We start from the raw sequence: 115343 nt of genomic DNA on the forward strand, positions 1-115343 counted from the left end.
CTTCTTGATTGTCATATTCACCTCGATAAGTCATTTTACTCACTTAACGCGGTGTCCAAAAGTATTGGATCAGATCAGAACGCGGCGATGATCTAAGGTAATGATTTGGCTTACGTATGAAGGCGATTCACGAGTTAGCCAAGCTGATATATCTCCCCCGTTTGAATGACCAACCAAAACTAAGCTATCAAAGCTGTATTCGGGGTATTTAACTTGAAGCTCCTGCCTCACGACTTTTAGTGTTTGAGAGCCTCTGATCCAGTTTTCTGAGCGAGTTACAAATAAATTGCCTGATACAGATAACGGAGGATCACTAGGCAGTTCGTGTCCGATAGCGACAACCAAATAGCCGAGTTCAGAAAACAGATCTGTCAGGAATTGGTATTTTGTATGAGAAACACTATAGCCTGCACTCAAGAAGATAACAGGGCACTTTGAGTCAATAGAGCAGTCAAAGCTGCTCGGAGGAAACGAAATCTCAACTGGAATAATCCGATTTCTATTGTGATCGACAATTTCACCGGCTACCCCAATCGAAGACGTGAATATAAGTATTAATGCAAGAATTCGATTCATCAATTTCCTTGTCGGCATAACGGCCAAAGAAGCGGCGTACGTTCAGCCCGAAGGGCGATGCTGCCTTTGCTAATTGATTGATTATATGACCATTTCGTATGAACTCGGTCACATCGCGCGGTTCCCAACTGTAAAGCTGTTCGCGTCCTATTCCAGGTTGGTGAAATGCGGCCAATATTACTTGACCACTACAAATTTACTTGTATGCACTTATGTATAAAGGAAGTTGATAGTTATTTATTGATTGACAGTTCCCTGGAATGGGCAATTCAAGCCGCACGCTAATATTACTGTTGGCCGTGTAAGCAGCTAGGACCATAGAATCGCTTCTTTCAGATAACGCACATAACCAGTTACTCCCAGTAGACTCGAGTGTGAATGCTAGATGTCCATGACACATACCTGGATGGTCTAGTACCAAGTTCACCTTTCCTACGCAATTTTCTGAAGCGAATAATGGAGCGGACATGAAAAACATGGCTAATGTCATCATTTTCTTATACATATTACCCCCTAATTTTACATAACATTTTTCAACGCCATAATAGCGTATAACTTGATAAGATTTAAATATAAGCAACTGATATTAAAAAATTAATCCATTAGTTATGCTCTAACCAACAAGTTACACGACCTCGCGTCGTATCACTCGATCATATCAGGTGCTGATGTCAAACCCTCTTCCCACGCAACCCAATCAAATTCCCAAAAGGGTCCAGAAGCTGGCACATACTCAAGCCGTTCTCGATATTGATCGGGCCACGATAATGTTCAGCACCTAAACCGAGGAAATGATCAAGGGCGGTTTGCAGACATGGGACTGACCAATAAAGCACTGTGCCCTTTGCGCCTGCGCTGACTTTTTCATCGGCCTGAACGACTTCCAGTGAGAATCCGTTGATGTCGAGCACGGTGAAATCAAATGCTTCTATATAGACAGGTTTGGCTTGTGGGAAAGCTTTGCGGTACCAATCCAGCCCGGCTTGCACGTCTGGGACATGCACTAACAGCGCAGAAGGTGTCATCCTGATCCCCTACGGTTCAATAGATTCTCACTCTTAAAGACGCTACCGCCCCTGACAGTGAAGTCACGCGAGCTGGTTATTTTCGTCTGATGAGTCAGACATATTATTGGCATATGGGATAAGTTTCACTAAAACATGACAGGGCTGTGCCAGTTCTGTGGTTTAGGGCAAATTTCGCAGGGGCGTGATGGAAAAATCGCAGATACAAAAACAGCCAGAGCAATCTGGCTGTTTCGTTATTTAAGTACGGTGAAGCAGAGATCAGTCTTTGTAGTCAGCGAAGTCGCCGGCACAATCGACCAGCTGTTCACGGGTCATCATGAAGACGCCGTGGCCGCCGTTTTCGAATTCCAGCCAGGTGAACGGGATGTGTGGGTACTGCTCTTCCATGTGAATCATGGAGTTGCCCACTTCACAGATCAGAATACCTTCGTCTGCCAGATAATCCGGCGCATTGGCCAGAATGCGGCGCACCAGATCCAGACCGTCAAAACCGGCGGCCAGACCCAGCTCCGGTTCATGGCGGAACTCTTCCGGCAGGCTGTCCATGTCTTCCTGATCCACATAAGGCGGATTGGACACTATGATGTCGTACTTGTCTTTGGGTACGTCGCGCAGCAGATCCGAATGCAGCGGGATCACCTGCTGTTCCAGACCGTGGTCGTGAATGTTCTGCTCGGCCACTGCCAGAGCATCGGTCGAGATATCCACCAGATCCACTTCCGCTTCCGGGAACGCATAGGCACAGGCGATACCGATACAGCCACTGCCGGTACACAAGTCCATAATGCGGGTAGGTTCACGGGTCAGGAAAGGTTCGAAACCGTTATCAATCAGTTCGCCAATCGGTGAGCGTGGCACCAGCACGCGCTCGTCGACGAAAAATTCCAGGCCACAGAACCAGGCTTTATTGGTCAGGTAGGACACAGGGGTACGCTCGGTTACCCGGCGTACCACGCGCTCGACAATCGTTCGGCGCTCGCTGCTGGTCAGGCGCGAGAAGCGCGCGTCAGCCGGAATATCAATCGGCAGATGCAGGGTTGGCAGTACCAGCTGCACCGCTTCATCCCATGCATTGTCTGTGCCGTGGCCATAAAACAGGCCGGCATCGTTGAATCGACTGACGGTCCAACGTAGCATATCCTGCAGTGTGTGAAGTTCGTTGACGGCTTCGTCGACAAAAATCTTATCCAAAATAGCCTCCAAATGGCGCTACAATACCGCGATAAAGTAGTTGGAAATTCATTATGAGTAAAAAAGACCCTGCACTGGAAGAGGACGATTTCTCGCTCTTTCAGGATGCAGTGAAGGGCGTTAAAAAGTTGTCGCATGATACCATAATCACTTCACGCCGACAGAGCCCGAAGACCGATAAGCGCAATGTGAGTGCCAAAGAGAGCCATAATCACGAGTTTTATTTCTCTGACGAGTTTGAACCTCATCTGAGCGAACATGGCCCGATGCAATATGCCCGATCCGGCGTCTCCAAGTATGAAGTGAAAAAGTTACGGCGCGGTGTCTATGTACCGGATATTTTTCTGGATATGCATGGTATGACACAAAAAGAAGCCAAGCGTGAGCTGGCGGCGATGATTTCAGCCTGCATTAAAGACGGGGTGTCCTGCGCCTGTGTGATGCACGGGATAGGCAAGCATATTCTGAAGCAGAAAGCGCCGCTCTGGCTGGCTCAGCACCCGAATGTGATGGCATTTCACCAGGCGCCGCTGGAGTTTGGTGGCGCCGGTGCACTCTTGGTGCTGATTGAAGTGCCCGAGCGGTAGAGGGATTCCCCCCGGAGCGAAAGCGTGTCAGGCTGCAGCGCCTGACGCCTCGCTCAGCAGCTCTGATCTGATCAATACACAGTCTGAGACAATGCACCGACGTTAACCACCTGGCCGTCCTGGATCAGGGTAACTTCGCCGGTATCACACACCTGCATCCGTACTTTTACCGAACCTTCGTTGTAATAGTGCTCACAGTTGCCATTACGGGCACTGTCGATACGGGAAAAAATGGTGATACCGCCCGGATTCAGCATAGAAGGCGGGCTCACAAAGGTTAAGGTGCTGCCGGTTTGAGAAATGTTCATCTCTTCTCTCACACCATTTGCCCATTTTATCGCGCCATTGGCGACAATATTGGGTGTCACCATGTTTGCCACACAGGCCGTCAGTCCCAGACAGCCAAGCAATACGAATACAATTTTTTTCATAACCACTTAATTTATCAGTCTTTATTTTTATCGTTTATTGTACCAGACCTGTCGGATCAGGACAGGCCGGCAATCTAAAACTGCGTACCGCAGCCAATCAATGGTGATTAGGCTGGACAACATCAACAGGATTCTCCTGCCATAATAAGGCGGACGGTTCCCCCTCAGCATGAAAATCCACTGCGGCAATGGAAGAAGTGCGGAACATCAGCGGCTGCAATCCCGGTACCAGCTCGGCACTCAGATAGCCCACCAGCGGTAAATGCGACACCACCAGAACCGTTTGCGGCTTCTCCAGCGCAATCACGGCTTTGAGGTAGTCTGCCACCTGACTGGCGTCACCGTAGGGCGTGATATCATCAACCGTCATCAGGGTGTTTGGCACAGGCAGCTCTTCTGACATCGCCTGCCAGGTTTGCTGAGCGCGCAGATACGGGCTGATCCACACCAGATCAAGCTGCCCGTCCAGATGACTCGCTAACTGCTTGGCCATCTGCCGGGAATACGTCTTGCCCTGGGCTGTCAGGGGCCGCTCCGCGTCACTTGGGGCAAAATGCTGTGCTTCGCCATGACGCATGATAAAAATTCGCATAGTCTCCAGTCCGATTGCGCGTTTCTGTCGTTATGCTAGCAAAGGCTGGTACAGACAGGGTAGCCATTTCATATTACGCGATGTGAAAGCGTGACGGCTGAATCGCTCTTATTACTGACGCGCAGTCACACATCATTGCCAGACAGAATTTGCCAGTGCCATTAATGGGCGTCATAATTACCCTAATTCCCTGTAAATATAGGCGCTTCCTGTGTTCAAAAGTCCGAACGATCCCAAAGAGTACCGCTATCTGACACTGGACAATCAACTCAGGGTCTTGCTGGTTCATGATCACACGGCACCCCGGGCTGCAGCAGCGCTGTCTGTCGGCATCGGCCACTTTGATGATCCGCTGGATCGTCAGGGAATGGCGCACTTCCTTGAACACATGTTATTTCTGGGTACGGAAAAGTTTCCCAATCCGGGCGAATTCCAGTCTTTTGTTAACCAGTACGGCGGCAGCAACAATGCCTGGACCGGCACGGAAAACACCACCTACTTTTTTGAAATCGCCCCGCCGGCCTTTGCTGCCGGTCTGGAACGTTTCGGGCAATTTTTTATTGCCCCGCTGTTCAATGTCGACGCGGTTGACAAAGAACGTCAGGCTGTCGATTCCGAGTACAAACTCAAGCTCAAAGACGATGTACGCCGTCTTTATCAGGTGCACAAAGAAACCATTAACCCTGAGCACCCGTTTGCTAAATTTTCAGTGGGCGATATCACCACCCTGGAAGACAGGCCGGATAACCCGGTTCGCAATGAACTGATTGCGTTCTACCAGCAACATTATTCCGCCAATCAGATGGGGCTGGTACTACTGGGGCCGCAATCTATGGACGAACTGGCGACCTACGCCAAACAGTTCTTTGGCGCTATTCCCAACTCAGGCCAGGACAAACCCGCCATTGAGGTTCCCCTGATAACAGACAGAGAAAACGCCTGTTTTATTGCGATTGAGCCAATTAAGGAAGTACGGAAACTCACGCTGTCTTTTACTCTGCCCCCCATGGATGCCCATTATCGCAGCAAGCCATTATCCTATCTGGCGCATTTACTGGGCAATGAAGGCACAGGCAGCCTGATGTCTGTCCTGAAAAGTGAAGGGCTGATCAATACTCTGGCAGCGGGCGGCGGGATCAGTGGCAGTAATTTCCGGGAATTTACCATCGGCCTGAACCTGACACCCGATGGCCTGAACCGTGTTGATCATATCGTCACCACTATTTTCCAGTATATCCGGCTCATCACAGAGCAAGGGCTGGCAGAATGGCGCTATCTGGAAAAGCAAGCAGTGCTGGAGCAGGCGTTCCGCTATCAGGAGAAAAGCAGGCCGCTCGATACCGTCAGCTATCTGGTGATGAACCTGCTGCACTACGCCCCGGACGATATCGTCTACGGCGATTATATGATGAGCCAGTACGATGAAGCGCTGCTGAAAGACGTACTCGGCTATCTTCGCCCGGACAATCTTCGCCTGACACTGGTGGCAAAAGGCCAGAAGCACGACAGAGTGGCCGACTGGTATCACACCCCTTATTCGGTCACGCCGTTTACCGAAGCGCAGTTAACTGCCTGGGCTGAGCCGGGCAACAACCCGGCGCTCTTGCTGCCCGAACAAAACCCTTACCTGTGCCAGCGTATGGATCCACACCCGCTGACGGATGAACCGGAAGCGATTCCTCAGTTAATTCAGGATCTGCCGGGCTTCCGCCTGTGGTTCATGCAAGAACATGAGTTCAGAGTGCCCAAAGGCCTGGTCTATGTCGCCATCGACAGCCCGCACGCGGTAAGCTCTGTGCGTAATATCGTCAAGACGCGCCTGTGTGTCGAAATGCTGATGGAGTCCTGCAACGAAGTGGCCTACCCGGCAGAAGTGGCGGGGATGGCGTATAACCTGTACGCCCATCAGGGCGGGGTAACACTCCAGTTATCCGGTTTCAGCGAGAAGCAGCCTTTGCTGCTCAAGCTGCTGCTGGAAAAATTCTCCGGCCGCACTTTCAATATCGACCGATTTAACAGCATCAAAGCACAGATGCTGCGTAACTGGCGCAATGCCGCGGAAGACAAACCCATTTCTCAGCTGTTTAACCAACTGACCGGCTTGCTGCAACCGAATAACCCACCCTACCCGGCTTTGATCAAAGAGCTGGAAACCGTTGAAGTCACCGAGTTACCCGGTTTTGTCGAAGCCATGTTTGCCGAACTTCACATTGATGCTTTCGTATATGGTGACTGGCGTAAAGATGATGCACTGGCATTGGCAGAAGTGCTGAAAGACGCGTTTAGGGTGACAGATCAGCTCTATGGTGAAGCACAGCGGCCATTGGTCCATCTGGGAGAATGTGGCACGCTGCGCTATGAAGTGGACTGCGGCCATGCTGATTCCGCCATCCTGATTTACTACCAGTCACGGGAACAGTCGCCCAAAGCCATTGCTACCTACACTCTGGCCAATCATCTGATGTCGACCACCTTCTTCCACGAACTGCGTACCGAACAGCAACTGGGGTACATGGTAGGCACGGCGAATCTGCCGCTTAACCGCTATCCGGGCTTGCTGCTGTATATACAATCGCCGGTGGCCGGTCCGTTGCAGCTGCTCGAAGCGATTGATGAGTTCACCAATGCCTTTGCGCTGGTCTTGCTTGAGCTCAATGAGAGCCAGTGGCAGGCCAGTAAACAAGGGCTGATCGCTCAGTTGTCCGAGCCGGATACCAATTTGCGCGCACGTGCCCAGCGCTATTGGGTCAGCATTGGCCACAAAGATGACCATTTTGACCAAAGACACAAAATTGCCCACGAAATGGCATCGCTGTCCCGTGCTGAGTTAGTCCGCTTTCTGGTAGAAGACATTAAACCCAGAACGGCGAATCGGCTGGTGATGTATTATCAGGGCGGCGCGCACCGGAACCTTACCCCGCTGGAAGCGGGTGATCCTATTCCCTCAGTCAGCGATTTTCAGCGTAACGCCCAGTAACCGCTTCCCCCTGAGTCCCGATCTCAGGGGGAGGCTGTTTGCATATCCCAAACGATAAAAGTGGAATCATGATTCCACTTTTGACATCCCTCTTAATTTTCCTTTTCCTGTCAGTCGATTATCTACATTAACAAATCCAAAAATACAGCCTCAGGCTGGCCGTCTGTATCGGATAGTGATGCAAGAAGCCGTGAGGTCGAATAAGCATAATTTCTCAGAACAATGTTCAGGAACCTGTTATGTCACACGCCTGTTCGATCTGCCGTCAGTCTATTACGGCGAAAAACCAGAGTTTACACAGCCGGCTATTCTGCCGTTCCTGTATGAAGGCTATTCATCCGCGCCAGCTTGACAGCATGTTGTGTCTGCTGACCGCTATCGCCCTGTGTTCACTGACTTTCATGCTGTGGATTGGCTTTAACCCACTGATGGTGGCTGGCTCGGTTATCCTGCTGCTGCACTTAGTCCGCCCGAAAAGCCTGTACCGGCGCTTTCGTCTGGGCATCAATGTGCAGCAAGGGTTAAAGCACCACAAAATCAGTTAAGCGTTTCGCATCGCTCCTGACTTCATCTCTGTCTCCATCTCCCTCTAACGACAAAGGCCTGCTATGCAGGCCTTTGATTTATCAGGTTCTGAACAGGAAATCAGTCGTAGAAACGCTGTTCATCCTGCGCCATCTGCAGCAGACGTTCGCAGGGGAGGAAGCGATCACCGTACTTATTGACATGCTCATTGAGCAATTCAACGACACGCTTGGCACCGAGCTGATCCATATAGCGGAACGGACCGCCCAGGAATGGCGGGAAGCCAATACCGAAGATCGCACCAATGTCGCCGTCACGGGCACTGTGCACCACACCTTCATCCAGACAGCGGGCCGCTTCGTTCAGCATCATCAGTGCGCAGCGGATCGCGATGTCATGGCCGGAGGCTTTCCGCGCCGGGTTCAGCTTCAGCAGTTTATAAACGCTCTTATCGACACCTTTTTTCTTGCCGTTGTAGAGGTAAAAACCTTTGCCTGTTTTACGGCCTTTGCGGCCATCTTTCAGCAAGATGTCAAAGACATCCGGGCTCTTGAAGCGATCACCCAGCTCTGTTTCCAGAATCGGGCTGATTTTGGCCCCGACATCCACACCCACTTCATCCAGCAGGGTGATAGGCCCAACCGGGAAACCAAAGTCCAACAGCGCGTTATCAATATGTTCGATGGGCTCTCCGCCCAGCAGAGCCAGCGCGGCTTCATTCATGTACGGGGCAAGAATACGATTGACATAAAAACCGGCTTTATCGGCGACTACAATCGGGGTTTTCCCCTGCTTCTTGGCTAATTTCACCACGGTCGCGACCGTTTGCTCCGATGTACCGGCATGGGGGATCACTTCCACCAACGGCATTTTTTCTACCGGGCTGAAATAATGCAAACCGACCACCAGCTCAGGACGCTCTGCGGCAGAAGCAATCTGGTTGATAGGCAGCGAGGACGTATTAGTGGCAAAAATAGTGTCAGGTCTGGCATGGGCTTCCACCTCTTGCACCATCTGATGCTTGAGACTGAGCTCCTCAAAGACCGCCTCAATCACCACATCGGCTTTATCAAAGCCCTGATAATCGACACCGCCGTTGATCATCAGCATCTGTTTTTGTAACTCGGCTTTACTGATAATTTTGCGCTTACGCTTTTTATCAAGCAGCTTAAAGTTATACGCCATGGCATTCAAAATGCCGTCGTTGGCGATGTCTTTTACTTTGACCGGCAAGCCGGCTTTTGATGCGGTCACATGACTGATGCCACCGCCCATCAGCCCGCCACCCAGCACAGCGACACGCTTCACCTCGGCCGGTTTAATACCATCGCCAGCACCGGTTTCTTTTTTCATGGCGGTCGTTGCAAAAAAGATGCTGCGCAGCGAGGCAGACTCTGAAGACATCACCAGCTCTCCGAACCGGCGGGCCTCTTCTTTTTGTCCTTTGACTATGCCGTGCTGCAAGCCATATTTGATGACATCTAAAATAGCTTCCGCTGCCGGGTAATTGCCACGGGTTTTTTCGCGTGTCTTCTTACGGGCCTGGTCAAACACCAGACCGCGGCCCACAGGGTTGCCGCCCATCGCCCAGTCTTGGAAACTGTGCTTGCGTACCGGTTTGCCTTTCAGCGCCAGTGTTTCTGCCACCTTGAGCAAAATACTTTCCGGCACGCATTCATCGACCACGCCTAACTTCTTCGCTTTCTTGGCACGCAACTGTTTACCGGTCAGGATCATATCGAGCGAATTTGCCACGCCAATCAGGCGAGGCAGACGCTGTGTGCCGCCTGAGCCCGGCAGCAGACCAAGCTGGACTTCCGGCAGACCCAGTTTAGTGGCATCCGAATCGGTACATACCCGGCTATGGCACGCCAGCGCCAGTTCAAGACCACCGCCCAGGCACGGGCCATGAATGGCAGCGACAACATGAAACGGCAGCGCTTCAAGTCGCTGGAACATCTGCTGCCCCTGCGTTGCCAACTGCTCGGCTTCTTTGGCCGTGGTGCATGCCGCCAGCATACGGATATCGGCCCCGGCGACAAAATTATCCGGCTTACCGGAATACACCACCAAGCCTTTGATCTCTGCTTTTTTCGCTTCCAGCTCGTCCAGCACGCTTCCGACCTGAGTGGCGAAGGCGGCCTGGAGGGTATTCATTTTTTCCCCGGGGACATCAATTTTCAGCCAGGCAAGGCCATTCTCGCCGTAGCTCAGGCTGAAAGCTGATTGCGGCTCAACAGTATGTTCTGTATTTGTCTGTTCAGTCATGGTTACATCCGTCATTATTCAGTCTCCAGGATCATGGCAGCACCCAAACCGCCGGCGGCACAGGCGGTATTGAGTGCCAGACCGCCACCGCGACGCTGCAGCTCGCGCAGCGTTTGTGTAATCATTCGCGCGCCGGTGGCGGCAAAGGGGTGACCATATGCCAGCGAACCACCCAGGACATTGAATTTATCCATGTCGATCTCACCAATCGCCTCACTGCGACCGAGTTTTTCCTGTGCAAACTTCTTCGAAGCAAACATTTTCACATTCGCCAGGGTTTGAGCGGCGAATGCCTCATGCATCTCAATCAGGGTCAGATCTGAGAGTGTCAGACCGGCACGGTCCAGGGCCAGCGGTGTCGCATAAGATGGCCCCATCAGCATATCCTGCTCTACGCCTATCGCAGAAAAGGCATAAGAACGAATATAGCCCAGCGGTTTCAGGCCCAGCTCTTTTGCCCGTCCTTCACGCATCAGCAGCACAGCCGCACCGCCGTCGGTCAGCGGCGTACTGTTAGCGGCCGTCACTGTGCCAAATTTACGGTCAAAAGCCGGACGCAATTTAGCGTAGCCTTCTACCGAGGAATCTTCGCGAATATTGTTGTCTTTATCGATCCACTGACGATAAGGTTCCGGGAAAGCGGTAATCACTTCACCCTGAATCAACCCATCCCGCCACGCCTGGGCTGCCAGGCTGTGAGAACGGTGGGCCAGTGCATCCTGCTCTTCACGGCTGATTCCGTGCGTTTTTGCCATTTGCTCTGCTGTCTGGCCCATACTCAAGCCTGTTGAGTATTCGGCCACAGCAGGCGGAACTGGCATTAAATCTTTCAGGCTGAGCTTACTGAGCAGGCCCATTTTTTTGCTCATGGTTTTCGCTTTGCTGAGCGCCAGTAAAGTGGCAGCCAGTTTTTTAGACACACCAATAGGTAATACCGATGAGGAATCCGCACCGCCTGCGATCCCGATATCAATGGTGCCCGAGATGATACTCTCAGCAACATTCGCCGCAGCCTGAAAACTCGTTGCACACGCTCGGGTCACACTGTAAGCATCGGTGTGAATATTCATCCCCGTTCCCAGCACGATTTCACGGGCAATATTCGGTGCTTCAGGCATCTGCACGACCTGACCGAACACGACCTGCTCAATCAAAGCGGGATCAAAATCAATCTTTTGCAGCATTTCATTGACCACCATCTTGCCTAGATCCAGTGCCGGGACACCGTTAAAGGCTGTAGCCTGGCGGGCAAAAGGGGTACGTAATCCTGTTACGACAGCGATGCGTTCACCCTGTTGGGTCGTGAGATTCTGGCGACGTGTCATCGCGGCTCCTTATCAATATGGTAGAGGTCAGACCACACCGATTGTAACGGCATTGTTATTTAATTCAAATTAATGTTTAAGAAGTTGGAGCAACCAAAAACAATGAAAAGTGTAAGGAGTTAAAACATAGCGCAAAAAAAAACCACACCGCTATGGTATGGTTAACAAACTCAACGTGTCAGTCGTTTGTGCAAATTTGATAGCAATAGCGAACAATAACGTTCAGCATTCCTTATTGAGTTATCAATTGAAATACTGACACTTTCCGCGCGCAAGTAGTTGAAGGGTATACTCAGTCCGTAAAGGACGTTATCAGGGGTCAGACCCGATAACACTGCTACTATAACGAAAGCGGGCTGACAGATATTGAGGGAAATCAATAACACAACAGTCTATTTTATGAATCCAATTCCTGTTATCTCCCGTATTATTGACTACGGCTCAAAGGATACGGACGGGCTACATCATGATTAAGCAATTTTTTCGCAAGAAAAACACAGATGCCTCGGTCTCTGTGGATATGAATAAACAGACACGCTATGAAGCCCTGGTCAGGGCCTGGCACAAAGACCTTTACAGGTACGCCTACTGGCTGTGCCATGATCAGCATATTGCCGAAGATTTGGTGCAGGAAACCTGCCTGCGCGCATGGCGATCGCTAGACAGCCTCAACGATGACAGTGCGGCCAAAGCCTGGCTTATCACCATCCTGCGTCGCGAAAATGCCCGGCGTTTTGAGCGCAAACAGCTCGATTTGGTCGACATCGACGATCACCCCATTGCGGATGATCATGGCACCGACGCAGGCGGTTTAAACGAGTCAGAACTGGGCCAGCTACAACATATGATTAAACAGCTGCCGTCCGAATACCGGGAACCTTTAGTTTTACAGGTCATGGCTGGATTCAACGGTGATGAAATTGCTAATATCCTTGGACTGAACAGAAACACAGTGATGACCCGATTGTTCAGAGCGCGTAACCAGTTAAAAGATGCTTTAGAAAAGCAAACCGAGCGGAGGGGCCACCAGAATGGACGATCTTGAATTTCGTCGCCGAATTTTGGCAGATCCTAATGAGCAGAGTCCAGAAATGGTCGCTACGAAAAATGCGTCAATTGCTAACCGTAAACTTCACGATGAGTTACAGCAATTAGACAGCAAGCTGTCTGCAGCGATGAAAGTGGATGTGCCGGAAGATCTGGCCGATAAAATCCTGTTCCGCCAATCCGGGCAAGGCTATAAGGCCGAGAAAAAAGTGCGCCGTCATTTAGCCATAGCGGCTTCTGTGGCTTTCCTGTGCGGGTTGTTAATCGGTCAGATTCAGCCCGGGTTTTCGCTGAGTCCCGCCAAAGACATGGGTCAGGTTGCGCTGGCGCATATTTATAACGAAGCCGCTTTTGTCGACCAGGTTGACGAAGGGGTGTCATTGACTCAGGTTAACGCCAAACTCAAACCTTTCGGGCCTGAACTCAGCGGTTTGCCTTCTCATGTTTACTATCTCAATCATTGTGGTTTTGATGGCGGTGAAGCCTTACATATGGTCATCGGCGGTAAGCACGGAAAAATTACTGTTTTTGTCGTGCCCCAATCCTCCAACACCATGAAAAGCTTCGAAGACAGCAATATGCGCGGTGTTGTCATGCCTTCTCAGAACGCCAGCCTGATAGTGGTGGGTAACAAAGGCGAAGATGTCATGCCTGTCGCCGAACAGCTGAAAGACGCCATGCGTTGGACCAGTATTTAACGTTGCGGTGGTATCACCAACAGTGACCACCGCAAAAAAGTGCTGATCATTTCGTCAGTCAGTCCCTGTCCAATCCAATAAAACAATGATTTATATACTGGTCTGATTTGTTGTTTTTTTGCCTGCTCCTACAATCGCTTCCTCACTGGCACAGTTAAAGTGTCAGCAAAAAACGATCAGGATAAAAATAACTATGTACAAGAAGCGTCTGTTTACAAAAACTCTGATGGCAACCGCCGTCATGCTGGCCTCACAGCAATCACTGGCGGCCGGATTCCAGCTTAACTCACAGTCTGCCACTGGCCTGGGCCGCGCTTTTGCCGGTGATGCCGTCATTGCTGACAATGCTTCAGTGATGTCGCGTAACGCCGCGGCTATGACCTTGTTTAATGCACCAGCGATGTCACTGGGTCTGAATGTTATCGACACCGACATTAAAGTGAAAAATGCCCAGTATTCCACCCCCTTCGGACCATCATCTCTTGATGATGCCCAGATTGGTGGTAGCTCTTATGTGCCTAACTTGTATTACGTGCACCCTGTCAACGACAAACTGGCTCTGGGTGCCGGGATTTATTCAAACTTTGGCACCAAGACCGAATTCAGCAGCAGCTACTCTGCCAACGAGTTTGGCGGCCTGACGGATGTGAAAAGCCTGAACCTGACTCTGAATGCAGCTTATCGACTGAATAATCAGTGGAGCGTCGGCGGCGGGTTAGACATCATTTACGGCCAGGGCAAACTGCAGCGTTCCAATCAGACATTAGAAGGACTGGTTCAGCAACAAACCGGTGTAGCCGGCCCACTGCTGGATGTTGATGTTGACGGCACCGCTGTTGGCTTCAACCTGGGCACAGTCTATGAACTGAATGACCTCAACCGCTTTGGTCTGGCTTATCATTACAGTCCCGAGCTGAAAGCCGAAGGTGATATGTATGCGCAGACAGCCGGCGGTAACCTTCAAGGTCAGAAACTGCTGATGCCGCTGCCAGATATGGTTGAGTTTTCCGGTTTCCATCAGCTAAACAGCCAGTTCGCCGTTCACTATAGTGTTCAGTGGATCGAGTGGAGCAGCTTTGATACGCTGAAAACCGACAAAGGCGTAGTACTGAATGATTACCAGTGGCAGGATGGCTGGCACTATGCGATTGGTGGTACTTATACACTGAATTCAGACTGGACCTTGCGTACCGGCTACATGTACGACACCAGTGCTCAGGACAAGAAAACCTCCATTTCTGTCCCAGATTCAGATCGCCAATGGTTCTCTGGCGGCTTTACCTATAATCTCGATACTAAATCAACGATTGATTTCGGCCTGACCTACCTGATGGGTAAAGATATCGCCGCAACCGAACAAACTGCGGCGACCTCAATCAGTGCGACAACCCGTGCTGATGCGCTGCTGTACGGTGTGCAGTACAGCCGCTCTTTCTAACTAAGAACGGGATATTGCCAGAAAAAACTAAGCCGCTCGTTAGAGCGGCTTTTCTTTATGGATTTTATCAGTTCCCAGCCTTCAGGTGGGTATCTGAATTTACTGGCAGTTGGCTGCGCCTAGATCTTCCCAAACGCCCCACTCGCCTGTTGTTCCTGGCTCTTCACCAGTCGTCCACCATTTCGCTTTCCAAGACTTGCCTGAATGCGTCACGATATCACCGGAGTTATACACACCACCAGTTGCCCAGGCATTGGTACAGCCGGTTGAGCCGCCGTCTTTCAATACCGTCACTGTGACTGACTCTGTCACTGAATCGGTCCCATCGGATACCGCGACGGTAAAGTTCAGCGGCGTATCGACTGTGTAGCTGTCGGCAACAAAACTCACTGTTGCACCATTTACTGTCGCGTTAACACCGGCAGGCACTGTCCAGGTAAAGGTCAGTGTATCGCCGTCGGCATCTGACGATTGCGACGCATCCAGCACTACAGTATCACCGGCACTGGCTGTCGCAGGACCAGACACTGCCACCACAGGTGCGGTGTTTGAACCTGGTGCTTTGGCCGTGACTGTCACACTGTCAGTAGCGGTATCACCGGCATTGTCGGTGACTGTCAGCGTGAACGCATACTGAGTATCTGCCGTCACTTCAGGAACAGCAACGGTAGCTGTCGCGGTATCTGACCCGGTCAGAGTCAGTGCCGGACCACTGGTTTGTGTCCACTGATAGCTGACGATCTGACCATCGCGATCGCTGGATGCAGAGCCGTCCAGAGTCACAGACGCCGCACCATTAACCACTTGATCAGCACCCGCTTTCGCTACCGGGGCGTAGTTGCCACCGCCACCAGCCAGTGAATCCTGCATCGCATTCAGAATATCGCCGTTATCGGCATCAATTTCCCATGCAAACAAGCCCGCCAGCCCCAGATTACGGACATACTGACCTTTAGCCAGCACTGAACGACGGTCATCATAGGTGATCAGGTTACCGTTGCTTGGATTGTACGCCCAGGGTGCTTCTGCCTGCGCATCATAACCCTTAGTAACTGCTGCATTATTGATGTAGTCAGTCACAACGTCTTTGTAGTCAATAACCCCGGGTTCCCATGAACCAGGCACCATGCCGTTGCCTGTACCTGTCATTGGATTCGTCGGATCTGTCATGCTGGCTTCGGTAACACCTGTCCAGCCACGTGCGTACATGGCAGTACCCAGTACCAGTTTGTTTGCAGGAACACCCTGCGCCAGAAGACGATCAATACCGTGCGCGGCAGTATAAGCCGGACCTTGACGAGGCACGCCGTTTTCATCAACACCTGTGCCGTTACAGACATCAGCAGACATGTGGCTGCCGCAGAACAGTGCTGTCTGATGGCCAGGAACGTTGTTCCATCCGCCGAAGAAGTCATACGTCATGGCGAAAATGTAGTCCATATACTGAACCGCATCGGCATAGTTCACGACATCAATCTTGTCATAGCCTACACCGATTGCAGATGTCAGCTCGTACTGGCGGCCAGTTTCGGCTTCCAGCTCATCCAGCATGACACGCAGTTCGCGCATCAGAGCCACATACGCAGGGCCGTCATTGACCGGATCGCCCAGATTCGCATTCGCGCCTTTCCCGCCCGGGAATTCCCAGTCGATATCAACACCGTCGAAGAATTTCCATGTTTTGAGGAATTTCTTCACACTGGCGACGAAAATGTCACGCTTGGCTTTGTCGGTGAAAGAATAGAAGGGATCAGACAATGTCCAGCCGCCAACAGAAGGAACAATCTTCAGATCAGGATAACGTTGTTTCAACGCCATCATCTGACCATAGGTACCTTTATAAGGCGTGCTGTGGGTATGGCCTGACTGCGGCTGAGGCATCTGAACCGCCGCCCAAGGGTCATGGATCACCACTTCATAATCCGGTGTTCCCTGACAGGCACGGTTTAATGCGGCCAGGCTGTTGCCATTTTCAATCTCGCCCAAAGATTCATTGGGTCCGCAAATAGGAATAAAGCCGTACAAAATGTGGGTCAGGTTTTGCGCCGGAATATTATCCACCGAGAATTTACGGCCATAGACGCCCCACTCGACAAAGTAAGCACCAACCACAGTGTTCGCAGGCGTTGTGTAATTGCCATTATTAGCATCCACGTTCATGGGTAATGGATCTAAGTGGCTGCCATCGGTATCGGCAACAACAATGTTCGTTGCCGCACTGCTGGTACAGGCTTGCGCCGCCCCCGTGCCACTACACAGCTCAACTGTCATGGCATACTGACCACCCTGGGCTACAGACAGTGTTGTTGAACCCGCTCCGCTGGATGCCGGAGCAATGCTTTGCTCAAACACCACATTACCATTGAGCTTCACTTTCCAAAGGTCAGCCGTTTCACCAGAATAACGCTGCCAGGCAACCGGGACTTCCGCTGCCGGCTTAACCGTAATCAAGCTTTTATAGGCTGAGGCCGCTTGATCAACCTCTACGATAGCGTAATCCGTTTCCATCCAGGCAATTTGCGGAGTGCCTGGTGCTGCCATCGCTCCCCACGACATAGTCATCACGGCGATACCTGCCGCGACAGGATTTAACTTATTGAAAAACATTACTTCGTTCCTTGAGTTAAAAAGTAAGTAACAAAGCACGGATATGAAACCATGCTAGGTAATCAATAGTTCAGTTTCTTTTTGTCGCAAAGAAAGAAAGTCGGATTTCTATTTTGGATATTGCGCTTTGTGATCTTATGCCAACCTAAATGAAACTTCTGGCAATGAAACGGGATGAAATGATAATTACTGCAGTATTCTACTCGCTTGACCGGTATTAGTTCAGTGCTACAAATAAGTGTCACTCAGCAGCGGTATTATTGGGACTCATCAAACTGGAAATCAGCAAAGTGTTAACTTTGTCAGAAATGTTTTTATTTACAAAAAATTAACAAAAATCAAACTGTGTTAGAGGTATAAAAAAACCAGAGCAGTTTTGCTCTGGTTTATCTTTCACACAGACCGGATGACTATTCGCTGTCTATTTCATCAAGAAAATCATCAAGATATTCTTCATTTTGCGGCTGTGCGGGTTCAGATTCCCTGCCCGCAGCCCTGAAGTTCTTATATTGAATATAAGCATCGCGCGTGAAAGCGTACGGATCTGGTGAGTTGTTCAACATAGGTTCTTGAGCCACCAGTTTGGCCCTGTCTTCCATGCCTTCCAGCGCCCACTTGCCAACGCTTTGCCAAAAAGTCAGCAGATTGAGCGGAAAATACAGAGCATCCACGCGATCCCCGACACCTTCACGCAAGGTCAAAGGGCCGTATGCGGGTATCATGAAATAAGGGCCGTTCCCGACACCGTAATAACCCAGCGTATCAGGAAATGCCTGCTCTCCCGGTGGCGGAATATCGGCAGCGGCCGCAATATCAATCAACCCGCCCAGACCAAAAATACTGTTAATCCAAAAGCGGGTGAAATGATCCACCGCCTTTTCCGGGTTCTGCATCAGGAAGCTGTTCAGCATGTTAGCCGGTTCTTCCAGGTTGGACAGGAAGTTTCTTAAACCGGTACGCACCGGTGACGGCACATAATCGACATAAGCCAGTGACACAGGGCGGACAAAATAGGGGTCAAGATAATCGTAGTTTACTGTCCACATGGCACGGTTAAACCCTTCAAAAGGGTCATAAACCGCGTTTTCCGGCTCACTCAGGGCTTCCAGCTCTTCGACATCCAGACCGGCAGCTTCAAGCTCCTCATCATCCAGGCCGTATTCGTTTCCTGCCAGTTTTTCCGGTGACGGATCTGGCGGCGAGCTGGCACATCCCATAAGGATGAATGTCAGTAACAGGGATAAGAACAGATTTGGTTTCAATGTGTTAGCCACTTAATAAATGCAAAACAGACTGGATAATGATATCCAGTCTGTTTCTTAACTGCCAGTATGTTTTAATACTGAGTATTAATGGTGATTGTCGTCTCTCCGCCTAACGGCACAATGTCGCTCTCACCAAACCAATCGCCATCTTTTGTCGCCACGTTGCCGTCACTGTCGATCCTGGCCCTGACTATCAGCTCTGACTGTTTTGACATCAGTCTATCAGGGATCATGCTGTCTTTGTCGGTTAAGGTGAGCGTCAGCGGGAAGCGTGATAACGGCAGACGTCTGGCTGCCAGCGGCATGGGCGCACCATCTGCGGTATGGACAGACACCACAACCATGCCTTGCGCCGGCAAGCTCACCGAGGCGCCGAGTTCAACCGTCACCCTGACACCCGGGCTGGGATTGGCAGTCTGCGACATCTCCACCTTTGCCTGGGCAATACTGCGCTCAAGCATATTGATGCGATTATCACCTGCGCTGAGCTGCGATTTCATCTGTTCCCAGTATTTGATGGCAGCCTGATAATCAGCCTGTTCAAACGCATCAAATGCCATTAAGGATAACGCCTGCAGATTATCAGGATCACGTTCCAGCAAGTGCGTCAGCATATTACGGGCAAGCTGAATCTGACCTGGCTGTCCCCCCATCATCAGAGCCTGAGCATAACTCAGTTGCAGACTGGGATCATTCGGTTCCAGATCCAGAGCGCGCTTCATTGCCCCCTGGGCCGTTTCAATATCGCGGTTTGCCATGCCTATTCGTCCCAGCAACAGCCAGCCGGTGGCATCATCCGGTCGCTCATGCAGCCGGGTCCGGAGTCCTAAGGTCAGTTCTTCCATCTCCTGATCTGTCATCGGAGCAGCATTATCTCCCATCAGACGCTGAGTCAGCTGAGGCAACTTTGAAACCGTCTGCTGCCAGTCAGCCACTTTTTGCTGATTGCCAACGACGCCGTAAAGACCATACGCCACCCCGACAATCATCAGGATACCGGGAATTAATAACCAGGGTTTAAACTGACTGTTCTGCTGTGCCTGTGTCTCCAGTACGTCATCCAGCAACGACTGCTGCAGTTCAACTTCCAGCTCATCCGGATTCGACACCAGTCCTTCACTGCTCTCTTCTTTCAGTTCACCCAACCGGTCACGAAAGAAAGCTTTGTTCAGTTCGTCCCGGCTGGCAACCCGATCCTGATTGCTTCCCACAAAGGCTGGAACAATGAAAAAAGCCAGCGCAATCAACACCAGTATCAGGGAGGAAATCCAAAATAACGTCATTTTTTCACCTTGCTTTCACCTGCCGAACCACTGGCGGCGTGCGGGTTTTCTGCCTCTTTTTCAATATCATTTAGTAATGCATGAAGACGGGCAGATTCTTTTTCATCCATTGGCTGAGATGAAGCCACCACTCCTTTCCGGGAACGATAGACTAGCACACTGGCGCCAATAAGCAGGAAACACAAAGGGCCCAGCCACAAAATCAGGGTAGATGGCATAAGTGGCGGATCATAAGTCACGAAGTTTCCGTAACGGGCAATCATATAATCTATGACTTCCTGCTTGGATTTTCCCTCGCTTAGCATCTCATACGCCTTCTGGCGCATGTCTTTGGCCAGTTCCGCATTGGAGTCTGCGATATTGTTATTCTGACATTTCGGGCACCGCAGCGTGGCTGTCAATTCCTGGAACGCGGCTTCCTGTTCAGGCGTCGCAAATTCGTAGACATCAATCGCGGCCTGAACCGGTACACTGGCGACAAACCAGCTTCCGATCAGCAGCGTAAATACTGCTATTGCGTGTTTCATCCTTTCGCTTCCTCTTGCAGACGTTCATAAATCGGCTTGAGGGTGTCTTGCCAGTTTTGCGGATTCACATCGCCGACATGGCGATAACGGATCACGCCACTGGCATCGATCAGAAAGGTTTCTGGTGCGCCGTACACGCCTAAATCCATACCCAGCATGCCATTACCATCAAACAGGCTGTGCATATAAGGATTACCGAGATCTTTCAGCCAGCGGTTGGCTTTATCGCGCTCGTCTTTGTAATTCAGGCCAATAATTTTGACCCCCTGGCTGGCCAGCTCATTAAGGTAACGGTGCTCTGCATAACAGGTTGGGCACCAGGTTGCCCAGACATTCAACAGCAGAGGCTCACCAAGAAAAATATCCTGCTGATACAGTTTGTTCGCATCTTCCAAATCTTCGAGGCGAAAGGCCGGGACGGGCTTACCGACCAGGACGGACTCCAGTTTCGTCGGATCGTCTCCGTCAGCATTGCGGGTCAGCTGCACCATAAAGACAGCCACCAGGCCCAGAAACAGGACTAAAGGAATAAAAAGCAGTTTTTTGTTCATCCATTCACCTCTGCGTGCGGGGCACTGACAACCTCTTCATCTTTCACTTCTTTTTTAAAGCGACGACGAAAACGGTAACGCTTGTCACTGATGGCCATTGCGCCACCCAGTGCCATCAGAAGCGCTCCCAGCCATAACCAGTTAACAAACGGCTTATAGTAAATACGGACCGCCCAGGCGCTGTCATCCAGCTGTTCGCCAAGCGCCACATAGAGATCACGGGTCACACCACTGTCGATCGCCGCTTCGGTCATCATAGAGCCCGATACCGTATAAAAACGTTTTTCGGCATGCAGTTCAGCGATGTGCTTACCGTTACGAGACACCACAAAGTCGCCAATAAAGCCGTCATAGTTCGGCCCTTCGACATTACGCAACCCGGACAATTTAAAATCGAAGCCTTCGACTGTCACTGTCTGACCGGGAGCCAGGCGAACGTCTCTCTCCAGATCGTAATTGGAAACCAGCGTAATACCGATCAAGGTCACGGCCAGACCAATATGGCCCAGTACCATAGCCCAGTGACTGCGGCCAAGCTTACCCAGGCCTACCATCAGGCTATGACGATGAGTAGCGCGCTCATAAACCTCATACCCCTGCAGGATAATGATCCAGAATGCCATCACCATACCCAGTACAGCCAGTGGCTGGATCGGATCGGGACGCAGCCACAGCGCAAACACGGCTAATGGCAGCGTGATCAATGCGGTAATCAGCAGTGGCCGGCGGATAGTCGAGAAATTCTCACGTTTCCAGCGCACCAGAGGGCCAATACCCAGAAAGAAAGCAAACGGAATCATCAGCCAGGTAAACAAGGTATTAAAGAAAGGCACACCAATGGATACCGAGCCCAGACCAAGCTGCTTATGAACCAGGGGTAACAAGGTGCCGATCAACACCACCAGCAAGGCGGTAATCAGCAGCAGATTATTAGCCAGCAGGAAGTTCTCTCGTGAAAACAAGCTGAAACTGCCATGGGAGCGGATCTGTGCCCCACGCAAGGCATACAGTAAGAGCGAACCGCCGATCACCACCACCAGGAAGCCCAGAATGAACATGCCCCGTGCCGGATCGGAAGCAAAGGCATGCACTGACACCAGCACGCCGGAGCGCACCAGGAAAGTTCCGAGCAAACTCAGAGAGAAAGCCGATATTGCCAGTAACACTGTCCAGGCTTTAAAGGTGCCGCGCTTCTCCGTCACTGCCAGCGAATGCATTAACGCCGTACCAGCCAGCCAAGGCATAAAAGAGGCATTTTCGACCGGATCCCAGAACCACCAGCCACCCCAGCCCAGCTCGTAATACGCCCACCAGGAGCCCAGAGCAATCCCTACGGTCAGAAATGACCAGGCAGCAATTGTCCAGGGCCGCGACCAGCGCGCCCAGGCTGTATCCAACCGGCCTGTCATTAAGGAGGCAATAGCAAAGGCGAAGGCTACTGAGAAACCAACATAGCCCATGTACAGCATAGGTGGATGAATGATTAACCCCGGATCCTGCAGCAAGGGGTTCAGATCGCGGCCATCAACAGGAAAATAAGGCAGTGTACGCTCAAACGGGTTGGAGGTGATGATGATAAATAACAGAAAACCAACTGAGATCATCCCCATCACAGCCAGCACCCGTGCCACAGATTCCTGTGGCATGCCCCGGCTGAACATGGCCACCGCGGCAGCCCACGTGGCCTGAATCAAGACCCAAAGCAGCAATGACCCTTCATGTGCGCCCCAGACCGCCGTCAGCCTATAGTACCAGGGCAGATTGCTGTTCGAATTACTGGCAACATAGGTCACAGTAAAATCATTGATGTAAAAGGCCCACGACAGCAATGCAAAAGACACTAGCAGCATCGCAAAGACACCAAAGGTCAAAGGCCGGGCCAAACGCATCAGCACCGGGTTACCTTTATAGGCACCAAACAGCGGATAAACACTCACCAGAAGCGATAACCCCAGTGCCAGGATAAGGCTGAACTGCCCTAATTCTGCAATCATTGCACGCTACCTTGCATTTGTTGTTCGGTATATTTCAGAGGCTTATGATTTTTCTGCATCGCCTCAGCCACTTCTGGCGGCATATATTCTTCGTCATGCTTAGCCAGCACCTCATGGGCTTTCACCGTTTGGGCATCAACCAGCACACCCTGAGCGACTATCCCCTGCCCTTCGCGGAACAGATCAGGCAAAATACCGTCATAAGTCACAGTCACGGCCGGGCCAACATCAGCCACTTTGAAGCTGACCTGCAAAGAATGGGGGTCACGGCTGACTGAGCCTTTGACTACCATACCGCCAATGCGTAAACGCTGACCCACTTCGGGTTTAGTGCCATCTGGTTTACCCTCTACCAGCTCCGTTGGGGTATAGAAGAGATCCATATTCTGGCTCATGGCATACAAAGTCAGGCCAACCGTCACACCGAGACCGGCCAGCAAGGCAATGATCACGGTCAGGCGTTTTTTGCGTCTTGGGTTCATAAGGTATTCTCCAAATTCTCGGCCGCTTTAATGCGTTGCTCGCGGGCAATTCTATTTTTAATGTCAGCAGCCAGACGACGACTCTTACGGATACTGGTCCATAAAAGAATCAGCAAAGATAAAGCAGATATCCCATAGGCCGACCAGACATAACCGGCATACCCGCCCATGGCAAGGAAATCACTGAACGAATCGAAATGCATACTCACCTCACTGAATCAACTGACGAACCCAGGGGCGGTGGCTTTCCCTGGTCAGAATTTCATTGCGTAACCGAATCAGAGTCAGCGCACCAAAAAAACAGGCAAAACCCAAAATATTCAGCAGTAATGGCCACAACATACGGCTGTCGATCGACGGTTTAGCGAATTTGGTAATAGTGGCGCCCTGATGCAGGGTATTCCACCACTCAACGGAATAATGAATGATAGGAAGATTGATCACGCCCACTATCGCCAGGATACCGGCCGCTTTGGCCGCCGTTTTCTGATCGTCGAAAGCGTTATACAGCGCAATCACACCCAGATAGAGGAAAAGCAGAATCAGTTCAGATGTCAGACGTGCATCCCACACCCACCAGGCACCCCACATTGGTTTGCCCCATACCGCACCGGTCAGCAATGCAATAAAGGTGAACACAGCGCCAATCGGTGCCATGGCCGCAGCTGCCATGTCAGATAAGCGCACCTGCCAGACTAAGCCGATAAAGGCAGCTACCGCCATCCAAAGATAAGCCCCCATGGACCAGATAGCAGCCGGTACATGCAGGTAAATAATGCGGAAACTGTCACCCTGCTGGTAATCGGTTGGCGCAAAAGCCAGGCCCCAGACAGTGCCTGTTATCAGGCTGATCACAGACAGTGCCGCAAACCAGGGCAGCAGGGTTCCGCACAGGCGGTAGCAGTTTTCTGCTTTAGCGTAGGGATGTAACCACTTCCACATAGTTTTTTACTCTATGATTAATAATAATATTCGTTATATTCACGCGTCAGTTAACACTGATACGCAATGATGCTGATATCGCAAAAGGAGCCAGTGTGGCTGATCCGGCTAACATTGCTCCCATCAAAGCTAGTTGCCCCTGATAACTCATTCCCAGCGACGCCGCCTCTATCGCCGACGTAGCAAAGATTAGCACGGGAATAAACAGCGGTAAGATGAGCAAGCTCAATAATACTCCACCTTTACGCAATCCCACCGTCAGTGCAACCCCAATCGCACCCAAAAAGCTCAGTGTTGGCGTGCCAAGCAGCAAGGTTAATACCACCGCAGTCCAGGTTGACCAGTCGAGTGACAGTAAAACTGCCAATAACGGACTGATTATTATCAGCGGCAAACCCGTCAGCAACCAGTGAGCCACGACTTTTGCCAGTGCCAATACCGATAACGGGGTTGGCATCAGCATCATTTGTTCCAGCGAGCCGTCAACGAAATCATCCCGGAACAGACGCTCCAGTGACAGTAAAGCCGCCAGTAAAGCTGCTACCCAAATAATACCGGGCGCGATACGCGCCAGCAGATTCGGTTCAGGCCCTATCCCCAATGGAAACAGGGTGATGACAATAATAAAGAACCACAAAGGGTTGAACACATCGGCCTGACGACGAAGCGCAATCAGCAATTCCCGCCGGATAACCTGATACATAGAATGCCACATCACAACGCCTGCCCCAGTGTCACCTTGCGCAGTCTGTTCTGCGCAGAAAACATATCCTGGTGAGTCGTCAGCAGCACAATCCCGCCACGTTCGGCATGGGAAACAAAAAGCTGCTCAAGGACTTTTACTCCCAGTTTATCAATCGCTGTCAACGGCTCATCCAAAATCCACAGCGGATGGTTACTTAACCATAAGCGGGCCAAAGCCACCCGACGCTGCTGGCCGGCGGACAATTGTCCGGCAGGCACATCTTCGCGTCCGGCCAACCCCACATGGGCCAGTGCCTGCCAGATAGCATCATCACCATGCACTCTTGCCTGACCACTGAGTCTCTCGCTGTTATCCGGCGTATGCATAGCCTGGAAAAAAGCCAGGTTTTCTGAGGCGGTTAATTCGCGCTTGACCCCAGTTTGATGTCCCAAAAACAGCATCTGGCTATGATACTCTTCACGCACATGGCCTATCTTGTTATCGTGCCAATAGACATCGCCGGTATCAGGAGAGCCGAGCCCAGCGATGATACGCAATAAGGTCGTTTTACCGGCCCCGTTGCGGCCTTCAATCTGAACCAGCTCGCCAGAAGCAACATTAAATTGGAGGTCATCGAACAATACACGCTCATCACGGGTACAGCTCAATCCTTTGACTGATAACATAGGGATGAGACATCCTGAATGACACAAATAATCCTCGGATAATATCACAGCGACTGAGATCTTTGTTAGTTTCAGGCTGTTATAGATCCGGCAGCAAGGTATCTAAATGTGACCTCTATATCTCAATCCTCCGCTTATCCGCCAGCAGCGGCCAGTGCGTCGAAGACAACTGCGCCGCAGCAGACCGCTTCGGTCAGCCATGCAAGTCAAGCTCAGGCAGGCGCAACTGTATTCCAATCCGGCCAGCAAATCAGCCAACTTTCACACTTGCTAACACAACTTCATGTGTTGCAACGATTATTTGCCAATTTACCTCCTGCAGTGAGCGGCCAGAGTTCACCGATCGCACCATGGCTGCCTCAGCTGGTGCTGCCGCGAACGCCGGCCGATATCGCACCCTGGTTACAGCAAGGGGCCGGTAAAGACAGCCTGAAGGCACTGGTAACCCAGCTGACACAGCCCGACAGTCCGCTTGCCCGGTTACTCGCCAGCCTGCCGGCTGATTCACAAACCGAACTCAAAGCACTGATCCGCCTGGCTGCCGAGCAGCGTATTGCCGGTGCGCCAACCGGACGCGACGAAAACACGCCTTTTATACTGCATTTACCGCAAAGTAACGGCCGCGAAATCCGTCTCAGTGTGCATTCAAACGCATCGCAACAAGCCTCGAAACGGCAATCGCCCGGCCGGGCCTGGACAGTCAAACTGGGATTACCTGTCGGTGAGTCGAACACGTTAGAAGCCACTGCCATCTGGCAGGACAGCCAGCTCAATCTGGCTTTCAGTTGCGAGCAGTCAGACATACTGACATTGACAGAACAGTTAACACCTCAGCTGATGCGTCGCCTGAAACAGCTGGAGATTAACTGTGAGTCCGTGAGTTTTCATCAGACGCCAACCCATGACGATTCAGCGCCGGACATCCACCCACAATGCGGCATCAGGATCAGCGTATGACAACAGAACAAAACCGGGCTATCGCGTTGAGCTACGATGGCTATAACACCCCTTATGTGTCAGCGAAAGGTTATGACGACTGGGCAAGAGAGATCATCGAGCAGGCCAAAGCCCAGGGAGGATTGATACACCAGGATCCGGCACTGGCTGAGTACCTCAATAACCTCGAGGCCGGAGATAACATCCCACCCGCCCTGTTCGTGATCATAGCCGAACTGATTGCTTTTTCGTGGGTTTTAAACGGAAAAACCCCTCCCGGATGGGAAGGGCCTGTGTCTGTAAACGAAACCGTCTGACGCTATTGTGCAGTGAAGCGGCAGAACCTGACGCTGAAGCTATGTACTAAGGCGTGTACCGAAGCTATACACAGGTGCCGTGAATAACCGAAACCGTGATGAAATAGCAGAAAACGTGAATAAAAGCGGCAAGGTGTCGCTATCCACAAACAACAGCCAGCAAGCAACAGTGCTAACGCCGGCCTTTATTCATGCGCTGCTGTAACCGCAACAGCAGTTCAGCTTCCGCTTTCGGCAAATCACACTCTTCCATCAGCTCATTAACATCGGCACCCAGCTCGACCATTTTACTGGCGCGGCTGTACAGGCGGCCATCGGGATCCTGCATGGCCATTTCACCCTGACGCTCAGACAGCTCTTCCTGCTGGCGGGTTAATATGGCCATTTTATTACTCATTGCCATCGTACCCGCACGCAACTCATGAAACTGTTTGGTTAAGCTTTCCTGCTGCTGTCTGGCGGTTTTTAACAGCAACTCTGCTGCTGCAAACTTGGTTTCCAGATCCTGGCGTGCTTTTCGCTCACGCCGAACCAGCACAACCGCTATCACCACTGCCAGCAAAGCAACAACCAAAGGCAGCCATTCAAGCAAGATAGCAGGCATCAGAGATACGCCATCTCTTCCCATTCTTCATCAGACAGGAGCTTGTTCAGATCAACCAGGATCAGCAGTTGATTGTCACGGTTACTGACGCCTTGAATAAACTTGGCACTTTCATCAGTGCCCACGCTTGGCGTACTGTCGATTTCAGAGCTACGCAGATAAACCACTTCTGCCACACTGTCGACCATAATACCGATAACCTGCTTTTCAGCTTCAATGATTACGATACGGGTATTATCTGAAATCTCACCTGACATCAGGCCAAACCGAGCACGGGTATCAATCACTGTGACCACATTGCCACGCAGGTTGATAATTCCCAGCACATAATCTGGCGCGCCCGGAACCGGGGCGATTTCAGTATAACGCAGCACTTCACGAACCTGCATTACATTGATACCGTAGGTTTCCTCTTCCAGCTGGAAGGTAACCCACTGTAATACCTGGTCGTTACTGTCTTCTTTTTGAATCTCGGCAACACTTACCTGCGACATGCTGTATCCTCTCCGGCCATCGTCACAAAACGCTCTTCACGTCCAAACCCGCTTTCAGCATGGAAATGAGTTCATTGACATGAATTAAAGCACACATTTTCTCTTTAACCATACCCGCCAGCCAAGGCCGTTTACCTGCCTTTTCTCGCCAGCGAACACTTTGTTTTGTCAGGGTTTCTGTTCCGTGAAGTTGATCACAAGCCAGTCCCCACTTACTTTCTCCCAACATGACCACATATCGGTAATTTTCCTGATGGTCATCATTGTAGATAGATTCTGGCATCACCCATCTGGCGGTATCCACCACATCCAGCTTTCGGTTCTGTACCGGCTGCAAGCCAAGATACCAGTCCGGGCGGCCAATAAGGTGACTCATCTCACCCAATTGGTGAATCCCTCCCAGCTCTGTCAGCGGAACAGCAAAAGTCACACCGTTGACAGCAAAAAACAGCGCCTGAAATTCTGTTTGCTCACTGGCGCCAGGTAATGCCCAGGAAGGCGGTGGCGGCTCAGCCGCCAGCTCAGGTGCGGCATCGGCCACAGTTTCCTGCACACTCTCTTCTTTATCAAGAATGTCTGGAACAGGCTCCGTTGCAACTATTTCACTCTGAGGCTGAGAGCTTGTTTCCAATTCAGCCACCTGCGCCGCCTTGTCAGCAACAGCCGGAGCCTCAGCGACCTTAGGCAGCATCTGCATCAGCTGGACACTATTTTGCGGCTCTGCATAGGGGGCCGACTCAACAGCTGACGCCTGCGCAGCCACTGCCAGCGATTTTTTAAGCGGCTCTGGCGCAGTGTTCTGATGCTGAGTCAGCGCGCTGTCATCCTCAAACCAGCCCGGGTCGTCTAAAACGGCTGGCTTAACATCTTCTTGCTTAACTTCTTCTTGCTTAACTTCTTGCTGTTTTTCCAGTTCAGCCAATTGCTGTTGCTCGGCAATCCAGGCTTCACTTTCAACAATCACTTCCTCTTGCATCTCTGACATTTGGTCGAGAAGACGCTGCAACTGCTCAAGATCCGTTCTCGTCCGCGGCGGGGTAAACCTGACTTCAGGTACACTCAGCTCTGGCTCTGCGGACAACGAAACCGGCGCAGCAGCACTCGGCAGTTGGGTTGCCATTGCCCGCAGTGATGGCGGTTCGCCACCTTCTGCAAACGAGTTCACAGACGAGTTATCTCGCCCGGATTGATCCAGACTATTAAAATCAAAGGGCTGATGAGTCTGGGGGATCACCGCAAGACTTATCGCATCATCGGGCTCACTGCCACTTTGCAACTCAGCCGCTGCTTCATCAGCAACAGCAGAATCAGACAACAACATCTGGCCGTCATTTTCCTCTGCTAACGCTGGCAGGTCATCCTGCGGGCCGACAGCGTCCACGCTACCCTCTTCGGGCAGCAAAGAATCATCCAGCAGCCCGAAAAAGTAATCATCTAATGCCTGTTCACTGGACAGCTTTGCGTTATCGCTCATCTTGACCAAGCCGCTCCAGATAATTCAATAAAGTTTTATACGCAAACACACCGCGAGAGCCACGGGCATACAGAGATGGCGGCATATGCTTGATACTGGCATCACGAAACTTGGTATCAATGGGCACAGCCGAAGCCCAGACCTGATTGGCATAACGCGACTTCAGTTCTTGCAGGGTTTCCAGTGAGGCCCTGGTTCGTTTGTCATACATGGTTGGCACAATAGTGACTTTGAATTCATCCGGCCTGGATTTTTGCATGATTTGCAAAGTACGCATCATTCGCTCCAGACCTTTCATCGCCAAAAATTCCGTTTGCACCGGAATCAAAATGCGCTCACTGGCAGCAAGCGCATTCACCATCATGACACCCAGGATCGGGGGGCAGTCAATCAGCACATAATCATATTCTTCTTCCAGGCATTTCAGTGCCTTTTTCAGAATCAATCCCATGCCGCTGCGAGTCCCCATGACTCTATCCAAGGTCGCCAGCGACATGTGCGCCGGTATCAGATGGATATTTTTAAATCGTGTTTCCAGCACCAGTGGTTTGACAGTGACACGGTCAATTGTCGACAGCTGGAACAAATCAAACAGGCTGGATTCAAGGCGATCAGAATCAAAATTCAAGTATGTCGTCAGTGATGAATGCGGGTCAGTATCCACCAATAATACGCGTTTGTTTCGTTCACTTAACAGGCCCGCCAGACTGACAGTAGTGGTGGTTTTCCCCACGCCGCCTTTCTGGTTGGCAATGCTCCAGACTACCACGACATCTCCTTAAGCTAAGCCAACCTCAATCAGAATACGCTCAGCAATGCGATCCAAAGGAAGATCTTCGGTCGATATCCCTGCCTTGGCAACCGCCTGTGGCATACCGTATACCACACAACTTTCTTCGTCCTGCGCCCAGACGGTTGCGCCGGCCGACTTCAGCATACGCGATCCGTCACGCCCGTCTGCGCCCATTCCTGTCAGGATCATGGACAGCACCTTGTCATGATACACCTTGGCTGCAGAGCCAAAAGTGACATCGACACAAGGCTTGTAGTTCATACGATCGCCACCATCAATAATACGTAAACGCACATTACCCGGGCGGCCTTCCAGCATCATTTGTTTACCGCCAGGTGCCAGATAAGCCGTACCGGCACGCAGTACATCACCATCTTCGGCCTCTTTCACACCGATTTTGCAAAGGTTATTCAAACGCGCAGCAAACGCCGCGGTGAATGTTGCAGGCATATGCTGCACCAAAACAATGGGGTACGGAAATGAGCCAGGCAGCTGTGTCAGAATTTTTTGTAGCGCCACAGGGCCGCCGGTCGATGTACCTATCGCCATCAGCTGATACTGTTTACCTGTCGCTTTAAACCGCGCGGTCGGACGAACCTGTGACGGTGCTGATCGTGTCAGCGTCGTGGCAGTGGCCGTACTTGCGACCGGGCGGCTTGACGTCAGCGGGCGATCAGCCGGCGATGGCGAAACAGGAGTGCTGGTACGCACAGGCGCCCGCATAAAGACACGTTTACGGGCCAGCTCGGCGACACGTTTTTGCAGCAAAGAGATTGCTTCGTCTTTATTACGCGCAATATCTTCAAATTTTTTCGGCAGGAAGTCTAACGCGCCCGCGTCCAGAGCATCTAATGTCGCCCGCGCGCCCTCATGGGTCAGCGACGAAAACATCAGGATAGGTGTCGGGTTCGACTTCATGATTTCGCGCACTGCGGTGATACCATCCATCACAGGCATTTCAATATCCATAGTGATGACGTCAGGCTTCAGTGTCCGCGCTTTTTCAACGGCTTCTTTACCGTTAACAGCATCGCCAATCACTTCAAGGCGCGGATCCGCATTAATAATTTCACTCACCCGGCGGCGGAAAAAACTGGAGTCGTCCACCACCAACACTTTTACAGCCATGTTTTATCTTTCCGTAAGCAATCAGGCCTGAATGAACAGGGGCCTTCTAAGCCCCTGTCAATTATTATTATCTGCGGCCTGCGTAATGTTTCAGAAGGTTGGGGACATCCAGAATCAGTGCAATGTGACCATCACTGGTAATGGTGGCCCCCGCCATACCAGGTGTGCCTTGCAATAACTCATCGAGCGGCTTAATCACCACTTCTTCCTGCCCAATAAGCGTATCCACCACAAAGCCCATTCTCTGATGGCCTATCTGAACAATCACCACATGCCCAAGCTGTCTTTCCCGCTTGGAAACACTGTGACCTGCCAGCCAATCCTGAAGATAGAACAGCGGGATCGCTTTATCGCGCACTATGATAGTCAGCTGCCCATCAACCACATTGGTCTTACTGAGATCCAAATGAAAGATTTCATTTACACTGGCCAGAGGCAGTGCAAATGGCTGGTCAGCCACACCGACCATCAGCGTTGGCAAAATGGCCAGCGTCAACGGCACTTTAATATCAATGCGTGTGCCTTTGCCCAGATTGGAATCAATATAGATGGAACCGTTCAGCTGGCTGATAGCAGTTTTTACGACATCCATACCGACACCACGGCCGGAAATATCTGAGATTTCTTTCTTGGTCGAGAAGCCGGGCGCGAAAATCAGGTTATAACATTCGCTGTCAGACAGACGCGCGGCGGCATCGGCATCCATGACATTACGGTCAACGGCGATTTGACGCAGTCGATCCGGGTCCATACCGCCGCCATCGTCTTCGATAGTCAGCAGAATATGATCCCCTTCCTGCGCCGCAGACAAAAGTACCGTGCCAATACGCGGCTTGCCGGCTTTCTCGCGGTTATCCGGCATTTCTATACCGTGATCGACTGAGTTACGCACCAGGTGAACCAAAGGATCGGCCAGCGCTTCCACCAGATTTTTATCGAGATCGGTTTCTTCACCGCGCATTTCCAGCACGATTTCTTTTTTCAGACTTCGGGCCAGATCGCGAACAACACGCGGGAAACGGCCAAAGACTTTCTTGATTGGCTGCATCCGCGTTTTCATCACCGCGCCCTGAAGGTCTGCAGTCACTACATCCAGGTTCGCAACAGCTTTTGACATTTCTTCGTCATTGCTGTTCTGGCCCAGGCTGATCAGACGGTTACGAACTAATACCAGCTCGCCAACCATGTTCATTATGGTGTCCAGCGTAGAGGTATCGACACGTACTGTGGCTTCAGCCTGAGTTTTGGATTTTTCTTTTAGTCCTGTTGCTTTACGCTCCGCCACAGGTTGCGGCATCTCAGTAACGGGCTGAGAGGTAACAGGCGCTGATTCAGCTTTAGCCTGTAACGCGGAAGCCGGTTTGGTTGCGATCGCCAGCTCTTCATCTGACGGCCCTTTACCGCTGCCGTGCAGTTCATCGAGCAGACGTTCAAATTCGTCATCTGTCATTAAGTCGCTGTCGCCAGCAGCAGGTGATTCGGACGCTTGTGCAACAACTGGCGAGGCCGACACTTCAGCCCCCGTGGTTTCAGTGCCAGGCGCGTTACCTATACCGTGCAGCTCGTCAAGCAGACGTTCAAACTCATCATCGGTGATATCGCCAGTATCGATGTCGGTCGAGACAGGTGCACTCTGAACATCACTGGCTGGTGCTGCACTCGGGCTTGGGCTTCCGCCCGCACCATGCAACTCATCGAGCAGACGTTCAAACTCATCCTGTGTGATTTCATCAACCGAACCACCGGCAATCGCAGGCTGCTCGGGCGAAGCCGGTGCCGTTGCCGCTACGGGAGCAGCAACCGATGCCGGGGCTGAAACAGCCGCCATCTCTTCGGCTCCCGGTGGCTGGCTGTAATAATGCAGCGCATCCAGCAGGCTTTGTTCCGCGGGCTCAATCGGCTCATGGTTCTGCACCTGTGCGAACATCACATTGATGGTATCCAGTGCCTGAAGGATGACATCCATCAGCTCTGACGTCACAGTGCGTTTACCGGTACGGAGTAAGTCAAAAATATTTTCAGCACCGTGACAAGCGTCAACCAATGCCGTTAACGCCAAAAACCCGGCACCACCTTTAACAGTATGGAAACCGCGGAAAATGGCATTCAGCAAATCTGTATCATCTGGACGACGTTCCAAATCTACTAACTGCTCGGAAAGTAATTCCAGAATTTCCCCGGCTTCGATTAAAAAGTCCTGCAGGATATCTTCGTCTAAATCAAAGCTCATAAGCTTCCCCTAAAATCCAAGGCTTGATAGCAAATCATCGACGTCATCCTGGGTAGACATGACGTCAGTGCGTTCAGCACTGTTGATAATTGGCCCTTCCGGGGAGAGTGTTTTGTCTTTCTGGCTCACTATCACTGAGCTTTCACTCTGTTCAATACCGGCAGCCTTCAGAATCTCAACCAACTGATGTTCCACTTCATGAACAAGTTCGATCACTCTGCGAATAACCTGGCCTGTCAAATCCTGGAAGTCCTGTGCCATCAGAATATCGGTCAGATGACGGTGAAGCTGCTCGCTGTCACCGTCGAGCTGAACTAATAATGCGTCAATATCGTGACAAAGCCGTTTAAATTCGCCAAGGGTGATCTCCCCGTGCATTAAACTTTGCCACTGGGGTTTCACTTGCATCAGACGTTCACGCAATAAATCAGCGATAGGGAGGGTGCCTTCAACAGCATCCATTGTCCTGTTGGCCGCTTCCTCGGTTTTGTCTATCACATAATTCAGACGCCCACGTGCGTCAGGAATGTCGGTCGTCGCTAAATCAGCAATACGGGGATCCAGACGAAAATTCTGCAATGAGTCATGTAATTGACGCGTCAATTTACCCACTTCGAGATACATCGGATCCCGACAATCCGACACCAGGCTTCGGAACAACTCATCCGCGTCCGCTTGCCGATCTTCTTCCAGCAGCGCGACGAGTTGTTTCGCCTGTTCAAGTGAAATCATATGTGTCTACCCTAGTTAGCGTCAGACTGACGGCATCACTGCATACGCTCGAAAATCTTGTCCAGTTTTTCTTTCAACGTGGCAGCGGTGAATGGCTTAACAATGTAGCCATTGACACCAGCCTGAGCCGCTTCGATGATCTGCTCGCGCTTGGCTTCAGCAGTAATCATCAATACTGGCAGGTGTTTCAGGCTAGCATCGGCCCGGATCTGCTTGAGCAAGTCAATACCTTGCATGCCCGGCATATTCCAGTCGGTGACGACGAAATCGAAGTCGCCTTTCTTTAGCATGGGTAACGCAGTCAATCCATCATCCGCCTCCTGGGTGTTATTAAAGCCCAGGTCACGTAGTAAGTTCTTGACGATACGGCGCATTGTTGAAAAGTCGTCAACAATGAGGATTTTCATATTTTTATTCAAAGTTGCCTCCACTGAGGTCACAGTGTTTCTTCTAAATCGTGTGTTTATGAAGCAGTCCAAGCAGACAACTTGGCCCGCAGACGCTGCATTGCCTGACTGTGAATCTGGCAAATACGGGATTCACTGACACCTAAAACGGCACCAATTTCTTTGAGGTTGAGTTCCTCGTCGTAATACAACGACAACACCAGTGCTTCCCTTTCCGGCAATGTACGAATGGCACCAGCAAGAGCGTGGCGAAAACTGCCGTCCGCAACATCCTGAAAAGGGAGGTTTTCTGCCACTGAATCTTCGGTTGCTACCGTATCTTCTGAGACACCCAGGTCGTCCATACCCACTAGGCGACCACAATTAACATCATTTAATGCCTGATGGTACTGTTCGAGTGTCATTTCGAGATATTCAGCAATTTCCTGATCATTCGGATCGCGGCCAAAACGGCTTTCCAATTGAGCAATGGCTTCAGATATCCGGCGGTTGTTTTTATACACGGAGCGAGGAACCCAGTCGCCACGACGGATATCATCCAGCATGGCGCCCCGAATTCGAATTCCGGCAAAAGTTTCAAAACTGGCACCTTTGCTCGGATCATAGTTCTGTTGTGCTTCCAGCAAACCAATCATGCCAGCCTGGATCAGGTCTTCCAGCTGTACATTGGGCGGTAATCGCGCCATCAGGTGATGCGCAATCCGCTTCACCAGTGACGAATACCGCTCAACAAAAGCATGGGGGGATTCCTGATATCGGCCGTATGTTTGTGCTTTATTCACCCAGAGGTACCTCTTCAGGTGTTGGTTTAACTAATAACTTTTCAACAAAAAATTCCAGATGTCCGGCCGGATTATTCGGTACCGGCCAGGTTAACGCTTTATTGGCGAGCGTTGTCAGGGCCAGTGCCGCTGGGCTTCGTGGGAAAGCTTCCACGACTACTTTTTGTCGCTTAATAGACTGACGTACCCTGTCATCTAATGGAATACAGGCAACTAACTCCATGTTGGCCTGCAAAAACCGTTCAGTCACCCGGGTCAGCTTGGCAAACAGCTCTCGCCCTTCGCGGTAACTGCGAACCATATTGGCCACAATTTTAAACCGCTGCACCTGGTATTCACGGTTCAGGATTTTAATCAGCGCATAAGCATCGGTAATGGAGGTCGGCTCATCACATACGACAATTAGTACATCCTGGGCCGCACCGGCAAAACTCAACACCATATCTGAGATCCCTGCAGCAGTATCCACCAGCAGGACATCCACTTCATCTTCAAGCGTGGCAAACGCGCGGATCAGGCCAACGTGCTGAGCACTGGACAGTTCCGCCATATTTTGCGTGCCTGAAGAGGCCGGTATGATTTTTACGCCGTAAGGACCTTCGATAATGATGTCCCGGAGATCGCACACACCCGACAGGACATGAGACAGGTTACGACCCGCTCGCAGCCCCAGCATCACATCAACATTGGCCAGGCCAAGGTCGGCATCCAGCACCATCACTCTCTTGCCCTGACGGGCCATGGCAATCGCCATATTCAGTGTGATGTTGGTTTTACCCACACCGCCTTTACCACCGCTGACGGTGATCACTTTGGTCGAGGCCAGTTTTGTCATACGGCGCAAGCCGCTTGCTTGATCGTGCATCATGTTCTCAATCATAAAAATCCGCCCCCTGGTTATCTGCGCTGTCGCTGCTCCAGAAGTGGGTTTGCTGGCCCATGTCGTTTTCCAACAACTCGTTTGCACGATTAACCATGAAGTGTCCTGTGGCGACTTTAATGTCTTCAGGCACTCGTTGACCGTCCGCCAGATATGCGATCGGCAGAGCACTTTCCAATGTGACACTGATAACTTCACCCAGACTGAGGGTTTCATCCAGCTTAGTCAGCACGCACCCCGACAGCGGGATACGACGGAAATGCTCAATGGTTTCGTGCAGAACGCGGCGCTGGGAGGTCGCCGGTAATACCAGAAAGCTACGAATTTGTGAGCCACTATTATGCATCAGGGTATCCAGCTGTTCCTGCAGGCGAAGATCCCGTTGCCCCATGCCTGCTGTATCCAGCAGTACAAGGCGCCGATGCCGTAACTGATGAAGTATATCGGCAAGCTCTTCGGCATCTTTAGCAACTCTTACCGGACAGCCCAGAATTCGACCATAAGTCGCCAGCTGTTCATGTGCACCGATACGATAGGTATCTGTGGTAACCAGAGCAATTTCATTCGGACCAAAGTCCATCGCCGCTCTGGCGGCCAGTTTTGCAATTGTCGTTGTTTTTCCTACACCGGTCGGCCCGAGCAGTGCGACCACGCCCCCGGTTTCGAGAATACAGTCATCAGTGGTAATGATCTGGTCGGCCAGCAACTGAAGCAAGGATGACCAAGCCTTGTGCGGCTGGACATCTTCAGGAATATAACAAGCCAGCTGATCGGCCAGTTCTGCTGATAAGCCCATTTTTTCCAGACGCTTAATCATCATGGCCCGCATCGGCTCGCGACGCTCAACCTCCTGCCACATCAAACCAGACAGCTGATGTTCGAGCAGGCGACGAATTGACGCCATTTCACTGCGCATGGCATCAAGATCATCCTCGCGGTGCGGCGCTCGCTGTTCAAACCGGCTGGGATCCAGACGGTTCTGAAAAGCACTGTTTTTCTGGCTCGCAGCCGCTGGATTTGCCCGGCCGGTGCGTCCTGCCGGTGCGTGTGCATCTGCGTCATGATTTTGGCGGTAGTCACTGTAAGCATTCGGTGCTGGCTGACGTCCGCCCGCTCCATAAGGGTGGGAAGACTGACGCCTGTCACTGCCGTAAGGGCTGTTCTCAGACTGAGGACGGGAAGAATAGTCATATCCTTGACGTTCAGCAGGGTGTCCACCGGTGTGCTTCGACTGGCGCTGTAATAAGGCTGACAGGGAGTCCACTTCTGTCTCGGGATCCTGAGCATAATTTTGCAGCACCTTGGCAAAGTGGCCGCTACCGGGCTGCTGCAGCTGCACCTTGTCGTCAGCCAATTTACGCCTGGCCTCGCCCAAACGTTCAGCCAGGGCATCACGGGTAGGCTGTGACGGCGACGGCACCTTGGCTTCGCTGGCGTCATTATCCACCGCCGCCACGATCTCAACACCGCCGGTCACTTTCTTATTGGACATGATCACCGCATTCGCACCGAGTTGTTCTTTGACTTCACTCAGCGCGGTTCGCATGTCCTTGGCAAAAAATCGTTTAATTTTCAATTCAGTCTTCCCATCCGGTACGGATTACCCTGCACGTTTTGGCTGACTCAGTCAGCCTGGGGACACCTAGTTACCCACTGCATTCACAATACGGATTTGCTTTTCATCAGGGATTTCCTGATAAGAGAGCACCCGCAGTGTCGGGATGGTGTTTTTCACAAATTTTGCTAACGTGCCGCGCAATACGCCAGACGTTAACAGTACAGCCGGTTCGCCTTTCAACTCTTGCTGATGTGTGGCTTCGGTCAAAGAGCGCTGCAGACGTTCTGCCAGACCCGGCTCGATACCAGAGGACTCGCCCCCGCTAGACTGCATTGTTTTATGCAATATTTGTTCCAACTCAGGAACAAGCGTGATAACAGGCAACTCAGGCTCTATTCCATTGATTTCCTGAACAATTAGGCGTTTGAGGCCAATACGTGCGGCGGCTGTGAGAATGTCGGGATCTTGACTCTTACCGGAATACTCGGACAAAGTCTGAACTATGGTGCGGATATCCCGGATAGGCACACCTTCATGCAGCAGGTTCTGCAGCACTTTCACCACAGCCCCTAACGGCAGCTGATCAGGGACGAAATTGTCCACCAGTTTCGGTGTAGACTGCCCCAGCACTTCCAACAGATTCTGGACTTCTTCATGCCCAAGCAGCTGAGAAGCATTGTTCACCAGAATCTGACTCAGATGGGTAGCCAGTACAGTGGCGGCGTCAACAACGGTATAACCCAATGCCTGAGCATGCTCTCGCTGCGATTCTAAAATCCAGATTGCTTCCAGCCCGAAAGCGGGATCGGTCGTCCGCTCCCCTTCCAAACTGCCAAATACCTGACCCGGATTGATAGCCAGCTCCATATCAGGGTGGATGTTTGACTCACCGTTATTCACCCCCATCAGGCTGATACGGTATGTATTGGGCGGCAATTCAAGGTTATCGCGGATATGGACAGGCGGTACCAGGAAGCCGAAATCCTGCGACAGTTTTTTCCGAACACCTTTTACCCGCTCCAGCAACTCGCCACCCTGTTCTTTATCGACCATAGGAATCAAGCGGTAACCGACTTCCAGACTGATGGTATCCATAGGCTGAACATCATCCCACGACAGCTCTTTGGTGACGGGTTTGCTGTCCAGCGCCTCAGGCGGTGCGGATTCTGCCAGTACTTTTGCCTGTTGCTCTTTCTTCACCCGCCAGTAGGCAATCAGGCCGATGATCAGCGCCAGCAGCAGAAACGGGACATGAGGCATGCCAGGAACAATACCCATCACAAACAAAATCCCGCCTGTGATGATCAGCGCCTGAGGGTTGTTGAACATCTGGAACAGCATCTGCTGCCCCATGTCTTCGTCAGTATTTTGACGAGTCACCATCATGGCTGCGCCAATGGACAGCAACAGAGACGGGATCTGCGCCACCAGACCATCACCTATGGTCAGCAGGCTGTAGATATGAATCGCTTCATTGAAGCTGAGATCATGCTGGCCCATACCAATGATCAGGCCACCAATAATATTGATAAAGAGGATCAGGATGCCGGCAATGGCATCCCCTTTAACAAATTTAGAGGCACCGTCCATCGAACCGTAGAAGTCGGCTTCTTTGGTGACTTCGCTGCGCCGTGTTCGTGCCTGCTCCTGATCAATTAACCCGGCATTGAGATCGGCATCAATTGCCATCTGCTTACCCGGCAAGGCATCAAGGGTAAAGCGGGCACTGACTTCTGAAATACGACCCGCACCTTTGGTGACTACCATAAAGTTGATGATCATCAAAATCAGGAATACCACTAAACCAACAGCGTAATTCCCCCCGATAACCACAGAACCAAAGGCGTCGATCACCTGGCCTGCCGCCTCCGGGCCTTCATGACCATTCAGCAAAACAACCCGGGTTGACGCTACGTTCAGCGCCAGCCTGAGCAGGGTGGCAATCAACAGTACGGTCGGGAAAGCCGCAAAATCGAGCGGGCGGCGGGTATACACAGTGACCAGCAGCACCACAAGGGCCAGGGCTATATTAAAAGAAAAGGCCATATCCAGCAGCATTGCTGGCATTGGCAACACAACCATCGCCAATGTTGCCAGTACCATGACAGGGGCGCCGATTGCAGGCAGTGACTGCAATCGGTGTAAAGGCAATTTATCTGAAAAGGGTATCGGCAGCTTCATGCATTCTTATTTGGTTGGAATCGGTTAATCGTCAGTGCTCACTCAGTGCTCACCGCTATTTTCTGGCTGACACTGGTGCGGCAGTGAATCGCAGACAACTGAACGGGCTAAGCTTCGCATAAAGCAAAATTTATACCGTCTTGATAAGTCAATTTTTTGACCTGCAGCCAAAACATTTTGCCGCAAGCAATCAGTGCCGTAATTCAGGAGGTATATCAACCGCGCCTGAAGATAACTTTGGCCGCTTACCGTTACCGCGCCGGTATTGTTTCAACTGGAATACGTACGCCAGTACCTGCGCCACAGCGGCAAACAGGCCATCCGGTATTTGCTGTTCCAGCTCGGTACTGTGATAGAGGGAGCGTGCCAGCGGAGGCGCAGGCACAATATCGATCTTATATTCGTTGGCCACTTCCCGGATTTTCATCGCCATGTGATCGGTACCTTTGGCAATGACCACTGGCGCCTTGTCCAGCGTGGGGTCATATCGTAAGGCAACAGAGAAGTGCTCCGGGTTGGTAATCACCACATCGGCCTTCGGCACTTCCGCCATCATACGCCGCTGCGCCATTTCACGCTGCAGCATACGGATACGGCCTTTGACCTCAGGTTTACCTTCAACATCTTTATGTTCGTCTTTTACTTCCTGCTTGGTCATCTTCAGCTGCTCGTTATGCTGCCAGATCTGGTACGGCACATCGATAGCCACCACGACCAGCAGCGAGCAACAGATCAGCAACACAAAGCGCAGTAAAATCTCCAGCGCATGAAAGATGTTACTCGGATAGATCTCTATGCTGAGCTGAAAGAAACCTTCCAGGCTGCTGTACATCAGGTAGTAAGCGACACCGGCCACCAAAGTGACTTTCAGGATGGATTTCACCAGCTCAACGGCACTTTGCTTTCCAATCATACGTTTAAGGCCGCTGGCCGGGTTCATTCTTGAGAGCTTGGGCCTTGCCGCCTCAGCGGAAAAGCTGATTCCGCCCAAGGCGGAAGCACCAATCAGTGCCGCCACAAACAAAAATATCAACACCAGAAGCAAAGGCCACAGCATATGCACTATGGCATCCCCGGTCACGGCAAGCAGCTTGGTAAAATCAAACACTTCCTCGCGACTGAGGGTAAAGAACTTGCGCATGACTTCGCTCAAGGCAACGGCCAGCATTTCGCCAAACCACATCAGGCCAACCGCCCCCGATACCAGTACCGCAACCGACGCCAGTTCTTTTGAGCGCGCGACCTGACCTTTTTCCCGCGCTTGCTGCAACCGTCGGGGGGTTGCGTCTTCAGTACGTTCTTGTCCGTCTGACTCAGCCATCGGACTCCCTCCTGTCTGTCATCAGCAATCCAGCCTGATCAGGCTGCAGATTTGCTCAGTACCCAGTTGCCAGTGTTCTTCATACTGTGCCTGAATGCCCATTAACAGATACCAGCTGACGAACAGCCCCAGCAACAGCGCAAACGAGAAGCCCAGAGAGAAAATATTCAGCTGAGGTGCCGCACGTGTCATGACACCGAACGAGAGATTCACCGTCAGCAGCGCAATAATCCCGGCCAGCGACATGTTTAAGCCGGCTTTGAACATCCAGCCGAACCAGCCCGCCAGCTGCTGGTAATCCACCGCCTGCAACATAGACTGGCCGACCGGCAAAGTGGTAAAACTCAGCACCACCAGCCTGAGCATCGCCAGATGACCGTCAGTAGCGAGAAATAACATGATCGCCAGCATCATATACAGCTGGCCCAGCACAGGGGTGTTTTGTCCGTTGGCCGGGTCGACCATGGAGGCAAAGCCCAAACTGGACTGCATGCCCAGAATCTGCCCTAACAGGACAAAAGTCTGGGTGACAAACTGAGTGACCAGCCCCATAGCGACACCTATGATCACTTGCTGGCCTGTGGTGAGAAAGCCCTCAAAGGATAACAGAGGAATATCAGGGACCTGAGGCAGCATGGGCATCACAGCAAAAGTGACTGTCAGCGACAGATAAAGCCGGATGCGCATCGACACGAAACGGGCGCCGAAGAAGGTCATGCTCATCATCATGGCGCCGATGCGGGTCAGCGGCCAAAAATAATTGGCCAGCCAATCTAATATGACTTCCGCCGGATACGTCATGACCAATCTGCTCAGTAAAGAATTTGAGGAATGTGCTCAATGATGCGATGAAAATAATCCATCAGCATTCTGGTCATCATGTGACCAAACACCATCAGCGCAACCAGGGTGATCACCAGACGAGGCAGGAAGCTTAACGTCTGCTCATTGATTGAGGTGGCGGCCTGAAAAACTGCCACCACCAAACCAACCAGCAAGCCGGGTATGACGATCACACAGACCATCACCAGGACCATGTACAGGGCTTCCTGGAAAATTTCGACGAAGGCTTCTGGTGTCATTGTCTGTCTCTCCCTGTCATCAGGTGCCGAAGCTGCCGGCCAGTGTCGACAGGATCAGGTTCCAGCCATCCACCAGTACGAACAACATAAGTTTAAACGGCAGTGAGACGATCATCGGCGACAGCATCATCATACCCATCGCCATCAATATTGAAGCCACGACCAGATCGATCACCAGAAAAGGCAGAAACAGCATAAAGCCAATCTGAAACGCCGTTTTCAGTTCCGAGGTGATAAAAGCGGGAATCAAGACTGTCATAGGGACTTGCTGGGGGTCTGTCGCCTGCGAACCCGACATATCAACGAAGGTTTCCAGATCTTTCACCCGCGTTTGTTTGAGCATGAACTGGCGCAATGGATCCTGAGCAATCGTCAAGGCTTCACGGGCAGAGAGCTCTTCATTGATATAGGGCTGAACGGCCTTGGTATTGATCTCATCCAAAACCGGAGACATGACAAAGAAAGTCATGAACAGGGCAATCCCGATAATCACCTGGTTTGACGGGGTCTGCTGCAGACCGAGCGCCTGGCGCAAAATCGACATCACCACCACAATGCGGGTGAATGAGGTCATCAGGATCACTATGGCTGGCAAAAAGCCCAGCGCGGTCATCAAGGCCAGGATTTGCAGCGTGACTGAGTAATCTTCGGTGCCATCCGGGTTCACCGACACAGAAAATGCCGGAATACCACCACCGCCTTTGGTGGTCAGCAGGGTTGCCGCCCCTTTATCGCTCTGCATCTCGCTGACGGTGACATTATTGCCCGCCACATTGCCCAGCCCGCCATCTTCGCTCTGCGCACTCGCCATGCCGGAAAGCAGCAGGCAAAGCGCACCGATAACCCAGATAAAGAAGTTAGATCTATACATCATTGTCTTTTCAACAACTTACCGAGTTGCTGAGCAAACTCACCGTTGCCTGCACCAGCACTGACCGGCAAGGGGGTTTCCAGCTTGGTCAGCATTGAAATATTTTGCGGCGTCACACCAATGAGTAACTGCTCGTCACCCACCTGTACCAGCACGATTCGCTCACGCTGGCCAACCACCACCTGGCGGACAATCTGCAACCCGTTATCTCCGCCACTCACACCCGGCAATTTCATGCGGCGCAGCAGCCAGGCAAGAAACACGATAAGAACCAGTACCAGCAGCAATGAACCTATCGTTGTGCCCATATCCAGCTCCGGCGCCCCGGCCGCCCATACCGGCTGGCTGATCACTGCCAGACCAGCGAGCAATGTGCTTTTCAATGCTTTCATCCCAGTTACCGCAACTTTTTAATACGTTCAGTCTGGCTGATCACATCGGTCAGACGAATACCGAATTTATCGTTGACCACCACCACTTCACCGTGTGCAATCAAAGTGCCATTGACCAGTACATCCAGCGACTCACCGGCGACACGGTCCAGCTCGACGACGGAACCCTGGTTCAACTGCAGTAAGTTACGGATACTGATTTTGGTGCGCCCGACTTCCATCGATATCGTGACCGGAATATCCATGATGGAATCCAGACGACGGCGTTCTTCATCAGAAATAGGGGTACTTTCATCTGTAAGTTCTTCCAGCGGTGCGGCTTCAATATTGTCGTCGGCCTGTTCGGCCAGGGCTGCCGCCCAGTCGTCAGCTACTTGTTGGTCTTTATCTGACATAAGTCACCTGTATTAATCGTCAATCGGGTCAGTGGCGGAGAAAGTCGGACTCAATTCATCGCCATCCAGGAAGGCAAGGTCCGTTTTCACCGTATCTGGCCGCTTCAGTTTCTTGGAAATTTTTATCGCTACGTGATCGCCTGACTTACCCATTTTACCGCGGTAAGTCGGCAGGTCTTCAACATAGAGAGTGGCCGTTTCGGGCAATTCAATCGGTATAACATCGCCGGAATGCAGTTCCATCAGATCCCGCAGCGTCAGGTCAATATCGAGCAACTTGGCACGCAGATTCACTTCGACATCCATCACCTCATCCCGCAGGGCCTTGCTCCAGCGGACATCGGTATCCATTTTGTCACTCTGGACGCCGGCATCGAGCAATTCACGGATCGGCTCCACCATGGAGTACGGCATCACAACATGGAAATCGCCGCCGCCGCCGTCCACTTCAATGTGGAAAGAGCTCACCACTATCACTTCTGTCGGGCTGACGATATTCGCCATAGTCGGGTTCACTTCGGAATCCAGGTATTCGAACTCCACGCCCATTACGGGTGACCAGGCTTCCCGGTAGTCCTCAAACACCAGTTTCAGCAGCATCTGGACGATACGGCGCTCAGTCGGTGTGAATTCACGCCCTTCGATCTTGGCGTGAAAACGGCCATCGCCACCAAAGAAATTCTCTACCAGAATAAAGACCAGCCGGGCTTCCATGGTGATTAAGGCCGTGCCTTTCAGGGGACGAAAACGCACCATATTCAAACTGGTAGGAACGTACAGTGTGTTCTGGTACTCACCGAACTTGAGCATCTGTACGCCATTGATCGACACTTCTGCCGTCTTGCGCAGCATATTGAACAAACTGATCCGCATATGACGGGCAAAACGCTCATTGATAAGCTCAAGCGTCGGCATCCGGCCACGGACAATGCGGTCTTGCGATGAGAAGTCGAACGATATAACCCCAGTGCCTTCCTCTTGCCGGGGGTGATCATCCTCTACATCATCGACGCCATGCAGCAGCGCATCAATTTCGTCTTGGGTTAATAAATCAGTCACTGGGAACCTATTGCATTACAAAGCCAGTAAACAGTACCTGTTCGACCACAGGGCTGCCAGACACTTTCACCAGCGCAGACTGCACCGATTGCAGCGACTGTTGACGTAGTTCAAGCCGTCCGCTGGGAGAACGAAGCTGCTCCACACTGGCTGCACCGAAAGATTGAAGCAGGGTGCTTTCTACCAAAGGAATGTGTTGACGGGCCAGAGTATCATTCTCATCACCGCGTACCATGAGTTGTACTTTTACCTGTACCAGCCGCTGCTGGGTATCTCCCGTCACATTAAAAATAAAGGGATGCGGCAAAATCACATAATAAGCCGGTTCCGGCTTACCTGATAACTGGCTTGCCGACATGCCGTCACTATCAGCAGCAGACTGATCATCAGACAGAAAAAACCAGGCTGCTGCGCCCCCCAGAAGTACGGGGACCAAAGCAATTAAAATCAATAAAATGCGTTTTTTGCTATTTGTTGTTGCCGCTGATTCAGCCATATTTCCAATTCCGTTCGCGGGTCAATAATAGTCACTTGGGTGTCGCAGGATGCCAGCTATGCCACTGGAGGTCATGCGTAATAATCAATGCCGTCGCTTGGTTCACTGACAGTCACGGCAATCGCATTGCCATCGTCATCATCCTGTTGCGACTGGCCGCTCTGACCGCCTCTGGCCAAGCCTTCTTCACCCTGTTGGGTCCCGGTATGCTGGCCGGCAAACTGCTGATTACCGTCCTGTTGGACGCTGCCCTGGGTCAACTGGATACCTTGCTGCTGTAACAGCTCTCTCAGTCGCGGCATGGCCTGTTCAACCAGATCCCGGGTCTGCGCGTTACCGACATGAAACTGGACTGAAGCCTGGTCATTATTGATGGCCAGTTTTATCTGCATCCGGCCCAATTCAGGCGGATCCAGACGAATATCGACATGCTTGAGATTTTTGCTCATCAGCATCTGCACCCGCTCCGCCAGTTGCTCACCAGCCATCTCTTTTTGTAAAGGCAGTGCGGTAGGTTGTGCCTGCGCTTCAGCTCGCTGCATCGCAGCCAGTGAAGTAGGCTGCCCGGTGATCGCATTGGTGCCTGATGCTGCCCCCGTCGCCATCGCTTCTTTCTGCGCTGTATCCATCTGCAGTCCGGCATCAGCCAAAGCCGCCTGAAGCGATGCAGAGACGCCCGATTGACCGGCTCCGGCCTGATTAGCATTTGCACCTTCAGCCAGACCCGCTTCCCCGCCTTTGGCAGAAGCAGAAAGCCGGGCAATAGCATCACTGAGCCAATCTGGCTGTGTATCTCCTTCGCTGCCCGCCTTGGCGTCACCCTGAATAGCGGACTGAACCGAGCCAGCCACCAGCGTCAAGTCAGGTTTATCGCCTTTACCTTTGGCATCAGAAGCTGTCCCTTTAGTGACTGCCGCCAGCATCTCGGCAAGCTTACCCGACTGTCCGGCCGTCACACTGTCATCATCACCCCCACCCTCAGACAGATCACCAGTCTGAGCAAGTGTCTGAACGCCGGATTGGACAGAGAAACCCGGCGACAATAAGCCCATCTCCACCCCTTCCGTTTCGCTGCTTTCAGCTTCAGGTGGCAATTCTTTGCCATCCTTTGCCATTTGCAGCTGTTGGCTGGAGGCATTCAGTCTGTCTAACAGTGCTTCTGCCTCGGCGCGAATGCTTTCTTCAGTGCCCTCAGACTCAGGCTTGACGTTCTCCGCTGTCTGCGCGGGGTCGTCCGGCGCTTCCGATGTTTTACTGGCAGTCACTTTATCTGCATTTTCTTGCCGCTGGCTGTCTTTCGCCTTGTGTGTTTGCGCGGTATTGTCACTGGCTTTTGCCGGCTGCGCGTCAGACGATTCAATTTTTTGACGCTTAGTCGCCGTCTTATTTTCACTGTGGACGGCAGACTCAAGTCGTGATGAAAACCCTGACAGTCCCGGTTCTTCACGGCTGTCAGAACGAGCAGGCTTACCCGGCCGGACAGAGGATCCGGACGCGCTAAAATCGACAGAAATGCTGCTGGACGGTTTCATAGCTACCTTACACTGACAATTATTTGACGACCAAAGTCGTGGCTATACTCAAAACTATGCAAGAAGTGAACCAGCTCTTGAGTTGACTGCGATAAGCGACTAACACCGGCGGCGGGCAGATTGCAATGTGGCAAACTCATCCATTAACTTTTGCTCCTGACGCGCCAGACGCTGTTCCCGCTCTGTGTGTTTTTTTTCCAGCAGCCATTCAACCGACTTTCGTTCAGTACGGGCCTGTTGCCAGAACTCAGCGCATTTCTCTACCTGACGTTCAAATTCACGGCCGGCCGCTCCCTGCTGAACCAGAGTTTCGTCTAACTGACCCAGGAATTTATGCAGATGGCTGAACTGGCTGGCCGTCAGTCCATTCTGACCACGCTCGGTCAATTGCAGGCAGTAATCGTAGCGGTATTTTTCAATTTGTTCACGTTGCTGATAAAAGCTGTCCAAATCCCGCTTAGCCTGCTGAAGTGCCAGAAACGCGTTATGTTCTTTGTCTTTGACCTGTTCAAGAATCAGGTTCAGTGCCTGATCAGACATCCGCGCCTCCGGTCATGCCGCTTAGGTGTTTCATCCTCAGGCTCCCAGCGCAGAACGGAGCATGTTGACACACATGTCATAAGGAACCGACTCTTTCATTGTCTGCTGTAAGTACTGATCCAACCTGGGTTTTAACGTAAAGGCCTGGTCAATCGCCGGATCTGAGCCGGGTTTATAGGCGCCGATAGACACCAAATCCTGATTTTTGCGGCAAATAGACAATATCTGCCGAACCGCTTTCGACATCAGCATCTGCTCTTCATCCACTATGGCGGGCATAACACGACTGACGGAGCGTTCAACATCAATGGCCGGATAATGGCCGGCATCGGCCATCTCACGTGACAACACAATATGGCCGTCAAGAATCGCTCGTGATGCATCGGCGATAGGATCCTGCAAGTCATCGCCTTCGGTCAGCACAGTAAAGAATGCCGTGATCGACCCCTGATGATCGCCGCCATTGCCGGCGCGCTCAACCAGGGCCGGGAGCTTGGCAAACACAGAGGGCGGATACCCTTTGGTGGCCGGTGGCTCACCAATCGACAGAGCAATTTCACGCTGCGCCTGAGCAAAGCGAGTGAGCGAGTCCATCAGCAATAAAACATCTAAGCCCTGATCGCGGAAATATTCCGCCACGGTCAGAGCAGTCTGACACCCTTTCAGGCGCATCAGAGGAGAAGCATCAGCAGGGGCTGCCACCACGACCGCGCGCTGGCGGCCTTCTTCACCTAAGATCTCATCAATAAATTCTCTGACTTCGCGGCCACGCTCACCAATCAGTCCGACCACCACCACTTGCGCCGTAGTGCCCCGGGTCATCATGCCCAGAGTGACAGATTTACCCACCCCGGAACCGGCAAACAGGCCAATGCGCTGGCCTTTACCTACGGTCAGCAGCCCATTAATGGCTTTTAATCCGACATCCAAAGGTTCACTGATTGGTTTTCTTGCGAGAGGGTTGATGGGATCCGCATTCAGTGCGGCCCGGGCCGAGGTATAAATCTGTCCTTTGCCGTCCAGGGGATTTCCCATGCCGTCAATAACCCGGCCAAGCAACTCAGGACCCACCGGCAGGCCACCGTCGCTCATCACAGGCGTGACTTTAGCGCCGGGCATCACCCCGGTCAGCTGCTCACTGGGCATCAGGTACAGGGTGTCACCACTGAATCCGACAACTTCGGCTTCGATACTGCCCTGTACCGCCTCGACACGGCACACACTGCCAACAGGCGCCCGGCAACCTATGGCTTCCAGCGTTAAACCGACCACGCGCACCAGCCGTCCGGAGGCCACGGGGCGACAGGCTAGCCCCTGTAAGCGGTAGCTACCCAGCCGCTGCGACAGGGTCATTCCGCGGTATCCTGTGATGAACTGTCAGTAGAGCGCTGATTCATGCCCAGAAACTGGCTCAGCAGGTGACGAACGCGATCTTCCATTCGATAATCCACCGCAGAATCACCAGCACTGAGCTGGACATCACCGCGCTCAAGCCCCGGCTCTGCCAGCAACTGCCAGCGACGGTTATCCAGTTCCTGCTGGCTGTACGCGGCAGTTACCAGCGCAAGATCGTCCGGATGCAGTTGCACAGTGATCGACTGAGAGGCCAGCGGCAATGTGGCAATGGCTTCTCGTAACGTGGACAAAATAACCTGAGAATTGGTCTGCACTTCAACCCGGATTAACTCACGAGTCAGCACGCTGACCATCTCCACCAGCTGGCTTTCTACCTGCTGATCAACCTGCTGTAAGGGTTGGGCGAGTTTGTCAAAAACCTGCGTTAGATGAGCCACATGCTGATCAACCAGTTCCTGTCCGGCAGCCAGTCCTTCTTCCCGGCCAGCCTCCAGCCCTTCCTGATGACCGGCGGCAGCACCTTCCTGCCTTCCGGTTTCAAAGCCTTCAGCATGACCGGCAGCCCGGCCTTCGGCCATCCCTTCTTCATAGGCTGACTGGCGGATATCATCCAGATCGGCAGCGGTCAGTGGCAGAGGAGCCTGCTCCTCTTCCGGCACTTCTCTCGGGCGCCAGCCCGGATCATAATTTAATGCGTTCTCAACCGGGCCGCGATCTTCATCGCTATAATCGGGATAAGCCCAGCGTTCCAGTTCTTCTGCCTGGTGGCCACTCAGGCGGACAAAGCCCCGACGGCGTTCAATCGTCATTGTGCTTCCCCGGCTGAATTAGAGGTATTCATCCTGCCCACCGCCGCCATTCAGCATCAACTCGCCGGCTTCAGACAGACGACGGGCAATAGACAGAATTTCTTTCTGTGCTGCTTCCACATCGGAGACACGTATCGGCCCCATCGCTTCAAGGTCATCCATCAGCAATTCAGAAGCACGCTTGGACATATTGCGCATAATTTTCTCGCGCAACATATCGTCGGCCCCTTTGAGCGCTTTTTGCAGCAGTTCCTGAGGCACTTCCCGCAGCAGGCTCTGGATACCCCGGTCGTCCACTTCGGCCAGGTTCTCGAACACGAACATCAGGTCTTCGATCTGAACGGCCATCTCCTCGTCGTTCTCGCGGATCTGATCCATCAACAGACCTTCGATATTGTTGTCGAGGTAGTTCATGATATCGGCTGCCGCCTTCATGCCGCCAATTTTCGCGGCCTGAGCACCAGCCTGACCTGCAAACTGCTTCTCCATGATGTCGTTCAGCTCATGCAGGGCAGCAGGCTGAACTTCTTCCAGATTCGCAATACGCATCATCAGATCCAGGCGCACGCGCTCAGGGAACTGGGATAAAATCTCTGCCGATTGCTCAGGATCCAGATACGACAACACGATAGTCTGAATCTGCGGGTGTTCATTGAGAATGATGCTGGCCACCTGACGTGGATCCATCCATTTGAGAGAATCCAGGCCGCGGGAGCCACTGCCCATCAGGATCTGATCAACCAGATTATTGGCTTTATCTTCACCCAGTGCGGCGATCAGGGTATTGCGGACGAAGTCGGCGCTGCCCATGCCAATGCTGGTGTATTTCTGGATATCGGTCAGGAACTGGCGGTGCACAGCCGTCACCTTATCATTGCTCAGTTCCTTCATGCTGGCCATCGCCCCACCCACGCGCTGAACCTGCTTGGGTTCCAGGTGGCGTATGATGGAAGCCGCATCCTGTTCATTCAGACTGAGTAACAGGATGGCTGCTTTATCCGTTCCACTTAAGCTATTAATGTCGAACGGTTTTTCATCTGTAGTCGCGACTTCATTTGCCATCTTCGTATACCCAGTTCTTCACAACCTGAGCCGCCAGATCCGGTTCGTTGGCCACCAGTGCACGCACGGCTTTCAGCAAGTCGTCGTCTTTGTGCAGATTTGGCAGATCCAGGTTGTTATTGGTTAAATCGATACCGTCAACACCGTCCAGATCGGCCCCTATCAGATCTGAACCGTCACCCGCCATGATAGGCAGACCATTCTCATCCAGAGGTGTACCATCGGCAGCCTGGTTCGGATAGAGCAGTTTGCGCATGGCAGGGCGTACCAGCACCACCAGCACGACTATGATAACCAGCGCTGCAGCCAGCCAGCGAATCCAGGTATTGAAATTCGGGTGTTCCCAGATAGGCAAGTCGACAATGCGTTCTTGCTCCTGAGTGGCGAAAGGTACGGAAATCACTTCCAGCATATCGCCGCGATCCTGCAGGAAGCCAACCCCGCCCATCAGCAGACGACGGATTTTCACCAGCTCTTCTTCGGTCACCGGAATACGGGTCATTTCGCCGGTTTCCGGATTAAGCTGCGGCTTATAATTGACCGCCACTGAAACCGTCTGACGGCTGATAGTGCCGGTTTGCGAACGCTTATGACGGATAGTAGTATCCAGTTCAAAATTTCGCGTTGCTTCCCGGTGCACCGAGCCGTTGCCACCTTTACCGGTTTGTAAGTCAATCACATCCTGCGGTATCGCTGAATCCTGCGGCGGCTGATTACTCAGCGCGCCCGGAATACCCGCTACAGACTGGCCGTTGTTGTAATCTTCCAGCGTATATTCACTGCGGGTAGACGGCGTATTGGGATCAAAACGTTTTTGCGTTTCTTCCTGGGCACTGAAATCCATCGAGACATCGACCTGAGAGGTGTAGTTACCCAGCCCCAGGACAGGAATTAAGATTGCATCGATCTTTTCGCGCAAGGCTTGCTCTTGTTTGCGCTCCAGTTCGTATTCTTTCCGGCGTGCCGTGGCTGCCGGATCTTCAGTACCGGAGCTGAGCAGACGACCGTGTTGATCTGTGACTGTGACACGGCTGGGTTTCAGGCCCGGCACGGCGGTAGAGACCATATCAACAATGGAGTCCACTTCCTGCTGACCCAGCGTGCCACCTGTACTCAGGGTCAGAAATACACTGGCCGTCGCTTCCTGATTATGACGGACAAAAACGCTTTGCTTGGGCATCGCCAGCAGTACCTGCGCTTTGCGCACTTGTCTGATCTGCTCTATGGCTCTTGCCAGCTGACGTTCGCGACTCAGTTTCAGCCGTTCTTGTTCAAGACGCTGTGAAACACCAAATCCCATATCCTGCAGCAGGATATCATCACCTTCCGCCGTCGGGTTATTCAGTCCGGCACGGGTCAGCTCCAGCTTAAGTGCGCCGTATTTATCAGCCGGCACCCTGATGGTATTGCCTTCCAGCTGGTATTCAATTTGCTTCTGGTCAAAATGATCCAGAATCGGAATCAGCTCTTCAGTGGAGAAATTACCCAGCGGACGCATTTCCGGTTCTTTGAGCCAGGCGACGACCAGCACTATCAAAGCGACACAAATAGCCACTGACAGCACCAGAATAATCTGACGCAGCAAATCGAGGTTGCCCAGCATGCTGTCAACACGTGTGCTGGCACTCTTCTCTTCAAGATCCGGATTTTGCAGATCCAGGTCGCTGTTGGCAACGACAGGAGCTGCAGCACTACCCGCTATGGCGAGTTCGTTGGATGTTTGTTCCGACACTCACTTAATTCCTGAATTAAACCGGCATATTCATCAGTTCTTTATAAGCTTCAACCAGCTTATTTCTAACCTGGACGGTTGCTTCGAAAGCCACGCTGGATTTATTTCGCGCGATCATGACATCTGACAGCGAAATGCTGCGATCGCCCTGATCAAAACGACTGGTCATCTCACTGGATGTATTCTGTAATCCGTTAACCGTTTGTATCGCATCTTGCAGGGCTGCACCAAAATCAGCACTGACCTTAGCGCCAGTCGCCGGACGTGACGCATTGCTGGCTTCCATTTGCATTGCCTGCATTTCTGACATAAATCCGTTGACTTTCATAGGTTATCTCCGTGGTACTTTTTTGACACAATCTAAATTGATCGCATCTTAAAAGATAAAGTTGTGCAAGCTTAACGCCAAAAATATGAAATTAATCTGTTAATTCCGCTTTTATAGTCAAACTGGGATCTCGATTCCGGCGTCCCGCATCTTGGCTAATTTATACCTGAGCGTGCGCGGGCTGATGCCTAATCGCTCCGCCACTTCTTTTCGTTTGCCTTCGCAGGCCTGTATGGCTTCCAGAATAATGGCAAATTCCTGTTCGCGAAGTTCGCTGCCCAGGCTGTCAGCCCCTGACACACCAGGTGGTATCACATGTACCGATGTGTCGTTCACTTCCTGCGATGCCGCCGGAGCCAGGCTGATAGCATGCTGCAGGCTGTGTGAATCCATCCAGTCCATGCCTTCCAGCAAAATATGTTCGCCACCTATGTCGGCATCACCGGCCAGAATCAGTGCGCGCTGGACAACATTATCCAGCTCCCTGACATTACCGGGCCAACCATACTGAAGCAGTTTGGCTTGCGCGGCAGCAGAAAAGACCGGCGATGGCATGCCCTGTTTCTTGCAATGCCGATCAGCCAGGTGACTGGCCAGCGGCATAATATCGCCCGGACGTTCAGACAGCGACGGCCAGACAAGCGGAAAAACATTCAGGCGGTAGTACAAATCCTCCCGGAAATTTCCTTCCGCCACATATTGTTTCAGATCCCGGTTACTGGTGGCCAGCACCCGCACATCCAGTTTGATACTTTTCCTGCTGCCCAAACGCTCAACTTCTCGCTCTTGCAAGACGCGCAGCAGTTTCGCCTGCAGGTTCAGGTCCATCTCACTGATCTCATCCAACAAGATGGTACCGCCCTGTGCCTGTTCAAATTTTCCCGGACAGGCCTGAACCGCACCGGTGAAGGCGCCTTTTTCATAACCGAATAAGGTCGCTTCCAGCATATTGTCGGGAATGGCGGCACAATTGATCGCGATAAAAGGCCCCTCACGGCGCAGTGAGTGCTCATGGATGTATCGCGACATGACTTCTTTGCCCGAGCCACTCGGCCCGAGTACCATCACGCTGGCGTCAGTCTGCGCGACTCTTTCGGCCAGCGCCAGTAATTTCAGGCTTTTCTCATCAGCGGCTATCGCCTGGCTGCTGACCGCTTGCACAGGCGCGTAGCGGCTGACCATGTTCAGTAACACTTCCGGAGCAAAAGGCTTTGCCATGTAATCAATGGCGCCGTCTTTCATTGCCAGTACAGCATCTTCAATATTGGCATAGGCTGTCATTAGCAGTACCGGCAGTTTGGGCCAGTGTTGCTTGATATTTCGCAGCAGGCCCAGTCCGTCCATACCGGCCATTTGAACATCGGATACCACAATATCCACCTGCTCAGATTTCAACAGCAACAGGGCTTGTTCGGCACTGTCTGCTTCCAGCCACTGATAACCTGCCAGCGCCAGTGTATCCACTAAAGCTTCACGCAGACCTTCGTCGTCCTCAACGATCAGTACTCGGCTCGTCATTGCCTGTCTCCTGTTGCTGTTAATTCATAGTCTTGCTCATGGCTTTCTGCCTTAGGCAGGCTGAGCGTAAATGAGGCGCCTTCTCCCGGGGTGGAAAACAGCGAAAGGCTGCCATTGTGGGCTTTTGCCACCATCTGCACCACGGCAAGCCCTAAGCCTGTGCCTTGCTGGCGGGTAGTGAAAAAAGGCTCCAGCACTTTTTTCTGCATCTCAGGGGCAATGCCGGGACCGTTATCGGTAATGCCGAGGTGAATCATGTCGGCGTCGCAGTGTACCGACAAACAGACTTTGCATGCTTTGCCTGACATCTGAATGGCATTGGTGATCAGATTGCTGATCGCACTCGCCAGGGCATTCACATTACCCAGAACACTGGGGCTCTCATCATCACACTCAATCGAGAAATCCACCTGATTGGACACCACCTGGGCCTCTATCATGGCGTCCAGTTCATTGAACAAGGCTTCGAGCGTAAAAGGTGCCACCACTTTGTTATCACCGCCTTTGGCAAACAGCAGCATATCATTGACCTGCTTTTCCAGATCCCGCAACCTGTCCATCAGTTTGCTCTGGAACCTGTCGCGGGTTTGCGCGGTCAGCTGAGGCGCGGCCAGATTTGCAGCATATAGCATGGCACTGGACAGCGGTGTTCTGACCTGATGCGCCAGCGAAGCAACCATACGGCCCAGTGAGGATAAGCGTTGCATCTCACTGAAGCGGGACTGCAGCAGGCGGGTTTCTGTCATGTCAGTGATCACGATAAGCTGTCCACTGGCTGACGCGGAGATGGCCAGTTTGACTTTACGACCACTGCGTAAAGAAATTTCATGGCCGTCATCTTCCTGAGGCGCAAAGGCACGCTGTATGACATCCAGCCAGCGTTCCCCGGCCAATGGCTCTCCTAACAGGCGGACAGCTTCAGGGTTGGCCTCACATACCATTCCCATTCCATCGAGCAAGATCACGCCAGTCGGCATGACTTCAATCACTTGCTTATACCTGCTGACCTGTTGACTCAGGTTTCCCAGCGGGGAGACAGACTGCCCTTCTTCCACCTTACACCTACTTTCGCATTGTCCTTTGTTACACTAAACAAGCACTTTTTATGCCAAAAATATTCAACAAAAAACAACAAGTTATGATAAACCCATAAAAAAAGAGTGATGTCAGAATATTGACATCACTCCTGTCAGAGTCTGGAGTACTGCATAAAAGTTACAATACTCCAGGATAAATTTTTACTCGCTGATGCTATTCGCGCACAGACTCTTCACGCACAGACTCTTTGGTCGAGATATTGTACTTACGCATTTTTTCGACCAGGGTTGTGCGTCGCATGCCCAGCATGTCGGCTGCCCGAGCAACCACCCCACCCTGCGCTTCGAGTGCCTGACGAATCATGTCAATCTCAAGATCTGCCAGCATTTCTTTCAGGTTAAGGCCTTCAGGTGGTAAATCGCTGAAACCGAAACTCTCGTCCTGCTCATCATAACTGTCGGCGAAGACATCGGCTAACATCGCACGTTCTTGTTCCTCAACAGACATCATGCGCTCTTCAGGACGGAAATCCGGCAAATCACAGTACCTGTATTTCACCGGTAAATGGTTCACATCCACCATTTCACCCGGATAGAGAATCATCAAGCGCTCGACCAGATTGGCAAGTTCACGCACGTTGCCTGGCCAGTCATGCTCCATCAAAGAGGTGATCGCTCTCGGGGTAAAATGCACCGATCTCGCCCCTTCAGCTTCCATCCGGGACAGTAATTCCTGCAGCAGCAGAGGGATATCTTCCAGTCGCTCACGTAACGGCGGCGTTTCAATCGGGAATACATTCAAACGATAAAACAGGTCTTCCCGGAACAGGTTTTCTGCAATCATGGTATCCAGATTACGGTGGGTCGCGGCAATAATGCGGACATTGGCTTTAATACTCTGATTGCCACCCACACGTTCAAAGCAACGTTCCTGAATAACGCGCAGCAGCTTAACCTGCATCGGCATCGGCATATCACCGATTTCATCCAGGAAAAGCGTACCGCCTTCCGCCAGTTCAAACCGCCCTTTGCGTGAGGATATCGCGCCGGTAAATGCGCCTTTCTCATGACCAAACAGCTCACTTTCCAGCAGCTCAGCTGGGATTGCGCCGCAATTGACTGGCACAAACGGGCCTTTACCACGAGAGGAGTGGTAGTGAATATTACGGGCAACGACTTCTTTACCTGTACCGGATTCACCAAGGATCAACACACTGGCGTCCGTCCCTGCAACCTGTTCAATCAGGTAACGGACCTGACTGATACTGTCACTGCGCCCGACCATACTGCGAAACAGGGTATTTTTTCGGGACAGTTGCGGCACCTGAAAATGATTTTTGCCCTGGAATTCCTGACAATGACGCAGCGCATCCATCAACTGGCTGTAGTGCAGAGGATGGGCCAGGGTGCCGACAAAATTCGGCATGCCTGAGACTGCTTTTTCATGCTGAGGCATGGATAACACAGGAATGTGATATCGCTGACGCAGTTGTTCCAGCACCTGATTCTGTTTTTTAACAGAATGGATATTGCCAATCAAACAGGCGCCCCAGGGTTGTTCCCACAGTGCGCCTTCAGCCTCATCGGTGGATATCGCTTCATGCTGCTCACCGACAAAATTAAGGATCACGCTGAGATCGTGACGGTGCTGCGGGTCGTCATCAATGACGAGGGTCTTAGCTAAACCTTGCATAGAAGTGATATTTGCCTGTCTTTATGTATTCTTATGGCGTATTCAAACGGAACAGCAACCAAAACTGATGCTGCCCATTGTAATAAAAGAACAGGACTTGGCAACCGGGCACAGTGAAAAGCTGTGAGCCCAGTGCCACGGAATTACGCCGGATACACAATTAATAGACTATTAACGGCCAAAATCGTGCGGGGGAAGTAGGAAGCTGAATACTGACTCGTAAACGGATTAATACTCCATCTGAGTAATATTGTGATGCTCAGGAGGAATCTGATCCCACGCTGACTTCAGTTCCCTTAACATGTCGATCACTTCATCAACATGCTCTACTTCGTTTTTCTGGTTGGCTTCGGTGATTTTTTCAATCATATACAAATACAGCGAGTCCAGATTGCTGGCAATCTCGCCGCCATCATCAAATGACAGGCAGCCACGCAAGCTGATGATGATATCCAGAGCTTTACCGAGGCGCTCACCTTTGATGGCAATTGATCCTTGCTCCATAGCCGCTTTACCCTGAATCAAACGCTCTATGGCACCCGCCATCAGCATTTGAATCACACGGTGAGGTGATGCGGATGTTAACTGACTGTCTACTGAGACTCGTTTATAAGCCTGTAGATTTCCTCTCATGCCCATGATGTTACCTTAACGAAATTGATTATATGCCTGCAGCGAACGTTGTCCGTGCTGTAATCGTTTCAGTTGACTTGCTGACTTTTCGCGCCTTTCGCGCAATCTTGTCAGCAAATCCGATGTTCGGGTTATTGCTTCCTGCCAGCTGACTTGATCCAGCATTTCTGGCACGGCTTTAAGATCATTCAGCACCGTCTGGCGATCCGCCAGCAAGCGGTACAGGGTGTCCACGTCAATGTCCGTACCGTCATTGATAAGCTGATTCAGCTGCTGATCAATGTCGGCCAGGGTTTGCATCATCTTGTTTGACATTGCCTTCCCTCTTGTTATCCGCTATTACATCTGCGGCATCATACTCATCATTGATCCCAGTTGGCTCTGCATCTGCCCCATGGCATGATCCATTGCAGAAAACTGGTCGTGGGTGCGCTGATAGACGCCTTCCATCCGGCGTTCCAGATCGCGCTGATCATCATTGAGCGTTAACACCTGCTCATTGATGCTTTTCTCCCGGTTCGAGATACTACCGGTCACACCTGTATAAGCATGTAACATATCTTCAATCCGGCGGGCAAAACCTTTACGGCTGCCAAAAAATTCACCGACAGCAGCAAAATTCTGGTTCAGTTGCCTGTCGAGTTTATCGTAGTCAACTTCCAGATGCCCGCTCAGTGTAGTTGTCACACCCAGCTCACTCAGGGTCTGCAAACTCGATGGCCCTTCTTCCAGCGGCGTACTGAATGCGTTTCGCAGTTGCTGAACCGATGAGCGCAGCATACTGTCACCAACCAGCGGCCCTTTGTTCTGGGTATTCGGGTCAAATTTACCCAGTTCCAGAGCGGTGTCGTAAAACTGATTGTAAGCGTTCACAAACCGTTCGATCTGTGCCCCGGCCTTGTCTTTGTCGTAGCCGATTTCAATCACGGCTTGCGGTTTTTCGGCATTCGCTGACAGTTGCTTTAAATCTATATCCAAACCGGGAATCGCATCTGTCAGGGTATTGGTGTCGCTCGTCACTTCTGCCAGGCCGTCAATGAGCACTTTGGCATCAGAGGCAGCCTGCATTTCCTGCATTGGGCTGCCGGGATTACCGGTATCAAACGCAAAAGACTGCAACGGACTGCCGGCTTGCGCCTCGACAGTCACTTTCAGCGGATTGCCAGCCCCTGTTTTATCGGAGTTCAGCACCAACCGGGCGCCGCTGGCATCCTTAATAACAGTGGCGAGCACGCCTTTGTTATCCGGATGACGGTTTATCTCACGAACCACATCCAGCAGTTTGGTTTGATCCTGGTCGAATGAAACGTCAAAAGACTGACCACCGACGGACAGTGTCAATTTTCCGGCACCCATTGCCGTTTTATCATCAACCGGCTGGGACGCTATTTTATGCGAGGTCGCCAGTTGCTTGACTTCAACGGAATACCGCCCGGGCTGCGCTTCATGGCTGGCACGGACAGACACCAGATCCTGATTGTCTGAAGAAGCGGTACGCTCAGCCAGTGTATGGTTCTGCCTGATGTCTGCCATCAGGGTTTTCATACCATCCAGTGCACCTTTCAGGCGCCCGTAAGCACTCAGCTCAACATTGGCCTGCTCTTTTCGCTGATTGATGCGCTCTTCTTTTGGCGCCCGCTCTGCGGCGACAATCTTGTCGACCATGGCATTGATATCCAAACCGGATGCCGTACCCATTGCGCCAATATTCATCTACAACCTCAATCAGTTACTATTACACTTTGGTGGTCAAAAGCCCGGTGGTATAGGTAGCTATCTGACGTGACAGCGCCAACATATCTTCATCGGGGATCTGCCGGACCACTTCACCGCTTGCTTTTTCATAAACGGTAACGACCTGACGTCCAGACTCTTCATCAATTCTAAATGCCAGCCCTTTATTCATTGAGCCGACAAAATCTTCAATACTTTCCACCAGTTTCTCTAATTGCTGGCGATGTAACTGCTGCTGTTCTTCCAACCTGGCCGACTGCTCTACGCGTCTGACGTCCGTGTTCGCTGCCACACCTGAGGTATTGTGCCCTGGGGTTGCGACCGCCAAAGAATCTTCGCGTGGATGACCAACAGAAGGGTTTGCAACATCTGTGCCAACAGGTGATTTCGCACCGGTTGAAGAAAAGCGGGATAGAAATGAAGGGTTTAATACAGATTTTACGTCCATTTTCTGACACCTTCTGATCGAAAAAAGCGGCAAGGGCTTGCCCCTGCCGCTTTACTGAACGGATTAGCCCAGCAGGCTCAGTGCCGCCTGAGGCGCCTGCTTCGCTTGCGCCAGGATAGAGGTCGACGCTTGCTGCAGGATTTGGTTCTTAGTCAGGTTTGTGGTTTCTTTCGCAAAGTCAGTATCACGGATACGACTGTTAGAAGAAGTCACGTTTTCATTGATGCTGTTCAGGTTACTGATGGTGTGATCCATACGGTTTTGTTTCGCACCCAGCTCTGCACGGTGCGAATCAACAAACTGCATAGCACCATCCAGAATGGCCGCTGCTTGCTGTGCACCACCGACTGTGCTGACATCCAGCTGAGACACTGTGATATTAGCCGCTGTGCCTGCAATTGAGGCATCCACTGCATTACCCGCAGTATCAGTCATTGCGATAGTACCGGTAGTCACACCGACAGTACCGTTAGATGAGAAAATTTGCAGCTCACCTTTTTCAGAAACAGACGCATTGATCTGGTCATTCTGGCCGTTGATACGGGTCGCGATTTCTTCGATATCGTCACCACCAACCAGGTCGATGCTTACCGCTGTCGCATTACCGTCAGCATCCGTTACGCTCAGCTCGATGGTTGTATCTGCATCCAGGGTAGAGTTTTTATCTGCCACCTGGTTAGTTGAAACCATCAGGCTACCACCCATGTCAGCGCTGTCAGAACGCATATTTTTCAGCGTAAGCTGTACGGCTTCACCGGAATCTGCACCCACCTGGAATGCACGGGTACCGAATGAACCATTCAGCAGCTTCTGACCACCGAAAGACGTGGTTTCCGCGATACGGTTCAGTTCATCATTCAGTGCTGTTACTTCTTCCTGAATCGCTTTACGGTCGTCATCTGAGTTAGAACCGTTCGCCGATTGCAGAGACAGGTCACGCATACGTTGCAGGATGCTGGTGGTTTCTTGCATCGCACCTTCAGCAGTCTGAGACATTGAGATACCGTCGTTGGCGTTACGTACTGCTACGTCAAGGCCACGGCTCTGAGTCATCAGACGGTTAGAAATTTGCAGACCTGCTGCGTCATCTTTTGCACTGTTGATGCGTGAACCGGTAGACAGGCGCTCCATAGAAGCTGCTGTATTATCGCTAGCTTTGTTCAGGTAACGCTGAGCGGTCATTGCAGAAACGTTAGTGTTTACTGTAACTGCCATAGTAATTCTCCTTACTTGTGCTTCTTTGTGGCTTGACCAGCTCAGCCGGCAAGTCCGAGTTATTCTTCGTACATCACCTTTAACGGCACTGGTGAAGAAAGCTTTAAGATTTTTTTTGAAATTTTTTTACTGGGCAAAAAAGTGTGAAACTGAACACAATCAACAATGAATCAGAATTCATTACCTTGATTAAGCAGTGGCGCACTTTCTTGTTCTATAAGGGTTATCGGCGGTAAGGAAGAAAACTTTACAGGATTTTTTTGCTATTTATTTGCTAATTTTTTTATTGGCTGGCACCAATAAAAAACGGCAAGGTATTGCCACCTTGCCGTTTAATCAAAATACTGCGTTTAGAGGTTACTGCAGTAAGTTCAGTGCAGACTGCGGAATCTGTTTGGCTTGAGCAAGAATAGAGGTACTTGCTTGCTGCAGAATCTGATTCTTAGTCATATCTGTTGTCTCTTTCGCAAAGTCGGTATCACGGATACGGCTGTTCGAGGCAGACACATTCTCAGAGGTATTGGCCAGGTTATTGATGGTGTGCGTCAGACGATTTTGCTTTGCACCCAAATCGGCTCGCATGCTGTCGATATATTTCAGCGCCGAGTCAATCAGAGGAACAGCACGCTGCGCCCCACCTGCAGTTGATACATCGACTTGCGAGACAGTAATATCAGTCGCCGTACCGGCGATATCACCCGCGACAGTCGTTCCGTCGCTGTTGATCATGCTGATCGCACCATTGGTGACACCCACGGTACCGTCACTGGAGACCAACTGAAGCTCGCCTTTCTCGGTCACGGACGCATTAATCAGGCCATTCTGGCCATTAATGCGGGTGGCAATTTCTTCCACATCATCACCGCCAATAAGACCGATAGCCACTGGCGTGACCGTGCCGTCTGCTGCCGTAACACTCAATTCAATATTGGTATCAGCGGCCAGCGTTGCGTCTGGTTGAATCGTCGTGGTCGAGACCAGCAAGCTGCCGCCCATTTTCGCTTCGTCAGCGCGGACACTGTCCAGACCGACAACAATCGCTTCACCGGCATCCGCACCGACCTGGAAGGCCGCTTCACCGAAAGTACCATTGAGCAGTTTACGGCCACCGAACGAAGTGGTTTCCGCGATACGGTTCAACTCGTCCTGCAACGCGGTAATTTCTTCCTGGATAGCAACGCGGTCGTCATCCGAGTTGGCACCGTTCGCCGATTGCAGCGACAGATCACGCATACGTTGCAGAATACTGGTGGATTCCTGCATCGCACCTTCTGCGGTCTGCGCAATTGAAATACCGTCATTGGCATTTCGCATCGCCACGTTCAGACCACGCGTCTGCGCAATCAGACGGTTGGAAATCTGTAAACCGGCCGCATCGTCTTTGGCGCTGTTAATGCGGCTGCCCGTAGACAGGCGCTCCATGGATTGGCTCAGGCCCTCAGATGCTTTGTTGAGGTAGCGCTGCGCAGTCATGGCAGACACGTTGGTGTTCACTGTTACACCCATTTTGCTCTCCTTTGACTTTTCGCTGTTAGCGAAACAGCTACCCGCAACGTCAACCCATCAGAGAGTGAAGCGGGACCAGCGTTAGTAAAAATGTCGTTAATGAAAATCACAATAATACTTTAGCAATTAGTGTGCCATAAATAATAAGTCTTTATTTTCATGGCTTTGAACTCTATTTCAGTGGCAATTGAAGCAAAGCGGCAAAGCCATGCCAGCTCATTGAACCGCTCTGCCGCCAAGCCTTGCCGCCCGGCAAGTTGACAGCGGCAAAGATAAAACAAAGCCCCTTACCTGAAATGCCGATAAAGGGGCTCATTAAACGGCCAGCCGAGACCGGAAGTTAGATATAGTTGAACAGGCTAAGGTTTTTAGTTTTCGCAAACGCCTGCTGGGAAGCCTGCAACGCCAGCATATTTTCATTGAGCTCCACCACGGCTTTGCCATAGTCCAGATCTTCCAGCGTACCGCGTGCTTTATTGATCACCAGCTTAAAGTCTTCATGCATATCGGCCTGACGATCCAGGGTCTGCAGCCGGGTGCCGACTTCTGATCGCGCCCGGTTAATATGCTTGAACGCCTGTGAAAACTCTTCTGCCACCTGGTGCAATTCAGCGGTTGCTGAGGCATCAGAAGGTGCGCGGGCAGAGACTTCAATTCCGCGTTTGAAAGAATCAAACAGACTGAAAGTATCCTGCCGGCTCAGGGTGATCTGATCACCGTCTGTCACTTCGCCTTCCAGCTGTACCGACAGTGTCCCCCACTCGATTCCGCGTTTCGGATCGAAGGGCTGACTGTCAACCAGCAAACCATCCTGATAAAGATCGTAAACCGCCCCTGACCCCGTCTGCGTAAAATCAATGGTATAGCTGGCATTGTCTGAGTGGTTGTTATTCCGGGCATGCGACAGCAGCAACAGCGAACCAGACTGCAGATCGTAATCCGGCTGATAATCGCCGTACGGGTTCTCGATGTTCATAAACAACTTGTCGCCCGGATCATTCACAGGCACTTCGACGTTCGGCGACACTTTAGACATCCGCTGATAGCTGTCGCCGACATAACTGACATTGCCGTTGCCGTCACGGAAAAACGGCTGTTTGTCGTACTGATTGCCCGCAAAAACAAAGTTGCCGGATTCATCCTGGGTATTGACTAAGTGGATAACGGAATCAAACAGCCCTCGCAAATCCTGCATGTGTGCAATTCGGTCATCATCTGACAACGAACCGTTCACCATAGACATGGTTTTGCGTTTGGCGTCATCGAGCAGGGTTTCCGCATCGGAAATCGCGGTTTCTTCACTGTTCAGGCGATTACGTGCCAGGGTGATAGAGCGCAGCGACTGATCAATTTCCGTATTTTGCTGTGAAAAATTCTGCACATAGATAGAGGCAACCGGATCGTCCCCGGCGGTCAGCAATTGCTTGCCAGACGCCAGTTGTTCCTGGTTATCCGCGACTTTCACTTGTTGACGGTTCATATCATTCGCCACGGACTGATAGTTATGAAAGCTGGCAATTCGGCTAATCATACGGCTTTAACTCCTTATCGCGCGGCATTAAGCAAAGTATTAAAGGTTTCGTTCGCCACCGTCATAATGCGGGACGATGCCATGTAGGCCTGCTGGAACTTCATCATGTTTGCGGCTTCTTCATCCATGTTGACGCCGGATATTTCAGCCACACGGCTCTCTGCAGCTTCTTTTTCCTGACGACCCACTTCTTTCAGACGTGCGGCCGATGCGCGCTGCACACCCATTTCGGTGTTCAGCCCCTCATAGACGTCGATCACGCTGGATCGGCCTTTATTCATGAGCTTCATATCCTGAAGATCCTGCATTTTGATCAGGTTCCCGTTATCGCCGGTGGCCGCATTCAGGTTAACGGCAAAGACGTCACCGCCTGCCGCACCATTACTCAGGGTGAACCCGGTGCCGCCGACCACCACCTGCCCGCTTGGCGGATAAGGCTGCGGAGCCTGCAGCACATTGCCCTGCATATCCAGCACCGCAAACTGCGAGGAGTCGGGTGATACCGCAACCTGGAATTCACGTAACGGGCCGGGAGATGTAATAGCAAACTCGGCTTTTCCCTGCGCCTGCGTTGCAGAGCTGAGATAACTCTGCGCCGCAATTTTTGCCGGATCTGTCATTTCAGCCTGCACGTCTCTGGCCGCATTGCGGGTAGGCCGCAGCAGGATTTTTTCGCCGCTGGCAATCGGAGCGGCAATTTCTATCCGCACGCCATCAACATCGAAACTCGGCGGCAGGCCACTCGGAATGACGGACTGCGAAGAACCATCCGGCATTTTCAGCGTATGCTGACTGCCGTTGAATCCCAGCTCGTACTCACCGGCCTGCAACTTGCTGAGATCCTGTATATACACCTTCACCTGCGCACTTGAGCCCTGGGGGATCAGCGCGCGGGAGGCGGCAACCTCAGGGGCATTGACATCGGTAAACATGGCCTCACCCACCTGACCGTTCAGATCCAGCCCCTGTGACTGAAGCTGATTCACCGACTCGGTGAAACCTATGGTCATTTTGCCCAGCTCATCCATCACCTGTGGCAAGGTTTTGTCACGGTATTCAAACAGTGACGCCAATTTGCCGCCAACATCGTCCGAGCTAATGGCTTTCAGGGATTTACCTGCCACCACTGCCAGCTGGGTCTGTTGCGGATCCGGATCGCCATTGATCATTTGCAGCTCGCTGGAATGGGTCCCGGACACCAGGGTATGGCCACTGCCGATCAGGACGTTGAAGGTTTCCGCGTTCTTGCGCGTGACCGTGACTTTGGTGTAAGTCGACAGCTCATTGATTAACTGCTGATGTCTGTCCATCAGGTCGTTATCTGCGCCGCCGGCCGGGGTTTTCAGCAAAGCCTGATGGATTTCCACCAGCTCGCGGCCAATGTCATTCACTCTGTGCAGGGTTTTTGCCAGTACGTCATTGGTGACGTCTTTCTGTTCGGCCAGAACCCGGTGGGTGTCATTCAAACCGGCCGCAACCATTTTGGCTTTTTCCAGCACCACTTTGCGGGTGCCCAGATCATTGGGGCTGTCAGCCATTGCTTTGACGGCGTCGTACCACTGGTTCATATCCTGCGGCACCTGACTGGCACTGTTTGCCAGCAGCTTATCGAGCCGCTCCAGCTGGCCGTCGCGCTCAGTGGCGTAACTGTGATTGGTCGTGGTGAGGTTCAGCTCGTTAGTGGCAAACTGATCATAACCGCGGCGAACTTCTGCCGCGTGTACGCCCGTGCCGTAGTTATTGCCGCCCCACCACAGGGGATCGTTGGTCTGCTGCACCACAGACTGGCGGCTGTAACCATCCGTATTGACGTTGTTGATGTTATGGCTGGTGGTATTCAGCTGCCTTTGCGCTGTTAACACACCTTGAGAGCCCAAACTGAGCAAATCGAACGCCATTGCGCCTCCAGAAAACCTCGGGGGAGTTACTTTACTGGAGATTAATAAGCAAAAATCATTCCAATATTTATGTTTTTATTTTTCATGTAGTTACAAAGGCAGGTAGCCTGAAATGGGCAATTCGTTGCCGGAAAGGGGGAGCAAGAAGTTTTGCTGGAAAACCGCTGGCGACATCGGCTCGGCACATCGCTGACATGCCGTGATCTGAGAATTCCGCCTGCGTGGGAATAACACTAAATCAATGAATTTTAGTGACATTTATCATCCCCGCTCGCCGGGGATCCAGTGACTTTAATGACACTTATTTCATCAGCTTTTTCACTGACTCCATCACATTGATGATTTTATCAGCGTATTTCGGATCGGTTGCGTAACCGGCCTGATGCAGGTTACGGATAAAACGGCGCGGATCTTGCGGCGAGGCCAGTGCCTCTGAATAACGCGGGTTGTCATTCAGAAAACGGACATAGTCGTTGAAGCTGTCTTCATAACTATTGTAAGAGCGAAATGCCGCCCGCTCCTGAACCGGAATGCCGTCATGATATTCCAGCGTCTGAGTGGCCACTTTATTGCCGGCCCAGCGTGGGTCCGCTTTGATGTTGAACAGATTATTACTGTCACCTGCCGCATTTTTAACCACTTTTTTACCCCAGCCGGTTTCCAGTGCCGCCTGCGCAATCAGCACTGCCGGATCGGTGCCCAGCATGCCTGCCGCTTTTTCAGCAAACGGACGCATACGGGTCACGAAATCTTCCGGCGAGGAAAACGGTTTTTCCTGCGGCTGGCGCAGTGGCGAACGAACAAGATCAGCTGGCGTGGTGGCAGAAGCTGCTGGTATCGCCGCTTGTTCCGGCGCGGACGCAATCTTATCTTTAGCCGCCGTGTCTATAGCTGTTGTATCTTTGGCAGCGAAGACTTTAGCAAGCACATCATCGGCAGACACCTGACGCGACTGCTGAATGGCCTCGAAACCGGCGGCTTTTTCTTGCGCCGCTTTCGCCTGCTCTTCCGGTGTTGCCGGTGGCTGCTCTAATGCGCTGAGCTGTTCTACGATCAGATCAGCCAGACCAAGCGAACCGCGGGCGCTGAGTTCACTGGACATTTGCTCGTCGCGCATTTCTTCAAAAAACTTGGTGTTTGAGCTGCTCATCAGATCAGACTCAAAGGCTTCATTGGCCTGACGCATCGATTTAAACAGCATTTGAGTGAACAGGGCTTCAAACTGCTCTGCTGCTGCTCTCAAAGATTCCGTATCCCCTTTGCCTTTGATGCCAGCACGAAGTCTGTCAAGATTAGCAAGGTCGTTGACAAAGCCTGGGTCCGTCGGTTTCATCGTCAGTTATCTGCCTGTAATGGTCTTTCCATCAGCACCTTCACACAAGGTGCCAGCCATAATTAAATAATGATCAGCTGGCCTTCAATGGCACCAGCCTGTTTCAGTGCCTGCAGAATCGCCATCAGATCGGAAGGCGCAGCCCCCACCTGATTGACCGCGCGTACCAGCTCATCCAGGGTAATCCCCGGATTGAACTTAAACATCCGGGAGTCTTCTTCCGTCACTTCAATCTGAGAGTCAGGTACCACCACAGTTTCGCCGCCGGAGAATGGATTGGGCTGGCTGACAGTAGGATTTTCCCGGATCGACACTGTCATACCACCGTGGGTAATCGCTGCCGGTTTGAGCTTTACATGCTGCCCGACAACGATTGTCCCGGTACGGGAGTTCACGATAATTTTCGCCGCGCCTTCGGCCGGGTCGAATTCAAGATTTTCGATAGTCGACAGGAAAGCCACCCGCTGGCTCACATCTCGCGGCGCACGTACACGTACCGAAGTGGCATCAATGGGCGCGGCCATATCAGGGCCGAGAAACTGATTGATGGCATCTGACATCCGTTGCGCTGTGGTGAAATCAGATTCAAACAGGTTAAAAGTCAGATGATCGCCGCGGCTGAACGGGTTAGGGACTTCCTGCTCGACAATCGCGCCGTTTGCAATGCGGCCGACCGTCGGGTTATTGCCCACCAGCTTAGAACCGTCCAGACCTTCGGCACTGAAGCCGCCAACCACCAGGCTGCCCTGCGCCACCGCATAGACTTTACCGTCCAGGCCGCGCAGGAAAGTTTGAATCAAGGTGCCGCCGCGCAGGCTTTTCGCCGAGCCGATAGAAGAGACAGTGATATCAATATGCTGACCTTGCTTGGTGAAAGGCGGCAAGGTCGCGCTGACAGCTACAGCGGCCACATTCTTGGTTTTGGGTTTGGTGCCTGCCGGCAACTGGATGCCGAAGTTTTGCAACATGGCATTGAAGCTCTGGTCGGTAAATGGCGTGGTTTCCCCGGTTCCCGGCAGACCAACAACCAGACCGTAACCTGACAACTGGTTACTCCGCACCCCGGCAACTTCAGAGACATCCTTAATTCGGGCGGCCTGCAAAGGGAAAGCCATCAACAGGGCGAGTCCTGCCCATAGCATTTGTCTGGTCACTGTCATACTCTCATCGTCGGGTGGCGGTTAAAGGGAAATACATGGCTTACAAACTGACGTTAAAGAACCGGGCCAGCCAGCCCTGCTCCTGTACATCCTGCCTGTCGCCGGTGCCGGAATACTGAATGCGGGCATTGGCAATCCGGGTCGATTCTATGGTGTTTTCCTGCGTGATGTCGTCAGGACGAATCGTGCCGCTCAGCCGGATATACTCATCACCGCTGTTGAGTGTCAACCACTTCTCGCCGCGCACCAGCAGATTACCGTTCGCCAATACGTCAACCACTTCGACTGAAATTGAGCCCTGAATGCTGTTGCTCTGGTCGGCTGAGGTACTGCCTGAAAAGGTATTGGAGTTATTGACATCGTAAGAGATGTCACGATCGCCAATCGTCAGCGGCTTGCCGCCGAGTGTCAGGGGGTCCATGGTAAGATCTGTCGACTTGTCAAGATCGGTACTGGCACTTTTATTCGCTTTGTTTTTCTCAGCCAGCATCACGGTCACAATATCACCGATCCCGCGCGGACGGGTATCATCATACATATCCTGCGCCAGCGCCTGGCTGAACAAAGAACCGGTCGCCGTGGCGTAATGGGCCGGTTTATCCTGCGGGCGAACACTGCTCCAGGCCGGGTCGCCGGCCTGCGGGTCATCACGACGACGTACAAGGTCAATCAAATCACCGCCCGATGAATCCTGATTCCCTTCTACGGCATCGACATTGGTCGTCGCCTGTGTCAGCTCATCCTGTTGTTCCGGCATCTGGACACAACCGGTCAGCGTCAGTATTAAAGCAGTCAACAACCAATTTTTCATCTTAGACCCCACTCTTAATTAAAGCTGCTGGTTCACATAGCTCAGCATCTGGTCAACGGTTGAAATCACTTTGGAGTTCATTTCGTACACGCGCTGAGCTTCAATCATATTGACCAGCTCTTCAGTCACGTTCACGTTGGACGTTTCCAGCATTGACTGGCGGATCTGGCCAAACCCTTCCAGACCTGGCACGCCTTCCTGCGGATCGCCGCTCGCACCGGTTGGCAGGAACAGGTTCTGACCGATAGGCTCCATACCGCCCGGGTTGATAAAATCGACCGTGGTCAGCTGGCCCAGTACCAGGCTTTCCTGCTGGTTACGGATACGGGCAGACACTTCACCGTCTGTACCGACAGTAATACTGACCGCATCTTCCGGCACCACAATTTCAGGCTGCAGCAAATAACCGCCACCTGAGGTCACCATCTGGCCTTCTTCATTGATAGTGAACTGACCATTCCGGGTGTAGCCTATGTTGCCGTCCGGCAGCAGGATCTGAAAGAAGCCATCGCCTTCAATCATCATGTCCATGGCGTTATTGGTGGTCTGGGTATTACCCTGAGTAAACACTTTTTGTGTTGCCACCACCTTTGAACCCGCCCCCAGCATCAGACCGGATGGCAAGGTCGTATCCTGAGTGGACTGGCCGCCAGGCTGGTTGATGTTCTGATAAAACAGATCCTCGAACACTGCGCGGCTCTTTTTGAAGCCTATGGTCGAGGCGTTAGCCAGGTTATTCGAAATGGTCGAGATGTTTGTTTGCTGAGCGTCAAGACCGGTTTTACTGACCCATAATGCTGGATGCATGTGTTATTCCTTTCCTAATTAGCCCAAACGCAGCAGAGACGAGGACGCCTGGTCCATTTCCTCTGCGGTTTTCATTAACTTAACTTGCATTTCAAAATGACGCTGAAGATCTATCATGCTGGTCATTTCACCCACGGCATTCACGTTACTGCCCTCTAGCGCACCGCTCAGCAGAGTCACCTCAGCATCGGCGTCAAATAACTGCGCAGGCACTTTGGATTTGAACAGGCCATCAACGTCTTTAAAAACTTCACTGTTGTCCGGCTTCACCATTTTAATGCGATCAACCACTTCCATCGCATCGGCCGGTGCGCCCTGAGGACGGACCGAAACAGTGCCATCCTTACCGATTTCAATTTTGCTGATTGGCAGAGGAATAAAAATCGGGCCGCCATTTTCACCGACCATCAGGCTGCCATTGCTGTTTTGCAGCAAGCCTGTCTGATCGATTTTCAGGTGACCGGCACGGGTATAGGCTTCCTGACCGCTGGCATCCAATACCGCCAGCCAGCCGTTACCTTCTACGGCAACATCCAGATCCCGGCCTGTTGTCATCACTGCCCCCTGGGCAAAATCCTGCCCCGGCCTCTCTGTCATGGAAAACACACGGGACGGCATGCCTTCGCCAAACGCCTGCATACTCCGCGCCTGCTCTAAATCAGCGCGAAAGCCAGTCGTACGAACGTTAGCCAGGTTGTTGGCATGAAGCTGCAAGCCATACATATCTTGTTTAGCGCCGCTCATTGCCAGGTACAGTGCACGATCCATTTCGAGTCTCCCAATCAGTACTGCAGCTTTAGAAGCAATATACGTACCACATTGGTAAATGGCTGAAAAACAGTCATGAAACAGCGAAAGATCAGGTAATTAGTGAGAGATGCTTGCCATAACAAAGATGGGAAATCAGCGAGGTGCCAAAGAAATGGCTTCTGAAAGACAGGTGTCGGACAAACATTGCCGCCATCAGAGGCTCAGGCGGCAATGTCAGACGAGATGAGATTAACGAATTTGCAGTATGGTCTGCTGGAGACTGTTGTCCACTTCCAGGGCACGGGAGTTGGCCTGGAAATTACGTTGCGCGGTGATCAAATCCACCAGCTCCTGAGTCATATCAATGTTTGACTGCTCCAGCGTACCGCTTTTCACCGAACCAAACGCACCGAAGGTCGCCTCCCCCCAAACAGCAGCACCCGACTCCTGGCTTACCGCCCATTGAGTACCGCCCTTAGACAGCAACCCCTGCTCGTTCGGAACACGAACCATACCGACACGGCCAAGGGTAATGTTTTCCCCGTTACTGTAGGTTGCCACAATAGAGCCTTTGGCATCGACATCCACTTTGGCCAGATAACCTGTGGTGGCACCATTTTCACTGAACTTACGCACTTCAAACGGCGCCGCAAACTGAGTAGGGGCATCAAAGTTAAAGTTCAGCGTCTGTGAACCATCCGCACCGTTCATGCTCAGGCCAGCCGCACTGAAAGCTTCAGAAATCATCGGGTTACCGCCATTTACCTGGGCGACTGTTCCGTCGAAGTTAAAATCAACCAGTGCGCCGGTATGTCCCGCGACATTGGTTGCCTCACCGTCGGCAATGTCCAGCGGCTTCTCACCGTCGGCATCCGTCACGGTATAAAACGTCGCCCAGCGATTTGGCTGCGTATTGTCCTTCACATAATAACTGGTCATTTTGTATGGCTGACCTAAGGAGTCATACATGGTGACAGAAGTGGATTTGTTATAGGTATCCTGGTCTTCAAAGTTAAACTGATTGATGTCTTTCGGGTCGCCGTTAGCAGGCAGGTTGACACCAATCTCGACCTGACTGGTGGCTTTCGGCTGACCAAATTGATCCGGCACTTTCAGTGCCTGTGGTTCATAAGAGACCACCTGATCCGTTTCCTGATCCACACCGTATCCCAATAAGAACTGATCTTCTGAGTTAACAATGTAATTATCTTTGTCCAGATGGAAAGCACCGTTACGGGTCAGGCTGTTATTGTTCGGCTCCAGACGCTGGTCTGATACGGCAAAAAAGCCGGTACCGGAAATACGCAAATCCATCGGGTTGTTGGTATAAATACTGGAACCTTCATGAAACTGCTGAGCAACCACAGAATTCTGGACACCACCACCTGTAGTGGTTTTGGTGTTGGAAAAAATAGAGTTTGAATACACATCACCAAATTCGGCCCGCGACTCTTTAAAGCCGTAAGTATTGGCGTTGGCAATGTTGTTACTTGTGGTGTTCAAATCTTTCTGGGCGGCGCCCAGTCCACTCAGTGCGACATTAAAGCCCATAGGTGACTCTCCTGAATTCTGTGTACAGCGTACTTATTGTTCACCAGCCACACCTTATTGATGTCGCTGGTGATTTATTAATGCGTCCGGCGTTATGCCTTGCCGACTTCCAGCACTTCAGCCAGCTTAATCGGGGACTCAAATCCAGCCAGATTCAGCATGACATTACCGTCACCATTGCCCAGCAGCACGCTGTTCACGTTGGCGTAAGTCGAAACGTCAAATTCTGAGTTCTTGCCGTCGGCCAGTCCGCTGACTTTCAGCTGATACTTACCGGCAGGCAACATATTGCCGCGGTCATCTTTACCGTCCCATGCCACGCGATGATCACCGGCAGGCTTAGAGCCTAAATCAAAGCTGCGTACCAGCTCGCCTGTCGCATTTTCAACCCGAACAATCAGGTTATTAAGCGATTGCGGCAACTTAACCATTCCCGCGACACCACCTTCGGCAGATTTCGAGCCGGTTGGATTCGGAACCAGCACATCGCGGCCGACCAGAGAAGATGCCTGCAGGGCCTGATTGGATGTCATGGCAGCATTCAGGCCACCAAACTGTTCGTTCATCTTGCTGATGCCGTCAACTGTGGCAAACGACGCCATCTGCGCAATCATCTGATCATTACCAACAGGTTTGAACGGATCTTGCTGCGACATCTGCTTGGTCAGCAATGACAGAAAATCTTCCTGCTTAAGCTCTTGTTGTCCAGTTACTTTCTGCTCAGACTGCAGTTTTTTCTCCTGCATGCTCTTAAGCTGGTCAATATAGGACAAAGGGCTTTGACCTGTGCCTTTAATACCGGTCATGTCAGTTACTCCCTACCCTTATTTGCCCATCTGCAGTGTTCGCATCAGCATCTGCTTACTGGCATCTGCGACCTGAACATTGCTTTGATAGGAACGTGAAGCCGAGATCATGTTCGCCATCTCTTCCATCACGTTAACGTTCGGTTTATAGATATAGCCTTCGGCATTGGCCAAAGGGTGTGCCGGGTTATATTCCGCCGTCAAAGGCTTCTGGCTTTCGACAATGGCTTTCACCCTTACAGGAACACTTTCTTCACGCTGGTAGCTGGCACTTTGCAGCGCCGCCTCGAACACAGGGTGACGCGCCTTGTACGTTTGTGCCGCAGAGCTGCTGACGGTGTTGGCATTCGCCATGTTACTGGCCGTGGTGTTCAGACGTACGGATTCCGCACTCATTGCCGAACCGGTGACATTAAAAACGTTAAACAAACTCATTTATTAATCCCCTTTTAATGCCTTGCTCAGATTACTGAATTTCGAGCCCAGAAAATCCAGCGATGCCTGATACTCCAGCGCGTTTTGCATAAACAGGTTTTGCTCCAACTGAGCATCGACCGTGTTGCCATCACCGGTATCCGGCTGATCGGGCACACGGTACTTCTGTTCACCCATGACTTTGGTGGAGGCAGCAATATGCCGCTCATTGGTACGGCTGAGGCCAACTTTTGCCTCTGATGTTGCCGCATTCAGCGCGCGCTGAAAGTCCATGTCTTTTGCTTTATAACCGGGTGTATTGGCGTTAGCGATGTTACTGGCAAGGGTTTCAGCCCTTTTACCCCTGACACCAACTGTGTATTGGTGCACACCTAATGCTTTATCAAAAGAAATGGCCATCGTCTGCCTCCTGAATCACTTACTGATTTATCTGCAAAGGGCGTGCCAATATTGAAAATGGTGTGATAGCGGAACGAAAGGAGGCGATGCCGGCAGTCTTGCGGGGGCAAAGCACAAATGCAGGGACGCAAAAAAGGGTCCATTACGGACCCCTCTGTTCTAATACTTCTGTTCTCATGCATCAGTTCTAATGCGTCGGCTCGACTACGACGGCATCACTTCAGCTTGTAGATAATACCCGGGTTACAGCGGATCATCTCAAACCTGTCAGTCAGTCCGGTCAGAGACTCAGATGCGCCCAGCAGCAGGTAACCGCCTGGGTTCAGGCTGGCCGCCATTTGATTGAGCACTTTCGCTTTCATCTCTGGCGCAAAATAAATCAGGACATTGCGGCAGAAAATCACATCAAACTTACCGAGCAACGCGTAGCTGTCTTTCAGGTTTTGCGGACGAAAATTTACCATCTGCTTTACCTTGCTGCCAATTCGCATCCGCCCGTCGCCAATCGGTTCGAAAAACGCTTGCCGGCGCTCCGGGGACAGGCCACGGCCTAACGCCAGAGCGTCATACACACCCGTCCGGCACATATCCAGCATGGTTTGCGAAATATCTGTGGCAGTCACCTGAATGCCCAGTGGCAACATACCAGGGCGGCGCTGCTGTGTTTCCAGTACTGTCATGGCAATGGAGTATGGCTCCTGGCCTGAAGAGCTTGCGGAAGACCAGATGCGTACCGGCCGCTTATTCGTGGCCAGTTCCGGCAGGATCTTGTCGGCCAGTACAGTATACGGATAGGTATCCCTGAACCACAGTGTCTCATTCGTTGTCATGGCATCAACTGCCGCGACCCGTAATTCACGGTTACGGCCACTGATCACAATCTGCAACAATTCAGAGAGCGACGCCAGACCAAAGCGGTTGACCAAAGGACTCAGGCGACTCCGAACCAGATACTGCTTGCTGTCGCCAAGAATGATACCGCATTGACCTTCCAAGAAACGGCAAAAATCTCGATATTCCTGGTCTTTAATTGTTATGGCTGTCATCTACTACTCTAACGTTAGTTTATTCAGGCATGGCCGCTTTAACTGCTGCGCCAAGTTCATCAGGATTAAACTTGGGAATAAACGCATTAGCACCGACTCTGTCTACCATGGCCTGATTAAATACCCCACTCAACGAGGTGTGCAGGATAACATGTAAATCTTTTAGTTTGGCATCATTTCTGATGGCCGCCGTCAGGGTATAACCGTCCATTTCAGGCATTTCGATATCAGAAATCACTAAATCAAGCTGATTATAGATACTATCTTCTGTTGCCATTTCACGGAGCTTGTTGAGGGCTTCTTTACCATCCTTCACCAGAATGCACTCGCAACCGATTGATTCAATTGCCCTTTGCACCTGTTTACGCGCCACACTGGAGTCATCAGCCACCAGTACGCGGCGAGTGACCGGATTGTCACGAATCATCTCATCCCGCAATGTCTGTGACACTTCCGTGTGCCTTGGAGAAATTTCATCCAGGATTTTTTCCACATCCAGAATTTCGACCAATTCACCATCAATTTCTGTCACCGCGGTCAGGTAGTTACCACTGCCTGCACCTTTAGGAGGCGGAAGAATGTCTTCCCAGTTCATATTAATGATTCGCTCAACAGCAGACACCAAAAAACCCTGCACAGAGCGATTAAACTCGGAGATGATCACAAAACAATTTTCTGTGCTCTCAATCGGACGTCCGCCAGTTGCCAGGCTCATGTCAATCACAGAAATGGTCTGACCACGAATATGGGCTATCCCTTTCACCAGCGGATGAAGATTCGGCATGGCTGTGAGCTTAGGGCACTGCAGTACCTCTTTGACCTTGAAGACATTAATGCCGTAGCGCTGGCGGCGGTTCAGCTTGAAGGTCAGCAACTCGAGACGGTTTTGTCCCACAAGCTGAGTGCGCTGGTTCACAGAATCCAATATCCCCGACATATAACGTGACTCCAAAGTTGTCGAAATGAATTGTTGTAAAAATAGACAATCTTGAAGGATCAACGGGTAATCCGAGTCAAAATCCCCTATCATGGGGCAATTGTAGCCCCAGAAAGCGACATAAAAAGAGCGAAAAGCGTGACAGGAAGAACACAATTTACACTCTGTTTAATCTTTATCGGCATACTGTGCGGTTTCTTAAGCATGAATGCAATTGCTGCTAGCGATAATATGCTCAGTAATGTGCGCGAGGCAGCAGCGGATCACATCAGAAGCCTGGTGGACAAACCAGAGCGCGGAGAATTGGACATTACAGCCTCCGAGCTGGATAACCGGTTACGCATTGGTGATTGCCAAGACGCACTTGATACGTCTGTGCCGGGTAAGCAGTCTCTGACCGGCAATGTCACCGTTCTGGTCAGCTGCCCTTCAACAAATTGGCAGGTTTACGTACCGGTGCAGGTTTCCCTCTTGCTGCCCAGAGTCGTTGCCGCAAGACCACTGGCCCGCGGCGCAGTCATTGCCGACTCAGACTTGCAGGTACGTCAGGTTGAGAGTCGTTATCAGAGAGGCATAGTGTTCGAATACCCTGAGCAAATCATCGGCTCGACAGTAAAACGTAATATCAACATGGGTGAGGCTGTGCTGGGTAATGATATCTGCCTGGTATGCCGTAACGATTCCGTGCTGATCAGAGCAGGCCAGAGTGGCCTGAACATAGTAACTAAGGGGACAGCGCTCTCCGATGGCTCTCTGGGTGAAGACATACGGGTGCAGAACAATAAATCACGCCGCATTATCAATGCGACCATTACCGCAGTTGGTGAAGTCACAGTGAAGTACTGAACGAAAAAAATGCTAAAGTTAGTCATAGCCTTGCCGATAGCAGGGCATCAACGATGAATATCTGTTAAAGGCAACACGATTATGGCAAGTATTGATTCCCTGCGTAGTGGTCAGCTGTTAAGCAACCTGCGCAACAGTAGCAGTACGAACAACACACAAGGCAGGACCGAGGCCAGAGAAGAGTCTGGTCACACGCCTCGGGATGCGGTCTCACTGAGCTCGCAGGCACGTGCGGTCGGGCAAATTCATCAGCAACTGGCTGCTGAACCGAGCTTTGATCGCAACAAGGTCGAGTCGATTAAAAATGCCATCAGCAATGGTTCCTACCAGGTTGATGCGGATCGGCTGGCCAGCAATATGCTGCGATTTGAGGACGAATTACGCGGGCTCTGATATTATCCATAGCTTGCAGATTCAGCGCCGGAGTGCAGAAACATGTCGCCAACCATAGAACAATTACTTGCCCAGCAACATGCCACGCTTGAGGCTCTGTTACGCCTGCTAGAGCAGGAAAGGGCGTCAATTGTGAACCGTGAGGCTGGCGACATTACCCGGCATGCCAGTGACAAAAAATCACTGGTCGATAAAATCCAGCTTCAGGATCAGCAAATCGCCCGACATTCGCAAAGCAGTCAGTTGAAAGAAAATCCTGAGCTTACCCGTCAAGTGGAAGCCATCCAGGCGCTGGTTGACGAATGCCGAAGCCAGAACGAGATTAACGGTGCCGCTTTGCAGCGTGCGCAGCTCAGTTTCCACAAACTTAACAATCTGTTCCAGCAGAGCCTGGGTCATCACCAGACATACAACAAAGAAGGTGTTGCACAGAATCTGCGTTCCTTAGGCACGAACCTGAAAGCCTGAATCCCCCCGACCATTACCCGTCAGTTATTTGACACTAATGTGCTCTATGTCTGTCTCTGTGCAAAAACGTTATAAATCAAGGCCGAACTGGTAGCATTCAAACTGTTCACTCCCATCTCGTAGACACTCTCAGCCAGAATGGCTTGCAAGGCTATCTGTTTGGCATTCGGGTGTCAGAATTACGTCAGCTAATGAAACCACTCAAAAATTTCATTGGATATTGACTTGAATCACATTTACCATTGCGCCCAATACCTTATCCCTATTCACTAAGAGTCTGATTTTCATGCTATTAACCATTTTATATATTGTCGGGATCACCGCAGAAGCGATGACAGGCGCTCTGGCTGCCGGCAAGCGCCACATGGACTGGTTTGGTGTGATGCTGGTTGCCAGTGCAACAGCCATAGGCGGCGGGACGGTTCGGGACATACTCTTGGGTCATTATCCCCTGAACTGGATTGCCAACCCGCAGTATCTGCTTATCACGTGCCTGGCGGGGTTAGCCACCACCTGGATTGCGCCTCTGGTGGTTCGCTTTCATAAAATATTCGTTATTTTAGATGCATTAGGTCTGATCGTATTCAGCATCTTGGGCTGCCGGGTTGCCATGAATATGGGGCAACCTGTGATCATCTGTCTGGTTGCCGCCGTGGTAACGGGTGTATTTGGTGGTTTGCTTCGGGATCTGATCTGCCGTCGCACGCCATTAGTGCTTCACAAAGAGCTGTACGCTTCGGTCGCATTTATTGCTGCCGGACTCTACATGGCCCAGCTTCACTTTGGTGTGTCGGAGAACATTGCGATAGGGGTCACACTGGTGACAGGGTTTCTGCTGCGCCTTGCCGCGATTCGTTTCAGCTGGCAACTTCCCGTTTTTCGGATAGATGAGTCAGCAGACAAGCCGAAAGAAGAAGCAAAGAGTTAGAGACAAAGACAAGGCGGCAACCTGACTGGCATAAAGTTGCCGCCTTGCCTGACGAAAGCGTATTTAGAACATCACTTCCTGATTCGCAGGTACATGATAGACCTCACCCTGCTGCTTCATTCGCTCCATTTTATTTAAATCGAGCTGCATTTCAGTCACATAACTATCGCCTACCGGGTAGCTGCGGATCACTTCTGCTCCGCGAATCACGCCGTCCACCGCGCCATCGGTCTCTTCTGAATCAAGTTGCTGATCTGTCAGTCCCGTCCTGGCACTGATACGCATGCCATAGACCTGCTCGGTCAGCTCACGGTAAGCATCCACTTTCGAAGCCCGCATCGCACGAATGCGTTTTTCTTCAAGGGTTTGACCGCGTTGCTCGCTGATTGAAGCGTAGCCAACCGCAGTCAGCAAGTTGATATCGCGAAATTCTGTTAACGGCTGGCAACCAGACAGGGTAATCAGCAAAACAGCCATCCACCAAAACCGCATAGTGACTCCTAAGGTTTTAAAATAATTGAATTGTTCTCAAATTTTGTTGCTTCTGAGCGAATCAGAACACCGTTTTCCAGACGCATTTTATTGAGTGTATCCAAATCGCGTCCGATCCGGTCTTCCGGCAGGAATCCCTGGGCGCTGGCGATCACGACGCGGGAGCGCATACCAATCACACGTGCATTGATCAACACCCCGCCACCCTGGCGCAGCATTGTCCCGGTCAGTACATAGTCCACCGGTTGTTCAGCAGCCAGTTCCTTCCAGTTACGGCTCAGGGAAAAATCCCCTTCCGCTGTCACACGTATCGCACCGGTTGCCTTGTAATCCACCACAGTGTATCCCAATTGCTGCATGTGATACATGAAGCCTTCAGAAACGGCATTACCCAGCCAGTTTGTTTCATTCATCTGCTGCATATCAACAAATGAAGTCACGGCCAGCGGTGTTTTCGCTGTCAGGTACTGATTCGAATCGACCAACTGCTTGGTCAGACCTTCAATAAAAAAGTCCATGGTATGGCGAGGCGTTTCCGCCAGCAGAAAATTGCTGCCCGTATAGCTCTCTTTACCATTATAAATTGGTGAGTATGCACATGATGCTGTCAGCAGCGACAACAGCAAGATGGTCAATTTTTTCATTCTACCCTGCTCCGGAAGAAACGAGACAATGGCTTTTTATCGTCCGCTATCTCGAAAACTTTACGACTTTTCATTGCCTCGCTCCCAATTCGAAATTTTGGGAACACTCTTTGCATGCATCAGCTAGCGACTCAGGATGTTGGCACAGCAAAAAGCTGATAGGCTAATCAGCATGAATCCATGGTGATTCAACCTGAACGACACACAAAACTTAGCAATTATCGTACCGAAATCGCCCCCGAGATTGGAAAACCTATGAAAAAGACGCTCAGGAAAGCCCTTTGGGGTCTGGGAATGCTCACTGCTTTACCACTACAGGCCGCCTGGTTTGAAGTGACTGGCCAGGCTATCTTGCTGGAAAGTAAAACATCGGCCCGAACCAATGCGATTGAAGACGCTGTCTACCGCGCCATGTACTATTCAGGGGCTGATTTTTCCAGCTTTGCGCAAATGAAGCCTTACTTTCAGGAAGACAGGCAGGATTATCAGTTCAATGGCACCGAAGTTCGCCACGTGCAGATCAGCAAGGCGTTTACCAAGGACGGCAATTACTATGTCACCGCCAGGGTTGATATCTACCCGTCGGCAAAAAGTTGCCACAACATCCAGTACAAGAAAGGCCTGCTGATCAGTGATTTCTCGCTCAGTGTTCCTCAACAAGCGGCGCTGGGGGGCATTTACCAAATCGGCAAAGATTTTACCCAGTTACTTAAGCGGCAGATTGGTAAGCAATCGCAGAGCTTTGTTGTGACAGGCACCAGTGAGATCCCTCTCCAGCCAGGTAATCCCGACGCTATGATGATGCTGGCGGAAGATTATGATGCACAATATATTATCAGCGGACAGGTGACGGATCTGACCTCCACGCTTGATCAAAGCCTGCTATCTGATGACAAAATTAACAGACAGTTTTCCGTAGAAACCATGGTGATCAACGGCAAAACGGGGGAAATTCTGTCCCAGCGGAAATACCGGGAAGTAGCAGAATGGCCGTTTTCCCGCATCAGCCAGGTAGATACTCAAAGCGCCCGCTTCTGGGTATCACCTTATGGTGCTGCGCTGCAACGTTTAAGCCGGAATATCATGCTGGACATGGAATCGTCTCTGGCCTGCCGGGCCAGTCTGCCTGAAGTCATTAATGCACATGGCAATCAGGTACAGATCAATGTCGGCAGAGTCCATGGCGTAAAACAGGGTGATGAATTAAAGCTCTGGCATACCGCCGGGTTCATCGACCAGTACGGTATTTCCCGTAACCGGATGGTTGAAACCAGCATGACGCTGGTTGTCGACCGCGTCTATGAAACTTCCGCGGAAGGCAGTGTGCAACAAAGCGATTTAGCTGCCAGTATCCAACCTGGCGATTTACTGACCAAGCAACCAGATCGCAGATACTAATTACTTAATAATTCATCACTTTTGGGTATAATGGCCTTTCTGCATTTTCAGAAAGGCTCCCTTAGCTCAGCAGGATAGAGCGTCCCCCTCCTAAGGGGAAGGCCGCAGGTTCGACTCCTGCAGGGAGCGCCATTCCCCAAACGTTACACGCTTCTACTCTCTTCTTTGCTTCCTTCTGTCTCACTGATGAGATAAGACACGGCTTTTCCCTGCTCAAAGTGAAATTATTCACCGCTCGGCCACTCTATTTGCATGACAAGATTCTGACTCTTTTTAATAATTGAAAAATATGATCTTGTTCTAGTCTAATAGTGATAAAGACCAAGTGATAAAAGAAAACCAGAGAATATGTCCATAACATTCTCTTTTCACCTATCACTTTGTGCCGCCACAAAAGGAGAGAGCTATGAAAAAGTTCGCAATGTTCGTAACAGCCGCACTGATGGCGTTAAGCTTTAATGCGTTGGCTTATACATTGTCCGGAACACCAACTCAAATCCCACAAGATGCCATGCAATACTGTGCTGGCGCACAAAACTTTTGGGTTTGCGTAGATACATTTGAAAGACAAAACAAATAGCGCTCCACCCAAAGAAAAAGCGGAGGCACTGGCCTCCGCTTTTCATCTTCAAAACTTTATCTGTACTCAGCCACTCAATGACAGTGGTGATTAAGCATTCGCTTCGCGCTGTGCGATATAGTCGAGAGCCATTTGAATACGTGAAACAACACGCTCTTTACCGATCAGATGCATTACAGCGTCCACCGATGGTGATTGCCCCTGACCCGTTACCGCTACACGCAGCGGCATGCCGACTTTGCCCATCCCCAGCTCCAGCTCCTCACAGGTTTGCTGAATCAATTGATGTAATGCTTCAGTATTCCAGCTATCCAAGGCTTGCGCTTTGGCTTTCGCCAGTTCCAGTGCCTCTTTAGCCACCGGACGTAAGTGCTTTTTCGCCGCGGCTTCATCAAATGCGGAGAAATCCTGATAGAAATAGCGAGACTGAGCAGCAAGCTCAACCAGGGTATCGCAACGCTCAGCCAGCAGTTGAATCACGTCTGTAACAGCCGGGCCATTACTGGTAGCAATAGCCTGATGGTCCAGGTGCCATTGCAGATGCTTAGCCACGTATTCAGGCTCGCAGGTTTTGATGTAATGATTATTCAGCCAGCGAAGTTTGTCTGTGTTAAATGCAGATGCAGACTTGCTGATGTCGTCCAGACTGAAAAACTCAATCATTTCTTCCTGAGAGAAAATTTCCTGATCGCCATGTGACCATCCCAGCCGAACCAGATAGTTTAGCAACGCTTCAGGCAGATAACCGTCATCACGGTATTGCATCACGCTTACCGCACCATGACGCTTAGACAATTTGGCACCGTCATCACCCAGGATCATTGCACAATGTGCGAACTCAGGTACTGGCGCACCTAAGGCTTTGTAGATGTTGATCTGACGAGGCGTATTGTTGATATGATCTTCGCCACGTACCACGTGCGTGATCTGCATATCCCAATCATCAACCACTACGCAGAAGTTATACGTCGGGCTGCCATCAGTTCGACGGATAATCAAATCATCCATTTCACTGTTGCTGATTTCGATACGACCACGGATATGATCATCAAAAACAACGCTTCCTTCTTTCGGATTACGGAAACGAATCACAAACGGAGAGTCTGCAGTTGCCGCCGCATTGGCTGCAATAATACGAGGGTGACTGGCATCGTAACGGGGCTTCAGACCAGCAGCCATTTGCTCTTCACGAATTTCATCCAACAGCTCTTTTGAGCAATAGCACTTATACGCTTTATCTTCAGCCAGCAGTTGATCAACCAGCTGGTTATAACGGTCAAAACGCTTGGTTTGATAATATGGACCTTCATCCCAGTTCAGGCCCAGCCACTCCATACCTTCCATGATCGCATCAATAGCTTCCTGGGTGGAACGTTCGATATCAGTATCTTCAATACGAAGTACAAATTCGCCACCAGTGTGTTTAGCGTATAGCCAGGAATACAGTGCCGTACGGGCACCGCCGACATGGAGGAAGCCTGTTGGACTTGGAGCAAAACGAGTTTTAACCGTCATGAAAAGACCTTCAATCTAAATGATTCAAACGATAAGTGAGCATTAGCGGCATTCTACCACTGACACGCCAATCCTCAACCTGCTATTCAGGCAAGAGATGAAAACCTGATGCAATCGAGCGTAGCGAGAGTGACCAGCTTCAGATTATACAAGTTTGCCAGTTTTACTGCTTTACCCCGCTCACAGCCTCAGTAAACTGTATTTTTACAAACCCTACTCAAAAACTCCCTTAGCGCTTGAGGAATGTGCCCAATGAAACTGAAAAAGTTACTCCTGTCATCTGCGCTGTTGGCTTTAGCTTCTCCGTCAATGGCGCAGGTAAATGTAGAACTGCCGAAAGGTGTCCATCTTCTGGTTGTCAATGGCCAGGATGCTGGTTATTCCTCACTTGGCTTTAATCATCAGCCTGTTTTGGAATTGCCTGACGGACAAAACCAGGTCGTTTTTCGCATTGGAAAAATTGTCATGGAATCGGGCAGTCTGAAGACAAAATACGACTCAGTCCCTATTGTTGCACTTTTTGAAGCCACTGATACCAAACTGGAACTTAAGGTTCCACGTATTGATACCCTGGCACAAGGCCAGCAATACGATAAATCGCCAAGCTTCGACATACTTGATAACGGCAAACCTATTAATGTTAAGTCGGATACGCTGTCCGTTGGGTTTGATATCTCACCAAATTACGTCACATTGACCAAAGAGTACAACCAAACCCAAAGTGTTGCTTCGTTACACAATGCGCCACAATCGCAGCCAGGTACAACCAATACAGCGCAAGTGCCCAATCATCCTGATGTCGATAACATGCTGAAATACTGGTTTGAACAAGCCAGCCCTGAGAGCAGAAAAGCATTTCTGAGCTGGGCAATCAGCAACATGGATAAATAAGCCTGATCCGCTGAAACGAAAAAACAATCACCACCGCCATAGGCGGTGGTTTTGTGTTAGCAATAAAAAAAGCACCTTTAAAGGTGCTTTTGAAATCCCAGTCCAACGCTGACATTGCTTGCCTTAACATTGCTGTCTTAAACGGCTTATCTAAACAATGATTGCCCAACCCAGCTAAGCAAAAGGACCGGCCTTCAAGGCCGGCCAAAATGAAATAAGGCAGTAGCAGTTGAGCAATTAGAAGTAGTATTCTACTCCCCATCCCCAACCGAACTCAGCGTCTGAGTCGTCTTTCGAGATCATGTATGGACGAACATACGTCAGCGCAGAGTCATCCAGGAAGTACAGCGCCTGAGCAGAAACGATGTAATCTTCCGTACCTGAAACTGAGTTACCTTTAGCATCAGCTTCCAGGTTAGCGGCATAGTTGGCTTTAAACTGCCAGTTCGCCACACCGTTGTACACTGCACCAACAGAATAGCTGTTTTGGTCGATATCCAAATCAGTCACACTGATGTCAGTTCCATCAACAGTAAGGGTTGTATCTGCGTAATCGGCTTTTTCGTTTTTGAACGCACCGTACAGACCAAAATCACCCAGGTTCAGTTCGAAACCAAGCAGATAAGCATTGGTGTCAGAGAGTGTGTCACCTTCTACATCGGAATAAGTTGGTTTGTTACCTGGCTGCTGAGCTAAGTACGCATCATAGAATACGGAAGATGCACTTACTTTACGGTCGAAACCAGCTTCATAGCCAGCATGCAGAGTAAACATACCCGTTGAATAATGTGCACCAACGCCGTAGAAGTTAGAGTCTTTATTGCCTTCATCGCCACGACCAGCCGCTACGTTAAAGGTAAAGCCGCTGTAGTTGCCTGAGTCATAACGCACCATATTAGATTGACGATCGTAACGTGCACCGCCAACGACATCGCCGCCCCAGTCAAAAATAGCACCGGCACGCTGGCCTGAATACGGCCAGTCAATCATCTCATACAGAGGCGTCAGCATACGGCCCAAACGAACTTTACCGCCGTCATCAAAGCTCACACCCACGAAAGTATCACGCACACCCAGACCGGAGTTACCACCGTTATCACCGACGTCACCGCCTTCCAGCTGCCAGATCAAATTTGGACCGCGGGCCAGATCTTTTGAGCCACGCAGGCCGAAACGGGATTCGTTTTCAACTTTCAGCGGTGCATCACCACCACCGATTTTATCTTCGCCGAATTGCCATACAGAGACAGCAATCTGACCGTAAAGATCAACAGAGTCTGTTGCTGGTGCTGCTTGTGCTGATGCAGCCATAGTTGCAGCTGCTGCAACCGCAATTCCTAATACCGAACGCTTGAACACATTTTCCATGGAAAACTCCTAAAAAACTAGCTGTATACCTGCGTCAAAATGGTTGGCCGCCGTTGACGTCAGGTGATTCTCCCCAATATGTCAGTCAAACTTATAGTGAGTTTGCATTTCCATATTTTTGTTTGGTTGAGAACTTTATAAGTTCACAGCTAAGACTACTTTCGCAGCGCAAAACATCAATCAGAAGTTAATTTGTCGTTAAAAAAATATGATTCAGCGCAAATTTATCCAGTAACAGTGATCCTAGTCATGAAACTGCAATAACACCAATAAACCCAAACAATAACCGATAAATAACAACCACTTATAAAAACAACCATCTCATTAATGAGATCTTGATAGTAGTTTTATGCATGTTGCAACAATCGTTTCACATAAATGTAAGATCTTACTTCTTATGCCATTTTTGTTAAATTTCCATTAATTTATTCTGATATCGCTATTAAAATGCTTTTCATCCGATCATAAAAAACATGATTCGAAAAAAGTTATTCACCAAACCAATAAATAAAAAGCCTGTCTCAGTCAGACAGGCTTTCATCTATTTTCACAGCTTAAATAAACAATCAGGATCCGAGTCTGGCCAGCAGTTCCGCTTCATCCCAGATTTCAATGCCCAGCTCTTGTGCTTTGGTCAGCTTGGAACCTGCCGCTTCTCCCGCAACCAGCAAATCCGTTTTCTTGGAAACGCTGCCTGTAACCTTGGCACCAAGCGCCTCTAATGCCTCTTTGGCACCGGAACGGCTGAGCTGGGAAAGTGTGCCGGTCAGCACCACCACCTTTCCGGCAAGAGGCAGTTCCGCATCATCAGCCGGCTTTTCAATATCTGGCCAGTAAACCCCTTGGTTTAACAAGTCAGAGATCACAGCCCGATTATGCTCTTCCTGGAAAAAATTATGCGTGTGGGCAGCAACTATTGCCCCGACATCAGGCACTTCAACAAGTTGCTCCGGCGTGGCGGCCATTACGGCTTCCAATGTGAAGAAATGTTTTGCCAGATTTGCAGCGGTCGCTTCACCCACTTCCCGAATCCCCAGTGAGTACAGAAAACGAGGAAGGGTGGTCTGTTTTGCCTTCTGGAATGCATCAACCAGCTTCTGGGCTGACTTTGGCCCCATGCGCTCAAGACCTGTCAGTATCCCGGCAGACAGCTTAAATAAGTCGGCTGGCGTTTCGACCATTTCTTTGTCGACCAGTTGCTCAATGACCTTAGTACCGCAGCCATCCACATCCAGCGCCTTGCGTGATACAAAATGCTTTAAGGCTTCTGTACGCTGAGCCTGGCAAATCAGACCGCCAGAGCAGCGTGTCACCGCCTCTCCTTCCACCCGCTCAAGTGCAGACTGGCAAACAGGACAGGTTTCCGGAAACACTATGGCCTGCGCATCATCAGGCCGGCGAGAGAGCACCACAGAGACGACTTGCGGAATGACATCGCCAGCACGGCGGATTACCACAGTATCGCCAATCATGACGCCCAGACGGGCAATTTCATCGGCATTGTGCAGCGTAGCGTTGCTCACTGTGACTCCACCAACCATGACAGGCTGCAATTTCGCCACAGGCGTAATTGCCCCGGTCCGGCCTACCTGGAACTCAACATTATTTAGCAGCGTCAGCTCTTCCTGTGCCGGGAACTTATACGCCACGGCCCATCTTGGCGCTCTGGCAACAAATCCCAGTTGCTGCTGATGACTGATACCATCAACCTTAATGACAACCCCGTCTATCTCATAACTCAGCGCCTGACGCTTTTCACCTATCCCCTGATAGAAGCCAATCACTTCACTCAGGTTATGCAGCAACCGTGTTTCAGGGCACATTGGCAGGCCCCACTCTTTTAACTGACATAAGCGCTCATACTGGCTGCCTGCCAGCTCCGTGCCTTCAACAACGCCAACTGAATAGGCATAAAAGCTCAAAGGCCGGGTCGCTGTGATGCGCGGATCCAGCTGGCGCAGGCTGCCTGCAGCCGCATTACGCGGATTCGCGAACACTTTCTCACCTTTTTTTGCTGCCCGGGCGTTCAGATCTTCAAAGCCTTTTTTCGGCATAAAGACTTCACCACGCACCTCTAGTCGCACCGGCCAGTCGCTGCCGCGTAATTTCAATGGAATGGCGCGAATGGTTTTAACATTGGCGGTAATGTTCTCGCCCGTGGTGCCATCGCCACGCGTAGCGGCCTGAACCAGTACGCCGTTTTCATACATCAGGCTGACGGCCAGGCCATCCAGTTTGGGTTCACAGCAATAAGACACTGCAGCTGTTGCTGCCAGACGCTCTCGGATTCGGCGGTCGAAGCTCTGCAATTCTTCGTCAGAAAATGCATTATCCAGCGACAGCATAGGCAATTCATGATTGATCTGGGTAAAAGCCGCCAAAGGCTCACCGCCAACACGCTGGCTGGGTGAGTCAGTCGTAATCAGTTCAGGATGCGCAGCTTCCAACGCCAGTAATTCTTGCATTAAACGATCATACTCAGCGTCCGGAACCTCAGGGTTATCCAGAACGTAATACCGGTAGCCATGATAAGCAAGCTGCTCACGCAGGGAGATCAGCCTGGCTTGGATGTCTGTCATTTTTCTTTTCCTACATCAATTCTTATCGCTATCACTAGCGGGTATCAGGACGGTATTGTTTGTGGCGGTAGCACCTGAGTGCAATGGGCCATCACTCACCTTTATTAGTCATATTACCGATTCCTGAACACTAAAACACAGGGCCCCTAACCGGGGCCCTGTTATTGATAAATTCTGGGCAATATTCACACCTGTTACAGGTATTTTTTCGCTTTTTCCCGGTAACCTTTCAAGCGCTGTGGCGTAATCAGATTACGCTCGTGATCCAAAATATCAGCGCCCATCTCATCCGCAATACGTTGTACGGTTTGCAGCATCAGATTGAAATTGTCATCGGCACGGCCGTGGCAAGGCAGCATCAGATAAAAAGCAATGCCAGGTGTAGCAAACTCATCCAATTGATCTTGCGGGAAGTACCCTGGGCTGACCATGTTCGCGACAGTAAATAGCACAGGCTCGGTACCTGCCAGATCAACATGGCGATGATAAACCGAGTTTTCACCATAAATCAGATGATGCCGTTCCAGGCACTGGAACAACTTCACACCCGTCAGCATTTCACCACCGCGGGCATGAACATTCAGAACCAGGAAATCAGGCTCAGGCGGCGGCTCTTCAGCCTGTACTTTTTGCGCCACAGCTATGTCAGCTTCTGACTGTTGTGAAAGCACTTCACCCTGTTCGGCAGCAGATGATGTGTGCTCCGGTGCAGAATCTGAGCCTGAGTCTGAAACCTCACCCGACACAGTGAATGACGGTTCTGAATCCTGAGCCTGTGCATGGTCGTGAATGGTTTCCGGCACTGACTGCCAGACGTTTTCCGGTGCTGGGTCTCTCGTCGGTACCGATTCCTGTACCAAGGCCTGAGTCGACTCTTGAACAGATCCCTGAACAGTTTCCTGAACAGTTTCCTGAACAGTTTTCCTTGGCGGTTCGGTTGGCGTTACCAGATGAGATTCTACTTCAGTCGCCGAACTGGATGAGGCCGGCTTGCGTTCTTGATCAACAGGATCAGCGGCGGCACTGAACAAAGGATCGATCTCCAGTTCGTCACCGAAATGCAGCTCAGGCTCTCTTCGCTCGGCCCGCTTTGCTGCTCCTTCCGGAACCGGGCTACCGGCAACAACCCTGACAGAACCTATTCCGTCCTGATCAAAGCCTTCATTATCTTTTTCCTTACCCTCTGCCAGTCGGCCAATGGGCTTCTCGCCGAACTTGGCGGGTTTGTCCTTCCGGCTTGACCACAATCCGTGCAACAGAAGCGCTGAAATAGCCAGCACTCCCACAATAATTAGAACCAGACGCAATTCCTGCATTATGAATACTCTGAATAACTTGTTTACCTGACAAAGACGGCCTGAAGCAGTGAATCCATTCAGTCTGAATACGATTGCTGTTCAGACGCAGACCAACTTAGCGAGTCACACCTGAGATTTTTTGTTGAACTAAACAGCCTATCTCATGAAGGTATTATCCTTAATGTATCAAAACTCAAATCCGAAAGAGAAGTTCAATGTTGTGATTGATGTCATATAGTGCATTTGAGCACAATTTTCCGCCAAACTGCTGGCAAATTTGACTTAAGAGACTATACGCCCCAATTGATTAGTCGTTATAGATACCGTTACTATGCCTGCATCCATATCCTGACGCCTTATATTGGCATTGCAACAGGAAATCCAGTAGGAGACCAACGATGTCTAAAGCGACATACAACACCACACCCATTGGCGGGGCAGGTTATTTTTTTCGCGGCGTTTCTCTGGCGATACAGCCAGGCACGCGTCGTTTTGTGATCATTCCACTATTAATCAATATCCTGCTTTTTGGTGCCGCATTCGGATACACACTGACTCAATTGGATGACTGGATTAACGGCTGGCTATCCAGCTTGCCCGGTTGGCTGGATTGGTTGTCTTATTTGCTGTGGCCTTTATTAGCCATCGCATTGCTGGTCATACTGTCCTATTTTTTCAGTACGATTGCCAATTGGATAGCCGCGCCGTTTAACGGACTGTTAGCCGAACACCTGGAAGCCAAGCTGACTGGGGAGGCGCCGCCTGACGCCGGAATCGGGGCAATCATCAAAGATCTCCCCCGTATCCTGCACCGTGAGTGGGTCAAGCTGAGGTATTACCTGCCCAAAGCCCTGGGCTTACTGATACTGCTATGGATTCCTATGGTGGGGCAGACACTTGGCCCGGTTTTGTGGTTTCTGTTCAGTGCCTGGATGATGACGATTCAGTATGTCGACTACCCTTTCGACAACCACAAGATCCCCTTCAATACCATGCGTGATGCCCTCAAAGAGCGTCGCGGCAAATCCCTCAGCTTCGGCAGCCTTGTCATGCTGTGTACCATGACACCGATTCTGAACCTGTTTGTCATGCCTGTCGCCGTTTGCGGCGCAACAGCCATGTGGGTTGATCATTACCGGCAGCCCATGCTCAACCGTCGTCAGTAAACTCTGCCTGAGAGGAGTTTTTGCTCCTCTCTTCTCGCGACCTCTGCTCAGTCAATATGCTCTCAGTGTCACTACATATTACTCATAAGGAATAATAAAGCGGCACAGTTCACACCTTTTCTTATAACTCTAAGATATAACAATAAATTCCTTTCCAATGCGTGGTCAGCGATTATGCTTTGACTATCATTTGTTGATAACGTGTCACCAAGGAACGACAAGCATGAGTAAGATTTACGAAGATAATTCTCTGACAATTGGTAATACCCCATTGGTACGCCTGAACCGTGTCAGCAAAGGCAATGTTCTGGCAAAAATTGAATCACGCAACCCAAGCTTCAGCGTTAAATGCCGTATCGGTGCCAACATGATTTGGGATGCTGAAAAACGTGGCGTGCTGAAACAAGGTGTAGAGCTGGTTGAACCTACCAGTGGTAACACAGGTATTGCCCTTGCCTTTGTTGCCGCCGCCCGCGGTTACAAACTGACTCTGACGATGCCAGAGAGTATGAGTCTGGAGCGTCGTAAACTGCTCAAAGCACTCGGTGCCAACCTGGTTCTGACCGAAGCACCAAAAGGCATGAAAGGTGCGATTGAGAAAGCAGAAGAAATTGTCGCTTCTGATCCGGAAAAATACCTGCTGCTGCAGCAGTTTGATAACCCTGCTAACCCGCAAATTCACGAAAAGACCACAGGCCCGGAAATTTGGGATGCAACCGAAGGCGACATTGATGTGTTCGTTTCTGGTGTAGGTACCGGTGGTACTCTGACTGGTGTTAGCCGCTTTATCAAACAGCAGAAAGGTAAAGCCATCACCACGGTTGCCGTTGAGCCAAGCGAATCTCCCGTTATTACTCAGGCATTGAACGGTGAAGAGATCAAACCGGCTCCGCACAAAATTCAGGGTATCGGCGCAGGCTTCATCCCTGGCAACCTGGATCTGTCTCTGATTGATGAAGTAGAGCGTGTCAGCTCGGAAGATGCGATAGCTATGGCTCAGCGTCTGATGGAAGAAGAAGGCATTCTGGCAGGTATCTCTTCAGGTGCCGCTGTGGTTGCAGCAAACCGCCTTGCAGAGCGCCCGGAATTCGCTGGTAAAAACATTGTTGTAGTGCTACCGAGTTCAGGTGAGCGCTATCTCTCATCGGCATTGTTCGCTGGTATCTTTACAGAAAAAGAAACCCAACAGTGATCACAAAACTGCCATTTTTGATAAGCATTTGTTAAAGTCAAGCCCCTCAATAGGGGCTTTTTTATTGCTTTTTGACCTTAGCTTTAATATAAATCCGACCACGCTTTTATTTTCAGCATCGAAATAAAAGAGTGAAAATTGACCTGGTCGATGTTTGCCGGGTCACAAACCTCTTAGAATGGGTTTCAGACATAGACTAAATCAATGTAAGTGAATGTGAAATTAGAACCTAAATTAGCAAGCTTTCGCTATTGGGATTAAGCTTACTTTCAGTTACGTGATTATTACATAATACGATATTAAGAATCGGGGTGAAAAATGTATCAGAAGCAAGTTGAGATCACTGCAGAAAACGGCCTACACACTCGTCCTGCTGCGCAATTCGTTAAAGAAGCCAAAGGTTTTGACGCTGATATCACAGTGACTTCTAATGGTAAAAGCGCAAGTGCTAAAAGCCTGTTCAAACTGCAAACACTAGGCCTGGTTAAAGGCACTGTGGTCACCATTTCAGCTGAAGGTTCACAAGCTCAGGAAGCTGTTGATCACCTGGTTGCCCTGATGGACCAGCTGCACTAATCGGCCGCAGTACATTATTTCCCTAGTTGTTTGTTAAATTTAAGGTAAGGCTATGATTTCAGGTATCCTGGCATCTCCTGGCATCGCTTTTGGTAAAGCGCTGCTACTGCAGGAAGAAGAGATTACTCTCGACAAGTCACCCATTTCTGCCGATCAAATCGAAAAAGAAATTGAGTGCTTCTTCAATGCGCGTCAGAAATCTTCTGAGCAACTCAACGTTATCAAAGAGAAAGCACGTATTACCTTCGGTGAAGAGAAGGAAGCCATCTTTGAAGGCCACATCATGTTGCTTGAAGATGAAGAGCTTGAAGAGGAAATCATAGCCTTCATTAAAGATAACAAAGCACGAGCCGCCTGTGCGATCCACGCTATCATTGAAGAGCAGGCAACCACGCTGGAATCTCTGGATGATGAGTACCTGAAAGAGCGTGCCACCGACATCCGTGATATCGGTAATCGTGTGGTGAAAAACGCACTGGGTATCAACATAGTCAATCTGAGTGCCATCAATGAAGAAGTGATACTGGTGGCCAACGATCTGACGCCTTCAGAAACGGCGCAAATCAATCTGAAATACGTGCTGGGTTTTGCTACCGACATAGGTGGCCGCACGTCTCACACCTCAATCATGGCTCGTTCACTCGAATTACCTGCCATTGTGGGTACGAACGACATCACCAAACAAGTGAAAAACGGTGACATGCTGGTGTTGGATGCCATTAATAACCAAATCGTTATTAATCCGTCAGCAGACGAAATGGCAAAGTTCAAAACCATTCGCGATGAGTATCAGGCAGAAAAAGATGAACTCGCGAAACTGAAAGATTTGCCGGCAATTACCCTTGATGGCCAGCAGGTAGAGGTGTGCGGCAACATAGGTACAGTAAAAGACTGTGAAGGCGTAAACCGTAACGGTGGCGAAGGTGTTGGTCTGTACCGTACTGAATTCCTGTTCATGGACCGCGATTCACTGCCGACCGAAGACGAACAGTATCAGGCTTATAAAGATGTGGCAGAAGCCATGCTTGGTCAGTCAGTGATCATCCGCACCATGGATATCGGCGGTGATAAAGATCTGCCGTATATGGACCTGCCAAAAGAAATGAATCCATTCCTGGGTTGGCGCGCAGTGCGTATCAGCCTGGATCGTCGTGAAATCCTGCGTGCTCAGCTGCGCGCTATACTGCGTGCCTCTGCACACGGTAAGCTGCGTGTGATGTTCCCGATGATTATCTCTGTCGAAGAGATTCGTGAACTGAAAAACGAGTTGGAAACCTACAAAGCAGAACTCCGTGAAGAAGGCATTGCTTTCGACGACAAGATTGAAGTTGGTGTCATGGTTGAAACACCAGCTGCAGCAGCAATTGCTCACCATTTAGCCAAAGAAGTTGACTTCTTTAGCATTGGTACAAACGACTTAACCCAGTATACTCTGGCTGTTGACCGTGGTAACGAGCTGATTTCTCATCTATATAATCCAATGTCACCCGCAGTGTTAACTGTCATCAAGCAAGTCATCGATGCTTCCCACAAGGAAGGTAAATGGACTGGCATGTGCGGTGAGTTAGCTGGTGATGATCGTGCGACCCTGCTATTGCTTGGTATGGGCCTTGATGAGTTCAGCATGAGTGCGATTTCAATCCCACGCATCAAAAAAGTGATTCGTAACAGTAACTTTGCTGATGTGAAGCTGATGGCCGAGCAAGCACTTGCTCTGCCAACTGCCGCGGAAATCGAAGCACACGTAGAGACATTTATCGCAGAAAAAACCATCTGCTAAGATAGCTGCAGATAGAATAACAACGCTTAGGAGCAACACTATGGGTCTGTTTGACAAATTGAAGAAGCTGGTTTCTGACGACACCAATGAAACTGGTGCTATTGAGATCATCGCCCCGCTTTCAGGTGAAATCGTAAATATCGAAGATGTGCCTGATGTTGTTTTTGCTGAGAAAATTGTTGGTGACGGTATCGCTATCAAACCAGCAGGTAACAAGATGGTTGCCCCGGTAAACGGCACTATCGGTAAAATATTTGAAACCAACCACGCATTCTCTATCGAGTCTGATGACGGTGTAGAGCTGTTCGTTCACTTCGGTATTGATACCGTTGAATTGAAAGGCGAAGGCTTCACACGTATAGCAGAAGAAGGTCAAACAGTGAAAGTGGGTGACACTATCATTGAGTTCGATCTGGCTGTACTGGAAGAAAAAGCGAAGTCTACTCTTACGCCTGTAGTGATTTCTAACATGGATGAAATCAAAGAGCTGAGTAAGCTGTCCGGCGCCGTCACCGTGGGTGAAACACCTGTACTGCGCATCAAGAAGTAAAACACCTTGATGTAAAGTATGAGTTAATAAAATGCCGCCTTTTCAGGCGGCATTTTTGCATCATTGAATGATCAAAATCATCCCTGCAGCTGCATCAGCATTTCTGTCGAGGGTACAAAGAAGTAAGCGCCGGTAACCGCCTTGGTAAAATCCAGCAGCTTATCAGTCTGCCCGTCTTTTTCACCATACATACTGTCGAGCATTTCGCGGAAGTTTCGTTGCTGCGCACAATAGGCAATAAACAATAAGCCATGTTCACCGCTCACAGTGCCGTATGGCAAACTATGACGTACAATTTTTAACCCTTTCCCCTCTTCTTTCAGATCCACCCTGCCCACGTGTGAGTCAGCCGGAACCTCATCCAGCTCAACTGAATCTGGTTTAGTGCGCCCGATAATTTGCTCCTGCTGAGCAACATTCACAGCATGCCAGGCAGGTAAATTATGAACAAACCGCTGGAGCATCACGAAGCTTCCTCCGGCAAATGGCCCATCAGGAATGATTGCAATCTCTTGTCTGGCCGCTTGTTTCTTCGGATTCTCAGTGCCGTCAATAAAACCGGTGAGATCACGGGCGTCCAGATACCGGAAGCCATTCGTTTCATCGATCAATTCCACTTCCGAAGCTATGGGCTGCATGAAGCTGCTCAGCAGATGAAAATTCAGGTCATGCCGATTAGAGTGAACATGAAGCAGCAAGTCACCGCCCGTGGATGGCGCAGTAACATCACCGCTTCCCAAAGGCGCAAACTCTTCAAAGTCGTTAGGACACCCTTTTTCAAATTGTTGCCAGAACGCTTTGCCGAAACTAAAGCTTAGGTGAATACAGGCACTCACGTGCTGTTGATTTAGCTTTTCCGCTACTTCAAGCAGCCCCTGGCACTGACGTATAACCTTGTCTTTATTTCCTACAAGGTTAAACACACAGACCAAGGAATACGGGCCCGCTTCAGGTAAAATGGCACTTTGTGGCGTCACATTCATTCTCCCAATATTGCGTTTTTCTATACTCAGCTCTTTGATAATACAACCAGTCTGATTGCAGCATCCAAGAAGAAAAGTATATTGTAATTTACTCTGAGTTAAGCATATTGATCATGGGCAGCCAAGTCAGAAAAACGCTCATTTTCGACAAAATGTTGCAGAGAAAAAGCAAAAAGCGCCAAAAAGGCGCTTTTATCACATTTTTCCAGAATATGCTGAAACTTTACGCTGACATCACGGCAACTTGCAGCTTTACTGAGTTCAGTTCATCGTCTTGCGACGACTCAAATGATGCTGGTGTATCCAGCCCGGTCGAAATCACTGGTGCCGCCAATATCCGCCAGGCACCATCATCCAGTTGCTCCTGGATTTTAAATTTAATTTTGACTTCTTCTGCGGATACTTCCAGTAATTCAGCACTACCGAAAAACTTTCGCCGCTGCTCACCTTCAGTTGTACCGAAGATCACTGTTTCCTCACCCGGTAGCAACTGTATTGAAGTCGCTACCGACTGACGATAACCTGCACTTGACAGCTCCAGGTTCACATTCAATAACCAGTCTGCCATTGCCAAAGGGCTAAGTAAGGCGCTAAACAGCACAACTCCTCTTCCCAAATCATTCATCTGACACTTTCTCCATAGGCTAATTGGCAAATGTATGTCTGACTCGGGAACTTCGTACCAGATAAGCCATTAGCCAAATGGTTGCCAGCAAAGTAACCGCTGCCGGCCAGCTAAAGGCGCCTCTTAACAATGTCAGTTGGTACACTTGCAATATTAAATCAAGAGCATAACCAAGCAGCAAAACAAATCTGCCGTACCGCCATACTCCATTTATCATGTTGTTATTTTTATGTCTCAGTCCACTCAGCCACATCAGGAACACGGCTGGCAAACCTATCCCCATCAAGAAGTACAAATTCTCAGTATGAGGAAAAAACAACTGGAGCAGCTCAGCACCTTGTGCCCGGCTTACACCAGCCATGACAAATACTCCCCACCCCCTGGCACTGAACAGCATACTTAACCATAACAAGCCGGAAGGTTTAAGCAGACCATTGCTGTCGTAAGCATCTATTGAATACATGCGTGTGGCGCTCAGAAACAGGAAAATCATATTTATCTTTCCTGACAATAAATGATATGGATCAATTGGCAAAGGTACAGACATTCGTTCTGCGTTATAACGCACGGATTAATTACTTAACCTGTAATCTTGATCACGGTTTTACGTATATTTAACAAACAATGAAAAGTACTATGATTTCTTCAGAAGCAACAATTTCAATATCACGATAATAACTAATGGTATTTCATTCACTTACTACAGCTTGTGATCCAAAAAAATCGCGCGCTGGTTGATGTGAAACACTACAATATGTAGGAATATTCCTACAAAATGCAGCCATTTAGCACAAGTACAACAACGGTATAAAATGCTATTAAATCGATACATTTACCATTAACGAGCACGCAATGAACAAAACGACCCAATCACCCTCACCAGAAACGCAAGCTGAAGCGATGCAAATTGCCAGAGCCACACAAAAACCCGGACAGACAAAAGAACAGACCAAGCTGATCGCACAAGGGATTCAGAAGGGCATCGAACTCTATAAAAAACAGCAAAAGGCCAAAGCGCGCGAAAGGGATAAGTTTCGTAAGAAGCAGTTAAAAGAAAAAACGGCGCCCGATCCCACGGTTCAGGCTCAGTCGGAGCACACTGAAGTGCAGAAAATCGTCACACAGAGTCCGATAGCTTGGATACTACTGGTGTTATCCTGGGCAGGATTCATTGGTTGGCACTTTATTAAGTGATGTATAAATAGCCCACAAATGCACTTGATAACAATTAGCATTTGCATCTATACTTATCCGTAGATTTTCAAAGGATATATGTATGGGGCGGAATGTGTTTCGTATTATCTGTTTGCTTGGTTTGGCCTGCGTTGCTGTACTTCACTTGGGTGAAATTTGGCTTACAGGCCACACACCATTTGTTGCATTGCTGACTGACTGGCTGCCGCTCTATACTGCCTGGCTGGCGGCTTTAGTTATCAGCTACAAGCCGCCTGGTCAGGGAAATGGCTGTACTTAACGGCCAGGTTTATCTTTACCGATTGAGAGTATCCATAAAGACACAACCGCAACCATCAGAAAGCCCGTTAATATAATCACGGGCATGGCGGCATAGCCAAGTACATGCCAGATAATCGATTCTAGAGTACTCATTGCTCTCTCCTTATTGCCAGCCTTCAACGTCTCTCATATCAGGCAGTCGGTGGGCTATCCCTTTATGACAATCCACACAGGTTTTATCTCCTGAAGCGAGCGCCTCTGAATGCTGTTTCACTGCGCGTGACCCTTGCTCAGAATAATCCATGTAGTCAAATTGGTGACAGTTCCGGCATTCCTTGGAGTCGTTGTTTTTCATTCGGCTCCATTCGCGGTGAGCAAGGTGCCCCCGCCTGGCCTGAAATTTCTCCTCGGTGTTTATCGTCCCCATCGCAAACGCAAACAGCTCTTTCGATGCCTGGACTTTACGGACAATCTTGTCTGTCCACTCATGAGGAACGTGACAATCTGAACAAATCGCCCGCACACCCGAGCGGTTTGAGTAATGAATGGTTTCACGTATCTCCTTCACTATGGGTGCGTGGCAGCCAGAGCAGAAAGCTTCAGTGTTCGTGGCCTCCATCCCTGTATTAAATGCCCCCCAGAACAGTAAACCACCCATAAAGCCCAGAAACAGCACCACACCCGCTGCCGCTTTACTCGGCGAACTCAGACGACGCCAGAAGCGTTTAATGATATTCATAACTGGCTCCGTCGTTATTTTTCATCCAGGGCATCAACCCGTTTGAACGTGTTGTCCACCAAGGGAGTCGCATCGGCCTGTGGCACATGGCACTGCAAACAGAAATAGCGGCTGGGCGACACATCTGACAAAACCTGCCCGTGGCGAGGAGAGCGGTAATGGGTCACGCTGATTTTAGTCGCCCCCATTTCGTTGGCGTATTTCCAGCTGTGGCACGACAAGCACTTATTGGCATTCAGCGACACCTCGTAGTTGCGGATGGTGTGTGGGATTAGCGGCGGCTGATACACATAATCGCTGTCAATCGGCTGGCCGTCTTTCGGGTACTTTTTCCAGTTTTCACCGGGAAAAGTATCTTTAATTTCCGTCTGACCACGTAACGAATGCAGACCACCGTTACCGCCCACCAGCTCTTCGTTAGCGGCATGAGCCGCCCCGAATGCAAGTAACAAGACCATCAAGCCACTGGCAAATTTAGATGTAATTTTCATGGTCGACTCCCTTTACGCCTTTCTGATCTTGATTGGACATTTTTTATAGTCTGTCTGTTTTGACAGGGGATCAGTGGCATCCAGTACCAGTTTGTTGATCAACACCCGGGCATCAAAGAAAGGAACAAAAACCAGTCCGACCGGTGGTCTGTTACGGCCCCGGGTATCCACCCGGCAACGCACCTCACCGCGACGGGAGGTCAGAATGACTTCATCGCCCCGGCGCAAATTGCGTTTTTCCGCATCATCAGGATGGATGTAGCACACCGCATCCGGCACAGCTTTGTACAGTTCAGGTACCCGGCGGGTCATGGTGCCGGTATGCCAGTGTTCCAGTACCCGGCCGGTACACAGCCACATATCGTATTCTTCATCCGGTACTTCCGGCGGCTGTTCATAAGGCGCAAAAATAATATTGGCTTTGCCGTCTGGCTGACCGTAAAAGTAAAAACCTTTTCCTTCAGGCACATAAGGATCTGATCCTTCGGCATAGCGCCAGCGTGTTTCCTTACCCTCAACCACAGGCCAGCGTAAACCACGGGCTTTGTGGTAATCATCGTAAGGGGCTAGATCATGACCATGACCGCGGCCAAAGCTGGCATATTCTTCAAACAGCCCTTTCTGAACATAATACCCCTGCGCTTTGGCATCATCATTAAGCGCCTGCGCTTGCTCCAGCGGGAACTGATCCACCTGGCCGTTACGGAACAGCACGTCATACATCGTCTTGCCTTTGTACTCCGGCATGCTATTGAGCAAAGCCTCGTCCCACACCTCTTCCATTGTGAAGCGTTTACTGAACTCCATGATTTGCCAGAGATCCGATTTCGACTCACCCGGTGCAGCCACCTGCTGATACCACGCCTGAGTACGACGTTCAGCATTGCCGTAAGCGCCCTCTTTTTCGACCCACATGGCCGTTGGCAGTACCAGATCCGCAGACTGGGCAGTGGCTGTCGGATAAGGGTCTGAACACACAATAAAGTTGTCCGGGCTACGGTAGCCCGGCAGACGCTCTTTGTTGATATTCGGACCTGCTTGCATGTTGTTGTTGCACATCACCCAATAGGCATTAAGAACGCCATCACGCAGCATGCGATCCTGTTGCACCGCATGGAAACCAGGCTTTGGCGGAATAGTGCCTTCAGGCAGCTTCCATATTTTTTCTGCCGTTGCACGGTGTTCAGGATTAGTCACCACCAGATCCGCCGGCAGGCGGTGTGCAAACGTACCGACTTCACGCGCGGTGCCGCAAGCCGACGGCTGCCCGGTCAGAGAAAACGGACTGTTGCCGGGTTGGGAAATTTTCCCGGTCAGCAAGTGAATGTTGTATACCAGATTATTCATCCAGACACCGCGAGTATGCTGGTTCATACCCATGGTCCAGAGTGACATCACTTTGGTGTCCGGATCAGCATAATACCTGGCGAGTTCGATCAGCTTGTCTTTCTCCACGCCGGACATTTCAACGGTTTTTTCCAGCGTGTATTCAGACACGGATTTCTTGTATTCCTCAAACGTCATGTTATGCATGACGCCTGAGTTAGGATGCGCAGCGGCTTTTTGCAAAGGATCATCGTCGCGCAGACCATAGCCGATATCGGTATCAGCACGTTTGAAATGAGTATGTTTATTGACGAAATCCCAGTTCACCGCATCATTTTCAATGATGTAGTTGGCAATGAAGTTCGCGATAGCCAAGTCAGTCTGTGGGTGGAAGATCATCCCGTTATCCGCCAGCTCAAATGAGCGGTGATAATAGGTCGATAACACGTTGACCTTGACATGAGGGTGGCTGAGCCGACGGTCTGTAATACGCGTCCACAATATAGGGTGCATCTCGGCCATATTCGAGCCCCAGAGCACAAACGCATCGGCATGTTCAAAATCATCGTAGCAGCCCATGGGTTCATCCATATTGAACGCACGCATAAAGCCCACTACAGCCGACGCCATACAGTGTCGGGCATTCGGGTCAATGTTATTTGAACGGAACCCTGCCTTCATCATTTTGGAGGCCGCATAGCCTTCCATCACTGTCCATTGACCAGAGCCGAACATACCGACACTGGTTGGCCCTTTGGCTTTCAGCGCTGCTTTCCATTTTTCAGCCATGATATCGAACGCCTGATCCCAGCTGATTGGCTGAAAGTCACCCTCTTTGTGGTATTGGCCGTTCTTCATCCGCAGCAAAGGCGTTGTCAGGCGGTCAGCGCCGTACATAATTTTGGACAGAAAATAGCCCTTGATACAGTTAAGACCCCGGTTAACTTCAGCTTCTGGGTCGGCCTGAGTCGCTATCACCCTGCCCGCCTGCGTCCCCACCAGCACCGAGCAGCCGGTACCACAAAAGCGGCAAGGGGCTTTATCCCAGTGAATTTTGGTTTCATCCGAACTCACAATCAGATTGGTTGCCGATGCAGGCAGAGTGATCCCTGCCACGGCTGCAGCCGATGCTGCCGCATTTGCTTTAACAAACGCCCGTCTGGTCATTTTCATGGTGTGTCCTCAAAGTCAGGTCCCTGCTGCTCAACCTGGTGAAATACCAGAAACGTCGTCAGCACATCTTCAAATGCATTGATAGTGTCAATAATGTCTGTCACTTTTCTGTGGCTTGGCGTCTCCAGTACCACAACCAGTTTGCCAACAGGGCTTTCTCCATACACTTCGGCCTGTGGCAGTGCATTGATCTGTGCCTTTACCTGCACAAGCCCTTCTGGTTTGACATGCACCACCAGACTGGAAATATGAACTTCTTCAGGCAGAAATGAGGGTCCGGCAGATACCGCTGAACCTGAATGACAAGGTGCACTTCGTTGCTTCATAAGCGTGTTATTCCACTTTAGTGACAGACTGAATCTGAATGGCCTGAGTTGGGCAGACGGACAGGCAGGCACCGCAGCCGGTGCAATCTGCGTCACTGATTACCGGCTGAGCAACCTTTCCTGGCTGCAAGGCAAAGCGTATGGCCGAAGGTTCGCATTCGTCTCCGCACGTTCGGCAGTCCACACCTTGTTTCGCTAAACAGGCAGAAGACATTGTGATACTGACCTGCCAGGGCGGGTCTTGGCGCGGACGGAATAACGGCTCCGGACACGCCTGTGCACACTGGTAACAGAACGTACATTCACCACGTTGAAAATCGACCTGAGGGAAACCGCCATCGCCTTGCACAATGATGTCTGTCTCACAGGCATTCAGGCACGCCTGACAACGGGTACACTTGTCCGTGAACGCTTGATCGTCAATCATCCAGGGTAAACGAGGCGCTTGTAGCGCACTGTCTCGCCGGAGCCAGAATCGTCGTGCTAAATCAGCCATATGAATTACGTATTCGTTCCACTGCCTTTAAAAGGCAACACATTCAGTGATAAACAGTCAAAGTATAGACATATATTAGTTGTGGGTATTCTGGTCGTAACATACCCCTAAGGAGGTAATTCGGGCCTAAGCTTGTTTGAGATCAAGAAAGTACAACGCTTAACTTCACAAAATGCTCACCATCAGCGAAAACAGTCTAATTGAAATGGAAAGCCTCCCACGCTTAGCAGGAGAACGTGTGCCCAAACGTCCGGATTCATCTCCCTCAAATACCCTGCCAAGGTCAAGCCTGCTGGCCGGAAGTGTCACGGGAACGGTTGCCAGTGTCATGCTGGCAATTGTGTTACTTTCTCTGCTGACAACAGGCGCAACCATGTTTGCTGTCAATGCCAGCCGTTATGATGCTGAGGTCGTCAATCTGGCGGGTTCGCTGCGCATGCAGAGCTACCGGCTGGCATTCCAGCTGGCAGAAAAAGGGGAGGCGGATGCACAGGATATCGCCCATTTCAGCCAGACGCTGGCGACCCCAGCGATGACCTCCCTGTTCGGGCTGACCACCCCAGAAGATCTGACCCGAAGCTATCAGGCCATACTGGACGACTGGCAACGAATCAGTCCGGAACTGACAGGTCAGCACCCTGATTTTTTTATCCACCAGGTACCCGAATTTGTCGACCGAATCGATCACTTTGTCTATGAGTTACAAGCATTTTCAAAGCAGAAACTGCAGATAATGGCCATCATTGCCGGGCTGGGCCTGGGGCTGATACTGCTGCTGGCGTTATTTGCGATTCAGTACAGCCGGCGGTTTATTGTGCCACCGCTTTACAACCTGCTCATCGCCAGCCAGCAGGTACAGTCTCGCAATTTTGCCGTTCGGGTGCAGGAAGACTGCCAGAATGAACTTGGCACCCTGGCTAAAGCGTTCAATCAGATGGCTGAAGAACTGGGGCAAAGTTATCAGGCGCTGGAGCGCACCGTCGAAGAGAAAACGCACCGGCTGCAAGAAGCCAACAACGCACTGAAAACCCTGTATGACTGCGCACAGTTATTATCCATGAACCGCATTCAGGCCAAGCACTTCAGCCAGGTACTAGACCGGCTGATACAGCTGGAAGGCTTCGCCGCTATCAGGCTGGTCGTTGAAGAAGGGCAAGGTATACGAACGGAATTTCAGGCCGGAGAGCCGGCAGAGAATCAGTCCTGGCATCATCATGCGCTGAAGCAGGAGAACCAGCATCTGGGCACGCTTTGGTGGCAGCATACCTTGCCGTGTCCGGACCCGGCACTGATCATCAGTGTCGGCCATCTGCTGAGCCGCGCCCTCTACGCCCATCAGATCCAGGTCCAGAACGAGCAGTTGCTGCTGATGGAAGAAAGGGCCACCATTGCCCGGGAATTGCATGACTCACTGGCTCAGGCGCTGTCTTATCTGAAAATTCAGCTCACCCTGCTCAAGCGTCAGCTGGCCACATCACCGGCAACTGCCAATGGTGTGATCAATGATATTGACAATGGCCTGTCGCAGGCCTATCGCCAGCTTCGCGAATTGCTCAATACCTTTCGCCTGTCAGTCAAACCCGGCAAGCTGGGCGACGCCCTGAACGACATGCTGAGCGTGCTGCGTAATCAAACCAATGCCAGTATTTTGCTTCATAATCAGTTGCCCTCAATCCAGTTGACCGCAGCGCAGCACATTCACCTGCTCCACCTGACCAGAGAAGCGGTTATCAATGCTATTAAACACGCCGGAGCAAATACGATAACCGTTGACTGTCTTCAGCAGGGAAACCATGTACTGGTTGAAATTGCCGATGATGGCCAGGGGTTCAATCCGGATCACAGCAAGGCTGCCCATTACGGGCTGTCTATCATGAATGAACGCGCCGAGAGCCTTGGCGGCCAGCTGACCATTACCAGCGCACCGGGCAAAGGCTGCCTGGTTCAACTGAAATTTGCGTTACAGACACAGGATAATAACCATGAGTAACACGCCGGCATACCGGGTTTTAATTGTTGATGACCACCCTTTGATGCGTCGCGGTCTCGGCCAGTTACTGGAACTGGAAACCGGTTTTGAGCTGGTCGGTGAAGCCAGTAACGGCTATCAGGCTCTGGATGCTGCCAGCGAGCACGAACCCGATCTGATTTTACTGGATCTCAATATGAAAGGGCTCTCCGGGTTAGATACCCTGCGTGCGCTGCGTGAGCAGAACAGCCAGGCGATAGTCGTTATCCTGACTGTTTCCGATAACCCCAGTGATATTCGCGCACTGATCAAAGCCGGTGCAGACGGTTATCTTCTGAAAGATACCGAACCCGAGCAACTACTGGTATTACTGCATCAGGCCGTTGCCGGCCAGCAGGTATTCAGCCATCAAATCAGTCAGTATCTGGCAGACAGCGCCAACACCGGCGATCCACTCAGTACATTAACCGGCAGAGAGAAAGAAATTCTCCATCTGGTCGCTCAGGGTAAACGTAACAAAGATATTGCTGTCCAGCTGTTCATATCAGAAGCGACAGTGAAAGTGCATATCAAAAGCCTGCTGAAAAAGCTGGACGTCGGCTCCCGTACCGCGGCCACTGTCATCTACCTGCAAACGCAGGACAGATAGTCCTCATCCCGCATTTCAATCAGGGTTTGCCATTGCGAACCCTGCTCATTCCCGTTATAAAAGGGGCTTGTTTTATTATTCCTGCCAGACAGAAAAACAGGTTAGATTATGAGCACCATCGCCTACGGGATCAAAAACTGCGATACCATCAAGAAAATGAAAAAGTGGCTGGATGAGCAAGGCATCGAGTACCGTTTTCATGATTACCGTGCTGACGGCCTGGATCGCAGCCTCCTTGAAGCCTTTGAAGCCGAACTGGGCTGGGAAGCCTTGCTGAATAAACGGGGCACCACTTTCCGCCAGCTGAGTGACGAGCAGAAAAATACCCTCAACCGCGACAGCGCACTCACATTAATGCTGGAACAACCGGCCATGATCAAACGCCCTTTACTGGTTCACAACCAAAGTTACCACCTGGGATTCAAACCGGATCAGTATCAGGCCATTTTTGCTTAACGTTCACAATCACATTAACTACGCAATATTAAGAAGGAAACACGGATGTCAGACAGCCCAGTCATCGCCCTGGCCAAAGACCTTATCAGCCGACAATCAGTCACCCCAGCAGATGCCGGGTGTCAGGATGTCATGATTGCCCGACTGGAAAAACTGGGCTTCAAGATTGAGACCATGGTATTTGAAGATACCACCAACTTTTGGGCGCGCCGTGGCACAGAGGCTCCCTTATTTGTGTTTGCCGGTCACACGGATGTTGTGCCCGCCGGACCGGAAGCGCAATGGCACACGCCGCCGTTTGAACCCACAGTCATTGACGGTTACCTGCACGGCCGCGGCGCCGCCGATATGAAAGGATCGCTGGCCTGCATGATAGTTGCCATTGAACGTTTTGTGGCTGAGAATCCGGATCACAAAGGCTCTATCGCCCTGCTGATCACTTCTGATGAAGAAGGCCCCTTCATCAATGGCACAACGCGGGTGGTGGATACACTGGAAGCGCGTAATGAAAAAATCGACATGTGCATTGTCGGTGAGCCATCCAGCACCCATGAAGTCGGCGATGTGGTGAAAAACGGCCGCCGCGGCTCCATCACGGGCGATCTGATTGTTAAAGGTGTCCAGGGCCATGTTGCCTACCCTCACCTGGCCGATAATCCTGTTCACAAAGCGATGCCGGCCCTGGCCGAGCTCTCTGCCGCGGTGTGGGATAATGGCAACGACTACTTCCCACCGACCAGTTTTCAGATTGCCAATGTCGCTGCAGGTACAGGCGCATCCAATGTGATCCCCGGTGAATTCCACGTCCAGTTCAATTTCCGTTTCAGTACCGAGCTGACGGTGGAGGACATCAAGCGCAAAGTCCATTCAGTGCTGGATGCCCACGGGCTGGATTATGATCTTATCTGGACTTTCAGCGGTCACCCTTTCCTGACCGACGAAGGCACCTTACTGGAAGCCGTGGTCTGCGCCATTGAAGACGTGATTCACAAGCGTCCTGAACTGCTGACCACAGGCGGAACCTCGGATGGCCGTTTCATTGCCCGCACCGGGGCACAGGTGGTGGAACTGGGGCCGGTTAATGCCACCATTCACAAAGTCAACGAATGTGTGAAGATGGCCGATCTGGAAAAGCTCACCGATATGTACCAGAAAGTGATGGAAAAAGCCCTGGCATGACACTCAGTAAAAGCACACTGACGCTGGAGCAACTCACAGGGCTGGATGAAAGCCATCTCTGTGAGTATCAGCACCGCCTGATTCATCAGGACGTTCATGCTGCGCTGGCCGCCTTACAGCAGGCGGCCACTGACGCCGGGTTTGCGCTGACGATTGCCAGCGCTTTTCGCTCCTTTGAGCGCCAGATGCTGATCTGGAATAACAAGTTCAACGGCGTGCGTCCTATATTGGACAGCTGCAGCCAGCCGCTGGATACGAGCTGTCTGAGCGAGCTGGATAAGATCCGGGCGATTTTACGCTGGTCGGCCCTGCCCGGCGCCAGCCGCCATCATTGGGGGACGGATCTGGATGTCTATGCCAGCAACTGCCTGCCGCAAGACACCCAGTTACAGTTAGAGCCCTGGGAATACGAAGAAGGCGGACATCAGGCTGCATTCAACACCTGGCTGACGGACAATATGGGCCGTTTTGGTTTTTACCGGCCTTATGCCGTTGATTTAGGAGGTGTCGCTGTCGAGCCCTGGCATATCAGCTATTTTCCTGTCAGTCAGTCGCTTCGGGAACAGCTAACGCCAAGCCAGCTTGCCACTGTGATAGGCGATCAACCTGTTGCAGGAAAATCGCATATTCTGGCAAACCTTGATACGCTTTATAGTAAGTACATCAACAACATCTGTGAGGTCTGAGATGGAATGGCTGCTCAATCCCTGGGTTATCTCTATCATCATTGTGAGTGTGGTGGTCAGCAATATTGCCGCCATTAAATACACGGCCAATATGAAATTTGGCCGCCATGACAAAACCCAGGAGCTGTTACGAAAACAGCAGGAAGTCGAGAACCTGAAGCATAAACACCCCCAGGACGATGCAGCAGATCAGAACGATGCGACAGACAAAAAATAACCGGTTGCTTTGAACCGGTTATTTTACTCATTCAGCGCTGTCCTGGCCTCAGCGGCGGCACAGATAATCCGCTTGCCCAACCCACTTGTAGCTTGTCAGCTCTTCCAGCCCCATAGGGCCTCGCGCATGCAGTTTCTGGGTAGACACCGCAACCTCTGCGCCCAGTCCGAACTGTGCGCCATCGGTAAACCGGGTTGAAGCGTTGACATACACAGCGGCAGAACCTGCGGCATTGATGAAACGCTCAGCCGACATCAGATCATTGGTCAGAATGGCATCGGAATGGCTGGCATTGTGATCCTGCATATGACGGATAGCCGCTTCCACATCAGGCACCAGTTTCACCCCCAGGGTATAACTCAGCCACTCGGTATCAAAATCTCCCTCTTGTGCCTCGCGCAGCTGAGCGGCCTGACCTTGCAGCATCTCCAGCGCCTTACCCTCAGCGACCAGCGTCACTTTGTTCTGGTTCATGCGCTCTGCCAGTGCAGGCAGAAAATCGGCTGCCACCGCGTCATGAACCAGCAGTGTATCCAGAGCATTACAGGCGGACGGACGCTGCACTTTGGCGTTTTCCACCACATCCAGCGCGCGCACCAAATCAGCAGACTGATCGACAAAGGCATGGCTGATACCAAAGCCGCCGATAATCACAGGAATCGTGCTTTTTTCTTTACACATTTTGTGCAGGCCGGCACCACCACGGGGAATAATCATATCGACATACTGATCCATGGTCAGCAGCTCAGAGACCAGCTCGCGATCCGGTTTGGCAATATACTGCACCGATGCGCCAGGCAAGCCCGCTTTTTCCATCGCCTGCTGAATAACACTGACCAGCGCCATATTGGAATGGAAGGTTTCCCGTCCCCCGCGCAAAATGCTGGCGTTACCGGTTTTCAGACACAGCGCTGCGATATCAATCGTCACGTTCGGGCGGGCTTCATAAATCACACCCACTACACCTAACGGAACACGGCGGCGACTCAGGCGCATACCATTTTCCAGCACACGAGAATCCAACTCGGCACCAACGGGATCCGGCAAACCAATCACATTGCGCACATCACCGGCGATGGCCGCAAGACGCGATGCATTCAGCATCAGCCGATCCAGCAACGCCTCAGACATGCCGCTTTCGCGCGCCGCAGCCAGATCTTTTTCATTGGCTGCCAGAATTTCTGCCTGACGGGCTTCCAGTTCATCGGCGATAAACGCCAGCGCCTGATTTTTCTGCGCTGTTGCTGTCGTTGCCAGTGTAAAAGCAGCCTGCCTGGCTGCCTGTCCCATTGCTTGCAATTCCACCCTGTTCCCCTTTGTCGGTCTGTCTCTACCAAGTCAATTCAACCCAAGCCATCTGAACAGGCTTGGGGTTGATTATCTGTTTCTGGTTATATCAGTACCAGATCATCCCTGTGTACGGCAACCGGCCCGTATTCATAACCCAGCACCTTGTGGATATCCTGGCTGTGTTTACCGGCAATTTTCGCGATATCCAGGCTTGAATAGCGGCTAATGCCGCGGGCCAGCAAAATGCCATCAGCGCTGTATATGCGGGCCACTTCGCCCCGCTCAAACTCGCCTTTCACCGCAGTAATACCTTTCGCCAGCAAGCTGCTGCCGCGCTGTGTCACGGCCATAGCCGCCCCGGCGTCAACAATAATGTCCCCGGCAGGAGGAGGACCGGCCAGAATCCAGCGCTTACGGCTTTCCAGTGGTGATTCCAGCGGCAGGAAATGCGTACCCAGTTGCTCGCCCTTCACTATTCCGGCAATCACTTCCGGTCTGCTGCCCGCAGCAATAATTACTTCAATCCCTGCCCGGCGGGCTACATCAGCCGCCTGCAGTTTGGTCGCCATACCGCCTGTGCCTAATCCACCGACACTGCCACCGGCCAGCTTACGCAGGGTTTCATCAATGGTATGGACTTCACGTATCAGTTCCGCATCCGGGTTGCTGCGCGGGTCGGCAGTAAACAGCCCTGGCTGATCGGTCAGCAGCAACAGCTTGTCTGCACCGGCCAGAATACCAACCAGCGCAGAGAGGTTGTCGTTATCACCCACTTTAATTTCAGTCGTTGCCACGGCATCATTTTCATTCACGACAGGAATAATCCCGTGCTCCAGCAAGGCCAGCAGCATATCCCGGGCATTGAGGTAACGCTCTCTGTCATTAAGATCTGCACGGGTTAACAGCATCTGACCCACATGCAGGCCATAAATACTGAAGAGCTGTTCCCATTCCTGAATCAAACGGCTCTGGCCCACAGCTGCCAGCAACTGCTTACTGGCCATGGTTTTCGGCAACTCGGGGTAACCCAGATGCTCGCGACCTGCAGCAATGGCGCCGGAAGTCACAATAATCACCTGATGCCCCTGCTGTCGTAAATGAGCACACTGACGAACCAGTTCAACCATATGGGCCCGGTCCAGTTTGAGGGTGCCGCCAGTCAGCACACTGGTCCCCAGTTTCACCACTATGGTCTGTATTACAGCTTTCTCTGTATGGTGAGCACTTTGCTCACTGGCGTGTTTTTCGTGATTGTCTGCCATGAAGATTCAAAAAGGATGCGGATGAATGGCATTTGTTTTATCAACCCCGACCGTAAAGCACAAGAAAAATGCGCCGGTAGCGGCGCATTTTCTGTTTTTTCAGGGTTTAATACTAAAATCAGGCCGAAACGGATAAAGTCGGTGCTGACAGATCCGATGCCGGGCTCAGCGTCAGCGAGTATTCCTGATCAAGCAAAGTGATAAGCTTCTGATAAAAATCATCCAGAGTCTGCTGAACTGGCTCAAGGTGTTTGGCCGGCACTTTATCTTCCAGCCAGTCGCCATTGATGTCATAACGCCCGAAATAATAGCGATACTGATAGCCGGCCGCTGTTTCAACCATTTCCAGCCACCAGCCCCAGAACTCACGTTCTTCCGGTGCTTTCTTGGCATTAATGCAACTGGCAAGACAATCGAAGAAAAAATGCCCTTCGGATGAGTGCTGCTGGCGAAGATACGGGCCAAGCGCGGTCAGCTTGGTCATCAGGCGGCCATGAGGAGGAAAAATGACTTGTGTTGGCATAGCATGTCCATCCTTAGTCGGAGTTCAAAAAAAGCGCAACTTTCTGAAAATATCCCTTGTTGGAATGACCATTTAACGCACAAGGCCAATGAAATGGCAACATATTATTTACATCCTCGGACCAGACAAAGCGACCTTTACAGTGTGTCCTTCAACCAGTCGACTACCGTGCTCATCGCTCTGTGGTAGCCATCGTGCAAAGGTGCCGCAGGTACAGTCACCGCTTTCCCGCCCCGGCTTGATAAAGCAATCAGCTGGTTATCCGTCTCAGGGCAAACAGGATCATCTTTTAAACTGACGCCCAGCATAGGGATGTCGACTTTACGACGGGCAAGCAACCCCTGCTGCTTGAGCGACCAGGCGCTCATATGCGAAACCAGGCTTGCTTTAGACACCCAGTTTTTCCCCATCCGTGAAGCAAACATGTCCAGATACATTCTGGGCATACTGTTCAGCAACTTAGGCTGGCTCAGTAATCCATGAATAATACCGCCAATACTGATGCTGGTTTTCAGCCGTGTCGGCTCCAGAAACCCCAGCCGGATAGCAGCATTGCCGCCAAAGCGTATCCCCAGCATCGCAACCCTGTTATGGTCAACCCAGGGCACATCACGCACCTGTTGCAGCAATGCCTGATGAAGCCGGCTGGTATCTTCGGTTAATGGCCAGGCCGCACTGTGGCCAACCGATGGCATATCCAGTGTGATCATCGCAAAACCGGCCGGTCCGAAGTAATCCTGATACAAGGGCCACAGCTCAGTCTGCAATGTATCCAGACCACCACTGACAATCACGGTCGGCAACAGCTTGTCGGTACAAGGCAAGTGAATAAAAGCCTGAAATTTTTTGCCCTGGTAGGAGACATCAATGGTTTTCACCTGATGCGGCATCAGTTCGGTGGCATCTTTGTAGGTCAGGGTCGCCTGAAGCTCCGCCTGGGCGGCCAGCTCATCCCCCTTCAGGTGCGGATAGGCCGCAATACCATAATGGGTGCTCGCTTTAAGCAGCAGCTTAGCGGCCTGTTCTTTGTCGCCTTTATCCAGGCTCTCGCGGCTTAAGCGCTGGTATTTACTGCCCAGCTGCGACCATTCATAGACCCAGTTACCAGGCTTGTAGCCGATCACTGTGTCCAGCAGCTCATCATTGGTACGTTGTGCTTCGGCACTGGCAATTTTGGCAAAGACACTTTCCATTTCAATAGGATCAACGCCTTGCCAGATCCATTGCGGACGTCGCAGAACCCGGTACCAGCCGCTTTCACTGTCCCCATCAAGCGCGTTATGAACTTCCTGGGATGAAGTATGGGCCAGTTTAACCAGACTCGAGGTTTCTTTGGTCGTTTGACGAGGAGCAAACAATTTTTCAGACAAGTTTACCTTAGAAGGCTCAGACACAATTGACTCCTGCATTTGTCGGTTCAGAACCTGCTACCGCCACCACAGCGATAACATTAAATCTGGCTATATTGTATATGTTTTCTCAGCCATTACCCCAAACGGCAGGCACAAAAAAAGGAGCCTGTTCGCTCCTTTTCGAAAAAATGCCGGGCAGCTGTTTTACTTAGCGCTTGGCAATTGGATCAACATAAGTCACAGCCATATCCCAGGGTTGCTCAATCCAGGTATCCTGAGCAATATCGACAACATAATCATCAACCAGATGTTTACCGGCAGGTTTGGCGCACACGGTAACGAATTTTGCTTTCGGGTACATAGCACGGATCATTTCAGCCGTACCGCCTGTATCCACCAGATCGTCCACCACGATAAAGCCGTCACCATCACCCTCTGCTTTTTTCAGTACTTTCATATCACGCTGATGATCGTGGTCATAGCTTGAAATACAGACTGTATCAACATGACGAATACCCAGTTCACGCGCAAGAATGGCAGCCGGTACCAGACCGCCACGGCTCACAGCGATAATGCCTTTCCACTGCTCAGCCGGCAGCAGCTTCTCAGCCAGCTGGCGTGTGTAACTCTGCATGTTGTCCCAGGTGATGACGAACTTATTACTCATATCCGATGAACCTCTAAATCAGCGAATAAAAACCGCTGGTCGATAAACAAATTATAAAAAGATGATTTTAGCTGCAAACAGCACGGCAATAACCCAGACGCTGATATTCACCTCGCGTCCTTTACCACTGAGCAACTTGATCGCTGCATAGCTGATAAAGCCCAGCGCGATCCCTTCTGCAATGGAATATGTTAACGGCATCAGCAGGCAGACCACAACGACAGGTGCCGCTTCTGTTAAGTCACGCCAGTCAATGCTGTTCAGCCCCGACATCATCAGGATGGCGACGTAAAACAATGCGCCGGCCGTCGCGTAAGCAGGTACCATGCCCGCCAGCGGCGAGAAGAACAGCGCGAGCAGGAACAAGACACCCACAGTCACAGCCGTCAGACCGGTCCGACCGCCTGCCGCAACACCAGCAACACTTTCAACGTAAGACGTCGTGTTGGATGTTCCCAGCAGTGCACCCACGGAGGTTGCGGTACTGTCTGCCAGCAGCGCACGACCCAGGCGCGGCATCCTGCCGTCTTTGTCGACCATGCCAGCTTTGGTGGTTGCCCCCACCAGCGTCCCGGCGGTATCAAACAGATCCACAAACAGGAAAGCAAAGACGATCGACACCAGGCCTACATCCATGGCACCGCTGAAATCCAGCTGCATGAAGGTTGGCGCAAGACTTGGCGGCAAAGAAACAATGCCGTGGTACTGGACGTCGCCAAACAAAATCCCCAATGCCGTAATGATCAGAATGGCAATCAGAACCGCAGCTTTTAAACCGCGATGAACCAGTGCAATGGTCAGAATGAAACCCAGCGCTGCCATGGCTGCCGGGAAACTGGTGAAGTCACCAACCTGAACCAGCGTTGCCGGGTTATCGACGACAATCCCCGCACTTTGCAAGGCAATAAATGCCAGGAACAACCCGATGCCCGCCGTGATGCCCGTCCTCAACGAGAGTGGTATGGCATGAATTAACCACTCACGGACTTTCAACAGACTGAGCACGATAAAACACAGGCCCGAGAAGAAGACCGCCGCCAGCGCCACCTGCCAGGTATGACCCATTCCCAAAACTACGGAATAAGTGAAGAAAGCATTCAGCCCCATGCCCGGCGCCTGAGCAACCGGATAATTTGCCACTAAGCCCATCATGAAACAGCCGATCATCGCCGCCAGACAGGTTGCAACAAAAACGGCCCCTTTATCCATTCCTGTCGCCGCCAGCATCGACGGGTTCACAAAGATGATATAGGCCATCGTCAGGAAGGTCGTCGCACCAGCCAGCATTTCGGTACGAACATTGGTCCCGTTTTCATTTAACTTAAACAGCTTCTCTAGCATTGCTCTCTGGTCCTTGGAGAAAAGTGTTTGCTACCTCTGAAACGCAAAAAGTATAACAGCAAATAGTAAACGATTGCGTCACAGTAATTTTGGGGGGCGATTATAGGCTTATCAGTAGTAAATTACCAGACGGGTCAGAAATATCAGTCAATGTCAGATATATGGCTGATTTTAATCCAACCCAACACCGAAACCCCATTAAATATGATAAAAACCAACAAGTTAAAATTAACCATTCATGATTGATATTTAAGCGATTAAATTTTTCACAGCAAAAGCAAACGCTTAATCATATATAAAGAGTGAAGTCTTTACTCTGTTAGGCAGGGTGTAATCGAATACATTCCTTTTCACAACATTATCATCAAAAATGCCGGGTGAAAGTAAAATGAGTTAAGCGGAAGATAAAAAAAACGCCACCCTTTCCCGGGTGGCGGCAAAACTAAGTCATCGGGTCTCTGTCGGCAGCAATCACTGCAGCAGAGCAATTATCTGATTAGTCTTGAAAGTTAGGGGGTGAACATCTGTTCGCAACGCTAAAGTTGCAGGCACATCAGGGGGATGTGTGCCGTGAGCAATTCAATTATCAGTAACCAAAAGATCGCGGGTAGCTAAACGCACCACTGAAAACGCCTTTATTGTTCCAAAATTTTGCTGTGGATTCATATACATTCATGACAACGACTTCCTAATATATTTTTATTGCCTGGAGGCTAACTGAGAGCAACCTGGCCACCAATCTCGGTTCCCTGGAGTTAATGCACTGACCTTTCCCTGTGCTAACTATCGTTTTTCAACTTGGGATAATAATAACTATATGGTAATTTAATTACAACTTTAATTTTAACTACGTCACACTTTTGTGAACAAACCTCTCAATAATACCCATTAACGGTAATTTATTACACCACGAACTATGTTAACCAGGCCATAAATCCACACAAATGAGACTAAAGTGGCATACCTAATTTCCGAAGAAGCAGACAACATCAGTGAAGGTCATTTGCCTGAGTGCAAGCAAGGAAGAAAG

At 51.0% G+C, this 115343-nt stretch carries 116 protein-coding genes and 1 tRNA gene; 29 read left to right on the forward strand and 88 right to left on the reverse strand.

Annotation, left to right across the window (positions count from 1 at the left end; translation table 11 throughout):
• Nucleotides 1-69: 69 nt before the first annotated feature.
• From Q4491_RS09715 to prmB, 3 genes are all read right to left on the reverse strand, one after another.
• Nucleotides 70-576, reverse strand: a complete 507-nt coding sequence (locus tag Q4491_RS09715) for a hypothetical protein (RefSeq protein ID WP_303457046.1) — start codon at nt 574-576, stop codon at nt 70-72.
• Nucleotides 577-1247: 671 nt separating this feature from the next.
• Nucleotides 1248-1601, reverse strand: coding sequence for a glyoxalase/bleomycin resistance/dioxygenase family protein (locus Q4491_RS09720; protein ID WP_303457052.1), 354 nt, complete (start codon nt 1599-1601; stop codon nt 1248-1250).
• A gap of 261 nt (nt 1602-1862) precedes the next feature.
• Nucleotides 1863-2795, reverse strand: coding sequence for a 50S ribosomal protein L3 N(5)-glutamine methyltransferase (gene prmB / locus Q4491_RS09725; protein WP_303457055.1), 933 nt, complete (start codon nt 2793-2795; stop codon nt 1863-1865).
• A gap of 53 nt (nt 2796-2848) precedes the next feature.
• Here prmB and smrB point away from each other — a divergent pair, with 53 nt between their 5' ends.
• Complete coding sequence (gene smrB, locus Q4491_RS09730; RefSeq protein WP_303457058.1) at nt 2849-3382, forward strand: endonuclease SmrB; 534 nt, start codon at nt 2849-2851, stop codon at nt 3380-3382.
• A gap of 71 nt (nt 3383-3453) precedes the next feature.
• On the opposite strand, the gene Q4491_RS09735 is transcribed toward smrB, so the two are convergent.
• Together Q4491_RS09735 and sixA are read right to left on the reverse strand one after the other, a co-directional pair.
• Nucleotides 3454-3813: a hypothetical protein gene (locus Q4491_RS09735; protein WP_255557868.1), complete on the reverse strand. Its 360-nt coding sequence runs from the start codon at nt 3811-3813 to the stop codon at nt 3454-3456.
• A gap of 97 nt (nt 3814-3910) precedes the next feature.
• Nucleotides 3911-4405 carry a phosphohistidine phosphatase SixA gene (gene sixA, locus Q4491_RS09740; RefSeq protein WP_192014736.1) on the reverse strand — a complete coding sequence of 165 codons (495 nt, stop codon included), beginning with the start codon at nt 4403-4405 and terminating at the stop codon, nt 3911-3913.
• A gap of 211 nt (nt 4406-4616) precedes the next feature.
• Here sixA and Q4491_RS09745 point away from each other — a divergent pair, with 211 nt between their 5' ends.
• Nucleotides 4617-7382: an insulinase family protein gene (locus Q4491_RS09745; protein ID WP_303457063.1), complete on the forward strand. Its 2766-nt coding sequence runs from the start codon at nt 4617-4619 to the stop codon at nt 7380-7382.
• Between the two features lie 239 nt (nt 7383-7621).
• Nucleotides 7622-7927 carry a hypothetical protein gene (locus tag Q4491_RS09750; protein ID WP_027253977.1) on the forward strand — a complete coding sequence of 102 codons (306 nt, stop codon included), beginning with the start codon at nt 7622-7624 and terminating at the stop codon, nt 7925-7927.
• Nucleotides 7928-8027: 100 nt separating this feature from the next.
• On the opposite strand, the gene fadJ is transcribed toward Q4491_RS09750, so the two are convergent.
• Nucleotides 8028-10175, reverse strand: a complete 2148-nt coding sequence (gene fadJ, locus Q4491_RS09755; protein WP_303457067.1) for a fatty acid oxidation complex subunit alpha FadJ — start codon at nt 10173-10175, stop codon at nt 8028-8030.
• 14 nt (nt 10176-10189) lie between these two features.
• The gene (fadI, locus tag Q4491_RS09760) at nt 10190-11500 is read right to left on the reverse strand and encodes an acetyl-CoA C-acyltransferase FadI (RefSeq protein WP_192014733.1); all 1311 of its coding nucleotides are present in this window, start codon (nt 11498-11500) and stop codon (nt 10190-10192) included.
• Between the two features lie 466 nt (nt 11501-11966).
• On the opposite strand from fadI, the gene Q4491_RS09765 reads away from it, so the two are divergent.
• From Q4491_RS09765 to Q4491_RS09775, 3 genes are all read left to right on the forward strand, one after another.
• Complete coding sequence (locus Q4491_RS09765) at nt 11967-12545, forward strand: sigma-70 family RNA polymerase sigma factor (protein WP_192014732.1); 579 nt, start codon at nt 11967-11969, stop codon at nt 12543-12545.
• Complete coding sequence (locus Q4491_RS09770; RefSeq protein ID WP_192014731.1) at nt 12532-13245, forward strand: DUF3379 domain-containing protein; 714 nt, start codon at nt 12532-12534, stop codon at nt 13243-13245. Before Q4491_RS09765 ends, Q4491_RS09770 begins: the two co-directional genes overlap by 14 nt.
• Nucleotides 13246-13438: 193 nt before the next feature.
• Complete coding sequence (locus Q4491_RS09775; protein ID WP_192014730.1) at nt 13439-14683, forward strand: outer membrane protein transport protein; 1245 nt, start codon at nt 13439-13441, stop codon at nt 14681-14683.
• 99 nt (nt 14684-14782) lie between these two features.
• On the opposite strand, the gene Q4491_RS09780 is transcribed toward Q4491_RS09775, so the two are convergent.
• The 11 genes from Q4491_RS09780 to ccmA form a co-directional block, all read right to left on the reverse strand.
• On the reverse strand, nt 14783-17245 hold the full coding sequence (locus Q4491_RS09780) for a glycosyl hydrolase family 18 protein (RefSeq protein WP_303457327.1): 2463 nt from the start codon (nt 17243-17245) through the stop codon (nt 14783-14785).
• A 455-nt stretch (nt 17246-17700) separates the two neighbouring features.
• The gene (locus Q4491_RS09785) at nt 17701-18552 is read right to left on the reverse strand and encodes an MlaA family lipoprotein (RefSeq protein ID WP_225445038.1); all 852 of its coding nucleotides are present in this window, start codon (nt 18550-18552) and stop codon (nt 17701-17703) included.
• 74 nt (nt 18553-18626) lie between these two features.
• The gene (ccmI, locus tag Q4491_RS09790) at nt 18627-19838 is read right to left on the reverse strand and encodes a c-type cytochrome biogenesis protein CcmI (protein ID WP_237794817.1); all 1212 of its coding nucleotides are present in this window, start codon (nt 19836-19838) and stop codon (nt 18627-18629) included.
• Entirely contained in the window at nt 19835-20365 is a 531-nt protein-coding gene (locus tag Q4491_RS09795; protein ID WP_192014727.1) for a cytochrome c-type biogenesis protein, read from the reverse strand. The genes ccmI and Q4491_RS09795 overlap by 4 nt, the downstream gene beginning before the upstream one ends.
• Nucleotides 20362-20916: a DsbE family thiol:disulfide interchange protein gene (locus Q4491_RS09800; RefSeq protein ID WP_192014726.1), complete on the reverse strand. Its 555-nt coding sequence runs from the start codon at nt 20914-20916 to the stop codon at nt 20362-20364. The genes Q4491_RS09795 and Q4491_RS09800 overlap by 4 nt, the downstream gene beginning before the upstream one ends.
• Entirely contained in the window at nt 20913-22910 is a 1998-nt protein-coding gene (locus tag Q4491_RS09805) for a heme lyase CcmF/NrfE family subunit (protein WP_303457079.1), read from the reverse strand. The genes Q4491_RS09800 and Q4491_RS09805 overlap by 4 nt, the downstream gene beginning before the upstream one ends.
• Entirely contained in the window at nt 22907-23392 is a 486-nt protein-coding gene (ccmE, locus tag Q4491_RS09810; RefSeq protein ID WP_192014724.1) for a cytochrome c maturation protein CcmE, read from the reverse strand. The genes Q4491_RS09805 and ccmE overlap by 4 nt, the downstream gene beginning before the upstream one ends.
• Entirely contained in the window at nt 23389-23595 is a 207-nt protein-coding gene (ccmD, locus tag Q4491_RS09815) for a heme exporter protein CcmD (RefSeq protein ID WP_192014723.1), read from the reverse strand. Before ccmD ends, ccmE begins: the two co-directional genes overlap by 4 nt.
• Before the next feature lie 7 nt (nt 23596-23602).
• Nucleotides 23603-24334: a heme ABC transporter permease gene (locus Q4491_RS09820; RefSeq protein ID WP_218383741.1), complete on the reverse strand. Its 732-nt coding sequence runs from the start codon at nt 24332-24334 to the stop codon at nt 23603-23605.
• 46 nt (nt 24335-24380) lie between these two features.
• Nucleotides 24381-25049, reverse strand: coding sequence for a heme exporter protein CcmB (gene ccmB, locus Q4491_RS09825; RefSeq protein WP_303457088.1), 669 nt, complete (start codon nt 25047-25049; stop codon nt 24381-24383).
• A complete protein-coding gene (gene ccmA / locus Q4491_RS09830; protein ID WP_192014720.1) occupies nt 25049-25705 on the reverse strand; it encodes a cytochrome c biogenesis heme-transporting ATPase CcmA in 657 nt (218 codons plus the stop codon). Before ccmA ends, ccmB begins: the two co-directional genes overlap by 1 nt.
• Nucleotides 25706-25813: 108 nt before the next feature.
• Here ccmA and Q4491_RS09835 point away from each other — a divergent pair, with 108 nt between their 5' ends.
• Both Q4491_RS09835 and Q4491_RS09840 read left to right on the forward strand, forming a co-directional pair.
• Nucleotides 25814-26662 carry a hypothetical protein gene (locus tag Q4491_RS09835; protein WP_303457092.1) on the forward strand — a complete coding sequence of 283 codons (849 nt, stop codon included), beginning with the start codon at nt 25814-25816 and terminating at the stop codon, nt 26660-26662.
• Nucleotides 26659-26958: an EscU/YscU/HrcU family type III secretion system export apparatus switch protein gene (locus Q4491_RS09840; RefSeq protein WP_192014718.1), complete on the forward strand. Its 300-nt coding sequence runs from the start codon at nt 26659-26661 to the stop codon at nt 26956-26958. The genes Q4491_RS09835 and Q4491_RS09840 overlap by 4 nt, the downstream gene beginning before the upstream one ends.
• A gap of 172 nt (nt 26959-27130) precedes the next feature.
• On the opposite strand, the gene Q4491_RS09845 is transcribed toward Q4491_RS09840, so the two are convergent.
• The 49 genes from Q4491_RS09845 to Q4491_RS10085 all read right to left on the reverse strand — a co-directional run bounded on the left by Q4491_RS09845 (nt 27131) and on the right by Q4491_RS10085 (nt 76444).
• On the reverse strand, nt 27131-27562 hold the full coding sequence (locus tag Q4491_RS09845; RefSeq protein ID WP_192014717.1) for a DUF2802 domain-containing protein: 432 nt from the start codon (nt 27560-27562) through the stop codon (nt 27131-27133).
• The gene (locus tag Q4491_RS09850) at nt 27562-28056 is read right to left on the reverse strand and encodes a chemotaxis protein CheW (protein WP_027253958.1); all 495 of its coding nucleotides are present in this window, start codon (nt 28054-28056) and stop codon (nt 27562-27564) included. Before Q4491_RS09850 ends, Q4491_RS09845 begins: the two co-directional genes overlap by 1 nt.
• A gap of 22 nt (nt 28057-28078) precedes the next feature.
• On the reverse strand, nt 28079-29530 hold the full coding sequence (locus Q4491_RS09855) for a chemotaxis protein CheW (RefSeq protein ID WP_303457102.1): 1452 nt from the start codon (nt 29528-29530) through the stop codon (nt 28079-28081).
• Entirely contained in the window at nt 29520-30299 is a 780-nt protein-coding gene (locus Q4491_RS09860) for a ParA family protein (RefSeq protein WP_303457105.1), read from the reverse strand. Before Q4491_RS09860 ends, Q4491_RS09855 begins: the two co-directional genes overlap by 11 nt.
• Before the next feature lie 9 nt (nt 30300-30308).
• Complete coding sequence (locus tag Q4491_RS09865; RefSeq protein WP_218383747.1) at nt 30309-31451, reverse strand: chemotaxis response regulator protein-glutamate methylesterase; 1143 nt, start codon at nt 31449-31451, stop codon at nt 30309-30311.
• A 67-nt stretch (nt 31452-31518) separates the two neighbouring features.
• On the reverse strand, nt 31519-33681 hold the full coding sequence (locus Q4491_RS09870) for a chemotaxis protein CheA (protein ID WP_192014715.1): 2163 nt from the start codon (nt 33679-33681) through the stop codon (nt 31519-31521).
• A gap of 9 nt (nt 33682-33690) precedes the next feature.
• A complete protein-coding gene (locus tag Q4491_RS09875; RefSeq protein WP_218383749.1) occupies nt 33691-34413 on the reverse strand; it encodes a protein phosphatase CheZ in 723 nt (240 codons plus the stop codon).
• A 35-nt stretch (nt 34414-34448) separates the two neighbouring features.
• Nucleotides 34449-34820: a chemotaxis response regulator CheY gene (gene cheY, locus Q4491_RS09880; RefSeq protein ID WP_036748874.1), complete on the reverse strand. Its 372-nt coding sequence runs from the start codon at nt 34818-34820 to the stop codon at nt 34449-34451.
• Between the two features lie 56 nt (nt 34821-34876).
• Nucleotides 34877-35602: an RNA polymerase sigma factor FliA gene (locus tag Q4491_RS09885; protein ID WP_192014713.1), complete on the reverse strand. Its 726-nt coding sequence runs from the start codon at nt 35600-35602 to the stop codon at nt 34877-34879.
• Entirely contained in the window at nt 35595-36482 is an 888-nt protein-coding gene (locus tag Q4491_RS09890) for a MinD/ParA family protein (RefSeq protein ID WP_027253951.1), read from the reverse strand. The genes Q4491_RS09885 and Q4491_RS09890 overlap by 8 nt, the downstream gene beginning before the upstream one ends.
• A complete protein-coding gene (gene flhF / locus Q4491_RS09895; RefSeq protein ID WP_192014712.1) occupies nt 36475-38058 on the reverse strand; it encodes a flagellar biosynthesis protein FlhF in 1584 nt (527 codons plus the stop codon). Before flhF ends, Q4491_RS09890 begins: the two co-directional genes overlap by 8 nt.
• 66 nt (nt 38059-38124) lie before the next feature.
• On the reverse strand, nt 38125-40221 hold the full coding sequence (gene flhA, locus Q4491_RS09900) for a flagellar biosynthesis protein FlhA (RefSeq protein WP_192014711.1): 2097 nt from the start codon (nt 40219-40221) through the stop codon (nt 38125-38127).
• Between the two features lie 190 nt (nt 40222-40411).
• A complete protein-coding gene (gene flhB / locus Q4491_RS09905; RefSeq protein WP_218383754.1) occupies nt 40412-41542 on the reverse strand; it encodes a flagellar biosynthesis protein FlhB in 1131 nt (376 codons plus the stop codon).
• Between the two features lie 21 nt (nt 41543-41563).
• Nucleotides 41564-42343, reverse strand: a complete 780-nt coding sequence (gene fliR, locus Q4491_RS09910; protein ID WP_192014709.1) for a flagellar biosynthetic protein FliR — start codon at nt 42341-42343, stop codon at nt 41564-41566.
• A gap of 11 nt (nt 42344-42354) precedes the next feature.
• The gene (gene fliQ / locus Q4491_RS09915; RefSeq protein ID WP_192014708.1) at nt 42355-42624 is read right to left on the reverse strand and encodes a flagellar biosynthesis protein FliQ; all 270 of its coding nucleotides are present in this window, start codon (nt 42622-42624) and stop codon (nt 42355-42357) included.
• A 19-nt stretch (nt 42625-42643) separates the two neighbouring features.
• Nucleotides 42644-43435: a flagellar type III secretion system pore protein FliP gene (gene fliP, locus Q4491_RS09920; RefSeq protein WP_225445073.1), complete on the reverse strand. Its 792-nt coding sequence runs from the start codon at nt 43433-43435 to the stop codon at nt 42644-42646.
• A 59-nt stretch (nt 43436-43494) separates the two neighbouring features.
• Complete coding sequence (fliO, locus tag Q4491_RS09925) at nt 43495-43887, reverse strand: flagellar biosynthetic protein FliO (protein WP_237794806.1); 393 nt, start codon at nt 43885-43887, stop codon at nt 43495-43497.
• Between the two features lie 5 nt (nt 43888-43892).
• Entirely contained in the window at nt 43893-44282 is a 390-nt protein-coding gene (gene fliN / locus Q4491_RS09930) for a flagellar motor switch protein FliN (protein ID WP_192014706.1), read from the reverse strand.
• 12 nt (nt 44283-44294) lie between these two features.
• On the reverse strand, nt 44295-45341 hold the full coding sequence (gene fliM, locus Q4491_RS09935) for a flagellar motor switch protein FliM (protein ID WP_027253942.1): 1047 nt from the start codon (nt 45339-45341) through the stop codon (nt 44295-44297).
• Between the two features lie 7 nt (nt 45342-45348).
• Nucleotides 45349-45837, reverse strand: a complete 489-nt coding sequence (fliL, locus tag Q4491_RS09940; RefSeq protein WP_303457126.1) for a flagellar basal body-associated protein FliL — start codon at nt 45835-45837, stop codon at nt 45349-45351.
• 71 nt (nt 45838-45908) lie between these two features.
• Nucleotides 45909-47369, reverse strand: a complete 1461-nt coding sequence (locus tag Q4491_RS09945) for a flagellar hook-length control protein FliK (protein ID WP_303457129.1) — start codon at nt 47367-47369, stop codon at nt 45909-45911.
• A gap of 99 nt (nt 47370-47468) precedes the next feature.
• Nucleotides 47469-47909: a flagellar export protein FliJ gene (fliJ, locus tag Q4491_RS09950; RefSeq protein ID WP_192014703.1), complete on the reverse strand. Its 441-nt coding sequence runs from the start codon at nt 47907-47909 to the stop codon at nt 47469-47471.
• Between the two features lie 36 nt (nt 47910-47945).
• The gene (gene fliI, locus Q4491_RS09955; protein WP_303457135.1) at nt 47946-49262 is read right to left on the reverse strand and encodes a flagellar protein export ATPase FliI; all 1317 of its coding nucleotides are present in this window, start codon (nt 49260-49262) and stop codon (nt 47946-47948) included.
• Nucleotides 49259-50074: a flagellar assembly protein FliH gene (gene fliH, locus Q4491_RS09960; RefSeq protein ID WP_303457138.1), complete on the reverse strand. Its 816-nt coding sequence runs from the start codon at nt 50072-50074 to the stop codon at nt 49259-49261. Before fliH ends, fliI begins: the two co-directional genes overlap by 4 nt.
• Before the next feature lie 18 nt (nt 50075-50092).
• The gene (gene fliG / locus Q4491_RS09965; protein WP_046219526.1) at nt 50093-51136 is read right to left on the reverse strand and encodes a flagellar motor switch protein FliG; all 1044 of its coding nucleotides are present in this window, start codon (nt 51134-51136) and stop codon (nt 50093-50095) included.
• On the reverse strand, nt 51126-52868 hold the full coding sequence (gene fliF / locus Q4491_RS09970; RefSeq protein WP_218383759.1) for a flagellar basal-body MS-ring/collar protein FliF: 1743 nt from the start codon (nt 52866-52868) through the stop codon (nt 51126-51128). Before fliF ends, fliG begins: the two co-directional genes overlap by 11 nt.
• A 16-nt stretch (nt 52869-52884) precedes the next feature.
• Nucleotides 52885-53196 (reverse strand): flagellar hook-basal body complex protein FliE, encoded by a 312-nt coding sequence (gene fliE / locus Q4491_RS09975; RefSeq protein WP_027253934.1) that lies wholly within the window; start codon nt 53194-53196, stop codon nt 52885-52887.
• A gap of 117 nt (nt 53197-53313) precedes the next feature.
• Complete coding sequence (locus Q4491_RS09980; RefSeq protein WP_303457150.1) at nt 53314-54714, reverse strand: sigma-54 dependent transcriptional regulator; 1401 nt, start codon at nt 54712-54714, stop codon at nt 53314-53316.
• Entirely contained in the window at nt 54711-55769 is a 1059-nt protein-coding gene (locus Q4491_RS09985) for a PAS domain-containing sensor histidine kinase (protein WP_303457152.1), read from the reverse strand. Before Q4491_RS09985 ends, Q4491_RS09980 begins: the two co-directional genes overlap by 4 nt.
• 196 nt (nt 55770-55965) lie before the next feature.
• Nucleotides 55966-57444 carry a sigma-54 dependent transcriptional regulator gene (locus Q4491_RS09990; RefSeq protein WP_192014698.1) on the reverse strand — a complete coding sequence of 493 codons (1479 nt, stop codon included), beginning with the start codon at nt 57442-57444 and terminating at the stop codon, nt 55966-55968.
• Nucleotides 57445-57672: 228 nt separating this feature from the next.
• Nucleotides 57673-58077 (reverse strand): flagellar export chaperone FliS, encoded by a 405-nt coding sequence (fliS, locus tag Q4491_RS09995; protein ID WP_192015039.1) that lies wholly within the window; start codon nt 58075-58077, stop codon nt 57673-57675.
• Between the two features lie 15 nt (nt 58078-58092).
• A complete protein-coding gene (locus tag Q4491_RS10000) occupies nt 58093-58392 on the reverse strand; it encodes a flagellar rod protein FlaI (protein WP_192014697.1) in 300 nt (99 codons plus the stop codon).
• A gap of 24 nt (nt 58393-58416) precedes the next feature.
• Nucleotides 58417-59790: a flagellar filament capping protein FliD gene (gene fliD, locus Q4491_RS10005; protein ID WP_192014696.1), complete on the reverse strand. Its 1374-nt coding sequence runs from the start codon at nt 59788-59790 to the stop codon at nt 58417-58419.
• Between the two features lie 22 nt (nt 59791-59812).
• Nucleotides 59813-60259 carry a flagellar protein FlaG gene (locus Q4491_RS10010; RefSeq protein ID WP_192014695.1) on the reverse strand — a complete coding sequence of 149 codons (447 nt, stop codon included), beginning with the start codon at nt 60257-60259 and terminating at the stop codon, nt 59813-59815.
• Nucleotides 60260-60322: 63 nt separating this feature from the next.
• Nucleotides 60323-61474: a flagellin gene (locus Q4491_RS10015; protein WP_192014694.1), complete on the reverse strand. Its 1152-nt coding sequence runs from the start codon at nt 61472-61474 to the stop codon at nt 60323-60325.
• A 357-nt stretch (nt 61475-61831) separates the two neighbouring features.
• A complete protein-coding gene (locus tag Q4491_RS10020; RefSeq protein WP_192014693.1) occupies nt 61832-62980 on the reverse strand; it encodes a flagellin in 1149 nt (382 codons plus the stop codon).
• Between the two features lie 340 nt (nt 62981-63320).
• Nucleotides 63321-64511: a flagellar hook-associated protein FlgL gene (gene flgL, locus Q4491_RS10025; RefSeq protein WP_192014692.1), complete on the reverse strand. Its 1191-nt coding sequence runs from the start codon at nt 64509-64511 to the stop codon at nt 63321-63323.
• Nucleotides 64512-64525: 14 nt separating this feature from the next.
• The gene (gene flgK / locus Q4491_RS10030) at nt 64526-66409 is read right to left on the reverse strand and encodes a flagellar hook-associated protein FlgK (RefSeq protein ID WP_192014691.1); all 1884 of its coding nucleotides are present in this window, start codon (nt 66407-66409) and stop codon (nt 64526-64528) included.
• A gap of 301 nt (nt 66410-66710) precedes the next feature.
• Complete coding sequence (gene flgJ / locus Q4491_RS10035) at nt 66711-67742, reverse strand: flagellar assembly peptidoglycan hydrolase FlgJ (RefSeq protein ID WP_192014690.1); 1032 nt, start codon at nt 67740-67742, stop codon at nt 66711-66713.
• 62 nt (nt 67743-67804) lie between these two features.
• Entirely contained in the window at nt 67805-68902 is a 1098-nt protein-coding gene (locus Q4491_RS10040) for a flagellar basal body P-ring protein FlgI (RefSeq protein ID WP_272872717.1), read from the reverse strand.
• A 40-nt stretch (nt 68903-68942) separates the two neighbouring features.
• Nucleotides 68943-69713 (reverse strand): flagellar basal body L-ring protein FlgH, encoded by a 771-nt coding sequence (flgH, locus tag Q4491_RS10045; RefSeq protein ID WP_192014689.1) that lies wholly within the window; start codon nt 69711-69713, stop codon nt 68943-68945.
• Between the two features lie 18 nt (nt 69714-69731).
• A complete protein-coding gene (flgG, locus tag Q4491_RS10050) occupies nt 69732-70520 on the reverse strand; it encodes a flagellar basal-body rod protein FlgG (protein ID WP_027253919.1) in 789 nt (262 codons plus the stop codon).
• A gap of 18 nt (nt 70521-70538) precedes the next feature.
• The gene (gene flgF, locus Q4491_RS10055; RefSeq protein ID WP_237794791.1) at nt 70539-71288 is read right to left on the reverse strand and encodes a flagellar basal-body rod protein FlgF; all 750 of its coding nucleotides are present in this window, start codon (nt 71286-71288) and stop codon (nt 70539-70541) included.
• A gap of 231 nt (nt 71289-71519) precedes the next feature.
• Nucleotides 71520-72821, reverse strand: a complete 1302-nt coding sequence (gene flgE / locus Q4491_RS10060) for a flagellar hook protein FlgE (RefSeq protein WP_192014687.1) — start codon at nt 72819-72821, stop codon at nt 71520-71522.
• A 92-nt stretch (nt 72822-72913) separates the two neighbouring features.
• On the reverse strand, nt 72914-73627 hold the full coding sequence (locus Q4491_RS10065; RefSeq protein ID WP_192014686.1) for a flagellar hook assembly protein FlgD: 714 nt from the start codon (nt 73625-73627) through the stop codon (nt 72914-72916).
• 18 nt (nt 73628-73645) lie between these two features.
• Nucleotides 73646-74062 (reverse strand): flagellar basal body rod protein FlgC, encoded by a 417-nt coding sequence (gene flgC, locus Q4491_RS10070; RefSeq protein ID WP_027253915.1) that lies wholly within the window; start codon nt 74060-74062, stop codon nt 73646-73648.
• A 3-nt stretch (nt 74063-74065) separates the two neighbouring features.
• A complete protein-coding gene (gene flgB, locus Q4491_RS10075; RefSeq protein ID WP_192014685.1) occupies nt 74066-74461 on the reverse strand; it encodes a flagellar basal body rod protein FlgB in 396 nt (131 codons plus the stop codon).
• Between the two features lie 215 nt (nt 74462-74676).
• Nucleotides 74677-75507, reverse strand: a complete 831-nt coding sequence (locus Q4491_RS10080) for a protein-glutamate O-methyltransferase CheR (RefSeq protein ID WP_303457177.1) — start codon at nt 75505-75507, stop codon at nt 74677-74679.
• A 19-nt stretch (nt 75508-75526) separates the two neighbouring features.
• The gene (locus Q4491_RS10085) at nt 75527-76444 is read right to left on the reverse strand and encodes a chemotaxis protein CheV (protein ID WP_192014683.1); all 918 of its coding nucleotides are present in this window, start codon (nt 76442-76444) and stop codon (nt 75527-75529) included.
• Between the two features lie 204 nt (nt 76445-76648).
• Here Q4491_RS10085 and flgA point away from each other — a divergent pair, with 204 nt between their 5' ends.
• The 4 genes from flgA (at nt 76649) to Q4491_RS10105 (ending at nt 79079) form a co-directional block, all read left to right on the forward strand.
• Nucleotides 76649-77290, forward strand: a complete 642-nt coding sequence (gene flgA / locus Q4491_RS10090; protein WP_237028839.1) for a flagellar basal body P-ring formation chaperone FlgA — start codon at nt 76649-76651, stop codon at nt 77288-77290.
• Nucleotides 77291-77371: 81 nt separating this feature from the next.
• A complete protein-coding gene (gene flgM / locus Q4491_RS10095; RefSeq protein ID WP_120510251.1) occupies nt 77372-77683 on the forward strand; it encodes a flagellar biosynthesis anti-sigma factor FlgM in 312 nt (103 codons plus the stop codon).
• A gap of 42 nt (nt 77684-77725) precedes the next feature.
• The gene (locus Q4491_RS10100; RefSeq protein WP_192014681.1) at nt 77726-78151 is read left to right on the forward strand and encodes a flagella synthesis protein FlgN; all 426 of its coding nucleotides are present in this window, start codon (nt 77726-77728) and stop codon (nt 78149-78151) included.
• 286 nt (nt 78152-78437) lie between these two features.
• Complete coding sequence (locus tag Q4491_RS10105) at nt 78438-79079, forward strand: trimeric intracellular cation channel family protein (RefSeq protein WP_192014680.1); 642 nt, start codon at nt 78438-78440, stop codon at nt 79077-79079.
• A gap of 63 nt (nt 79080-79142) precedes the next feature.
• Here the strand turns inward: Q4491_RS10105 and Q4491_RS10110 are convergent, their stop codons facing one another.
• Nucleotides 79143-79571 (reverse strand): LPP20 family lipoprotein, encoded by a 429-nt coding sequence (locus tag Q4491_RS10110; protein ID WP_120510248.1) that lies wholly within the window; start codon nt 79569-79571, stop codon nt 79143-79145.
• An 8-nt stretch (nt 79572-79579) separates the two neighbouring features.
• Nucleotides 79580-80215 carry a FlgO family outer membrane protein gene (locus Q4491_RS10115; RefSeq protein WP_192014678.1) on the reverse strand — a complete coding sequence of 212 codons (636 nt, stop codon included), beginning with the start codon at nt 80213-80215 and terminating at the stop codon, nt 79580-79582.
• 255 nt (nt 80216-80470) lie between these two features.
• Between Q4491_RS10115 and Q4491_RS10120 the strand changes: the two genes are divergently transcribed.
• From Q4491_RS10120 to Q4491_RS10130, 3 genes are all read left to right on the forward strand, one after another.
• Nucleotides 80471-81613, forward strand: coding sequence for a flagella assembly protein FlgT (locus Q4491_RS10120; RefSeq protein WP_192014677.1), 1143 nt, complete (start codon nt 80471-80473; stop codon nt 81611-81613).
• Between the two features lie 55 nt (nt 81614-81668).
• A tRNA-Arg gene (locus Q4491_RS10125) sits at nt 81669-81745 on the forward strand.
• 274 nt (nt 81746-82019) lie between these two features.
• Nucleotides 82020-82193 carry a hypothetical protein gene (locus Q4491_RS10130; protein WP_162940893.1) on the forward strand — a complete coding sequence of 58 codons (174 nt, stop codon included), beginning with the start codon at nt 82020-82022 and terminating at the stop codon, nt 82191-82193.
• 90 nt (nt 82194-82283) lie between these two features.
• Here the strand turns inward: Q4491_RS10130 and gltX are convergent, their stop codons facing one another.
• The gene (gene gltX, locus Q4491_RS10135; protein ID WP_218383779.1) at nt 82284-83708 is read right to left on the reverse strand and encodes a glutamate--tRNA ligase; all 1425 of its coding nucleotides are present in this window, start codon (nt 83706-83708) and stop codon (nt 82284-82286) included.
• 252 nt (nt 83709-83960) lie between these two features.
• On the opposite strand from gltX, the gene Q4491_RS10140 reads away from it, so the two are divergent.
• On the forward strand, nt 83961-84599 hold the full coding sequence (locus Q4491_RS10140; protein ID WP_237794790.1) for a DUF2057 domain-containing protein: 639 nt from the start codon (nt 83961-83963) through the stop codon (nt 84597-84599).
• A 237-nt stretch (nt 84600-84836) separates the two neighbouring features.
• Here Q4491_RS10140 and Q4491_RS10145 read toward each other — a convergent pair whose 3' ends face one another.
• The 3 genes from Q4491_RS10145 to zipA form a co-directional block, all read right to left on the reverse strand.
• The gene (locus tag Q4491_RS10145) at nt 84837-85967 is read right to left on the reverse strand and encodes a porin (protein ID WP_192014674.1); all 1131 of its coding nucleotides are present in this window, start codon (nt 85965-85967) and stop codon (nt 84837-84839) included.
• Between the two features lie 566 nt (nt 85968-86533).
• On the reverse strand, nt 86534-88546 hold the full coding sequence (gene ligA, locus Q4491_RS10150; RefSeq protein WP_192014673.1) for an NAD-dependent DNA ligase LigA: 2013 nt from the start codon (nt 88544-88546) through the stop codon (nt 86534-86536).
• 194 nt (nt 88547-88740) lie between these two features.
• Nucleotides 88741-89862, reverse strand: a complete 1122-nt coding sequence (gene zipA, locus Q4491_RS10155; protein ID WP_303457201.1) for a cell division protein ZipA — start codon at nt 89860-89862, stop codon at nt 88741-88743.
• Between the two features lie 380 nt (nt 89863-90242).
• Here zipA and cysZ point away from each other — a divergent pair, with 380 nt between their 5' ends.
• The 5 genes from cysZ to crr all read left to right on the forward strand — a co-directional run bounded on the left by cysZ (nt 90243) and on the right by crr (nt 95108).
• Nucleotides 90243-91010, forward strand: a complete 768-nt coding sequence (gene cysZ / locus Q4491_RS10160) for a sulfate transporter CysZ (RefSeq protein WP_218383783.1) — start codon at nt 90243-90245, stop codon at nt 91008-91010.
• 223 nt (nt 91011-91233) lie between these two features.
• Entirely contained in the window at nt 91234-92202 is a 969-nt protein-coding gene (gene cysK, locus Q4491_RS10165) for a cysteine synthase A (protein ID WP_027253898.1), read from the forward strand.
• Between the two features lie 318 nt (nt 92203-92520).
• Nucleotides 92521-92778, forward strand: coding sequence for an HPr family phosphocarrier protein (locus Q4491_RS10170; protein WP_027253897.1), 258 nt, complete (start codon nt 92521-92523; stop codon nt 92776-92778).
• A 52-nt stretch (nt 92779-92830) separates the two neighbouring features.
• On the forward strand, nt 92831-94558 hold the full coding sequence (gene ptsI, locus Q4491_RS10175) for a phosphoenolpyruvate-protein phosphotransferase PtsI (RefSeq protein ID WP_192014670.1): 1728 nt from the start codon (nt 92831-92833) through the stop codon (nt 94556-94558).
• A gap of 40 nt (nt 94559-94598) precedes the next feature.
• Nucleotides 94599-95108 (forward strand): PTS glucose transporter subunit IIA, encoded by a 510-nt coding sequence (crr, locus tag Q4491_RS10180; protein WP_046219564.1) that lies wholly within the window; start codon nt 94599-94601, stop codon nt 95106-95108.
• Between the two features lie 77 nt (nt 95109-95185).
• Here crr and Q4491_RS10185 read toward each other — a convergent pair whose 3' ends face one another.
• The 3 genes from Q4491_RS10185 to Q4491_RS10195 form a co-directional block, all read right to left on the reverse strand.
• Nucleotides 95186-96085 (reverse strand): Dyp-type peroxidase, encoded by a 900-nt coding sequence (locus Q4491_RS10185; RefSeq protein WP_303457210.1) that lies wholly within the window; start codon nt 96083-96085, stop codon nt 95186-95188.
• Between the two features lie 229 nt (nt 96086-96314).
• The gene (locus tag Q4491_RS10190; protein WP_192014668.1) at nt 96315-96716 is read right to left on the reverse strand and encodes a hypothetical protein; all 402 of its coding nucleotides are present in this window, start codon (nt 96714-96716) and stop codon (nt 96315-96317) included.
• Nucleotides 96717-96735: 19 nt separating this feature from the next.
• On the reverse strand, nt 96736-97263 hold the full coding sequence (locus Q4491_RS10195) for a DUF2919 domain-containing protein (protein WP_225445036.1): 528 nt from the start codon (nt 97261-97263) through the stop codon (nt 96736-96738).
• A gap of 305 nt (nt 97264-97568) precedes the next feature.
• Here Q4491_RS10195 and Q4491_RS10200 point away from each other — a divergent pair, with 305 nt between their 5' ends.
• Together Q4491_RS10200 and Q4491_RS10205 are read left to right on the forward strand one after the other, a co-directional pair.
• On the forward strand, nt 97569-97910 hold the full coding sequence (locus Q4491_RS10200; protein WP_192014667.1) for a DUF2956 domain-containing protein: 342 nt from the start codon (nt 97569-97571) through the stop codon (nt 97908-97910).
• Nucleotides 97911-97992: 82 nt separating this feature from the next.
• Nucleotides 97993-98190: a hypothetical protein gene (locus Q4491_RS10205; RefSeq protein WP_218383787.1), complete on the forward strand. Its 198-nt coding sequence runs from the start codon at nt 97993-97995 to the stop codon at nt 98188-98190.
• On the opposite strand, the gene Q4491_RS10210 is transcribed toward Q4491_RS10205, so the two are convergent.
• Genes Q4491_RS10210 through napF form a run of 6 tightly spaced genes read right to left on the reverse strand, consistent with a single transcriptional unit; the run spans nt 98187 to nt 102722 of the window.
• The gene (locus Q4491_RS10210) at nt 98187-98324 is read right to left on the reverse strand and encodes a TIGR02808 family protein (RefSeq protein ID WP_081669337.1); all 138 of its coding nucleotides are present in this window, start codon (nt 98322-98324) and stop codon (nt 98187-98189) included. The genes Q4491_RS10205 and Q4491_RS10210 overlap by 4 nt on opposite strands.
• 10 nt (nt 98325-98334) lie before the next feature.
• Nucleotides 98335-98910 (reverse strand): NapC/NirT family cytochrome c, encoded by a 576-nt coding sequence (locus tag Q4491_RS10215; protein ID WP_218383788.1) that lies wholly within the window; start codon nt 98908-98910, stop codon nt 98335-98337.
• A 14-nt stretch (nt 98911-98924) separates the two neighbouring features.
• Nucleotides 98925-99401: a nitrate reductase cytochrome c-type subunit gene (locus tag Q4491_RS10220; protein WP_192014665.1), complete on the reverse strand. Its 477-nt coding sequence runs from the start codon at nt 99399-99401 to the stop codon at nt 98925-98927.
• 12 nt (nt 99402-99413) lie between these two features.
• Nucleotides 99414-101900, reverse strand: a complete 2487-nt coding sequence (napA, locus tag Q4491_RS10225) for a periplasmic nitrate reductase subunit alpha (protein ID WP_218383789.1) — start codon at nt 101898-101900, stop codon at nt 99414-99416.
• The gene (locus Q4491_RS10230; RefSeq protein ID WP_303457224.1) at nt 101897-102226 is read right to left on the reverse strand and encodes a chaperone NapD; all 330 of its coding nucleotides are present in this window, start codon (nt 102224-102226) and stop codon (nt 101897-101899) included. Before Q4491_RS10230 ends, napA begins: the two co-directional genes overlap by 4 nt.
• 7 nt (nt 102227-102233) lie before the next feature.
• Nucleotides 102234-102722 carry a ferredoxin-type protein NapF gene (napF, locus tag Q4491_RS10235; protein ID WP_192014662.1) on the reverse strand — a complete coding sequence of 163 codons (489 nt, stop codon included), beginning with the start codon at nt 102720-102722 and terminating at the stop codon, nt 102234-102236.
• Nucleotides 102723-102960: 238 nt separating this feature from the next.
• Between napF and narQ the strand changes: the two genes are divergently transcribed.
• From narQ to Q4491_RS10265, 6 genes are all read left to right on the forward strand, one after another.
• Nucleotides 102961-104712: a nitrate/nitrite two-component system sensor histidine kinase NarQ gene (gene narQ / locus Q4491_RS10240; protein ID WP_303457227.1), complete on the forward strand. Its 1752-nt coding sequence runs from the start codon at nt 102961-102963 to the stop codon at nt 104710-104712.
• Entirely contained in the window at nt 104705-105340 is a 636-nt protein-coding gene (locus Q4491_RS10245) for a response regulator (RefSeq protein WP_218383792.1), read from the forward strand. The genes narQ and Q4491_RS10245 overlap by 8 nt, the downstream gene beginning before the upstream one ends.
• Before the next feature lie 108 nt (nt 105341-105448).
• Complete coding sequence (locus Q4491_RS10250) at nt 105449-105796, forward strand: ArsC family reductase (RefSeq protein ID WP_161455596.1); 348 nt, start codon at nt 105449-105451, stop codon at nt 105794-105796.
• A 45-nt stretch (nt 105797-105841) separates the two neighbouring features.
• Nucleotides 105842-106975, forward strand: a complete 1134-nt coding sequence (dapE, locus tag Q4491_RS10255) for a succinyl-diaminopimelate desuccinylase (protein ID WP_303457231.1) — start codon at nt 105842-105844, stop codon at nt 106973-106975.
• A complete protein-coding gene (locus Q4491_RS10260) occupies nt 106972-107661 on the forward strand; it encodes a M15 family metallopeptidase (protein ID WP_237794774.1) in 690 nt (229 codons plus the stop codon). Before dapE ends, Q4491_RS10260 begins: the two co-directional genes overlap by 4 nt.
• A 1-nt stretch (nt 107662) precedes the next feature.
• Nucleotides 107663-107878 (forward strand): DUF2897 family protein, encoded by a 216-nt coding sequence (locus tag Q4491_RS10265; RefSeq protein ID WP_192014657.1) that lies wholly within the window; start codon nt 107663-107665, stop codon nt 107876-107878.
• Nucleotides 107879-107926: 48 nt separating this feature from the next.
• Here the strand turns inward: Q4491_RS10265 and Q4491_RS10270 are convergent, their stop codons facing one another.
• The 6 genes from Q4491_RS10270 to Q4491_RS10295 all read right to left on the reverse strand — a co-directional run bounded on the left by Q4491_RS10270 (nt 107927) and on the right by Q4491_RS10295 (nt 114313).
• Nucleotides 107927-109183 (reverse strand): glutamate-5-semialdehyde dehydrogenase, encoded by a 1257-nt coding sequence (locus Q4491_RS10270; RefSeq protein ID WP_192014656.1) that lies wholly within the window; start codon nt 109181-109183, stop codon nt 107927-107929.
• 86 nt (nt 109184-109269) lie between these two features.
• Nucleotides 109270-110430 carry a glutamate 5-kinase gene (proB, locus tag Q4491_RS10275; RefSeq protein ID WP_192014655.1) on the reverse strand — a complete coding sequence of 387 codons (1161 nt, stop codon included), beginning with the start codon at nt 110428-110430 and terminating at the stop codon, nt 109270-109272.
• Nucleotides 110431-110548: 118 nt separating this feature from the next.
• Complete coding sequence (crl, locus tag Q4491_RS10280; RefSeq protein ID WP_192014654.1) at nt 110549-110953, reverse strand: sigma factor-binding protein Crl; 405 nt, start codon at nt 110951-110953, stop codon at nt 110549-110551.
• Nucleotides 110954-111090: 137 nt separating this feature from the next.
• Nucleotides 111091-112347: an esterase FrsA gene (frsA, locus tag Q4491_RS10285; RefSeq protein WP_192014653.1), complete on the reverse strand. Its 1257-nt coding sequence runs from the start codon at nt 112345-112347 to the stop codon at nt 111091-111093.
• A gap of 166 nt (nt 112348-112513) precedes the next feature.
• Nucleotides 112514-112972, reverse strand: a complete 459-nt coding sequence (gene gpt / locus Q4491_RS10290; protein ID WP_192014652.1) for a xanthine phosphoribosyltransferase — start codon at nt 112970-112972, stop codon at nt 112514-112516.
• 51 nt (nt 112973-113023) lie between these two features.
• Nucleotides 113024-114313, reverse strand: coding sequence for an NCS2 family permease (locus tag Q4491_RS10295; RefSeq protein ID WP_192014651.1), 1290 nt, complete (start codon nt 114311-114313; stop codon nt 113024-113026).
• Nucleotides 114314-115343: the final 1030 nt, after the last annotated feature.

It is taken from the genome of Photobacterium sp. 2_MG-2023, from assembly GCF_030547675.1.
Lineage (GTDB): Bacteria > Pseudomonadota > Gammaproteobacteria > Enterobacterales > Vibrionaceae > Photobacterium > Photobacterium arenosum.

What these genes read in the sequence shown, in the direction of transcription:
- Q4491_RS10145 (WP_192014674.1), bottom strand. Translation starts at nt 85,967, where the DNA reads ATGGAAAATGTGTTCAAGCGTTCGGTATTAGGAATTGCGGTTGCAGCA.
- Q4491_RS10015 (WP_192014694.1), bottom strand. Translation starts at nt 61,474, where the DNA reads ATGGCAGTTACAGTAAACACTAACGTTTCTGCAATGACCGCTCAGCGT.
- fliL (WP_303457126.1), bottom strand. Translation starts at nt 45,837, where the DNA reads ATGGCTGAATCAGCGGCAACAACAAATAGCAAAAAACGCATTTTATTG.
- Q4491_RS10115 (WP_192014678.1), bottom strand. Translation starts at nt 80,215, where the DNA reads ATGAAAAAATTGACCATCTTGCTGTTGTCGCTGCTGACAGCATCATGT.
- Q4491_RS09990 (WP_192014698.1), bottom strand. Translation starts at nt 57,444, where the DNA reads ATGCAAGGTTTAGCTAAGACCCTCGTCATTGATGACGACCCGCAGCAC.
- Q4491_RS10065 (WP_192014686.1), bottom strand. Translation starts at nt 73,627, where the DNA reads ATGACCGGTATTAAAGGCACAGGTCAAAGCCCTTTGTCCTATATTGAC.
- flgG (WP_027253919.1), bottom strand. Translation starts at nt 70,520, where the DNA reads ATGCATCCAGCATTATGGGTCAGTAAAACCGGTCTTGACGCTCAGCAA.
- fliN (WP_192014706.1), bottom strand. Translation starts at nt 44,282, where the DNA reads ATGTCAGATAAAGACCAACAAGTAGCTGACGACTGGGCGGCAGCCCTG.
- zipA (WP_303457201.1), bottom strand. Translation starts at nt 89,862, where the DNA reads ATGCAGGAATTGCGTCTGGTTCTAATTATTGTGGGAGTGCTGGCTATT.
- ccmD (WP_192014723.1), bottom strand. Translation starts at nt 23,595, where the DNA reads ATGCATTTCGATTCGTTCAGTGATTTCCTTGCCATGGGCGGGTATGCC.
- Q4491_RS10250 (WP_161455596.1), top strand. Translation starts at nt 105,449, where the DNA reads ATGAGCACCATCGCCTACGGGATCAAAAACTGCGATACCATCAAGAAA.
- fliR (WP_192014709.1), bottom strand. Translation starts at nt 42,343, where the DNA reads ATGACGTATCCGGCGGAAGTCATATTAGATTGGCTGGCCAATTATTTT.
- fliP (WP_225445073.1), bottom strand. Translation starts at nt 43,435, where the DNA reads ATGGCGAGTGCGCAGAGCGAAGATGGCGGGCTGGGCAATGTGGCGGGC.
- napF (WP_192014662.1), bottom strand. Translation starts at nt 102,722, where the DNA reads ATGGCTGATTTAGCACGACGATTCTGGCTCCGGCGAGACAGTGCGCTA.
- fliO (WP_237794806.1), bottom strand. Translation starts at nt 43,887, where the DNA reads ATGAAAGCATTGAAAAGCACATTGCTCGCTGGTCTGGCAGTGATCAGC.
- ligA (WP_192014673.1), bottom strand. Translation starts at nt 88,546, where the DNA reads ATGACAGACATCCAAGCCAGGCTGATCTCCCTGCGTGAGCAGCTTGCT.
- Q4491_RS09875 (WP_218383749.1), bottom strand. Translation starts at nt 34,413, where the DNA reads ATGATTTCACTTGAACAGGCGAAACAACTCGTCGCGCTGCTGGAAGAA.
- Q4491_RS09890 (WP_027253951.1), bottom strand. Translation starts at nt 36,482, where the DNA reads ATGATTGAGAACATGATGCACGATCAAGCAAGCGGCTTGCGCCGTATG.
- flgJ (WP_192014690.1), bottom strand. Translation starts at nt 67,742, where the DNA reads ATGAAACCGACGGACCCAGGCTTTGTCAACGACCTTGCTAATCTTGAC.
- ccmB (WP_303457088.1), bottom strand. Translation starts at nt 25,049, where the DNA reads ATGTGGCATTCTATGTATCAGGTTATCCGGCGGGAATTGCTGATTGCG.
- Q4491_RS09805 (WP_303457079.1), bottom strand. Translation starts at nt 22,910, where the DNA reads ATGATTGCAGAATTAGGGCAGTTCAGCCTTATCCTGGCACTGGGGTTA.
- flgM (WP_120510251.1), top strand. Translation starts at nt 77,372, where the DNA reads ATGGCAAGTATTGATTCCCTGCGTAGTGGTCAGCTGTTAAGCAACCTG.
- flgC (WP_027253915.1), bottom strand. Translation starts at nt 74,062, where the DNA reads ATGAGTTTGTTTAACGTTTTTAATGTCACCGGTTCGGCAATGAGTGCG.
- Q4491_RS09855 (WP_303457102.1), bottom strand. Translation starts at nt 29,530, where the DNA reads ATGAGCGATAACGCAAAGCTGTCCAGTGAACAGGCATTAGATGATTAC.
- Q4491_RS10105 (WP_192014680.1), top strand. Translation starts at nt 78,438, where the DNA reads ATGCTATTAACCATTTTATATATTGTCGGGATCACCGCAGAAGCGATG.
- Q4491_RS09845 (WP_192014717.1), bottom strand. Translation starts at nt 27,562, where the DNA reads ATGCCTGCTATCTTGCTTGAATGGCTGCCTTTGGTTGTTGCTTTGCTG.
- sixA (WP_192014736.1), bottom strand. Translation starts at nt 4,405, where the DNA reads ATGCGAATTTTTATCATGCGTCATGGCGAAGCACAGCATTTTGCCCCA.
- fliJ (WP_192014703.1), bottom strand. Translation starts at nt 47,909, where the DNA reads ATGTCTGATCAGGCACTGAACCTGATTCTTGAACAGGTCAAAGACAAA.
- Q4491_RS10010 (WP_192014695.1), bottom strand. Translation starts at nt 60,259, where the DNA reads ATGGACGTAAAATCTGTATTAAACCCTTCATTTCTATCCCGCTTTTCT.
- Q4491_RS09765 (WP_192014732.1), top strand. Translation starts at nt 11,967, where the DNA reads ATGATTAAGCAATTTTTTCGCAAGAAAAACACAGATGCCTCGGTCTCT.
- flhA (WP_192014711.1), bottom strand. Translation starts at nt 40,221, where the DNA reads ATGAAGCTGCCGATACCCTTTTCAGATAAATTGCCTTTACACCGATTG.
- cysZ (WP_218383783.1), top strand. Translation starts at nt 90,243, where the DNA reads ATGTCTAAAGCGACATACAACACCACACCCATTGGCGGGGCAGGTTAT.
- Q4491_RS09720 (WP_303457052.1), bottom strand. Translation starts at nt 1,601, where the DNA reads ATGACACCTTCTGCGCTGTTAGTGCATGTCCCAGACGTGCAAGCCGGG.
- Q4491_RS09795 (WP_192014727.1), bottom strand. Translation starts at nt 20,365, where the DNA reads ATGAAACACGCAATAGCAGTATTTACGCTGCTGATCGGAAGCTGGTTT.
- Q4491_RS09715 (WP_303457046.1), bottom strand. Translation starts at nt 576, where the DNA reads ATGAATCGAATTCTTGCATTAATACTTATATTCACGTCTTCGATTGGG.
- flgE (WP_192014687.1), bottom strand. Translation starts at nt 72,821, where the DNA reads ATGGGCTTTAATGTCGCACTGAGTGGACTGGGCGCCGCCCAGAAAGAT.
- Q4491_RS09775 (WP_192014730.1), top strand. Translation starts at nt 13,439, where the DNA reads ATGTACAAGAAGCGTCTGTTTACAAAAACTCTGATGGCAACCGCCGTC.
- Q4491_RS09800 (WP_192014726.1), bottom strand. Translation starts at nt 20,916, where the DNA reads ATGAACAAAAAACTGCTTTTTATTCCTTTAGTCCTGTTTCTGGGCCTG.
- Q4491_RS09865 (WP_218383747.1), bottom strand. Translation starts at nt 31,451, where the DNA reads ATGGCTGTAAAAGTGTTGGTGGTGGACGACTCCAGTTTTTTCCGCCGC.
- Q4491_RS10110 (WP_120510248.1), bottom strand. Translation starts at nt 79,571, where the DNA reads ATGCGGTTTTGGTGGATGGCTGTTTTGCTGATTACCCTGTCTGGTTGC.
- fliG (WP_046219526.1), bottom strand. Translation starts at nt 51,136, where the DNA reads ATGGCAAATGAAGTCGCGACTACAGATGAAAAACCGTTCGACATTAAT.
- flgK (WP_192014691.1), bottom strand. Translation starts at nt 66,409, where the DNA reads ATGGCGTTCGATTTGCTCAGTTTGGGCTCTCAAGGTGTGTTAACAGCG.
- gpt (WP_192014652.1), bottom strand. Translation starts at nt 112,972, where the DNA reads ATGAGTAATAAGTTCGTCATCACCTGGGACAACATGCAGAGTTACACA.
- ptsI (WP_192014670.1), top strand. Translation starts at nt 92,831, where the DNA reads ATGATTTCAGGTATCCTGGCATCTCCTGGCATCGCTTTTGGTAAAGCG.
- fliD (WP_192014696.1), bottom strand. Translation starts at nt 59,790, where the DNA reads ATGAATATTGGCGCAATGGGTACGGCATCCGGTTTGGATATCAATGCC.
- Q4491_RS10100 (WP_192014681.1), top strand. Translation starts at nt 77,726, where the DNA reads ATGTCGCCAACCATAGAACAATTACTTGCCCAGCAACATGCCACGCTT.
- flgH (WP_192014689.1), bottom strand. Translation starts at nt 69,713, where the DNA reads ATGAAAAATTGGTTGTTGACTGCTTTAATACTGACGCTGACCGGTTGT.
- Q4491_RS10210 (WP_081669337.1), bottom strand. Translation starts at nt 98,324, where the DNA reads ATGAGTACTCTAGAATCGATTATCTGGCATGTACTTGGCTATGCCGCC.
- Q4491_RS10295 (WP_192014651.1), bottom strand. Translation starts at nt 114,313, where the DNA reads ATGCTAGAGAAGCTGTTTAAGTTAAATGAAAACGGGACCAATGTTCGT.
- fadJ (WP_303457067.1), bottom strand. Translation starts at nt 10,175, where the DNA reads ATGACTGAACAGACAAATACAGAACATACTGTTGAGCCGCAATCAGCT.
- flgF (WP_237794791.1), bottom strand. Translation starts at nt 71,288, where the DNA reads ATGGATCGTGCACTGTACCTGGCAATGAGCGGCGCTAAACAAGATATG.
- flhB (WP_218383754.1), bottom strand. Translation starts at nt 41,542, where the DNA reads ATGGCTGAGTCAGACGGACAAGAACGTACTGAAGACGCAACCCCCCGA.
- fliS (WP_192015039.1), bottom strand. Translation starts at nt 58,077, where the DNA reads ATGAGAGGAAATCTACAGGCTTATAAACGAGTCTCAGTAGACAGTCAG.
- Q4491_RS09945 (WP_303457129.1), bottom strand. Translation starts at nt 47,369, where the DNA reads ATGAAACCGTCCAGCAGCATTTCTGTCGATTTTAGCGCGTCCGGATCC.
- fliH (WP_303457138.1), bottom strand. Translation starts at nt 50,074, where the DNA reads ATGACGATTGAACGCCGTCGGGGCTTTGTCCGCCTGAGTGGCCACCAG.
- Q4491_RS09850 (WP_027253958.1), bottom strand. Translation starts at nt 28,056, where the DNA reads ATGTCGCAGGTAAGTGTTGCCGAGATTCAAAAAGAAGACAGTAACGAC.
- Q4491_RS10190 (WP_192014668.1), bottom strand. Translation starts at nt 96,716, where the DNA reads ATGAATGATTTGGGAAGAGGAGTTGTGCTGTTTAGCGCCTTACTTAGC.
- cysK (WP_027253898.1), top strand. Translation starts at nt 91,234, where the DNA reads ATGAGTAAGATTTACGAAGATAATTCTCTGACAATTGGTAATACCCCA.
- Q4491_RS09750 (WP_027253977.1), top strand. Translation starts at nt 7,622, where the DNA reads ATGTCACACGCCTGTTCGATCTGCCGTCAGTCTATTACGGCGAAAAAC.
- Q4491_RS09840 (WP_192014718.1), top strand. Translation starts at nt 26,659, where the DNA reads ATGACAACAGAACAAAACCGGGCTATCGCGTTGAGCTACGATGGCTAT.
- Q4491_RS09820 (WP_218383741.1), bottom strand. Translation starts at nt 24,334, where the DNA reads ATGTGGAAGTGGTTACATCCCTACGCTAAAGCAGAAAACTGCTACCGC.
- cheY (WP_036748874.1), bottom strand. Translation starts at nt 34,820, where the DNA reads ATGAAAATCCTCATTGTTGACGACTTTTCAACAATGCGCCGTATCGTC.
- Q4491_RS10260 (WP_237794774.1), top strand. Translation starts at nt 106,972, where the DNA reads ATGACACTCAGTAAAAGCACACTGACGCTGGAGCAACTCACAGGGCTG.
- Q4491_RS10215 (WP_218383788.1), bottom strand. Translation starts at nt 98,910, where the DNA reads ATGAATATCATTAAACGCTTCTGGCGTCGTCTGAGTTCGCCGAGTAAA.
- Q4491_RS10040 (WP_272872717.1), bottom strand. Translation starts at nt 68,902, where the DNA reads ATGACAGTGACCAGACAAATGCTATGGGCAGGACTCGCCCTGTTGATG.
- smrB (WP_303457058.1), top strand. Translation starts at nt 2,849, where the DNA reads ATGAGTAAAAAAGACCCTGCACTGGAAGAGGACGATTTCTCGCTCTTT.
- Q4491_RS10000 (WP_192014697.1), bottom strand. Translation starts at nt 58,392, where the DNA reads ATGTCAAACAAGATGATGCAAACCCTGGCCGACATTGATCAGCAGCTG.
- Q4491_RS10245 (WP_218383792.1), top strand. Translation starts at nt 104,705, where the DNA reads ATGAGTAACACGCCGGCATACCGGGTTTTAATTGTTGATGACCACCCT.
- Q4491_RS10085 (WP_192014683.1), bottom strand. Translation starts at nt 76,444, where the DNA reads ATGTCGGGGATATTGGATTCTGTGAACCAGCGCACTCAGCTTGTGGGA.
- Q4491_RS09870 (WP_192014715.1), bottom strand. Translation starts at nt 33,681, where the DNA reads ATGAGCTTTGATTTAGACGAAGATATCCTGCAGGACTTTTTAATCGAA.
- proB (WP_192014655.1), bottom strand. Translation starts at nt 110,430, where the DNA reads ATGGCAGACAATCACGAAAAACACGCCAGTGAGCAAAGTGCTCACCAT.
- ccmI (WP_237794817.1), bottom strand. Translation starts at nt 19,838, where the DNA reads ATGACGTTATTTTGGATTTCCTCCCTGATACTGGTGTTGATTGCGCTG.
- Q4491_RS10080 (WP_303457177.1), bottom strand. Translation starts at nt 75,507, where the DNA reads ATGACAGCCATAACAATTAAAGACCAGGAATATCGAGATTTTTGCCGT.
- Q4491_RS10265 (WP_192014657.1), top strand. Translation starts at nt 107,663, where the DNA reads ATGGAATGGCTGCTCAATCCCTGGGTTATCTCTATCATCATTGTGAGT.
- crr (WP_046219564.1), top strand. Translation starts at nt 94,599, where the DNA reads ATGGGTCTGTTTGACAAATTGAAGAAGCTGGTTTCTGACGACACCAAT.
- Q4491_RS10130 (WP_162940893.1), top strand. Translation starts at nt 82,020, where the DNA reads ATGAAAAAGTTCGCAATGTTCGTAACAGCCGCACTGATGGCGTTAAGC.
- ccmA (WP_192014720.1), bottom strand. Translation starts at nt 25,705, where the DNA reads ATGTTATCAGTCAAAGGATTGAGCTGTACCCGTGATGAGCGTGTATTG.
- Q4491_RS10170 (WP_027253897.1), top strand. Translation starts at nt 92,521, where the DNA reads ATGTATCAGAAGCAAGTTGAGATCACTGCAGAAAACGGCCTACACACT.
- fadI (WP_192014733.1), bottom strand. Translation starts at nt 11,500, where the DNA reads ATGACACGTCGCCAGAATCTCACGACCCAACAGGGTGAACGCATCGCT.
- Q4491_RS09980 (WP_303457150.1), bottom strand. Translation starts at nt 54,714, where the DNA reads ATGACGAGCCGAGTACTGATCGTTGAGGACGACGAAGGTCTGCGTGAA.
- Q4491_RS10140 (WP_237794790.1), top strand. Translation starts at nt 83,961, where the DNA reads ATGAAACTGAAAAAGTTACTCCTGTCATCTGCGCTGTTGGCTTTAGCT.
- gltX (WP_218383779.1), bottom strand. Translation starts at nt 83,708, where the DNA reads ATGACGGTTAAAACTCGTTTTGCTCCAAGTCCAACAGGCTTCCTCCAT.
- napA (WP_218383789.1), bottom strand. Translation starts at nt 101,900, where the DNA reads ATGAAAATGACCAGACGGGCGTTTGTTAAAGCAAATGCGGCAGCATCG.
- Q4491_RS10020 (WP_192014693.1), bottom strand. Translation starts at nt 62,980, where the DNA reads ATGGGTGTAACAGTGAACACCAACGTGTCTGCCATGACTGCGCAGCGC.
- fliE (WP_027253934.1), bottom strand. Translation starts at nt 53,196, where the DNA reads ATGAAAGTCAACGGATTTATGTCAGAAATGCAGGCAATGCAAATGGAA.
- dapE (WP_303457231.1), top strand. Translation starts at nt 105,842, where the DNA reads ATGTCAGACAGCCCAGTCATCGCCCTGGCCAAAGACCTTATCAGCCGA.
- flgA (WP_237028839.1), top strand. Translation starts at nt 76,649, where the DNA reads ATGAATGCAATTGCTGCTAGCGATAATATGCTCAGTAATGTGCGCGAG.
- Q4491_RS09770 (WP_192014731.1), top strand. Translation starts at nt 12,532, where the DNA reads ATGGACGATCTTGAATTTCGTCGCCGAATTTTGGCAGATCCTAATGAG.
- Q4491_RS09735 (WP_255557868.1), bottom strand. Translation starts at nt 3,813, where the DNA reads ATGAAAAAAATTGTATTCGTATTGCTTGGCTGTCTGGGACTGACGGCC.
- Q4491_RS10205 (WP_218383787.1), top strand. Translation starts at nt 97,993, where the DNA reads ATGGGGCGGAATGTGTTTCGTATTATCTGTTTGCTTGGTTTGGCCTGC.
- flgB (WP_192014685.1), bottom strand. Translation starts at nt 74,461, where the DNA reads ATGGCCATTTCTTTTGATAAAGCATTAGGTGTGCACCAATACACAGTT.
- Q4491_RS10120 (WP_192014677.1), top strand. Translation starts at nt 80,471, where the DNA reads ATGAAAAAGACGCTCAGGAAAGCCCTTTGGGGTCTGGGAATGCTCACT.
- ccmE (WP_192014724.1), bottom strand. Translation starts at nt 23,392, where the DNA reads ATGAACCCAAGACGCAAAAAACGCCTGACCGTGATCATTGCCTTGCTG.
- Q4491_RS10220 (WP_192014665.1), bottom strand. Translation starts at nt 99,401, where the DNA reads ATGAAAATTACATCTAAATTTGCCAGTGGCTTGATGGTCTTGTTACTT.
- Q4491_RS10230 (WP_303457224.1), bottom strand. Translation starts at nt 102,226, where the DNA reads ATGAAGCAACGAAGTGCACCTTGTCATTCAGGTTCAGCGGTATCTGCC.
- fliQ (WP_192014708.1), bottom strand. Translation starts at nt 42,624, where the DNA reads ATGACACCAGAAGCCTTCGTCGAAATTTTCCAGGAAGCCCTGTACATG.
- fliI (WP_303457135.1), bottom strand. Translation starts at nt 49,262, where the DNA reads ATGACCCTGTCGCAGCGGCTGGGTAGCTACCGCTTACAGGGGCTAGCC.
- flgL (WP_192014692.1), bottom strand. Translation starts at nt 64,511, where the DNA reads ATGATTAGCCGAATTGCCAGCTTTCATAACTATCAGTCCGTGGCGAAT.
- Q4491_RS10195 (WP_225445036.1), bottom strand. Translation starts at nt 97,263, where the DNA reads ATGTCTGTACCTTTGCCAATTGATCCATATCATTTATTGTCAGGAAAG.
- crl (WP_192014654.1), bottom strand. Translation starts at nt 110,953, where the DNA reads ATGCCAACACAAGTCATTTTTCCTCCTCATGGCCGCCTGATGACCAAG.
- Q4491_RS10200 (WP_192014667.1), top strand. Translation starts at nt 97,569, where the DNA reads ATGAACAAAACGACCCAATCACCCTCACCAGAAACGCAAGCTGAAGCG.
- Q4491_RS09780 (WP_303457327.1), bottom strand. Translation starts at nt 17,245, where the DNA reads ATGACTATGTCGTGGGGAGCGATGGCAGCACCAGGCACTCCGCAAATT.